We start from the raw sequence: 82455 nt of genomic DNA, 5'->3' as shown, positions 1-82455 counted from the left end.
TTATAAAGTTGTCTGGCAGTAACAGCGGAGAGGTCACACCTGTTCCCATCCCGAACACAGAAGTTAAGCTCTCCAGCGCCGATGGTAGTTGGGGCTTTGCCCCTGCAAGAGTAGGACGCCGCCAGGCTGCTTTTTTTATACCGTTTTTTTGTATAAAATAATATGATATAATACATAGTAAGATTATAAATTATTCCACAGTAGCTCAGTGGTAGAGCTATCGGCTGTTAACCGATCGGTCGTAGGTTCGAATCCTACCTGTGGAGCCAAATATATGCTTCCATAGCTCAGCAGGTAGAGCACTTCCATGGTAAGGAAGGGGTCGTCCGTTCAAATCGGATTGGAAGCTCTTTGATAAGCGCTGTCTCATAAGAGATTGGCGTTTTTTTGTGTTTGTATTTTTGATTACATTCGCTGAATCATCCGAAGCTATAATTTATTACACCCCAGTTCAAGACTGGGGCAACTCCACTTGTATCACTAAATAGTCTCAGACAATCGGCTAATGCCCTGAGTAATCGTCTCCTCATCCACTTTGGAGTACCCCAATACCCACCCCTTTCTCCTGCTATTCAGACAATACGTACTGAGAGGGTAGACTCGTACTCCATTTTTTAATGCCTTATTTGTCATTTCTTTTTCATTAAAATCTCCATCTGCTTCAAGCAGCATATGCAGACCTGTTTCCACACCTTTTACTGAAAACACTTCCCCTAATTTGGATGAAGCAATTGCCTTTATCATCGCCTCATGCCTGCGCCGGTAAATATTTCTGATTCGTCTCATATGCCGCATGAAGTGGCCATGCTCAATAAAATGAGAAAGAGTCAGCTGCTCCATGATGGGAAGATGCCGGGCAGTGAGTGTACGTACACGAGCTAGTTGGGCTATTGCTTCAACCGGTCCAATAATGGCCGAAATACGGATCCCAGGAGCAATCAATTTGGAAAAGCTCATCAGGTAAAGTGTACACTCGGGCTCCTGGCTGAATAAGGTTGGAAGCGGCTCACCACTATAGCGAAATTCGCTGTCATAGTCGTCTTCTATAATCCAGGATTGGTTGCGAATGGCCAGTTCAAATAATTGCCTTCTCCGCTTAATAGACATAATCGCACCGGTTGCGGCTTGATGGGAAGGTGTAACAAAGATCAGTTTAGATTGCTTCGGAACATTGTAGGCAATGATACCCTCTTGATCGACTGGCACAGGCATGACGTTCATGTTTCGGTACATCATTGTCAGCCAGGCAGGCGGAAAACCCGGATCTTCGACAGCTACTGTGTCGCCCTCCAGAAGAAGCGATTGTGAAATTAAGTCGATGCTCTGCTGTGTACCAGATGTAAGCAGGATCTGGTCAATATCAACATGGATCCCCCTATTAACGGATAAATAATTTTGGATTTGGTTCCTTAAAGGTTTATAGCCAAGCGAGTCTCCATGCGTCCAGCTCGACAAATCTGCATTATCCGAAGCGTGGAGGAATGATTGCCTCCACTTTTTTAAAAATAAATGGTCCACATAAGGTTCATGAGGGGAAAAATCGATAGCTGCAGCGTTTTTCTTGTGTCCCCCGGACCATTCATACAATCGGTTTGTAGCTTCTTCTAAAACGGGTATGGGTGGCGGAGTCAAGCGGTGGGCCGATCTTTCCTCCTTTGAGACGATGGGCTGGTTCCAGTCGCTTACTCGTGTTCCTCCACGACGAGAAGTAACGGTATAACCCCTGCTGAACAGCTCTTCATAGACTGCTTGTACCGTTGAGCGGGCGACTTCTAATTGCTGTGCGAGTTCACGAGTTGGGGGCAGCTGATAACCGGCTCTCCATTTTCCGCTCGTAATATTATCAAGCATTTGGTCAAGCAGCTGTTTCCAGATTGGTATATTATCGTGCCGATCTATTTTCATCATTGTTTATTGCACCTCTTTTTTATGGACTGATAAAAATCCCTTGTTTTGGATATATCATACCATTCCAAACGCTGATATACTACAAACAAGTTAGAAAAATAGTTTATATTCAAAATAATTATCTTGTAAATCATGGGAGGAAATGGGAATGAGTCAAACAGAAAGAGTTGTGACGGAAATACAAAAAGGTGGCGTCATCATGGACGTCATAAATGCTGAACAAGCGAAAATTGCAGAACAAGCAGGTGCTGTTGCGGTAATGGCCCTTGAGCGTGTACCATCAGATATTCGTGCTGCCGGGGGAGTTGCGCGTATGGCTGAACCGACAATCGTTGATGAAGTAATGGGAGCTGTATCTGTTCCTGTAATGGCAAAAGCACGAATCGGACATATTGTTGAAGCACGTTTGCTGGAAGCAATGGGCGTTGATTATATCGATGAAAGTGAAGTGTTAACACCTGCTGATGAGGTTTTTCATTTATATAAACGTGATTTCAACGTACCGTTTGTTTGCGGAGCACGTGACCTTGGTGAGGCATCCCGCCGTATTAGTGAAGGGGCTTCAATGATTCGTACAAAAGGTGAGCCTGGTACAGGAAACATTGTTGAAGCCGTTCGTCATATGCGTATGATGCAGGGACAAATTAAAAAAGTTGCTTCCATGTCAACAGCTGAACTAATGACAGAAGCGAAGAATATTGGTGCATCATTTGAGCTTCTTCTTGAGATTAAAGAGACAGGCAAACTTCCTGTAGTTAACTTTGCAGCTGGTGGTGTTGCAACCCCAGCAGATGCAGCATTAATGATGCAGCTTGGAGCAGATGGGGTCTTCGTCGGTTCTGGCATTTTTAAATCAGAGAACCCTGAAAAATTTGCAAAGGCAATCGTAGAAGCAACAACAAATTATGAAGACTATGCATTAATCGCTGAACTTTCAAAAGGACTAGGATCAGCAATGAAGGGAATTGAAATTTCTACCCTTAATCCATCAGAGCGCATGCAAGAACGCGGCTGGTAAGGTGTGTTTTGATAATATAATAGTATAAATATGTCGTTAAATAAGCCTCGGGATGAGGCTTATTTAATTTGGCATGTAAATACATCCTTTTATCCACCATCTATTACTCTCTGAACTTTACTCGCCTTTTAGCTCTTTTAGGCGTTATATATCTACTTCGTACACAGTGATACTATCTCAGCTTTGGTATAGGAAAACTAGTATAAAGACAGATGGCTAGAAATACTGCGTAAAAGCTTGCAACATAAAAAATACCCGGAAAAAATGCTTGTCCCGGGTTTGGTTGAAAATTATATATTAGCGATCTTATAAAGTCGCTTCGTCCATACAGCTTTTATTTGTTTGTTTTTCCATTTATATTTCTATAGCTTAAACCTAAAGAAACTTCATCTTTCATAAAGAATAACTTCACGCAGAATGTCTCGGCTGATTCACATATTTTTTCGGTTTTCTTAACATCCGCCAGAAACCTTTCATTTCACCAACAGCAATCGCTAGAAGAATAAGCAAAACTCCAAACCATCTGGATGCCCCTATATATTCGGACAATCCGATATAAGCTACCACAACTGATACGGGCAGCTCAATTGCACCGAGGAGGGTAGCTAGACTAGCTGGAATATGTGGGGTTGACTTGGCAAACAAAAGCGGTGTTAAGATCATTCCACACAGTGCAAGTCCTCCGGCATAGAGCCATAAACTTCCACCTGCGAGTGCCTCGCTGCTTAGTGTTGTGTTTGGCGGGAAAATGATAAAGATTAAGACAGCAGCGCCTGTAATCATTATTGGTGTCCGGATTGTTGCCGGTACATCAACCGCAACACGCCCACTTACAAAGACAAATGCGGCATAAGAGAATGCCGATCCAATCCCAAGAATGAAGCCCAGAAGCGTTATATTGGATAGTCCACCATTAAATGCATCTGCTGCAAATAATACACCAACCATGGTTAGGATGACGGACAGCATCGTTTGCCAGTTAGGCTTTTTCCGGTCAAAAATCCATTCATACAATACACCGACCCATACGAATTGGAAAAGTAACACTACAGCTAATGAAGCTTGTACATATTGCATTGATCCATAATAAAGCACACTGGTAAGACCCGTGAAGCTGCCTGTAATCATGAGTGTAAATACTGTTTTAGGCTTTAGTTTTTTGACTGCAAGAGGGTGACGTCTAATGGAAAAAATACCGATCATCCAAAGCACTGCAAGGGCAATAATAACTTGTATCACATTAATTTCACCAAGAGTCCAGCCCTCAGCATAACCTAAATTTATAAACAATGGGTTCAGCCCGAAAAAGGAAGCTCCCATAAGGAAAATGATAATAGCATTATGACGTTTCATTCCAATTCCTCCAATCTGTCTGACTTGGATGGTACATTTATCTGTTCTCAGAAGAAAAGAATGCCATCCTTTCTATGATAGCATAAAATCGGGATTTTAGCCTGTGTGGAATGTATTTAGATAGTGGTTTAAGGATGGTTTTTAGCAGGCAACCTCTTAATATAATTAGAGATTCGAATTAAAGAGAAATTGTTTTTTAGTTTTAAAGAAAGTATAAATTTGCAGCAATTAATTCTTGGATATAAATAGCCACGTCCAGCTCCAGCGGCAGATCCTCGCTTTCTAATTAAATCAATCCAGTAAATTAGATTTTAAAAAAAAGACCCCTGCCCACAGGCAAAGGTCCTCATCTTCACACCATCACTCTACAAATATCATTCGTAAACTCTACCGGATCATTAATCGGCAATCCTTCAATGAGAAGTGCTTGATTGTAAAGCAGGTTCGTATATAACTTCAGTTTATCTTTGTCTTGTTCATTCGCATTCTTCAATGCCTGAAACATTTCATGATTGACATTGATCTCAAGTACTTTATCTGCCTTAATCTGCTGATCATCAGGCATCGCGTTGATAATTTTCTCCATTTCGATGGAAATTTCCCCATCTGCTGTTAATACGACGGGATGAGACTTTAATCGTTTGGATGCTCGCACCTCTTTTACTTTATCCGCTAAAATCTCTTTCATCGCATTGAAAAGGTCTTTATTTTCATTTTGCTCTTCTTCTGCAGTATCCTTCTCATCATCCTCAATGCCTAAATCGCCACTGGATACAGACCTGAATTCTTTTTCTTGGTAATTCATCAGCATGCGGATGGCAAATTCATCGATTTCATCTGTGAAGTATAAAATTTCATAGCCTTTATCCATTACCATTTCGGTTTGCGGCAGTTTTTCAATGCGCTCATTGGATTCACCAGTTGCATAGTAAATATATTTTTGATCTTCGGGCATTCTTGACACATACTCTTCCAATGTCACCAGCTTCTTCTCTTTAGAAGAATAGAACAATAACAGGTCTTTTAGTAAGTCCTTATGCTGTCCAAAGTCACTGTATACACCATATTTGAGCTGCTGGCCGAACGATTCAAAGAACTTTTCATAGCTTTTACGATCATCTTTTAAAATACTTAGTAACTGTGATTTGATTTTCTTATTAATGTTTTTAGCGATTAATTTCAGCTGGCGATCATGCTGGAGCATCTCCCTTGAAATGTTGAGGGACAGATCCTCTGAATCTACCATCCCTTTCACAAAACTAAAATAGTCGGGAAGCAGGTCAGCGGATTTCTCCATAATCAAAACGCCATTGGAATAGAGCTCGAGCCCTTTCTCATATTCCCTTGAATAGTAATTGTATGGTGCATTTTCTGGAATATAAAGAATTGCATTATATCTGATCGTACCATCAACATTAATGTGGATATGTTTTAGTGGCTTGTCATAGCCATAATGCTTTTCATTGTAAAAATTCTCATAGTCCTCGTTGGATAGTTCGCTTTTATTCTTTTTCCAGATTGGAACCATGGTATTGATTGTCTGTTCCTCAATTACATCTTCATATTCGTCTTCGGTACCTTCTTTCAGCATGCTTTCTGTAATATCCATCTTGATTGGATAACGGATAAAGTCGGAGTATTTCTTGATAATTTGTTTCAGATGATTTTCTTCCAGAAATTCATCATAGTTCTCGTCTTCTTCATTCTCTTTTATTTCTAGGATAATTTCTGTACCAACCTCTGCCTTTTCTGCAGGTTCAATGTTGTAGCCATCAGAGCCTGTGGATTCCCATTTGAATGCCTCATCACTTTCTAATGATTTACTAGTCACGGTAACCTTATCTGCTACCATGAAAGCTGCATAGAAACCGACACCAAATTGACCGATAATATCGTGGCCATCTTTAATTTCGTTCTCAGCTTTAAATGTATGAGAACCACTTTTGGCAATGACACCAAGGTTATTTTCCAATTCTTCCTTCGTCATTCCAATACCAGTATCGGTGATTTTTAATATGCGCTTATCTTTATTGGCGTCTATTTTAATATAGTAACTATCTGGGTTGAACGTTAAATTATCATCGGTTAATGCTTTGTAATAAATTTTATCAATCGCATCACTTGCATTGGAAATCAGCTCTCTTAGAAAAACCTCGCGCTGTGAATAAATAGAGTTGATAACCATATCCAATAATTTCTTTGACTCTGCTCTGAATTCGATTTTGCTCATTTTTTATTCTCCCCTTTTATCTTTAAAATAGCGTTAGTATTTTTTTAGCACTCGAAGGTATCGAGTGCTAATCCCTAATATTTTAATATCATATCCTTTTTTGGATGTCAACTGACAGAAGCATCGAAAAAAAAGGGAAAAGCAGGAAGTTTCTCGAAGGAAGTGGCGAGGTGACTTATAGATTAACCATCAGTTTCTACTTTTATAGAATTTCCATTCGGTTAATGCAAAAGTAAAAATTAGCAGCTGAATAAAGCAGGAGATCGGTTGGCCCCCTCGTAGAAAAGGGGGTAGTATGAAGAAAGAAAGATAAAAAATGGGAAAAAGGCAACGAAGCAACAAGTATATGACTATCTGAGATCATTGGTAATTGGAAAACACTCAAAAGCTTTGATATATTCCCGTAACATCGTTAACAATAATTTTAGCGATTATTGCTTTGCTGTCATTATTTGAAAAAAGAAGTTACTTCCATTTTCTGATCAAATGGAAGTAACTTCTCATGTTTAACTATAAAGTCACTCACTCTTCTGGCGGAATGCAGCTGCACTGGCCGGGAGTTATTATATGGGATTTATAATATAAATTTATCCATTAGTATGGTCTTTCAAGGTAAACGGTGCATTATTTACTCCTGCTAAAAACCTTCGTAACCCCAAACTGCCCCAGGAAAACCAAAATCCCTAGCAAACAAAGATTCACATAATACCAAATCCCATCCCCAAGCAAATCAAGTGGAGTACTAGCTGTTGGTGTCGCAGATAAGTATAAATAATTCGAACCCAATGCTGGATTAACAAAAAACCCGATAATTGCTGCATAAATAAGAAGTAGTCCATATGCTTGCATCGTAGACTTAAATGTAATTTTCACAGAACTTGTAAGTATAAGAAAAATACTCACCCATGAAATTGCCGCATGATGGACGAAAAACTTCCAAAATCGAAAATGAGGGAAGTCATAAGGCAGTTCTGGTGTAACCAATGCTGCAAAAGCAGGGATGAAACCAATGAGAAAGGTAAGATTAATCAATGTCTTATTATGTGTAACAAGTGCAATTGCCCCAGTAATACTCGCAATGCCGCAGAGGTGGAGCGGAATGTGTTCCTGCAGGCTCCAGATCCCATTTGTTATGGTATAAGTCTGATAGGATATTTCCGATAAAACAAGGATAGAAAACAGAAGCCAGCGTAAAATATTGTACGAAACCGTATTGCTTTTGATTTTTTTAAAGGTAAGCAGCAAAAGGATTAGGCCAACAAAATATACCATCAGCGCAATTATATGGCTGGTTTCAAAAGCAATAAATGGCTCACCGCTTTGCTCATTAAACCAATCTCCCATAAAGAACCCCCTCTGAATAAAAACAGATACTTACTACTATTATAAATGTAATAAGTATCTGCTGCATTTATGATTTATGTTAAAAGGCTAGCCGCCAATAATGTGATAACCTGAATCAACATGCAAAACTTCTCCGGTTATTCCTCTTGAAAGCTCACTGACTAAGAATAAGGTAGCATCGCCTACTTGATCCTGGTCGACATTTCGGCGTAGAGGTGCTTTTTCTTCGATTACGCCTGCCTTTTCATTAAATCCGGATACCCCTTTAGCGGATAGCGTGCGGATAGGGCCGGCAGAAACCGCATTTACACGAATACCATATTTTCCTACATCTTCTGCCAAATATCGAACACTGGCTTCTAAGGATGCTTTCGCAACACCCATGACATTGTAGTTTTTGATTACGCGTTCTGCTCCAAGGTAGGTTTGTGTAACAATGCCGCCACCTTCCGTCATAACTTCTTTCGCAGCCTTTGTTACTGCTACTAATGAATAGGCACTGATTTCCTGAGCCAGGAGGAAGCCTTCACGTGAAGTATCCGCATATTCACCTTTTAGCTCATCTCTGTTTGCAAATGCCACTGAGTGTACCAGTCCATGAATAACTCCGACCTTTTCTTTGATTTCTCCAAAGGCTTCTGAGATACTTTCATCGCTTGCTACATCACAGGAAACAATTAATTTTGGCTCAATCTCATTTTTCTCCAAAAGCTTTACTAGTTTTTGATAGGATCTCTCCTGCCTATTTGTAAAAATTAAATTAGCACCTGCATTATGTAGTGATTTTGTAATGCCCCATGCAATGCTTCGCTCATTTGCAACACCCATTACTACTATATTTTTGCCTTGTAATAATTCCGGCATGTTTGCACCTCCAAATTATATTTCATTGTTTCATTATAACCTATTTAAGATGGTAAAAAAACAAAAATAGTACAAGGTATTAAGACTAGATACTTTTTATGTGAAAATGAGATTTCTAATCATAACTGGAAATTTTACTAAAAAAATTCATTTCCCTCTTTACAAAGTTTGTATAACTGGTTATAATAAAATTCGTTGGTTTGCGACAGACTTAAAAATAATGTAGAAAATTATTGTTTTCGCAGGCTCATTTATTATGTGGCCCGTTGGTCAAGCGGTTAAGACACCGCCCTTTCACGGCGGTAACACGGGTTCGAATCCCGTACGGGTCACCAACATGGAGGATTAGCTCAGCTGGGAGAGCACCTGCCTTACAAGCAGGGGGTCGCAGGTTCGAGCCCTGCATCCTCCACCATCTTTTTTGCCGGCCTAGCTCAATTGGTAGAGCAAGCCGTTAGCATCGTCGAGTAAGCTGCCATGTGCAGGCTTGCGAGGAGTGCAGCTTCAATGAGTAACTTGCAACACGACGAGCATTCCCGATGAACGCGCAAATTAAGAATGGATATTAATATTCATAAGCCGGCCTAGCTCAATTGGTAGAGCAACTGACTTGTAATCAGTAGGTTGGGGGTTCAAGTCCTCTGGCCGGCACCATTTTTTATTTCTTAGTATATTTTCATATAAATAGTGCACAATACATGCGGAGGGGTAGCGAAGTGGCTAAACGCGGCGGACTGTAAATCCGCTCCCTCAGGGTTCGGCAGTTCGAATCTGCCCCCCTCCACCATTTAAAGTGTTGGGCCATAGCCAAGCGGTAAGGCATCGGGTTTTGATCCCGTGTATCCTAGGTTCGAATCCTAGTGGCCCAGCCATTTTTTTATTCTTGGGAACTTTTTGGTTTACATACTTGAAAATAAGGAAATATAGTAAGGCATGAGCTTTTAATGGCAACACGACTTTGCACTTTAAAACTTAAGAACACTCATAAAACATGAGCCATTAGCTCAGACGGCAGAGCAAGCCGTCAGCTTCATCGAATATGCTGCTAGGTGCAGGCTTGCGAGGAGTGCAGCTTCACCGAAATTACTTGCAACACGACGAGCATCCAAGATATACGCTCTCTAAAACTGAAGAACACTCATAAAACATGAGCCATTAGCTCAGCCGGCAGAGCATCTGACTTTTAATCAGAGGGTCGGAGGTTCGAATCCTCCATGGCTCACCATTTTCCAAAACGAAAATAGTAAGGTTATACATCATACATAAAATCATCGCAAATAAACAAGGTCGTTATGAATGTAGCAGCCTTGTTTATTTGCATTTTATGCTGTTTTTTTACATAATAGATACAGTAATTTTTTTATGCAAAAAGAAAGATGCCTGTATAAAAACAGACTATTTCCCGGCATAGCTTCTTTTAAAGGTGCTGGGTGAAATTTTCTTTATGTATCCAAGTATTTCTATGCTAAACATTCACATAAACGTGTTATAATTATACATTAGATAAGTGGAATATATAAAAAAAGCACAACTTTTAGCCTATACATTTATGATATAACAAAAGGATGATACAGTATGAAAACTTCTAGAATTCCTGGTTTTTATAAAATGACTGTTGAAGCACGACGAGAATTATTGGAAGAAATGCATAGTTTCTCCAATGACGATAAAGAAATACTTTCAAAAGAAGCACTGTCCACAGAGACTGCAGATAAAATGATTGAGAATGTTATTGGGACTTTTTCGCTGCCATTAGGGTTAGGATTGAATTTCTTAATAAATGGGAAAGAATATGTAGTACCAATGGCAGTTGAAGAACCTTCCATCGTTGCTTCAGCAAGTTATATTGCGAAAATCGTGAGGGAATCTGGAGGATTTACTGCTGAAGCCACGGAACGCGTGATGATCGGGCAAATCCAGGTAGTGGGATGCCCTGACATACATGCTGCAAAAGCAGCCATACTAAAAGAAAAAGAAGCATTAATAGAGGATGCCAATGCGGCGTACCCCAGCATGGTTGCCAGGGGTGGCGGTGCAGTGGATCTGGAAGTTAGAATACTGAATGAAGAATCAGGCTCAACTTACAGCCAAATGCTCGTTATCCATGTGTATATCGATACACGGGATGCGATGGGAGCGAATATCATTAATACAATGGTAGAATCCCTTGCTCCAACTGTGGAAGAGCTAACAAATGGTAAAGTATATTTACGAATATTATCGAATTATGCGGATAAATGTCTTGCTCGCGCACGTTGTGTGATTCCACCTGAATTACTCAAATCAGATGGTTTTTCTGGAGAAGAAGTCAGAGAAGGTGTCATTCATGCATATGAATTCGCTGCATCTGATCCGTATCGTGCCGTAACTCATAATAAAGGGATTATGAATGGGATTGATCCAATCGTGATTGCGACTGGAAATGACTGGCGGGCTGTTGAGGCTGGAGCTCATGCATATGCTGCAAAGGATGGGCAATATGGATCCATGACAACATGGTTTGCCGATGAGGATGGCAATCTGGTTGGTGAATTGGAACTGCCAATGTCTGTTGGAACGGTCGGAGGCGCTATCCGGGTGCATCCGATGGCCAAGCTTTCCCACAGTTTGCTGGATGTTGAATCCGCACAGGAATTGGCACAGGTAATTGTGTCAGTTGGATTGGCCCAAAACCTTGGGGCATTGAAGGCATTAGTCACAGATGGTATTCAAAAAGGCCATATGGCATTACATTCTCGCTCTGTTGCGATTGCAGCAGGGGCTTCAGGGGAGCTGATTGATATCATTGCAAAACAATTAGTCGAGGAAAAACAAATCCGTGTCGGAAAAGCTAAAGAATTGGTGGATAGTTATATAAAATGAGTGCAGAAAAAGTAACAACAACAGAACAAACAGCTATCGGTATAGCTCATAGTAAACTAATACTGATTGGAGAGCATGCAGTTGTACACGGACAACCAGCCATCGCTATTCCTTTTCCATTAGTTGGTGTGGAGACAGTTATTGAACACGTCCCCGGGTCAATTAAAATTGACAGTACATTTTATCATGGACCGCTTAATTTGGCACCGGAAGCATTAAGCGGTATTGTGAACTGTATAAAAAGTTCGTTGAACTATTTGGAACTGCCGCAAAAGGATTTGCTGATTCGAATTACATCTTCCATCCCGCCAGGCAAAGGACTTGGATCGAGTGCTTCGGTGGCGATTTCTGTGGTCCGATCTTTATTTACCTATGCTGATGAAAAATGTACGAATGATGATCTTCTGCAACTGGCTAACATTGCGGAAACGTATGCACATGGGGCACCGAGCGGAATCGATACACTTACGATTACAACGGAATGTCCAGTCTGGTATGAGAAAGAGCATCCGATTGATTTCATCAAGCTTAGTGATGACTTTCACTTTGTAGTTGCAGACTCTGGAAGAATCGGTGACACACGTCTGGCAGTTGAATCTGTAGCAGGTCTGCTTAAATCGGCTCCAAGAAGAATCCAGCGAAAGCTTGACCGTATTGGGGAGTTAACACACCATGCGAAACATGCCCTGGAACGAAAGGGCAAACATATTTTAGGACAAATGCTGAATGAAGCCCAAAAAGAACTTGAAGCATTGGGTGTCAGCGATACCGGTCTGAACCGTTTAATTGATTTTGCCCGAAAAGAAGGTGCACTGGGTGCTAAGCTTACTGGTGGCGGTAATGGCGGATGTATTATTGCCCTGGCTCAGAATGAGGTTCATTCGAGACAGCTTGCTGATAAATTACGAAAATTCGGGGCGCATGCTGTGTGGCCTTTCGTCCTGAAAAAAGATAAATAAAGGGGAAGAAACATGAAGGCTACTGCAAAAGCACATACAAATATTGCCTTAATAAAATATTGGGGTAAACGTGATGAGTCTATTATACTGCCGACGAACAGCAGTCTTTCCCTAACATTGGACGGATTTTATACGACGACCACAGTTGATTTTCAGGAGGAGCTTTCGAAGGATATTTTCACATTAAATGACGAGCCTGTAACAGGTACTGCATTTAATCGTGTTTCAGCATTCCTCGATCTTATCCGAAGATCTGCTGGAAAAGATAAATTATTTGCAAATGTGCAATCGATTAATGAGGTGCCTACAGCTGCAGGATTTGCCTCATCTGCTTCCGGCTTTGCAGCTCTTGCTGCTGCTGGGGCGAAAGCGATTGGACTTGAGCTTAGTGATCAGGAGCTTTCCCGCTTAACCCGGCAAGGCTCCGGTTCTGCATGCCGTTCAATCTATGGCGGATTTGCGGAATGGGAAATGGGAGAGAAGCCAGATGGCTCGGACTCCTATGCTGTTCCGATTGCACCAGCAGACCATTGGGATGTAAGAGTTGCTGCGGTTATCTTAAATGCAACAATGAAAAAAGTGTCGAGCCGTGAAGGAATGAAGCGAACGGTTGATACGTCGGCATTTTATTCCGGATGGTTAGACAGTATTCCTCAGGATTTGCAGCAGATAAAAGAGGGAATTAGCGGCTGTGATTTTGAAAAAGTCGGGCAAATAGCAGAAGCAAACTGTCTGAGAATGCATGCCACGACATTAGGTGCTTACCCACCATTTACATACTGGCTGGATACAACAATGACGGTTATGCAGGCAGTGCAGGCGATGAGAGCTGAAGGAATTCCAGCATACTTTACAATTGATGCCGGACCGAACGTAAAAGTTTTGTATTTGCCGGAGAATGAAAAAACTGTCGAAAAGACACTCCGTAATATACCTGGTGTAACAGATGTACGGTTGAGTAAATCAGGTCAGGGAGTAACCTATCTATAGGGGATGAATGTTTTGCCTATACCGTTGAAGATTAAAGTTCCGGGAAAACTTATGATTGCCGGGGAATTCGCCGTGCTTGAACCACATCATAACTTAGCTGTAATGGCTGTTGACCGGTTTGTTTATGCAACATTGGAGCAGGGTTCCACCAACAGACTTACGTTACAGGATTTTAAGCTAATTGATCTTAACTGGAATTACGAAAATAAAGCTGTTCGTGTTTTTTCTGAAGATGGCAGGGTTCGCTTTGTTGAGGCTGCAATGACGATTGCTTTGAACTATTTGCATGAACAAGGTATTACCCCTGAGCCTTTTTCCCTAACGATAAAAAGTGAACTGGACGATGCTTCAGGGATTAAATATGGTTTGGGATCAAGTGCCGCGGTAGTAACCTCAGTAATTACTGCTGTTTTAAAGAAATATCTACATAAAAATCCGGAGGCTGAGCTGATTTTTAAACTTGCTTCCATTGCACATGTGAAAACGCAAGGAAATGGCTCAGGTGCTGATGTGGCAGCATCCTCTTACGGTGGAATTCTCGAGTATTCTTCTTTTCAGGCAGAATGGCTACGGGAAGCATATCAAAATACGGCTACATTAACCGAGCTTTTAGAAAAAGAATGGATTTATTTTTCGGTTCAACCAATTACATTGCCGGAAAATATCTATGTATGCATCGGCTGGACAGGTAAGCCGGCATCCACTGCGAAACTTGTCGATGAAATTTTGAAAATGAAAGTGGATAATCCTGAAGCTTTTCGGGAATTTCTTGATGCCAGTGAGATTGCAGTTGAGAAGTTTACGAAAGGAATGAAAAGTGCAAACATTCCACTACTGTTGGAAGGCGTCAGGGAAAACCGGCATGCACTTGCTTCGGCAGGGGATAATGCTAATGTAGCAATCGAAACACCATTATTGACGAAGCTCTGTGATTTAGCTGAACAGTATGGCGGTGCCGGCAAACCATCCGGTGCTGGCGGCGGAGATTGTGGAATTGCTTTTATGCCATCGAAAGAAGAAGCGGATCAGCTTATGCATGCATGGTCTGAAGCAGGGATTAAACCACTTCCGATTCATGTGAATAAAGCAGGTGCAATAGTTATAGAATAAAGTCAGGTACTGTCGAATGAAGCTGCCTGACTTTTTTTGCGGCTTCGTTTCGCAGTTAAGAGTCTTAAAGACCTTTAAAAATGAAAACTTTCGTGAAATACCTCATTAAAGCGCTCTACTAGCCAAATCATCAAGGGAGCAGTCGGGAAAGGTAACATAGAAGCACTCTATTAGTCGGAACCGAAGAAGGCAACAGTGAAAAAGGTAACACAGGAGCTTACCTTATCTAAGCCTGCCAGCAAATGCATAAATATACAAATAAATGTTAGGTTGAGTCACTATCCCCGCTTCCGTTAAACTATAATAGAAGGAGGCACTTTCAATGAATAATAAAATGTCGATTATTGGAGTTCCGATGGATTTAGGCCAGAGCCGCCGTGGTGTGGACATGGGGCCGAGCGCTATGCGGTACGCAGGTGCAATCGAAAAATTACAGGAACTGAACATAGACACACATGATCTGGGGGATATCCCGATAAACCGTCCGGATCAGAAGAATATAGATAATGACAGTAATTTAAAAAATCTTGAACAGGTAATAGAAGCGAATGAGAAACTTGCCGAAATGGTAGATCAGGAAATTGAAAAAGGGCAATTTCCATTAGTACTGGGAGGAGATCACAGTATTGCGATCGGAAGCCTGGCGGGAGTTTCCAAGCATTATGATAACCTTGGAGTCATTTGGTATGATGCCCATGGTGATTTGAATTCAAGTGAAACTTCACCCTCCGGGAATATCCATGGGATGCCATTAGCTGCAAGTCTTGGGATTGGTCATGAAAAATTAACTAATTTATATGGCAATGCACCGAAAATAAAGCCCGAAAATATTGTGATTGTAGGTGCAAGATCCCTTGACCCAGGTGAGAGGGAGTTAATACGAGAAAGAGGTATTAAAGTGTATACAATGCACGAAATTGATCGAATGGGAATGTCGAAAGTAATCGAAGAAACGATCGACTACCTGAAAGACCGTACAGATGGAATTCATCTGAGTCTTGACCTTGATGGACTTGATCCTTCCGAGGCTCCAGGTGTCGGCACTCCTGTTATCGGAGGAATTACTTATCGCGAAAGTCATCTGGCTATGGAAATGCTAGCAGAAGCAGAGGTCATTACATCTGCCGAATTTGTTGAGGTAAACCCAATTTTGGATGATAAAAATAAAACAGCTACGGTTGCAGTAGCCCTAATGGGTTCTTTGTTTGGTGAAAAGCTAAAATAGGCAATATAAAAAGGCATCAAATTCATTAGGAAATTTGGTGCCTTTTGTTGCCAAAATGATTCGTATGTAGTTTCATAGGAGTTATAAGATCATGCATCTATTTGTCATTCATTGAACGTAATTTTGATATTCGTTGATCAGCTTGTCCAGTTTCATACTAGACAAGACAACAGCTTCAGAAGTTAGTGCATGTGTACTGCTTAATGTAATCATTTCTTCGCGGCATTCTTCGATTTTTTCCAATAACATAGATTTACTCACAAAATTGTCCTCCTATCTAGTATACTATAATAAGAAAGTACCCAAATTATTGCAATAATAAACTCAAAAAAAATATGATTTTTTTTGAAACCTTTTTATCGTCAATTTCGTAACATAAATACCGCATAGTTAGCGGAGGTACCCGTATGGATCAAATTATTAGAGAGAAAATAAAACTAGTAAAAAAAGGAGACCAGTCAGCCTACGAGGATGTCGTTTCTTTTTTTCAAAACAAAATTTATCAGCACTGCTTCAGGATGTTGGGGAATGCACATGAAGCAGAGGACATTGCGCAGGAAGCATTTATCCGCGCATATGTTAATATTCATTCGTTTGATGACAAGCGAAAGTTTTCGACGTGGCTATACCGAATCGCCACCAATTTAACGATTGATCGAATCCGAAAAAGAAAACCGGATTATTACCTGGATGCAGAGGTAAAGGGGACAGACGGATTGGATATGTATTCCCAGCTGGCAAGCAAGGATCGATTGCCTGGCGAAGAAGTGGAAAGCATTGAATTACAACGTTATATTCACCAGGAAATTTCGGGGCTCCCACCAAAATATCGAAGTATCATTATGCTTAGATATTTAGAAGAATTTTCTCTTCAGGAGATCAGTGACATCTTAGATATCCCGTTAGGAACGGTGAAAACCCGTATACATCGAGGTCGGGAAGCATTGAGAAAAAGGCTTCGCCATGTGTAAAGGAGTGTGATCCACATGAACTGTAATAAAGAAGCAGTAGAGCTTATGCATAAATATTTAGATGGTGATTTGTCAAAGCCGGAGGAAACCGAACTTCGGGTACATTTAGAAGACTGTGAAGCATGCCAAACGCATTTTCATGAGCTGAAACGGACAATCACACTTATCCATAGTGCGGAGCAGATTTCAGCACCGAAGAATTTTACGGAAAATGTGATGCAGCAATTGCCTGCTGAGAAGAAGCGGATGAGATATTCACGCTGGTTTAAGGCACATCCTATTTTGACGGCTGCAGCCATATTTTTTGTATTTATGATAAGTGGTGTATTTTCTGCATGGAACCAGGACAGTGAGCTGGTAGTCTCTAAACAGGAAGACTTAATTATCCAGGGGGATACCGTCATTGTGCCTGAAGGAGTAACCGTCGAAGGAGATCTCCTTGTCAAAAATGGCAATTTAATTGTTAATGGGACAGTCGATGGCAATGTAACATTAATTAATGGAAAGCTTTTAGAGGAATCAATTGAAAGCGAGGGATTGATGGCCTCCGTCGGTGAAGTTAATGGGGAATTAAAAATGGTCGATCAGGTTTTTGAATGGATCTGGTATAAAACAAAAGACCTGTTCAAAGGAATTTTTGCCTTCTAGTCAGTTTTAGTGAAGAACACCCGGATAATTGCGGTTCTGGGTGTTTTCTTTTGAAAAAGGTTCAAATTCTCTTCCTCCATATTTACATGTTTTTCCTCATATTATGTTATAATAAAGGACGTTACTATCTGTCATTGGATAGGGCTAAATTTGGCTGTCAAAGGATGTGTAAACATGCTTGATGGGGGATTCGATCTTCTCAATCTGCTTAGAATAGGCGTAGATATAGCTCTCGTCTGGTATGTATTATATAAATTAATTATGCTGATCAGAGGGACAAAGGCAATTCAGCTTTTAAAAGGGATTGCTGTTGTACTTGTTGTTTGGCTGTTAAGTATTTTATTTAATTTGCAAACGATTCAATGGATTACCAATCAGGCTATTGAGTGGGGTCTGATTGTTATTATTATCCTATTTCAGCCGGAACTTAGAAGAGCACTGGAACAGCTTGGGAGGGGCAATATTTTCTCAAGGAGTGCCAGGTCGGAAGAGGAAATTATCGAACAAAATATTGATGCAATTATTCAATCATGTAATTATATGGCAAAAAGAAGAATTGGTGCTTTGATCTCCATTGAACGGGAAACTGGAATTGGTGATTATGCAGAAACTGGAATTCCAATCAATGGAAAACTGACACATCAGCTCCTGACAAATATATTCACACCAAATACGCCATTGCATGATGGTGCCGTCATTATAAAAAAGGAAAGTATCCTCGCTGCGGCTTGTTACCTTCCGTTATCGGAAAGTCCTTTTATTTCAAAGGAACTTGGCACAAGACACAGAGCTGCAATGGGAATCAGTGAAGTAACAGATGCACTTACTATTGTTGTATCTGAAGAAACTGGGAATATATCCTGTACAAAAAATGGTGAGTTACATAGAGAATTAAATCAGGATAGCCTTCGTCAAATACTTAGTGAAAATTTATCATTGAATATTAAAACCCCTGATAAAAAGCCTGAGAAACAAGGGGGGAATACGAATGGATAATTGGTTTGCAAGTAAATGGTTTGTCCGTGTTGTTTCGTTAGCATTCGCTGTTTCTTTATTTGCCTTTGTATATATATCGGAAAATGACTCGCAAAATGACTCCAGAGTTGACAATAATACAGACGGATTGCAGACACTGGATAATGTGCCTGTAGATATTCGAATTGATGATGAAAATTATGTAGTAAGTGGCGTGCCTGAGGTGGTTTCTGTTTCACTGGAAGGCTCTGCAGGTGTGCTGACCCCGCTTATCAGATTGAGAAATTTTGATGTATTTGTTGATTTGAGAGGGAAGGAAGAAGGAGACCACATTGTAGAAATTCAACATAATATTTCATCTGAAGTGAAAGCATATATCGAACCAAAAACGGTTGAAGTTACGATAGAGGAAAAAGCATCCGAAGAGTTTCAGATAAATGCTGATTTTATTAATGAAAGTCAGCTCCCTGAAGGATATGAGCTTGGGGAATATGGAATTGAGCCAAATACGGTTACAATCACCAGCTCAAGGAGTATTATTGATCAAATTGGCATTGTGAAAGTCTATATTGATTTGGCAGGATTGAATGAATCCATCAACAATCGTGAAGTACCTGTGAATGTATATGACAATCAGGGAAATGAATTAAGTGTAAGAGTTGAGCCCGAAACGGTTGTTGTTTCTGCAGATATAGATAATCCAAGTAAGACTGTCCCTGTTACTGTCGCAACCACAGGCGAGATGCCGGAGGGGTATTCTTTAACATCGATTTCTGCTAATGTAGAGGAAGTTGAGGTTTTTGCCACCAGCAATGTGTTACAGGAAATTGAAGGTATTTCAACTGAAGAAGTTGATCTGGCTGAAATTACAGAATCCGGAACAATCGATGTAGAGCTGGCACTGCCTGACGGGGCAAATGCAGGAGACACAGAGACGGTGGAAGTTACGGTAGAGGTTGAGGAAACAAGGACCATAGAAGCTGTCCCAATTGAGATAGAAGACCTGGAAGAAGGACAAGACCTCACCTTTATTGAACCAGAAACACCTGAAATGGATATTACGGCTGTTGGCAATCAATCAGCTATCAGTGAATTCTCTGCAGAAGACTTTCGTGTATTTATTAATGTGGAGGGGCTGGTTCCCGGGGAGCATGAGGTGCCTGTTACCATTGAGGGACCGGAAGCAGAGGATATTACCATTACCGGAGAATTTGAACAAGCCTTAATTGAAATAAATCAAATAGAATCATAAGGGGATTTTCAAAACTATATAGGAAAAGATGCTCTCACAAGTAATAGCTTGGATATGGATATAAAGGAGAGATTTGACATGGGAAAATATTTTGGAACAGACGGTGTAAGGGGTATAGCAAATAAAGGTCTCACACCGGAATTAGCTTTTAAACTAGGACGATTTGGCGGGTATGTTTTAACAAAAGAAACAAGCAGACCGAAAGTAATTATTGGCCGGGATACTCGCATTTCCGGGCATATGCTGGAAGGAGCACTTCTCGCAGGACTTTTATCAATTGGAGCTGAGGTAATGCGTCTTGGTGTTATTTCAACTCCAGGTGTAGCCTATTTGACAAAAGCTACGAGTTCACAAGCCGGTGTAATGATTTCAGCTTCCCACAATCCGGTGGAGGATAATGGAATTAAGTTCTTTGGCCCAGATGGATTTAAATTAACAGATGAGCAGGAGAATGAAATTGAACGTCTGATTGAAACAGAAGAGGATAATTTGCCACGTCCAGTTGGTGCAGACATTGGCAGTGTTAATGACTATTTCGAAGGCGGCCAAAAATATCTCTCCTTCCTCAAGGATACGGTGGATAACGATTTCGAAGGGATACAGATTGCTTTGGATTGTGCACATGGATCCACATCAAGCCTGGCAACCCATTTATTTGCAGACCTTGAAGCAGATATCTTTTCCATCGGTTCGTCACCTGACGGATTAAATATCAACGATGGCGTTGGCTCCACACACCCTGAAACTTTACAGGCATTTGTTGTGGAAAAAGGTGCTGATATTGGACTGGCTTTTGATGGGGATGGAGACCGCCTAATTGCTGTTGATGAAAAAGGCAATATCGTTGATGGTGATCAAATTATGTATATCTGTGCCAAATTCATGAATGAAAAAGGGCAGCTTAACAAAAACACAGTAGTATCTACTGTTATGAGTAATATCGGCTTCTATAAAGCGGTGGAAGAGAATGGAATGCGCAGCGATAAGACAGCCGTTGGCGACCGTTACGTAATGGAAGAGATGCGCAAAGGCGGCTACAATCTTGGTGGCGAGCAGTCCGGCCATATTATTTTCCTTGATCATATTACAACTGGTGATGGGATGCTATCAGCAATTCAGCTGATCAATGTGATGAAGGAAACTGGCAAGCCCTTATCAGAGCTTGCCAGTGAAATGGTAATTTTCCCGCAGGTACTAAAAAATGTCCGAGTAACGGATAAAAATGAAGCACTGACCAATCCGCAGATCCACAGTGAAATTGAAGCAGTGGAACAGGAACTGGGAGACGAGGGACGTGTACTCGTCCGCCCATCCGGAACCGAGCCGCTCGTTCGGGTAATGGTTGAAGCCCCAACGAAGGAAGAATGTGAAAAATACGCTGATCGGGTGGTAAGTGTGATTGATGGTTTATTGGGAATGAAGGAATAGTTATTATATGAGGAACTGCTCTCTTTTGAAAGAGGGCAGTTTTTTTGTTGCCAGGGTGGGCTGGCGCGCCTCGGCGGAGTTGAGAGAAAATGCTGTGAAGTTGAGAGACAATAAGTGAAAGTTGAGACACGACTATGCAAAGTTGAGAGAAAAACAGTGATTATACTTTTATGTCTCAACTATCTTAGTCTATCTCTCAACTGGACTGAGCTGTCTCTCAACTTTTCGCCGTTGTCTCTCAACTTTAGAAATCAAAACTTCCTTAAATACCATTTCAATCCATTAGATGATACGATGAAAGAAAAAAGTCAGGAGGCATGAACATGATCACAATTCTAATCGTTGATGATGATCCGCATATCCGGGAACTTTTACGCTTTTATCTGCAAAAGGAAGGCTATCAGACAATGGAAGCGGCTGATGGCCAGGAAGCAATTGCTCATTTGGAAGCAAATAGAATCCAGCTGGCAATTGTAGATATTATGATGCCGCATGTTGATGGCTATCAGCTATGTGAGGAAATTCGAAAGTTTTATGATATCCCGGTGATGATGCTCACCGCAAAAGGCGAAATTGCTGATAAAGAAAAAGCATATCTTGCCGGAACGGATGATTATATTGTAAAACCATTTGAGCCAAAAGAGGTTTTATTTCGTATCAAGGCTTTGCTGAGAAGGTTTCAGATGACGAATGAAGAGATTATTACGATTGGCAACACAATAATTAACCGCAAAAGCTACGAGGTGCAGGCAAATGGAAAAACAATCATTCTGCCTCTGAAAGAGTTTGAACTTTTGGCTCAGCTGGCAAATTACCCGAATCGTATTTTTACCCGGGAGCAACTCATCGACCTGGTCTGGGGAAATGATTATGAGGGGAACGACCGGACAGTGGATGTACATATTAAAAGGCTTCGTGAGCGGTTTCCATTGAATCAGCATGATTTTTCGATAAAAACGGTAAGAGGTCTTGGTTATAAGCTGGAGGGGGAAATCTAAGCTGATCCATCCGTTCATCTTCAGTTCATACAATCATGCTAGTCTCAGGTAAATTGGAGGATCCTGCTATGCGAACTCTTTATGTGCGTATCATAATTACAACAATGGCGATTATGATTGCCAGTGCGGTGATTGCTTTTGCTGCTGCGAATATATATTATCAGCAATTTCTAAAACCGGAAAATGATAAAAAAACTGTTCATATTGCGGAAAATATTATCGCAATTTACGAGAATAATAACCGTGAGCCAATTTCCGACTATTTAACAGCAATGACTGACTTAGGCTATAAATTTTACCTGGTCAAACCGGACGGGGAAGGGCAGGTCTATGGAGACTCCTTTACGTCGGAGCAAATCGATTCTGAACACGTCGATTCTGTCCTTAGTGGTGATACCTATCATGGGATTGCAAATTTCCCATGGAAGCCGTTTGTCACAGGTTTTTTTGACAATGAACTAAAAAATACAATCGGGGTCCCAATTGAAATTGCAGGTGAAACACATGCATTATTTGTTCGTCCCAATACGATGCAGCAATTTGGTGAAATGCGGATTTTCCTTGCCGTATTACTAGTACTGGCACTTCTGTTCAGTTTCCTATTAGTTCTTACAAGCACCCGCTTTATCGTTAATCCAATCAAAAAGCTGACAGAGGCAACGAAAAAGATAGCCGCTGGAAACTATCATGTGAAACTGAATGTTAATCGTAAGGATGAAATTGGCCGATTAGCAAATGACTTTTCCAAAATGAGTGACAGCTTGGAGCATACAGAAGAAAAAAGACAGGAATTTATTTCAAATGTCTCGCATGAAATCCAGTCACCACTTACATCCATTCAGGGATTTTCGCGAGTCTTAAGAGAAGAGGAGCTTCCCCGTGAAATACGGGAGCGTTATTTATCTATTATTGAAAATGAGAGCAAGCGGCTGTCAGCGTTAAGCAAACAGCTGCTGACACTTTCCAATTTGGACCAGGACCTGGATAAACGTGACTTTATCCCGTTTGATGTGGCGGATCAGCTAAAGGAAGTTGTTTCAACGATGGAGTGGCAATTGCGGGAGAGGGAGCTTGCTGTTGAAATGAGTGTCCATCCCGCTACAGTTATTGGTGACCCGAAATTATTGCAGCAGGTTTGGGTAAACTTACTGACCAATGCGATTCGATATTCGGAAGCGGGAGGCAAGGTAACCATTCAGACGGCTTCGGATAAATCTGCAGTTCATGTGTCTGTGAAGGACACTGGAATCGGTATTGCCGAAAATGATATTTCACAGCTTTTTGATCGATTTTACAAGGTCGATAAGGCACGTACCAGGACAGAGAACAGTACGGGGCTGGGTTTATCGATCGTGAAAAAAATCGTGGAGCTTCATGATGGAACAGTTCTTGTGGAAAGTGAACCAGGAATAGGGTCAACGTTCACGGTAACATTGCCGGCAAAGTAATCAGCTGTTCATCTTCCATTCATATTCATGATTTATGCTAGATGTATTGAATGGATAGGAGGTAACAGAATGTTTCTGGCAATACGTGAATTAATACATGCAAAATTCCGTTATGTTTTAATTGGGTTCATTATGGTGCTGGTAGCCAGTCTAATTTTTATTATTTCGGGTCTGGCAAAAGGCTTATCTGCTGACAACGCGTCTGCAATTCAAAATTTGGAGACAGATTATATTGTAGTGGATGCCGAGGCGGAAAGTGATATTACCAAGTCGTTTATAGATAGAGAAAAACTTGATGAAATCGAACAAATAAGTGGGGTGGAAAAAGCAAACACTTTGTCAATCCGAATGATGAATGCTTCCGTTAATGGCACGGAACAAAATGAGGACGTAGCTTTATTTGTGACGGAAGCTGATGGAATGCTGATCCCTTCAATTACTGAGGGGAATTCGATCACACAGGATAATGAAGTAATCGCGGACAGCATGTTGAAGCGAGAGGGTCTTAAGCTTGGCGATACGCTGAAGTTTGGAGATGAATCCGAATATACGATTGCAGGTTTTGCGGATAAACAGCGCTACAGCCATACTTCAGTTTTATATATGGAGGCTTCCGGGAGAGATAGGATCAATGCGGTTACCATTCAAGCCAATCCTGGAAAAATTGATGAAATAAAAAACGGCATTGGGAATGATTTTGATATCCTGACAGCTGAAGAGGCACTTCAGGGTATCCCAAGCTACTCCTCAGAACAAGCTTCACTGAATATGATGATTGTTTTCCTCTTTGTCATTGCAGCGTTTGTTCTGGCGGCATTCTTCTACGTCATTACATTACAGAAGCGGGATCAATTTGGAGTACTGAAAGCATTGGGAGCAAAAACAATTTATCTCGTAAAAAGTCTGCTTGGTCAGGTCGTCCTTATTTCCGTGATATGCATTGCAATTGCTGTTGGGCTGACAATGGGAATAAAAGCACTTCTGCCTGCGGATATGCCATTTTTACTGGAGGTTTCTGGCTTAATTCAGACATCCTTGCTGGTTTTGACGGTTTCGGTCATTGGTGCATTAATTTCATTGGTGCAAGTGGTTAATATTGATCCGGTTGAGGCGATTGAGGGGGCTGGAAAATGACATTGGTAATGGAAAATGTTTCAAAAGTATATAGTGACGGTCCTAAGGAATTTAAAGCATTGGATGATGTTTCGCTAGAACTGCAAAAAGGGGAGTTTGTTGCGATTATTGGCCCTTCTGGTTCTGGGAAAAGTACCATGTTATCAATAGCAGGGGCACTTTTGTCACCAACCAGTGGTACTGTTTTTCTGGATGGTGAAAATACAGCTCACTTGTCTAAAAGAAAAATTACGGAAAAAAGACTGGAAAAAATCGGCTTTGTTTTTCAGGCAGCAAATCTGATTCCGTATTTAAAAGTAAGGGATCAGCTGAGGGTTATCAATGTGATTGCAAAAAATAAAGCGAACAGCAAAGGAAGAGAATTGCTGGAACACTTTGGCCTCACGCACCGTACAAATAATTATCCGAATGAACTTTCAGGCGGAGAAAGACAGCGAGTGGCAATTGCGCGGGCACTGATAAATGATCCGAAAATCATTCTTGCAGACGAACCTACAGCAAGTCTTGACTCCCAGCGCGGCCGTGAAGTTGTTGAATTGCTTGCAGATGAAATCAAGTCACGCGGGAAATCAGGATTAATGGTAACACATGATGAGCGGGTGCTTGATTTATGTGATCGGGTAGTTACGATTCGGGATGGCAGACTGGAGGAATAATCGCAGAAACAGTTGAGTAAAAAAAGTTCAGTTCAATATTCGAACTGAACTTTTTTCATGCTTTTAGATTAACTCATTTCAAATACTTTGGTTTCGTTAAGTAAAGCACCTTGGATTCTCGTTAGTTCATCTAATGCATTATCACTCGTCCTGTATAATACTAATATAACTTTTTTGTCACCCCAAAATCCATTTGGAACAGAACCAAGAATAGAATGCTTCTTTTCGCCGCCGAAATTTCTGGATATGGAAAATGACCCACAAAAAACCAGTTCTTTTTTGTTTTGAACTCGTATCCACATTGGTTTCTCTCCCCCATAATATAATTCTTAACTGCTGGTTTTTCTAAACTCCAATTTATTTTAACATAAATTTATAGAAGTTCTTATAAGTCTGATTGCGAATATATATCCCTTAAATTGACTAGTTAGACTTTTGAGATTGGGTTGAGAGACAGCCGAGCGAAGTTGAGAAACAAAGCGGAAAAGTTGAGACACAATTAAGTGAAGTTGAGAGAGAAACTGCAACCATACAATTATCTCTCAACTATCTTAAGCTATTTCTCAACTTCAGGCCGCCGTCTTTCAACTTTTACACAAGTTATAATAAATTAACAGATATTTCTTTATATCTATCAGCTCAAGCATAAATAGTTTATAATAAAAATATTGAGTCTTAATATTCCAACATCTAAGAACATACATATAGAAAGATTAAATTTCAGGAGGTAGATTATGATACAATTTCCCAAACCAACAGTGGAACAATTTTTCCGTACGTATGTAATTACTGATTTCTCAGTTAACAAAAATGAAGACCGTCTGATTTTCAGTTCAAACCTCAATGGTAAAATGAATCTTTGGGCAATGGATCTGCCGGATACATTCCCATATTTGTTTGCACAGCATGATGAGTCATGCAGCTTTATCAAGTTTGACCCAAAAAATCGTTATGTACTGGCTGGATTTGACAAAGATGGTGATGAGAATCATCAAATCTACGCCCTTCCAAATGAAGGTGGACTGCCGCGTCCTTTGATTACTGGTGACCCACAGGAGAAATATTTCTTCTCTCATTTAAGTGATGATGGAAAACGTGTGTATTATATAACGTCTGAAGATAATCCATCCTTCCTGAATGCGCGGGTCAGAAACCTGGAAGATAATTCGGATCAGCTGATCAATACTGGTGAGGTCTCACCAACTGAATTGGCAGCTGTATCTGATAATGAAGAAGCTTTCGTTTATTTGCGTACTTTTGCAAATACATATGTAACCGGATTTGTTAAAGTGGGAGAAGAAATGCATAGCCTTACACCAGATCCGAAAAAAGTCCATGTCGCATTTGACCCAATTTTTACAGATGATAAAACCATCTATTTTATAACAGATTACGAAAGTGAATATAGTTATATTGCTAAGTTTGACTTAGAGACGAAGGAATTTTCCACATGTTTAGAGATTGAAAATGAAAGTATTCAAACAATTAAATGGGATAAGGAGCGAAATGAGTTTTATTTGGTTACAGAAAAAGGGGTCACAGATGTCCTTTACAGCTATAGCATCGATTCAAAGAAACTTAAGCAGCTGGCAACTCCTGTTGATGTAATTGAAAAAATCCAGGTAGCCAAATCCGGTAATCTTTATATGCTGGGACGCAGTGCAACAGTTCCGCATAATATTTTTCAATTACAGGATGGAGCTAAGTGGCAGCAGCTGACAAATAACCGTGTGCTTGGTTTGAGCAGTGATGACATGGTTGAGCCTGAAGTCATTTCCTATAAATCATTCGATGGCATGGAAATTGAAGCATTATTATTCAAGGCAGATCCAGAAAATGATAATGGACATACTATTTTCTGGCCACATGGCGGACCACAAGCATCGGAGCGAAAAATGTTCCGTTCCATGTTCCAATGTTTCCTTAATCGTGGGTACACGATTTTCGCACCTAACTTCAGGGGCAGCACCGGCTATGGCTCATCCTTCGTAAAAATGGTGGAACAGGACTGGGGAGAGGGTCCGCGGAAAGATTGTATTTCCGGTATTGAATGGCTGTTCGCAAATAATATTACAACCCAGGATAAATTATTCCTTGTTGGGGGAAGTTATGGTGGTTACATGGCATTATTATTGCATGGCCGTCATCCGGATTACTTCAAAGCTGTTATTGATATTTTCGGGCCATCAGACTTATTTACGTTCGTTAACTCCGTACCGCCCCACTGGAAACCGATTATGGATCGCTGGCTGGGGGATCCGGAGCGAGATAAGGAACGTTTTATCAAGGATTCACCAGTAACCTATTTAGAAGGCATGAAAAAACCAATGCTTGTTATCCAAGGTGCAAAGGATCCTCGTGTTGTAAAAGAGGAATCCGATCAAATTGTGGCTAAACTTAAAGAGAAAGGCCGCGATGTGGAATACCTTGTACTGGAAGATGAAGGACATGGCTTCTCTAAAAAGGAAAATGAAATTAAAGTGTATACCCTGATGCTGGATTTTATGGAGAAACATCAGGATTAATGATGGAAGAATCAGCCCCTCTGTATTCGGATGAATACAGAGGTTTTTTTAGGTACCCCAGGTGCAGCTCTGATTATTGCATAAAAGTCGAATAGGGCGCTTCTATGTGCCCACTCGCATCAAAAGTAGCCACGAAACGTCCAATTAACATTATACTTTCACAGACTAAAGTGCTTTGTAGTGCTAACTTATAATAATCTCCTATATAATCAATACTAGATAGAATGATATTAAAGAGCTGAAAGGTTGAACCATATGGAAAATTACCGCATCGATCAAACGAAAGGAATGGAGTTTGGTCTTTATACATTAGGGGATCATTTGCCAAATCCGATAACAGAAACAAGAATTTCGGCAGAGGACCGAATTCATGAAATAATTGAATTAGCTAAGCTTGCTGAGCAGGCGGGGATAGACTTTTTCAGTGTTGGCGAAAGTCACCAGGAGTTTTTTGCCACACAGGCACATACAGTCGTTCTCTCAGCGATCGCTCAAGCAACAGAGAAGATAAAAATTGCCAGCTCATCGACGATTATCAGTACATCAGATCCAGTACGCGTTTATGAGGATTTTTCAACAATTGATTTGATTTCGCGAGGCCGTGCGGAGATAATCGCTGGCCGCGCATCAAGGGTAGGGTTGTATGAATTGCTGGGCTATGACCTTCGTGATTATGAAGAGCTGTTTGAAGAAAAGTTTGAGTTGCTCTTAAAAATAAATGAAGAAGAAACAGTGAATTGGAGTGGTCAATTTCGTGCACCGCTTCGAAATGCAAAAGTGATTCCACGTCCCAAAAACGGCTCGCTGCCGATTTGGCGTGCGGTTGGCGGAACTCCAGCTAGTGCAATTAAGGCCGGGATGGCGGGTGTACCGATGTTTCTCGCACATCTTGGTGGGCCAGCGTCGATTTTCAAACGATCCATCGATTCTTACCGGGAGGCTCTGAGCCGAAGTGGCTTTGACCCATCGGAGTTTCCGGTATCAACAGCAGGTTTTTTCTATGCTGCTGAAACAACACAGCAAGCACTGAGTGAATACTACCCGCATATAAACGAAGGAATGAAGCATACAAATGGCAGAGGCTTCCCGAAGCAGCAGTTTGCACAGGGAGCAGATCCCCGTGATGTCATGAATGTCGGAAGCCCTCAGGAAATTATTGAAAAAATTCTCTACCAGCATGAGCTATTTGGCCACCAGCGTTTTATCGCGCAAATGGACTTCGGCGGAGTGCCATTTGATAAATTGATGAAAAATATTGATTTGATCGGTACAGAAATTTTACCAGCAATCAAAAAATATACAGCGAAGAGTCAGGAGGAATAGAGATGAAGATTGTCGCATTATCCGGTTCTAATGTGGGTACAAAAACAAGAACTGCCATGGACAGTACGATAAAGGTTTTACATGAAAAATATCCAGAAGCTGAGGTTACATTATTGGATCTGGCTGAATACGATATCCAATTTAGTGATGGAAGAAATTATCTGGAATATGCAGGGGATACAGGGTATGTTGCACAAACATTAATGGATGCCGATGCCATCATTTTCGGTACACCTATTTTTCAGGCTTCCATTCCGGCAACATTGAAAAATGTCTTTGATTTGCTTCCCCAAAATGCATTGGAGGGCAAGGTTTCCAGCATACTTGTAACAGCTGGGTCTGCAAAGCATTATTTAATTCCGGAACAGCAATTAAAACCTATCTTAGCTTATATGAAATCGCAAATTGTACAGACATATGTTTTTATCGAGGAGAAAGATTTTTATCGAAAAGAAATAATCAATGATGATGTGATGTTCAGGCTTGAACGTTTAGTTGAGGATACTGTTGTGTTAACGGAAACGTATATGAAGATTCGCGAAGCTAAAGAAGAAGCTTACGGGTTTTAAAAGGTTTAAGGCAGCAGCTTAAAAAGCCGTGGCATGTGCATAATACAAAACCTTCAGGGCAAAAATAGAACGATACTATTGCTAATGGAGGTACTACAATGGCAGAACAGAATTTGCATCAGATATTGCAGCAGGCAAGCCAGCAAATAAATGCAGCAGGTGAGGCGGTCATGCAGGCACAAGGTTCAGATCCAGGTTTACTGGAACAAGCGGAACAGCAGCTGCAGCAGGCAGAAGCAGAATTGCAAAATGCCCAAAGTCAAGCGGGAACGGAAGCAACGGAAAACGCACAATTTCAGCAGGCTTACGAGCAGCTGCATGATTTGCGGCAGCAAGTACAGGAAGCACAGCAAAATAATAATGATGTGCTATAACTTCAAGGGATACAATTGCGTATCCCTTTTATTTATCACCCAGAAGATGGAGTAGTCGTATCCACTGAAAATGATATTTCTGATAATACGCCTTCTGTTGATACAAATGAAGAACAGCCACTTGGAAATCATGTGATTATCGAACATGAAAATAGCGAATACAGTATTATTGCTCATTTTAAAAAGGAAGCTTAGAAGTGAGCGAAGGAGATGAAGTCAGTGCCGGTGATGTATTAGGTCTGGCTGGAAACTCCGGAAACTCAAGTGAACCGCATATTCATTTCCATGTAGCAGATGGGCCTGATTGGAAAGAAGCTTCTTCAATCAGGATAAAGCTGGAGCATGGAGCAGAACCTGTTCGAGGGGATGCGGTTACTGGTTTTTAACAATATTACCCAAGAGCAAGTCCAAGAGTGTGAAGGATTATTTATTTATAAACAGAGGGACAAGTTTCCTGCCCCCTTGTCCCACCCCCTTGTCCCATTTGTTCATTTTGAAGAAAATAATTCTCCTGTAACATTCACCAATCCAACACTCACGCATAAACTAAACAACAGTTACCAAAAAAAGTATTGACCTGAGAATTAGTTGTCGGTTAAAATGTACTGTACCCTTTTTAGAAAGAAAGGGGCTAGCTTTATTCAAAAATAGAAAGGAGCTTAGAAGAGAAAGCGAGCAATAAAAAGCGCCAGAACTATTTTCTGATCGGAAAAGAAAATAGTAGACGAGGTGGAGGTTTATCGAGTAATTCGGCGGGTGCCTCCCGATTGTACATCTCAATCGATATGCTTTATTCCGAAAACAATGAGGTGACTTGTTGAACAATGGAATAAAGAGAGATGCCATAAAACAATCACGAGAAAGGGGCAGTAAGCGCCCCTGTATTAAACATGGTTCGTTTGTCTGCCCCTTATATTAAGGAGGAACAACGATATGTGCGGAATTGTTGGCTATATCGGACAAAACGATACAAAAGAAGTTTTATTAAATGGACTGGAAAAATTAGAATATAGAGGCTACGACTCAGCTGGAATAGCGATGTTAAATGATAATGGATTAAACCTTTTCAAAGTTAAAGGACGCATTGCTGCACTGAGAGGATATGTGAATAATACCATTTATGCAACGATGGGAATCGGCCATACTCGCTGGGCTACACATGGGGTGCCAAGTGAAGAAAATGCACACCCGCACCAAAGCGCGTCTGGAAGATTTACACTTGTTCATAATGGAGTTATTGAAAATTATCAGGATTTGAAAAAAGAACATTTAAGTGATACAGCATTTGTCAGCGAAACAGATACTGAAGTAATTGTTCATCTGATTGATAAGCTTTATGGCAAATACGAGAATACTGCTGAGGCATTTCGTCAGGTAATAAGTCTTTTAAAAGGTTCTTATGCAATTGCCATGATTGACTCAGAAGATCAGGATAATCTATATGTAGCTAAGAATAAAAGTCCGTTATTGGTAGGCTTAGGTGAAGGATTCAATGTTGTTGCAAGTGATGCGATGGCAACATTAAAAGTAACTGATCAATACCTAGAAATTTACGATCAGGAAATTGTTATTGTAAACCGCAGCTTTGTTGAAGTACAGAGGCTTGATGGAACAGTAGTTGATCGTAAACCATACACTGCAAAAATTGATGCAAGTGATATTGAAAAAGGAACGTACCCACACTTCATGCTTAAGGAAATTGATGAGCAGCCATTTGTTACGCGTAAAATCATCAAGGAATATCAGAATGAAAATAATGAACTTAAGCTTGATAATGATATTCGTGAAGCAATGAAAGCAGCTGACCGTATTTATATCATCGCATGTGGAACTAGTTATCATGCAGGATTGGTTGGAAAAGAGTTCATTGAAAAACTTGCTAACATAGCAGCTGAAGTCCATGTTGCAAGTGAATTTTCATATAATATGCCATTGTTATCAGAAAAACCGCTATTTGTGTTCATTTCACAAAGTGGTGAAACCGCTGATAGCCGTTCGGTTTTAGTGAAAATAAAAGAAATGGGATATCCGGCACTGACAATTACAAATGTGCCAGGATCCACCCTTTCTCGTGAAGCAGATTACACATTAAATCTATATGCAGGACCAGAAATTGCTGTAGCATCAACCAAAGCATACACGGCACAAATTGCAGTGTTAGTAATTTTAGCAGTCGACACTGCCCAGGCAAAAGGTCTAAAGTTAGACTTTGATCCAATGCAGGAGCTGGCGATTGTCGCAAATGCTATGGAAATTCTAACAGATCAAAAAGAAGCAATGGAAGAGCTGGTTACAAATTATTTGCAGGCAGCACGTAATGCATTCTTTATTGGCCGGAGTGCAGACTATCATGTATGTATGGAAGGTGCACTGAAATTAAAAGAGATTTCCTATATCCAGGCAGAAGGGTTTGCCGGAGGGGAATTGAAGCATGGAACTATTGCGTTAATTGAAGAAGGAACACCAGTTATTGCGTTGGCAACACAAGCTGATGTTAACTATGCAATCAGAGGTAATGTCCAGGAAGTTATAGCACGCGGGGCAAATGCAATGATCATCAGCATGAAAGGTATGGAACAGGATACAGATGCATTTGTTCTACCACATGTTCATGAATTGCTGACACCACTTGTAAGTGTTGTTCCACTTCAATTATTGGCATATTATGCGGCGCTTCATCGTGGATGTGATATTGATAAGCCTAGGAATCTGGCAAAAAGTGTGACGGTTGAATGATTTTTGACAGGTAACCTTTGTTGTGTATGTGTCAATAGCCATATACAGACAGGGACTATTAAACTACAGCATTGTTTGTGATGTGATAGCAAAATAAATTGTGTTATGTAAAATTGAAAGTTAAAAACAAATAATTGACTTTCGGGATGGTGTCGTTATTGTGGCTTTGATATAAAGTCGAACCATTTATAAAAAGTGCCACTGCTTTTACCCCTTTGGATTCCTTATTGTCCAAAGGGGCTTTTCATGGAAAAATAAAATAAAGTTTTATTCCATTATTTGTTGGGTAGAGCAATGAGTCTAACCCCCACACAGGCATGAAATTATTAAAGCTGATAGTAATTTCGGATTTTAGGAAAGTGAATCGTAAGCTTTGTATATTCGTTCACTTCCGATTCAATTGTAATTTTGTGTCCTAATTTATTCGCCAATTGTTTAGCGAGATATAGCCCCATCCCAGTCGATTTAGCGTGGTTTCTTCCAGTAGCGCCGGTAAAGCCTTTTTCAAATACGCGATTTATATCTTCAGATGCGATACCAATACCATTATCTTGAATTAGAAGTCGCTTTTCCGCGCGATCTTCTTCAAATAAAACAGTGACTGTACCACCCGTATCTGTGTATTTTAAAGCATTTGCAAAAAGTTGATCAATAACGAACCCAAACCACTTTTTATCACTTTGGACAAGCTGTTCTGTGTCACCCATTTCAAAATGAATCCCTTTGTTAATAAACAGTTTGGCGTATTTTTTTACACTGTTTTTGATAAGTTGGTTAGTGTTAATCTCAGATATGAAATAGTCTTTCGAGAATGAATCAATACGAGAGTAGTAAAGTGCCTGTTCGACGTAATCATCAATCTTATGGAGCTCATCTTCAAATTTATCAATTAGAAAATCTTTTGTTTTATCTTCGCTGTTTTCCATTAGTAGACGGCTTGCCGCTATTGGAATTTTTACTTCGTGGATCCATGACATAATAAACTCCTGTTGATCGCGTTTTTGATCGTATAAAGTTTCTAACTGTTTGGCGTGCTCCTTATGTGTTTTTTTCAAAAGGTTAAAGATTAGCTTCTGCTCGTTATTTTGGGCATCAGGCATCATAGCCATTGTTTCTTCCTGACTACTTTCAATGAGATCCTTCATTTCCTGGTAAAACTTCCTCCGATAGAAATAGCCAATGGTAATGTACATGCTTGCAATGACGAAGCTGATAATATTGGTGTACACGATTTTGTTAAATGGGTTTACTTGATTAAAACCGACGAACATAATCAGCGATACGAAAGACATGATAATTAGGTAAAATAGGATGAAATAACGTTTATCTTTTACGTATTCTAAAAAACTCATTGAATGACATACCCTTCGCCTTTTTTAGTGGTAATGAAGTTTTCTTTGCCAAGTACAGTTAGTTTTTTACGTAATCGATTAACATTTACCGTTAATGTATTATCATCAACAAAGTTTTCATCTTTCCAAAGCGTTCGCATGATCTTATTTCGACTGACGATCTTACCTTTATTTTGGATCAGGAGTTTTAAAATGATGAATTCCGTTTTTGTTAGTTCTGCTTTTTTATCAGCGCAACGTACATCCCAGTCCTTTAAATCCAAAACAATTCCATCATGCTCGAGCACATTTGACTGTGTATCCGTATACGAATAGGACCTGCGCAGGAGAGCGTTGACTTTGGCCATTAATACATCTGTATCAAACGGCTTTTGAATAAAATCATCCCCGCCCATATTCATTGCCATAATCATATCCATAGGTGTGTTACGGGATGAAATAAATATAATAGGTGCTTTTGAGACCTCTCTAATTTTGTTGCACCAGTAAAATCCGTCAAATGAAGGAAGGTTAATATCTAATAATAGAAGTTCGGGCTTTTCATTTAAAAATTCCTGCAGAACCATATCAAATGCTTCTAATTTAACTACTTCCAATCCCCATTTTTCAATTGTTTCTCCAAGCATATCTCTAATCGTTGGTTCATCTTCTACGATCATAATTTTCATTTGTTTCACTCCCGACCGTTCATTTCATTAGCATGTGAATCATCCTTTATCTAATACTAATCGAAATAAACAAATTTTGCATCGTGGTGACAAAAATGTAAGTTTAGAACTAGTAACCGTAAGATTAGATAATGATTACTTATTGTAGAATGAAATTAAGAAAGAAATTAAGCTCTCAAATGGAGGAATAAAATAAATGAAAACGATAGTAGATGCAAAACGAGTTAAGAAAGTATATGGAGCAAAAGGAAATGTGTTTGCCGCACTGGATGAGATCGACTTAACCGTAAAACAAGGTGAATTTGTTGGGATTATGGGTCCTTCAGGTGCTGGAAAATCCACACTTTTAAATATATTGGCAACGATAGATGAAGCGACATCTGGTGATATTTCGATTGATGGTACAAGTATCATCAACATGAATGAGGAACAATTGTCAGCATTCAGGAGAGATAAACTGGGGTTCATTTTTCAGGATTATAACCTACTAGATACCCTAACGGTAAAAGAAAATATAATCCTGCCACTCGCTTTATCAAAAATGAATACAAAAGAATTGGAAAGAAGAGTAAACGCTGTGGCTAATAAATTTGGGATTGATTCCATTTTAGAAAAAAATCCTTACCAGATATCTGGTGGACAAAAACAACGAACAGCGGCTGCTCGTGCAATCGTTTCGAAACCTAGTCTTATACTAGCGGATGAGCCTACAGGTGCGTTAGATTCCAAGTCAGCAACAGACTTGTTGGAAAGCTTGAAGGGGCTAAGCGAAGAAGATCAGGCGACCATTTTATTGGTAACACATGATGCATATGCAGCGAGCTATTGCCAGCGTATCTTATTTATAAAAGACGGCAAACTTTTCACGGAACTGGTAAAAGGAAAGGAATCCCGCAAAGAATACTTCAATAAAGTATTAGATGTACTGTCTGCGCTCGGGGGTGGGGCAAATGACATTATTTAGTTTAGCGAGTAAAAACATTAAAGGGAATTTCAGTAATTACTTGGTTTATTTTGTTTCACTGGTTTTCAGCATCGTTATTTATTATACGTTCGTTTCGTTGCAGTATAGTGAAAAAATTCAAGAAAGCATGGAACTGTCTGATACAATGAGCTTCATGTTTATGGTGTCAGCTGTGATATTAATTCTATTTGTAGCTGTCTTTATACTATATTCAAATTCATTCTTTACAAGACAAAGGAAGAAAGAAGTCGGATTGTATTCCATGCTTGGTTTACCAAAGAAGACAATTGGAAAAATGCTGTTTTATGAAAACTTAATTATGGGATTGATTGCATTAGTAATCGGGGTCCTGCTTGGAACATTACTATCCAAACTGTTTTCTATGATATTGGTCAATCTAATGGGTTCGACTGCTGAAATAGATTTCGGCATATCTATCCAAGCAATTATCCAAACGGTCATTGTATTTATGGTAATCATTTTATTTACATCCATTCAAGGCTATCGATTGATTTACCGTTTTAAATTAATTGAACTATTTCATGCGGCGAAACAAGGAGAACAGGAACCAAAAGCCTCACTTGTTTCAACTGTACTGGCGGTTGTTCTACTTGCAGGTAGTTACTGGCTCATATTAAGGCCGTTTCCTGCTGAATTTAATTTTGATTATTTAATAAAAAATTACGGAGTTGCCTTAATTGGTCTAATAATTGGAACGCATTTATTTTTCCGTTCTGTAACTGTTTATTTATTAAAGCTATTTAAACGAAATAAGTCACGTTACTACAAAGGAACCCGGTTAATTGAGACATCCCAGTTGCTCCATCGGATCAGAGGAAATGCGCGTACATTCACCGTGATTGCATTATTGAGTGCTGCAACAATCAGCTTCTTCGGTGCAACATATAGCGGATATTATGGCAATGAAAAGAATGCTAAAGAAGTTATTCCATTTAGTTATGCTCATTTGTCAAAAGGGCAGGTTTTTGATACCAAAGTAAAAAGTATTATAGAAGATGATAAAAATCATCCGATAAAAGCACAGCTTGAAATTCCTGTTATTGAAGCCAAGGGAGAGCTTTTGTTTCAATTAGATTATGAATTGAATCCAACTAAAGTAATCTCTGCAGCTACATTTAATCAGGTGTCAAAAGCTTTAGATAGGGAACAAACGGTGACACTATCTGAAAATCAAGCTGTAGTAATCCAACCAAGGTTTACGGAATATACAGAGTCAAAATTTAAAGGAAAAGAAATGACGTTGAATATGCCTCAGGACAACCGAAACTTAACGTTTGTCAATATGGTTGAAGGTAATGTTTTACCTTTCGATTTTCCGGATTTCTATGTCGTGGTTAGCGATGACACGTTTGTAGAACTTGATAAGCAAAAGGAAGCCATAACCTATAAGGCTTATGAAGTGGAAGGCGAGAAAACGACAGAAGCGACATCTAAAAAGTTAGCAAAACTTATAGGAGGAGATTTTCAAACATCATCATCGTTCTATATCGAATACAAGGAAGGAAAAGAAGGGAACGCATTGATGCTGTTCATTCTTGGATTCCTGGGGCTTGTTTTCTTAGCAGCAACTGGAAGTATTATTTATTTTAAACAGCTTACAGAAGCTAATGAAGCCAAAGGTAATTATGAGATTTTGCGTAAGATTGGTGTCAGTAAAAAGGATATTCGTAATTCAATTAATAAGCAGACATTTTTTGTGTTTGGGTTGCCTTTAACAGTAGGTATCTTACACGGTAGTATAATCTTAAACTTTACGACTAATTTTATATCAGATCTAATAGGTGCCAATATTATTGTTCCAATCTTAACAGCCATGGCAGCCTTTGTTATTATCTATTTAGGCTATTATGTGTTGACAGTTAAAACGTACAATAAAATTGTGAATCAGTAAAAAAAGAAAACGTCTCTCAGATGATCGGGAGACGTTTTCTAGATTCTTTTTAGGGGAGTTAGTATACTTAAAAAGAGCGTAAAATATGGCTTGCTATTTTTGTAGTACTAACAATTTGGCAATGGTTATTCGATTCGGAAATTCGTTAGATAGATAATATAGGCATTAGTTTTTTCGTTTCGCTATTCCGCCTTTTGTTTGAATGGACAGAAAAGCCATATGAATATAATAAGAACCAATGATAATTCTATTTTTAAATTCTTCGGAAATACCGGATATTAGCATAGAATGACTATTCAAGAATTGCGATTGTGGAAGAAATATCAATTTAAACAACTTTATTGTTACATTTATGAAGTGTTATTCAGCAATTGCATTAAAAATTAAACATCTTTATTTTTACACCGCCCTCATTTAAGACGGTGTAATGTGTATTTTCGGCTTCAGAATTAAATAACTTTATTGTCATTACACACTTGCTACATTTCCTCTTTTTCTTCAATTTTTTTCTCCCCAATTCTGGGGAGGGACTTAGTTACAATAGCGGAATATTCTGTACAAGCCAGATGAGCTCTTTCAGGTCAACTATTACGTAGGAGATTGAGATCATGGATATAGTGAGATTAAAAAAATGAAATGGAATGGATTAATAGACTACTTTTTGTAGTTGATTTTATAGATTGTTTTTTATAATCTTGCAATAATGTACTATATCCCATTAAGTTTATAGATGTATATTTATATGAGAACGTTGAAAGGAGTTTTCATCATGGATATTACATCTTTTATCATATACAGCTTTATTGTGACTTTTACTCCGGGATCAACGAATATCGTCATTTTATCGACCGTTATGTAGTGAACTATTCATATCCCTAATAGATAGTCTTATTCAAACAAATCTTTCAACTGATTTAAAGAAAGATAATACTCTTATTAGAAAAGCAAAAGATATGCTTCGTTCTGACTTAGGGAATGTTCTTAAACTCGACGAGATTAGTAGAGAGCTTCATCTATCAAAATTTCAGTTTATTAGATTGTTCAAGTCTCATACTGGTATTACTCCATACCAATACTTTTTTCACAGAAATGATGTCGGCTGGTTAAATATCTATCGAGAGGGTGTTTCATCAATCCAGCGATCTTTAGAAAGTTTAGATAGAGTGTCCACACTCCGAATTAGTCAAGCATATTCAGGACATGGACCTCAGATAGACGATCCACTTCGTTCCATTGATACAGCTAGGAGACTTCTAGAAAAATGGTTAAGAAATCCAGAGAAGGTTTCATGGCATGCCTGCAAAAGAATTTTTTCATTTACACTAATCATGAAAAACGGATTACCAAAAGAAGAGATTGATAGTTACTTATTAAGTTGTGGATGGTTCCAAGATTATTCACGCTACGCTTTTCAGCTTCAGCCAGAAGAATTTATCCAAATCCTGCTTGACGAGATGATTCGTTCAGGAGCAGCAAACTGGCATAATAATTATTTAATCGCCACAGCTCCTTATACAGCACCACAAAAAGAATGGATGGATAAGAACATCAAGCCAAAAAATTGGCATGACATGATATTTACACAGCATGAAAAAACTAGGGAATGAGTAAAAACTGCTGCAACTAGCTTCTAAGCCTAATTATTAGATTTTTCTACCAAACTATTCAGGGGGATATAAATTGAATTTGAATGTTGGAGATATCATTCGATTTGAACGGACATTTACTAAAAGCGATGTTGAAATATTTACAAAAGTATCCAAGGATGAAGGGAACCACCATTCTAATCCTGATAAGTTGGAGAGACTTGTGGTTCAAGGGTTGTTAACTGCCACATTACCAACAAAGGTTGGCGGCGATTACAATGTACTGGCACGTACAATGAATTTTGAGTTTTTGAGACCTGTCTTTACCGGTGATACAATAAGATGTGAAGTGACGATTGAAAAACTTGAACGGAAAGACAATAATCGAATACCTATTTTGGCAACTTTCCTATGCACAAATCAAAATGTGAAACAAGTATTAAGCGGAAACTTTGCGGGAGTAATATTAATAGAGAATTAGTCCGGCGGTGAACAAAATTAAAATAGAATAAATAGATTGTTATTTCGTAAAAATAAAGACATCGCATATTAAGTTTATCTAATAAGCGATGTCTTTTAAACGCACAGTATAAGACTCATTGAACCAGTCTTTTCATACACTATACAATCTTAAACGATTCTCCTTCTGTATAAGAGATTCTTTCAAACCTTCAAACATCTTCTTTCCTGCAAAATGAACAATCATCTGTCTTTTTCATATGCTCTTAAATTACAAGTCCCATAATAGTTCCAGAGATTATAGAGGCAAGTGTTGCGCCTAATAATAGTTTTAAAGCGAATTTCGAGACATAATTTCCTTGCTTTTCACTAATTGATCGAATGGAGCCTGCAACAATGCCCACTGTTCCAAAGTTAGCAAAGCTGACTAAATAGACCGAGATAATGGCATTGGTTTTTGCAGATAAATCAGCTGAAATTTCACCAAGGCTTAACATGGCAACGAATTCATTTGTAACAAGTTTTGTTCCCATAATACTGCCAGCTTGTACAGCTTCTGCCCATGGAATCCCCATGATAAAAGCTATTGGTGCAAAAATGTAGCCGATAAGTGTTTCGAATGAGATTTGAAATGTGCCAAGGAAAATTACATTAATTAGCTCTATTAACGCAATAAATCCTAAAAGCATTGCAGCAACAGTAACAACAAGCTTTAAACCATCCATTACACTTTGCGATACCATCTGGAAGAATGGAACCCTTTCCTCTTCATCGGATCCTATTAAATCGTCTTTTTCTTCCAGATCATATGGATTAATAATATTTGCGACGATGAGCGCACTAAAAATATTTAGTACGACTGCGGTTACAACATATTTTGGTTCTATCATTGTCATATAAGCACCAACCATCGCCATACTCACAGCACTCATTGCAGAAGTACAAATCGTGTAGAGTCTTCTCTGCGATAGTAATGGAATCTGTTTAATAATTGTTAAGAATACTTCTGGCTGACCGAGCACAGCAGTAGATACTGCAAAATAACTTTCTAATTTACCCATTCCTGTTATTTTACTTAAAATCCAGCCTATGTACTTGATGATAAGCGGCAATAGTTTTATATAATTCAGTATTCCTATTAAAACGGAGATGAATACTAAAGGTAATAACGCTGAAAATATAAAGGGTGCTTCTCCTTCATTCACGATACCGCCAAATACAAAATAGATACCTGCGTTAGCAATTTCGATCAGGCCTTCAAAAAATTCACCTACATTCGTAACGATAACAAGACCTACTGTTGTATTCATCATGAAGTAGACTAAAATAATTTGTACAGCCAACATGATTAAAATACGTTTATATTTTACATTTTTCCTATTGAAGCTAAATAGATATGCAATTAGAAAAACAAATAAAATACCGGTTATAAAAAATAAAAAACCCATGTTAGTTCACCTCTTGGTTGTTAGCGTTCTCATTTAGTGTTAAAAAAGCAACTTCTATAAACTAAATCTGAATTTGTTAAAGTTTATAGAAGTTGCGTTGTCTTTATTGTTTACTTCGCTTTGTTGTTAAAGCTGACTGCAATGCGGCTGCCTATTTTAGCATTGTGTTTTACTAATTCAATATTTACATCAAGGCTCTTGCCATCTGTTAGTTCTTTAACTTTACCAAGTAAAAATGGTGTTGAGTCTTTACCAATAATATTATTTTCTTCAGCCTCTTTGATTGCCTGACTGATGATTCCATTGATATAATCCTCATCCATTGCATGTTCTTCAGGAATTGGGTTCGCAATCACAAGTCCGCCATCCAGGTTTAAATCCCATTTTGCCTTCATTGTATCAGCTATAACATCTACAGATTCTGTAGAGAAGTTTAGTTTGAATTCACTATTTCTTGTATAGAATGCCGGAAGAACTTCTGTTTCATATCCAACTACAGGAACACCTTTTGTTTCAAGGTATTCTAATGTAAGTCCCAGATCCAAGATTGATTTAGCACCTGCACAAATAACAGCTACATTTGTTTGTGATAATTCTTCTAAGTCTGCTGAGATATCCATTGTTGTTTCTGCACCACGATGAACGCCGCCTATACCACCTGTTACAAATGTTTCGATTCCAGCCATTTCAGCACAAATCATTGTTGTAGCAACTGTTGTCGCACCTAATTGTTTTGTTGCGATAACCTGTGGCAAGTCACGTCTTGATACTTTAGCAATTCCTGAGCTATTGCCAAATACTTCTAACTCTTCATCTGTTAAACCGATTTTAATTTTTCCATCGATAATTGCAATCGTAGCTGGTACCGCTCCATTATCCCGAACGATTTGTTCTACTTCACGAGCCATTTTTACATTTTGAGGATAAGGCATTCCGTGTGAGATAATCGTTGATTCTAATGCAACAATTGCTTTCCCTGCGTCTTTTGCTTCTTGCACTTCTTTTGATAATTCAAGATAATTTTTCATTTAAAATTTCCTCCATGTCGATTTTAATTTGTTGTTCTGATAATTCCTGTCTAACGGTATATTGTGAAGTTATGGTTTTATGTGAATTCACTAATCCGGAATGGATAATATAATTCATGTCTTTCTTCTGCAGCCAGGAATGGATTACAGCGGAACAAAACGAATCTCCAGCTCCAGTCACATCAACTACTTCTGGTGTATGAATTGCTGGGTAATAGCGGATGTCTCCATTTTCATTTCCAAGAACGACACCCTCTGCTCCATTTGTGACGATGACATTTTTAACGCCTAATTCCAGCCATCTCTTAACAGCGTATTTCCAATCATCAATATTGCTTATTTTCATATTTAAAAATGTCTCAGTTTCATCTTTATTTACAATAAGCCAGCTTATTGCGTCTAATGACTCCGGTAGTCTTTTCATTTTCGGAGATGAAACTGGAATCACAATCAATGGAATATGATGTTCAATTGTGAATTGGCTAAGAAAATCAACAGTTTCCCTAGGGCAATTCAAATCGATGATAATACATTTTGCCTGTTTAAGAATATCTATTTTGCCCCTTAATAATTCAGGAGTAATTTCATCAAAAACGTCCATATCTGCTAATGCAATTGCTAAGTCACCATGTTGATCCAAAACTGCCGTATAAGAGCCAGTTGCTGCATGATCAAATTGTGTTACATGTTCTAAATTCATAAATGGTGATGATACAAGGTCAATCTCTTTCCAATCTAAATCATTGCCGGCTACTGAAATTAAAACAACTTCTTCGCCAAGTTTCCCCAAGTTTTCAGCTATATTTCTCGCAACACCCCCAATAGTTTTTGAAGAATTTACTGGATTGGATGTACCAGAAGTTATTGCTTGCTTTACATAGAATTTTCTATCGATATTAGCTCCCCCTACACAAATGATCGGTTGCTTTTTATTTGTATTTTCAGAGGGGTTCTTTCTTACAGATGTTTTGTTATAACTATCGTGAGTAATTTTTCTCACCTTCTTTCAAACTTTATAAACAAATGTTTACTCGTTAAACCTATGTCCTAGTATACGCTTTCATCTCAAAATGTCAACTATAATTATTTAGTTTAAGAAGTCTATTGCCTACTATGTAACAAAAAAAGACATTCTTAGGTAGGAAGAATGTCTTTCGTTTAGAGCAGAAATTATAAGGTTTAGTCAGCAGTTATCGGACCGAGCTGTTTTTGCTTAAATATATTTTTTATAGGCTTTTTTGATTAATAATTTGTCATTCCATTTTATCGAAGGCAATCCAATTCCAATAATAATAACAGCAATACCTGCTATTTGCAGGAAGGTTACCGATTCCCCGAGCAGCAGAACGGAGACTGTAACGGCAACAGGTAACTCAAAAGCACTGAGAATGGAGGATTTACCCGATCCAACTCTTGGGATGGCTAGCGAAAATAAGAAGACTGGAATAATCATCCCAAATAATCCTAACGCCAATCCATAGATCCATAACCCCTCATCGAATAAAGTTCCATTCCAGATAATCTCTGGTGACTGGAGGATTGCAGTTGTAATAAAAGCAAAAAGCGAAACGATCAGCAACCGATTCGATGTTCCCATACCTTTAATTTCTTTCCCATTAATATAAATAAAAAGGGAGAAACAGACTGCAGCAGCGAGTCCCCACAACCAGCCTTGAATGGGAATTTGGCTTAAATCAACATCGATCAAGCCTGCAGCTGGGATAGTTCCTGCAAATAACACGATTAATGAAATAAATTCAATCCTGCTTGGCAGTTTCCGTTTAGCGATACAGGAAATCAGCATTCCAATCCAGGTGAATTGAAATAAAAGAACGACTGCAAGTGAAGCTGGTACATAAATAAGGGAGCGGCTATATAAAATATTTGTCACGGCTGTTAAAACTCCAGCCAAAACAAGTATTTTCATACCGTTAAAATTTAGTTTTCCCCGGTTTATCAGTACAAAAATACAAAAGGCAAGGAAAAAGCCGATTAAAAACATACCTGTAATTGCCTCCGATGCTGTGAATCCCTTCTGCATAGCCAGTTTAATTATTGTTGATACGACACCATAACTACTGGCCGCTATGATAACCAAAAGTGGATAAATCCAAGTTTTCATTGCTTTATTCCTCCAAATATATTAATTTTATATTGATTTTAAGGAGCAAACTTATCTGTGAGACAGGAAAGTTAGATCCATTTTCTATCACTATAAGTAGAACAAAGCTAGCCGTATAAAGGCTCAGCCAGGTTTTTATTTTTAAACGTTTAGTTTCCTGCAAAAAAATCAATAGCTTTTACTATAAACCTAGATTGGACTTTTTGACAATAACTAATTACCATATAATTAAAATAGCCAGTTGAATTTTGCCTAAGATTAATGGAAAGTAATCCCTAGTTAGCCAGCATTAACTTGAAAAACTGGAGGGACTTACTAAATCAAATTTTTAATTTATCTTTTAAAAAGTTTTTCTAATCAGAAATGAGGCAGTTTACATGAATAAGGAAAATCAGATTTTACACCATATAAAAATAAATCCCTATATTTCACAACAGGAGCTAGCAGCAAAGGTTGGATTATCACGATCAGCTGTTGCAAACTATATAGCTAATCTGACAAGGCTTGGGGAAATTAAAGGGCGTGCCTATGTTCTAAAAGAAGATTCATCGATTGTCTGTATTGGCGGTGCGAATACGGATCGGAAAGCCAAGTCTGATCAAAAGGTGCATCTTCATTCTTCCAATCCAGTCAAAATAACGGAAGTTTGTGGTGGAGTTGCGCGGAACTTTGCTGAAAATTTAAGCAGGCTTGGTCATAACGCCTCGCTAATGACCTGTGTAGGAAATGATAGAGAAGGAGAATGGATAATAGGAGAAACGAAAAAGCAAGGGGTTGACGTAAGCCAAGTTTGGATTTTGGCGACAAAGCGGACAGGAACATATACTGCTTTGCTGGATGTCAATGGGGAGATGGTTGTTTCCATGGCGGATATGAATATATACGATAACATTACCATTGAAATGATCGAAGAAAAATGGTCTTTCATTGCTGCGTCACAAGCTATCTTTTTAGATACGAATATTCCTGAGGATTGCATTCGTTTTTTAATCGAGCGGTGTAAAGATGAAAACATCCCTCTGTACATTAACCCTGTATCTTCAGCAAAAGCGCAAAGGCTACCTTATGATCTTGAGGGGGTGGAATTGTTGATTCTTAATCAAGAAGAAGCGGAAATGCTGATTGGATCAGCTATAAATTCAGCGGAGGAATTTCATGCTGCCAATGAAAAAATCCAGGAACGCGGAGTGAAAAAGGTGATTATTATGCTGCCTGATGATGGTATCTACTATGCTTCACAGGAGGAATCCGGACATTTGCCACCATACAAGACTGATATTGTTGATGAAACAGGAGCAGATGATGCATTTGCATCATGTGCAATTTATGGAATCATGAACGGTGACTCTTTGTCACGTGCATGTCAATTGGGGCTAGCCGGTTACTCCCTTACACAACAAACAGAGCGCTCTGTATCCGCTGAACTAAGACCAGAAAAAATATATGCTCTAGCAGAAGAAGGGTTATAGAGGAGGTTTATTACCTAATACTAACCACCTACTGGGATCTTGATTTGACAATTCCTTCCGTTGTCTCTAAGACATACAATAAGTTTGCTTTTTCTCAAATGTTTTTATTTGGATTAATAGGAGATAAACCAACGGGGAAGCAATAGGTTATTTCAAATTTGGATAAAAGGTAGAGCAGCTAGAGAAAAAATATGCAATAACTCCAACTCCTTTGGTTAATCAAAATTAATATAAATTCAGGCTAAATCTCATAGTGGGTTTAGTCTTTTTTATTCGATAAGCCTTCATTGTCCTTCCGATGATTCTCACTTTCCTATTTAACAGAAAGTTGATTTGACAAAATAGTCCATAGTTTTTATAATGAAAATATATTCATTCATTATAAAAACAGAGGTGAATTATAAATGCAATCAAGAGGTGATATGTTTACGATTGTAAAAGCAGATAAAGTAACTATGGATGTAAGGACGCAAATGTCTGAAATTTTTGCAGAAGGGTTTTCACAGTGGCTAGACTATTTTTCCAAGGATAAAAACAAAATTGCAAAGGCTTTTGCTCACATGTTTGCTTTAGATCAATTTTATTTAGCTGTAGTTAATGACAAAGTTGCTGGAATGGCCGCATGCACAAATGGCAAAACTTTATCGATAAAACTTAATAAAAAAGAACTGCGGAATCACTTAGGTCTTATAAGAGGCGGAATTGCAGGGATAGTCTTAAAAAAGGAATGGGAAGCTCCTTTTGAAAATTTCCCTCCAAATACAGGCTCGATTGAATTTGTTGGAACAGCTGCTCAATTCAGGGGACAAGGTGTAGCATCAGAGATTATACGTCATATTCTTAAGAATGCTACGTACAATGATTACGTAATTGAAGAAGTAGCTGATACGAATATTCCTGCAATGAAATTATACAAAAAATTAGGTTTTGAAGAATATAAAAGAAAGACTTTTCCTGAAAAGAGAGCTCAGAAAAGTGGAATCAATAATCTCTTATCCTTAAAGTATGTTAAATAATAAATATAAGTTTCTGTTGGAAAAGGGAGGGATAATTTTGCCTAGAACGCAAGAACAATATGAGGCAATGAGAACAGCAACAAGAAATAAAATTCATTCGGCAGCAATAAAGCTATTTGCAAAAAAGGGGTTTGCAGCTGCAAGTGTAAAGGATATTGCAGAAAATGCAGGAATCAGTATAGGGCTGATGTACCGTCACTATAAAACCAAAGGGGATTTATTTAATGAGCTGATTTCCTACGCTGCTGAAGGATTAGAAGCAATAGTTACTAGGTTCCAAAGTGATGAGTCACCAATAGAATTAATTCGCCAGTTTACGCTGGAAATTTTGGATGATCTTAATAATGATGATGAAATAGCAGAATTTTACATGCTTATGAATCAATCCTTGAGCATGGAAGAGCCCTCTTTTCAAATTCAGGATCTTAACAAACAGAGTGATGCAATGTTAAACCAAACAATAAGATTAATCGAAAAGGGTCAGAAATATAATCAGTTTAAACAGGGAAATGCTTCGGAAATGGCTTTTTATTTTTTGGCATCCATACAAGGGTTGATGATGATTAAACTTACTATGGGAGAAAGGTTCGAAACACCTAGTCTTAAAATAGTTACAGGTTTTTTAATAAGGGACGGTCATGATTGAACTAATGTATTAGTACCGCTGCATTTGGAAGCAGATATAAATTGGCTGGCTATGATAGCGAAGGATTGAAGTTATGAATTCAAGAATGCTCAAACCAGTTAGGCTTGAGCATTCATGATTTTTAATCCTATTTCCTATTTTGCTGCATCATTTTTACATTATCTCTATGAAAGGGGGAGTCAACAGGTTCGTCCACAACGCTGAATGCATTCATATCCAAGTCAAAGAAGTCAAAATGCTTCATGCCATTAAAATCCTCAATCTCAGTAGTTTTAACCCCGCTGCTATTGAGTTCGTGATAGATAGTGTCAATATCTTTAACTAGAAAGTTAAAATAAGAATTTTTCCTGTCGCCTTTAACAACAAATTCAGAAGGCTGAGTTTCTTCCACCTCTATCAATCCCAACTGGGTGTCACTGTCTGGAAAATAAAAACCTGCACCCTCTCCCCAGCCCTCAATTTTCTTAACGCCCAGATGTTTTTCATACCACTCCGTCGCTTGCTCGATATTTGTAACCGGGATGAATATACTTCCTACTTTAATCATAGAGCCTCTCCTTTGAAAAAATTTTTTTATTTACTTAATTTCTGGATGATGTGAGGGGGTTCCTGTTAATCCAGCAAAAAACAATAAAAAGTAGCCTTAACCTACGGAAAATAAGTTTAAGGCCACTTTGTTTAGAAGGGGAGGAAGACTACTTTATTATTATTTATTTTTGCTTAGGATTCGTATTTGTTTCACGTTGTGGTTCGATATCCTGATTTGGATCGTTTGCTTTCTTCTTTTGCTCCAAAGAGTCATCACTCTGCTTCTGTCCTTTTTCTGAATTTGACATCGTATCACCTCTCTCAGGCAGTATTGAATGTTTTCTGCTTATAAGTACGATTACCGTTATCAATATTAATAAAACATAGATATGCTATGATTGAAAAAGGAGGGAACTCGAATGATATACATAGGTTTAACAGGCTGGGGAGACCATTATTCCTTATATCCTGCTGATATAAAACCAGCAAGTAAACTATCCGAATACAGCAGTCATTTTCCCGTTGTAGAAGTGGATGCGTCCTTTTATGCAGTGCAGCCTCTGCGCAATGCTTCTAAATGGGTAAGAGAGACCCCGAAGAATTTTCGGTTTGTTGTGAAGGCATATCAAGGGATGACCGGTCATCAGCGAAAAGATATTCCTTTTGAATCAAAAGCAGAAATGTTCAATGCATTCAAAGAATCTTTAAAACCTTATCAGGAAGCAAATAAGCTTGCAATGGTCCTGTTTCAATTTCCGCCATGGTTTGACTGCAGATCAAAGAATGTGACTTATCTGAGGTACTGTAAAAAAATGATGGGAGATATCCCGGTAGCTCTGGAATTCAGGAATCAGTCATGGTTCAATGACAGCTATCGTAAAAGTACACTTTCCTTTATGCAGGAGGAAGGATGGATTCATTCAATCGCTGACGAACCACAAGCGGGGGATGGCTCTATTCCTATCGTTCCGGAAGTGACTAATTCAACTATAACATTGGTTCGTATGCATGGCAGAAACCTGCACGGATGGACGAAGCCAAAAGATAAAGATACAAATTGGAGAGAAGTCCGTTATTTATATAAATATAATAAGGAAGAGCTATTGGAGTGGGAAGGCAGATTAAGCCAATTGACAAGGGAGTCAAAAGATATTATCGTCCTGTTCAATAATAATTCCGGTGGAGATGCAGCAGGTAATGCTAAAGAATTCCAATCGATGCTTGGTATTGAGTATGAAGGACTTTCACCACGACAATTGGATTTATTTTAGATATTTATAAAACACCATTCTAAACCCGCAGCATATTAACAATGCTGCGGGTTAAAAACATTCTAACATTCATTTGAATTTGTTGACACTATAAGCAAAGAAGCATAACATAAAAATAATCAAACAATTATTTGAATGAGGTGTTCCTATGAGTAAATCATTAACTGAAAAATCGCCTAATGATACATGTGAAATATTCTGTTTTGACGAAGAAAAAGTAAATAGAATTCAGCCACAAATCGAACAGGTTAATGGAGTGGAACAGATTTTCAAAGCACTGTCCGACGCTACCCGCCTGAAAATTGCCTATGCACTTACATTGGAAGAGGAACTTTGTGTGTGTGATGTGGGAAATATTATTGAAGCATCTACTGCTACAGCCTCCCATCATTTACGATTGCTGAGAAAAATGGGCCTGGCAAAATATCGCAAGGAAGGGAAACTAGTTTTCTATTCACTGAAGGATCAACACATCCATCAGCTGGTTTCCATTGCAATGGTACATGCGAAAGAGGGTGTTTGAAGTGGCAGCAGATAAGAATATCTATCGTTTGCAGGGCTTATCATGTACAAATTGTGCAGCAAAGTTTGAGAAAAATATTCGGGATATTGACACGGTTGAGCATGTCCAGCTTAATTTTGGAGCTGCAAAAATAACGGTTCAAGGTGAAGCAACAATTGAACAGCTTGAGCAAGCAGGAGCCTTTGACAAAATTAAAGTATTCCCGGAGCGTCAACGTGTAATAGAGAAAAAGGAAGTATTTTGGAAGAAAACTGAAAATATTACGGCACTGATTTCTCTTTTCCTGATCATTATAGGCTATGTATCCTATTTTCAATTAGGAGAAACACATTCCATAACAATTGGTACCTTTCTGGCAGCTATATTAGTTGGTGGATTCAGCTTATTCAAGGTTGGATTAATGAACTTAACAAAACTGCAATTTGATATGAAAACATTAATGACCATTGCTGTGATTGGTGCTGCAATTATCGGGGAATGGGCGGAAGGTGCTGTAGTTGTCTTTTTATTTGCAGTGAGTGAAGCGCTGGAAAGCTATTCTATAGATAAAGCACGCCAGTCAATTAAATTATTAATGGATATCGCTCCAAACAGAGCACTGATAAAAAGAGGAAACGAGACGGTGGAAATAGATGTGGAAGATGTTGTAATTGGTGATTTGATGCTGATTAAACCAGGGCAAAAAATTGCAATGGATGGAGAAGTGATAAAAGGCCGATCCTCTATTAATCAAGCGGCAATCACAGGAGAATCCATTCCGGTTCAAAAAACTCCAGGTGAAGAGGTATTTGCAGGAACATTGAATGAGGAAGGATTCCTGGAAGTCCGTGTAACCAAGTACGCAGAAGATACCACCATTGCAAAAATCATTCATTTAGTAGAAGAAGCGCAAGCTGAAAGAGCACCTTCTCAGCAATTTGTTGATAAGTTTGCAATGTATTATACCCCAGCTATTATGCTGATTGCACTGTTAGTGGCAGTTATCCCGCCATTATTCTTTGGTGGAGTATGGTCTGAATGGGTTTATAGTGGATTGGCTGTACTAGTTGTTGGATGTCCCTGTGCCCTGGTAATCTCGACACCTGTAGCAATTGTTACAGCAATCGGGAATGCTGCACGAAATGGGGTGCTGATTAAAGGTGGCATCCATCTTGAAGAAACTGGTCGATTGAGTGTAATTGCATTTGATAAAACAGGCACACTTACAGAAGGGAAACCGGAAGTTACTGATATAATTCAATTAGCCGAGATTGGTGATGGGGAAATTCTGGGTCTTTCCCGAGCCATCGAAGAGTTCTCGCAGCATCCACTTGCTTCAGCAATAATTAGAAAGGCAAAAAAGGAAGATACTGAAGCTTACACTGCAGAAAATTTCCAATCCATCACTGGAAAAGGTGCAAGAGCTGTTATAAACTCTGCCGAATATTACATTGGCAACCCAAGTTTGTTTGAAGAGATGTTTGAAATTCCAGTTGATGCAATGGATAAAATTAAAGTATTACAAACGCAGGGGAAAACTGTTATGTTAGTTGGTACGAATCAGGAAGTGAAGGGCTTAATTGCAGTAGCAGATCAGATAAGAAAAGGCAGTCTGCCGATTATCCAAAAGCTTTACAAGCTTGGAATCAAAAAAACAGTGATGCTGACAGGTGATAATCAGACTGCAGGGAATGCAATCGGAAAGGAATTAGGTTTAAGTGAAACAAAGGCAGAGCTTCTGCCACAGGACAAATTAAATTCCATTAAAGCGCTGAAAGAACAGCATGGAAATGTAGCGATGGTTGGAGATGGTGTTAATGATGCTCCGGCATTAGCGGCTGCAACAACTGGTATTGCTATGGGTGGTGCCGGGACAGATGCTGCTATCGAAACAGCAGATATTGCACTGATGGCTGATGACCTGGAAAAGCTGCCATATACGATTGCTTTAAGCAGAAAAACGCTGGCAATCATTAAACAAAATATTTCTTTTGCGCTTGCATTAAAAGCAGCGGCACTTCTTCTGGTTATTCCGGGCTGGCTGACACTTTGGCTTGCAATATTTGCAGATATGGGTGCAACAATTATAGTTGTACTTAACTCATTAAGACTTATTAGAACAAAATACAGTAATTAATAGAGACTGTTTTCTAATTTGGCTTGCGGGTCTGCTTTAAAAAATCCCCTTTTGTATAATTTACAAAAGGGGATTTTGATTTTTATGTATATACTAATCCAATTACTATTGCCGATGATGATTAAAAATGGTATGCTATTAAAGTATTTGATTTTTAGACCACTGAAATACAAATATCCAATTATATTGTATCAATTACCATTTGAGAAGTCAAGAGATAATTAAAAATAGATTGGGGCTGATTTAATGAGTGATGAAAATAATAGCCGTGAGATGGAGCAAGACCGTGTCGATCATGTCATCCATGAGATCAACAAAAAAGAAAAAAAGCTATATGCCAAATCATCTGATTTAAAGGAAAGTGTTGTTGAACTTCGGAAAAACTTCTGGGAAGATGTTACCGTAAACCTGGATGAGCCGGATGATGTCATTGAAACACAGGCCAGCCTAAAGCAACAGGCGGAATTACTATCGGAGAGGGAAAGATTCCATGGAAAAGTCGGAGAAGAACTGAAAATTTTAAAGAGGCTGAAGGACTCTCCATATTTTGGAAGAATCGATTTCCTGGAGGATTCAGAAAATCAGGAGGACCAGATTTATATTGGAATATCTTCCCTGATGGACAGTGATGATGAGGACTTTCTGATTTATGACTGGCGTGCACCGATTTCCGGTCTTTACTATGACCATTCACCGGGTGAGGCTGCCTTTGAAACAATCGAAGGAACAATAGCAGGAGAGATAACCCTTAAAAGACAGTTTATTATAAGACAGGGCATGATTAAAGGCATGTTTGATACAGGGGTTACGATAGGTGATAGCCTTCTGCAGCAGGCACTTGGAAATAATGCCAGCACCACAATGAAAAGTATTGTAGCTACCATTCAGCAAGAACAAAATAAAATTATTCGAAATGAAAAAAGTGACCTTTTAATCGTGCAGGGAGTAGCGGGCAGCGGGAAGACATCTGCGGCCTTGCAGCGTATCGCCTACTTAATGTACCGCTACAGAGAAGAGCTGAACGCCGATAATGTTGTTCTCTTCTCACCGAATCCATTATTTTCAAGCTATATTTCGAATGTGCTTCCAGAGTTGGGCGAAGCAAACGTAAGGCAAACTACTTTTTTAGACTATCTAGTGGATGGGATTGGAAATAAATTTACGATTGAATCCCCATTTGAACAAATGGAATATGTCCTGGCAGAAACGAATCAAAAAGATTATTCCATTCGAATGAAAAGCATGGATTTTAAATCCAGTCTTGCATTTAAATCTATTATCGAAGAATTTGTTTCCTATTTAAAAGCTCATGATATTCAGTTTAAAAATATCAGCTTTCGCAACCAGGTCCTTATTTCCAAGGAGCAAATTTATGATTATTTTTATTCTCTGGATGATGAAATAGCGATACCAAATAAAATGGAGCTTGTTTCTAAATGGCTTCTAAAGGAATTACAGTATCATCAACGGCAGGAGAAGGACAAAGATTGGGTGATGGAGCAGGTAGAGCTGCTGGACAAAGAGTCCTATTTAAAAGCATATTATGAATCACAGGCTGGAGATGAAGATGAAGAGGGCAATGCGGCAATGGAGGAGGAAATTTTGCGCAGAGCTGTTGTGAAAAAGGTATTTTCAAAAATGAAACGTCTTATAAAACTGTATGAGTTTGTACATGTATCAGCAACTTATAAAAAGCTTTTTACAGAATGGGAGCCGGGAAACAGCCCTGAACACTGGAGGGACATTTGCCAGTTAACAGCACTCGATTTATCCCGAAAATCTTTAACTTGGGAGGATGCTGCACCTTATCTGTATTTTAAAGGAAAACTGCTGGGTGATAATACAGACCGTTCTGTCCGTCATTTATTTATAGATGAGGCACAGGATTATTCAGCCTTTCAGTTTGCTTTAATCAAAAGTCTGTTTCCGTATACCAGGATGACTTTACTGGGAGATATCAATCAGGCAATCTATACAAATACAACAAAGGAAAACCCGCTTATCCCGAAAAATCAACCCTGGGAGCATGAGAGAATTACGCTGACGAAAAGCTACCGTTCAACAAAACAAATCACAGAGTTTACAAGAAGTTTTGCACCAGGCCATGAGGAAATCGAGGCTTTTGAGAGAAATGGCAGCAAGCCGAAACTTAAAGGGATGAAAAATCAAGAGGGGCTTGAGGAAGCTCTGATAAATGAGGTGGAAAGTCTTAAAGACACGGGCTATCAGACAATCGCCCTTATTTGCAAAACATTAGAGGAAAGTGAAGAGATATTTAATTTATTAATGAATAAGTTAAATTTGAAACAAGTAAACGAAGAAACGTATTCCTTTGAAAAAGGGATATTGGTTCTTCCAGTGTATCTGGCGAAGGGAATTGAGTTTGATGCTGTAATTCTCCCTGATGCATCGAAATATACTGTTGAATCAGATAGAACGCTTTTTTATACAGCCTGCACCAGAGCGATGCATGAATTGATTATGGTAAGTGCAGACGAAACCTGCATGTTTATTGCAGAGGCTCCACTTGAAACGTATGCAATAGATTAATCTTCTGTTAACGATCAACAACTTCTGACTTTGTTTAGAAGAGTTGATCGTTTTTTTAAATTAAAGTATGTATAAAATATGACAGTAGCTAATTCCATAAACAGTCATGTACAGCTCCATTTGTTTTCATGATGAAAACTTTCCTATCCATTAATTTTATAGCACCTATTAACATGTTTTACAATACAAATTGACAAAATATTTTACAAATTTTTTAAAATATAATGTTTTTTCATGTAATATATTGCATTTTGCTAAAAAAGATAGTATTATAGTCACACTGATATATTGCATACGGCTCAAACAACGCGTTAATTGTCTGAAGATTTGAGCTAATGTCAAAATAATATACACATCCTGGAGGGGACAAGAGAATGAAGAACAAGCTGTCATTATCATCATACACTGCTATCGGATTCATGTTATTTGCATTATTTTTTGGGGCTGGAAATTTAATTTTCCCTGCGCAGCTGGGTCAATATGCTGGATCTAGCCTATGGCCGGCTGCAATTGGGTTTTTAATAACTGGAGTAGGGTTGCCACTGCTTGGAATCTTAGCAATGGCATTCTCGGGAAGCCGAAACTTACAGGAATTGGCAAGCAGGGTTCATCCTGCTTATGGAATCTTTTTTACTGCATTGCTTTATTTGTCCATTGGGCCATTCTTTGCTGCACCAAGAACAGGTACCGTAGCGTTTGAGGTAGGGATTGCCCCATTTGTGGGAGAGGGATCACAGCAAATTGGTTTACTTATTTTTTCTATCATCTTTTTTGCTATAGCACTTTTATTTTCATTGTATCCGGCAAAGATCGTGGATAATATCGGAAAAATATTAGCACCTGGCTTAGTTGTTCTGCTTCTTGTTCTTTTGGTAATGGCTTTTGTCAACCCGATGGGCTCAATGGGGACACCTCAGGAGGGCTATACAAGCGGGGCATTTATGACAGGTTTCCTGGAAGGCTATAATACGATGGATGCATTAGCCTCTCTTGTGTTTGCGATTATCGTAATTAATGTTATTCGTTCCATGGGTGTCACATCAAAAGGGGAAATACTTTCAGCAACTGCTAAATCTGGTAGTATTGCGATTGCATTGCTTGGCATTATCTATTTGGGAATTGCTTACATGGGTTCCACAAGCACTGGAGCATTGGGGCTTTTTGAAACAGGCGGACCAGTTCTGAGCGGTGCTGCATCTTATTACTTTGGCACAGTCGGTTCTGTATTGCTGGCAGTCGTGATTATTCTCGCTTGTTTAACGACTGCGATTGGACTAATTACAGCAAATGCGGAATACTTCCATACATTGCTTCCGAAACTCAGCTATAAAACATTGGTTGTATTCTTTTCTGTAATAACATTCGTCATAGCGAATTTTGGATTAGCGAATATTATTGCCTTTTCTATTCCTGTACTGATGTTCCTTTATCCACTTGCAATTGTTCTGATGTTATTGGCCTTTTTATCACCATTGTTCAATGATGCAAGAATGGTGTATGTGTCAACAATTGGAGTTACATTACTGATTAGTACGTTTGATGGTCTAAAAGCATTAAGTGGATCACTTGGTGTTGAGTTCGGATGGATGACTCCAATTATATCCTTCTATGAAAATGCATTGCCATTATATAATCAAGGACTTGGCTGGCTGATTCCGGCATTAGTGGTTATTGCAATTACGGGTGTTATTGCACATTTGCAGCATAAAGTAGAGACAGTAAATGCCTAAATAGGCTGTATATAGGTTACATGACAATTGAAAAGAGGCTATCACTAAAATTATGGTGATAGCCTCTTTATTTTACGGGTTAAAGACAGTGAGAGTTACCTTACTTAATCCTTCTATTATTTTTATAGAACAGTATTCAATTGATACCGATCTATGGTTATTTATTTTCTTCCCGGAAATCTTCTATCGTGCGGAGCCAGTTTTCCTTCATGACAGCAGAAACCTTTTCTCCTTCCTGTTCTTTCATTAATTTTATAATTGTTTCATGCTCTGCTATAGACTTTTCGGTCAATGTAATGGAGTTGTGAAAAAATAACCTTCTCACATGTCCCTGAAGTGATGTGATCAGCTTATGTATATATGGGTTGTTTGCGGTATCAACAATAATTTGATGAAAGTCCTCATCAATTTTTAAAGCAGCATAAAAATTCTTGGAACGAATGGCTTCTGCAAATCGCTTATTGGTGCTTTCCAGTAATGTAATAATATCATCAGTTAAATTGGAAATAGCTAATTCAGCAGATAATGCCTGTAAAGCAGCTAATGGCGGCAAGAGATCTTTGATTGATTCTCTTTCCACTTCTGTAACCTGTGTAGCTTTACCGGGATACATTTTTACAAAACCCTGGACCTCAAGAAGCTGCAGAGATTCCCGGACCGGAGTTCTGCTTACACCTAAAGCCTGGGCCAGTTCAGTATCATTTAATTTCTCACCGGGAAGCAAAGTCCCGTCTATTATCCATTGCTGCAGCTGATTGAATGCGCTTTCTTTTGCAGTTTGCCGGGACGGTTTTGTATGATCTGTCGGTACGGGCATAAGAATCACCTTCCAAATAAAATTAAAGAAATCTTGTAAACTCTATTATACAATAAAAATGGGCTTATTAATATACAATATATCAGATTTTTATTATGCTATTGAACAATTATTTGTTATTCTCTTCTAAAGGAGATGAAGACGTTGGCTAAAAGCTTTTTTACGGTTAATCTTTCTACAAATGAAAAGCAGTCGTTCACAAATCTGGATAGAGATTTAGGGGACATTTTAAAAGAAAGCGGGATTCGTGACGGGATAATGATAGTATATTGTCCACATACTACTGGAGCGATAACGATTAATGAAAATGCTGATCCGGATGTGAAAACAGATTTGAAACAGGGACTTAATGAAACGTTCCCTAATAAGGAAGAGTACATCCATATGGAAGGAAACTCGGACGGTCATATGAAATCCTCTGTTGTTGGAGCAAGTGAAACATTGATTATTTCGGATGGTCGTATGGTACTCGGAACCTGGCAAAGTGTTTATTTTTGTGAATTTGATGGTCCAAGATCAAGAAAAGTCCATGTGAAGGTGATGGAAGGTTAGCGGAAAGCCTTTATAAGAAGGATATTAGATGGAACATTAGTGAGAGCAGTATGGAATAAAATTTCTAAAAAAATGCCGCGAAGTCAGGATTAACCCTAACTTCGCGGCTTTTAGTTCCGAATTAATTTTCATTTCCAAATTTGTTATACGCCCCATGCATTACAGGGCCTACATATTCATTCAGCTTCCAGCCATGTTTAATTGCCGCAGTAACAAAATCTTTTGCGGCAATTACGGATTCTTTGACAGATTTATCATTAGCCAGATTTGCTGTAATTGCAGCTGCAAATGTACAGCCTGCGCCGTGATTATACGTTGTATCAAGTTTATCCTTTTCAAGCAGAGTGAATTCTTCTCCATCATAGAAAAGATCCAGTGCTTTGTCATGATCAAGAGCTTTGCCACCTTTAATAATGACATTTTTGGCACCCAGTTCATGAATTTTCACTGCTGCATTTTTCATATCATCAATCGTTTTAAGTGGACCAGTTTGTGCAAGCTGACCGGCCTCAAATAAGTTCGGAGTAGCAATGGTTGCGCGTGGAAGAAGAAGTTCACGCATAGCATCGGTATTTTCCGGCTGCAGTACCTCATTCTCTCCTTTACATACCATAACAGGATCAAGTACAAATTTTTCAAGCTTGTACTCATCAATTTTTCTTGCTCCAAGCTCAATAATATCCACTGAACCAAGCATTCCTGTTTTCATTGCATCAATGCCTGCAGACAAAATGGTATTCAATTGTTTTTCAACAATATCAACGTCTATTGGATATACACCATGACTCCAACCATTATCTGGATCCATGGTAACAATAGAAGTAAGTGCGTTCATTCCATAAACGCCATGCTCCTGAAACGTTTTCAGATCTGCCTGTATTCCTGCGCCGCCGCTTGAGTCTGAGCCAGCAAGTGTTAAAGTCTTCTTCATTGTCATCTGATTCACTCCAAACTGTAATTCGTAGTTTTCTGTGTCTGTTACTAGGATATACTATTTTTTCTATCAAGAAAAGTATAAATTTATGGAATTCTGCCCATCAAATAAGGTTAATCAAACGTTTGATTGAGAGTGTTCAAATCCGCAGCCGTATTATCTTTCTGATCAAAATATTTTTGCTTAACTTATTGGTCATTTCACCTTTTATGTTTTCTTTCATCAGAAACGACCTTCACTGAAAGCCGCATAATATCACTTGATGGAAAAGAAAGGTTATTTCGGACTTATTCAGGGAACTCTACAGATATGAAAAATCCTTCCCTAGATATGTCACGGAAAGTTCCTTGGAATGTCATTCAATTGTCAATACCACGGCATTTATTACATATCAAAATAGTTTATACTATGTGCATAGTGAAAATAAAATCTAAAAACAATTACCTTAATTATTGATCAATATTGAACATAGTAACAACAGGAGTAACATAAGGAGGTTATACCGTGATGGAAATGGATCCGGTTTTAATGAGTCGCTTGCTGACAGCACTGACTCTTGGGTTTCATATTATTTTTGCAACACTTGGTGTCGGGGTTCCCTTAATGATTTCGATTGCTGAGTTTATCGGGATTAAAAAGAAGGATCCGCACTACTTGATGTTAGCCAGACGCTGGGCTCGGGGATTTGTTATAACGGTTGCTATTGGGGTCGTAACGGGTACAGCAATTGGACTTCAGTTATCCTTATTATGGCCAAATTTTATGCAAATCGCTGGAAATGTTATTAGCCTGCCATTATTCATGGAAGTCTTTGCATTTTTCTTTGAAGCTATTTTCCTTGGGATTTATTTATATACATGGGATCGATTTAAAAAGCCATATACACACTGGCTGCTGTCACTTCCTGTAATCATTGGCGGTGGACTCTCAGCTGTATTTATAACAACCGTAAATGCATTTATGAATACACCTGAAGGTTTTACAACAGGTGCGAGCGGATTTGCGCAAATCAATCCAATTGATGCAATGCTGAATCCTGCTACCCCAACAAAGGTGTTCCATGTTTTAAGTTCGGCTTATGTAACGGTTGCAGCTATTTTAGCAACCATTGCAGCTTTTTCGTTATTAAAAAAGAAAACATCTGAATATCATAAAAAAGCGTTGAAACTGACCGTAACACTTACATTTATATTTGCACTTCTAACTGCATTGGCGGGAGATTTCTCCGCAAAATTTCTTGCAGAACATCAGCCTGAAAAACTGGCTGCTGCTGAATGGCACTTTGAAACGGAAGAGGGTGCCGACTTAATATTATTTGGCTGGCTTAATGATGACGATGTTCCAGCCGGGGCAATTCGCCTGCCAGGTTTACTGAGCTTTTTGGCACACGGGGATTTTACCAGTGAAGTAACCGGTTTAGCAGAATTTCCTGAAGAAGAGCGCCCGCCTTTATGGATCCATTATATGTTTGATCTAATGGTAGTCATTGGTATGTATCTGGCGGCAATTTCACTAGTTTATTTATTTATAAGTAAAGTGAAGAAATGGAATGAGCACAATAAATGGATGCTGAGACTTCTTGTGTTAACAGGTCCATTAGCTATGCTGGCAATTGAATTTGGCTGGATTTTTGCTGAAGAAGGACGGCAGCCTTGGATTTTGCGTGGCTATATGACAGTTGAGGAAGCGGCGACTTCTTCCCCTCATGTTGGCCTGATGTTTATTCTGTTCCTGGGGCTGTATACGCTGCTTGGTGTATTGTGTATAGTTATTCTAAGAAGAATGTTTCGCAACAGTCCGGCCGAGGAAGAGCTCGAGAAAAAATACCCTGTGATAGAAAAGGGGGATAACGAATGAGCTATGAAATAATTGGAATCACGGTTTTATGGATTTTTCTTTATGGTTATGTGATTGTCGCGTCCGTTGACTTTGGTGCAGGATTCTTTGCGTACTATGCGAAAATCACTAAGAAAGACCACATTATCAATCAATTAATATCCAGATATTTATCACCGGTCTGGGAAGTTACGAATGTGTTCTTTGTCTTTTTCTTCGTTGGTATTGTTGGATTTTTCCCGGACTCTGCCTATTATTATGGGACGGCATTACTGGTTCCAGCAAGTATTGCCATCATCCTCCTTGCAATAAGGGGCTCGTTTTATGCTTTTGAAAACTATGGGTCAAAGCAGAGTAATGTCTATATGTTTCTGTATGGAGCTACCGGTCTGCTGATTCCTGCTTCATTATCAACTGCTTTGACGATGTCTGAAGGTGGCTTCATTGTGGAGAGAGACGGCGTCGTTTCACTGGAATATCTGGAGCTGTTTACCAGCCCCTATTCCTGGAGTGTTGTATTCCTGGCAATCGTGTCCGTGCTTTTCATCAGCGCGACTTTCCTGACTTTCTATGCAGCAAGAGCAAATGATACAGAGGCATTAAAATTGGTTCGGAAATATGCGCTGTTCTGGGCAACACCGACTATTGTCGCTTCACTGACAACTTTTATCGCATTAGGTGAACATAACCACAGACATTACAGTAACATGATGGATCTTTGGTGGGTGTTTGGCTTATCTGTAGGGTTTTTTATGATCGCATTGGGTTTAATTTATGCGGAGAAATATTATGGTCTGGCATTTATTAGTGTAATGCTGCAATTTTTCTTTGCCTTCTTCGGATATGGAGCAAGCCATCTGCCGTATATACTGGATCCTTATATTACGATTTATGAAAATGCTACACATGAATCGACTGGTATTGCCCTGATCGTTGTATTTATCGCAGGATTATGTTTGCTGATTCCCTCACTGATATTATTGATGAAACTATTTTTATTCGATGCAGATTATGTGAAAGGGAAAAAATAACGCTTAGCTTCACCTAAGGAGACATGGACATGAATAATCTAAGAGCTGCTGTTTCTGCAGAGAAAAAAATCTTCATAAGTCTCTTTATCTTGTCAATAATCACAGGTTTAATGATTATTGGACAGGCATATCTGCTTGTTGCAATCATTGACGGTGTTTTCCTGAAAGAACAGACCTTTCCTGAAATCCTCCCATTATTGGGAGGATTATTGTTCGTTCTTTTTGCCAGGGTATTATTCAGTTATTTAAACGGACGCAAAGGCATCCAGATGGGTGCCAAAGTAAAAAGTGATTTTCGTAAAGCACTTTTAAATAAATATACCCGAAACCCTATTCAGTCATCACTGCAAGGGCAGTCAGGCAAAAAGGTAAGTGTGATGATGGATGCTGTTGACGAAGTGGACAGCTATTTCAGTCAATACCTTCCGCAGGTCATTCAATCATCTGTTATCCCGCTGCTGATACTTATCATTATTTTTACACAACATGCAAATACCGGCTTTATCATGCTGATTACCACACCATTTATTCCAATATTTATGATTATTATAGGAATGCAGACAAAAAAGAAATCAGAAGAGCAGCTGGAAAAGCTTGGAGAGTTTTCAGGTAGATTTCTCGATATATTGCAGGGACTTGTCACACTTAAATTATTTGGAAGGGCAAAGCAGCAAAAGGATGTAATTAAGGAAAGCAGTCTTAGCTTTAGAGAAGCGACAATGGAAATATTAAAAGTTGCCTTCACCAATTCATTCATGCTTGAACTGATTTCGATGCTGAGTATCGGAATCATTGCATTGGAGGTGGCACTCCAGCTTATTTTGTTTGATGGAATTACTTTCTTTACAGCTTTTTTCGTATTAATCCTTGCTCCTGAATTTTATACATCGCTGAAAGAACTGGGTAATGCCTTTCACAATGGCCGCAGCAGCATGGGGGCAGTGGAAAAGATAACAGCAGAATTGCAGGAACCGGAGCAAGCTGTGGCCTGGGGAGGTTTAACGCTGGAAAAAGAGGAGACACCACCGAAGATTTCCTTAGATGGTTTAAACTTTAGTTATGGTGAGAACCAGTTTGCATTGGAAAATATTTATTCTGAGATTCCACCATTCAGCCAAACAGCAATTGTTGGTCCGAGTGGATCGGGAAAAACGACGTTTCTGCATATCATCGCAGGGCTTATTGCTCCATCCTCTGGAAAAATGATTGTTAATGGCAATTCCCTGACAAGTTACAGGGAGGAGCAATGGTTTAATGAGCTAAGCTATATTTCGCAGCATCCATATATTTTTTCTGGTACGATTGCAGAAAATATTGCGATTGGTGCGAATTCTGAGGTTTCTCAAGAGGATATAGAACAGGCTGCTGAGGAAGCAGGGATTATGGATTTAATTGAGTCATTTGAAAGTGGATATGAAACACCAGTGGGAGAAGCGGGGAGAGGACTGTCAGGAGGAGAGAAGCAGCGGCTCGCAATTGCAAGAGCTTTTCTGAAAAAACCATCTGTAATTCTTTTTGATGAACCAACTACTGGGCTTGACCTCCATACGGAGCGCATTTTACAGGCATCCATTAAAAAGCTGTCACAGCACGCTACTGTAATAACAGTTGCACACCGGCTTCATACGATTAAAAATGCAGATCAGATTCTTTTCCTGGAAAATGGAAAGGTGCTTGGATCTGGTACGCATGAACAACTTATCAGCGAAGTTGCAAAATATCGCGAAATGGTTACCATTCAGCAGGGAGGGATTGCCCGATGAAGGATCTTGCAATTGTCACTAAATTAATGCTGGCAGAGAAAAGAGATATCTTCTATTCGATTATCGCTGGCTTTATTGCGGGAATAGCTGCTGTAGGACTGTTTGCTGCGAGCGGTTATCTTATCTCCAAAGCAGCGCTGGCTCCCCCTTTATATGCATTAATCATACTGACCTCAACAGTGAAGCTGCTTGGTTTTACACGAGCATTAGCCCGTTATGCGGAGAGGTATTTTTCGCATCGTGCTACGTTTACTATTTTAAGTAATTTAAGGGTATCCTTTTTTGAAAAGCTGGAACCTCTTACACCTGGTATATTTCAAAAGTACCGGAGTGGCGACCTGCTATCCCGTATTGTTGGGGATGTTGAAAGCCTGCAGAACTTCTTTTTAAGGGTATTTTATCCACCGATTGTTTTAATTATGGTCTGTTTAAGCACTATTTTATTCACACTATACTTTTCAATTTATACAGCCATCCTCTTGCTTATTGGGCTTGTATTGACAACGTTTATTGTACCTGCACTGTTTACGGTAAAACAACGGAAAATCAACAGTCGGGTAAGGGAGGAAAGAGGGAAGCTGTCAACAGAGGCTGCAGAGCTTTTGTATGGTTTTCGTGATTTGAAAATATATCAGAAGCTTGCGGATAAAGAGCAGGAATTAATTGTGTCCTCTAAAAGCTATATTAATGAGCAGGAGACGGAGGAAATCAATACTGCCTTCAGTAAATCCGTAAATACGTTTCTCTCACTTTTTATTACATGGGCCGTTTTGGGTCTAGGAGCCTACTATGTAGCAACTGGCCGATTGGATGGGATTTTTCTTGCCATGCTTGTAATGATTGCCATTACTGTTTTTGAGGATGCATCTTCAATGGCAGTTTTTCCAATCTATCTAAATGATACTAAACGTGCAGCGAATCGGCTGTTTTCTGTTGTGCATGAGGACGAAACGACTGAAGCAGAACCGGGGAACTGGAAGGAGCTCCCGAAGAATAAGGCTTTATCCATTGAAATGGAAAGTGTCAGTTTTACATTTCCAAATGAATGGAGAAAAGCTTTGGAGGATATTACAATACAATTGCCAGCAGGTTCAAAAACGGCTATTGTCGGTCCGAGTGGTTCTGGCAAATCAACATTACTTCAGCTTCTTCTGAAAATGCATCCCGCTGACGAGGGGGATATTTGGGTGGGAAATTTATCGAGTGCTGAAATCTGTCAGGAGAATCTTTGGAATGTGTCCAATGTTGTCTTGCAGGAAAACCATTTTTTCTATGGTACGATCCGGGATAATCTACGGTTAGCCGGGGATGAATTAACGGCTGATGAAATGGAAGCAGCACTGCTGAACGTACAGCTCGATCATTTTTCCCTGGAAGATCCGGTTTTCGAAAAAGGCGAAAACCTGTCCGGTGGTGAAAAACAGCGATTGGCGATAGCACGGGCAATGCTGAAGGGAGGGAGCTGCTGGTTCCTTGATGAGCCTACATCCTCCATTGATGCATTGACAGAACAATCGATATACAAACATCTTTTCGAGCAAGCAAAGGACGACACCTTAGTGCTTGTCAGTCACAGGTTGACTGGGATTGAAAAGATGGATCAGATTATTGTAATGGATCAAGGAAGGGTTATTGAGTCTGGTACATTTACAGAACTGATGCAGCAAAAAGGATATTTTTATGAAATGAAAGAAATTGAGAAGGATTTGTTTTAATATTAGAAATAGCATTAAGAAGGTCATTCCAATTGGATGGCCTTCTTAATTATTCAACGTGCTTTCATTAATACAATTAACTCATATGGCTCAAGTACAGTAAATTCACCATTCACTTCTTGTTGCTGCTGTTTTCTTTTACTATCATTCGTTACAGCAACCTGCCAGCTGCCTGTGGATGATAATTGGAGCTGATGCTGTTTTTTTGTCGGGTTTACATAGATGGAAAAATCTTCGCTATCTCCTAATAAGGTGAATCCAAAAGTGGGGTTAGGTGTGTCTAAAACATGAAACCTTCTTTTGATTTCCTGCTTTGAGGCGAGCCTGAAGACATTATGTTTTTTTCTCAATGTAATGAGCCTTTTAATAAATTCTATATTTTCATCTTCTGTTTCTCTTTTATTCCAGTCCAATTGATTGATTCGGTCCCCAGAGTTATAACTGTTCTCATCACCTTGCTTGCACCTGAACCACTCCTGTCCCGCATGAATGAAGGGAACGCCCTGGCTTAACAACGTTATGCCTGTTGCAAGCTGGTGAATCTTTTTTCGGTCTGATTCGTTATCCTTACTATTTGTGAGAAGCAGTCGGTCCCACAATGTATGGTTATCATGACATTCAACATAGTTAACGGTCTGGTTTACTTCAGAGACGAAGGGATCTCCAAATGCATCAAGTGTTGAACCGGAAATGAGATTAGGCATTCTTTCGATAAACCTTCCATACCCATTTACAAATCCAGTATCATTCACATCAAACAGGTTGCCTTTCAGTGAATCACGAAAATAATCATTGAAAAATCGGATTCCCGGCAATCGTTGCGAGTTGAAAGAGGCAGCTTTCTGATCGGGAGCGAGTGCTGTTGGCAGATTCCATCCTTCCCCTAATAACAAGACAGGGACTTCTTCTTGCTGACATCGTTCATGAATGCAGTTCATCGTGTCAATATCCATAGAACCCATTAAATCAAAACGAAATCCATCTACATTATATTCCTTTAACCAAAAATCAATGGTATCCAAAATAAACTTTCGTGCCATGATTTTCTCTGTTGCAATATCATTTCCAACCCCTGTTCCATTACTAAGGCTTCCATCATTGTTATAGCGGAAATAGTATCCTGGAACGGCTTTTTCAAAAGGTGATTCCTCCATAATAAAAACATGATTAAAAACAACGTCAAGAATGACAGAAATCCCTTCTCGATGGAATGTATGAATCATGTTTTTGCATTCATTGATTCGTGCAAGCGGATTTCCAGGTGAATTTGAATAACTGCCTTCTGGAACCTGAAAATATAATGGATCATATCCCCAATTATAATCTTCTTCAGGATGAAGCTCATTTACACGGGCAAAGTCATTAATTGGCAAGATCTGTACATGCGTGCAGCCTAATTCTTTTATATAGGAAAGGGCTGTGGAATAGCCATTTTCAGTAACAGTATTCATTTCCGCTAAGCCTGAATATTTCCCCTTGTGAATCACTCCACTTTCTCCGTGTATCGTTGCATCTCTCACATGCATTTCATAAATTATTGCATCCTGCAAATTTCCCAGCTGCGGTCTTGTGATTTCCGATTGCTCTGTCCGGGCAAAGTCAATTACTACTCCTTTTTCACTGTTTGCGAGCATACCTTTTGCATACGGGTCATTTACAATGGTTGTGTTGCCGTTCACTTCTATCTGATAGTTATATGAAGTACCGTGCCATTCACCATTTACCCTAATCTCCCATACCCCTTTTTCCTGCCGGTTTAATGAAAGCAATAGATTGTTTAAAGATAATTTAACAGAAGTGGCTGTTGGAGCCCATATGGAAAAAGTAGTTCCAGATTGATCACAGTCAGCTCCTAAAACAGATTCTTTGGCAGAGTAGTGTCTATCAAACCAATCTGTTCTTACAATTGCTCTGGGAAAGACAGGGATCTTCTTTCCTCCCCATAAAAGCATAAGGGATTCTCCCATCGGAAGCTCTTCGTACAGAGCTAACTTTGCAGTAACAGCATCTATCTTCTCATCCAGTTTTACCTGGAAAGTAGTTCCTTTAGTTTCCCAATGTATAGCGGGTTTCTTATCATCTTGCAGTAATAATTCAATATTATTCCCAGAAACGGTCACTACATGGACATCATCAATCCAGGCCACATGATTTTCCATAAAAGCAGCTCCTTTTTCCTACTCTATATTTCAGTATATGTATGAACCCTCATTCAAGGAAACTTATTTGATTCCAGAATAATTTCTAACAAATTTTTGAACAAATTGTAAACCGAATATAGTCTTTTTTACTATAACTTAAGGTAATTAGATACACTTCGACAGGAAGCATCCTTTTCCCTTTATTTTTGGAAAAACCTGTCGAACGAATCTTCTGAAAACATCTTGAAATACCAAAAATTAGGACCTATAATTATCCATATTCATAAGGTGAGGAATTCATATATATCCTTCTTCTGCCGTTCACGAAAGGGGTCAGCATATTGCATTACAACATTTCAGAACAGGACATATTCTTATTTCACCAGGGTACAAATTTCCACAGTCATAATTTATTGGGCTGCCATTTCATTGAATGGAAAGGTACCGAGGGTTACAGATTTGCAGTATGGGCACCAAATGCCAAAAATATAAGCCTAGCCGGTGAGTTTAATGAATGGAAAGGAGATAGCCATCCATTAGAAAGAATTACAAAAGAGGGGTTATGGGCTGGTTTTTTTACAGACATTTTCGAAAGCATCCCTTACAAGTATAAAATTGTATCCTCAACTGGCCAGATACTGATGAAATCAGATCCATACGCAGTACAGTCGGAGCTTCGACCTGCAACTGCGTCAATCGTTCCCGGTATTTCTGTATATGAATGGAATGATAAGGATTGGCAATTAGAAAAGGAAGCATTTAATCCGTACATTTCACCTATTTCAATCTATGAGGTTCATTTAGGATCCTGGAAAATAAAGGAGACAGGTGATTTTTATACGTATCTGGAACTTGCTGAGGAATTGATACCATACGTCAAATCAATGGGCTATACACATATTGAACTGCTGCCTCTGGCTGAGCATCCATTGGACCTATCCTGGGGTTATCAAATAACCGGCTATTACTCAGTAACATCACGTTATGGCGGGCGTGATGATTTTAAATACTTTGTGGACCAATGCCATCAGCATAATATTGGTGTCATCATGGACTGGGTGCCAGGTCACTTTTGTAAGGATGATTTTGCACTTCGTACATTTGATGGTGGAGCTGTATATGAATATTCCGACTCCAATAAGGCTGAAAAGGTATCATGGGGAACATTAACCTTTGACTTCGGACGTCCTGAAGTGCAAAGTTTTTTAATTTCAAACGCACTCTTCTGGCTTGAAGAATACCATATCGATGGTCTAAGAGTTGATGCAGTAGCAAGTATGCTCTATCTTAATTTCGATAAATCAGATAGGCAAGAGAAAATCTATAATTCCTATGGCGGAGAAGAGAACCTGGAGGCATTTGCCTTTATCCAAAAATTAAATGAAGCTGTTTTTTTATATGAACCAAATACACTTATGATGGCTGAGGACAGTTCAGATTTGCCATTAGTCACTGCCCCGACTTATGCGGGCGGTCTCGGATTCAACTTTAAATGGAATATGGGCTGGATGAACGACATGCTTGACTATATGGGCAGGGATTCTGTTCATCGCAAATGGCACCATAATCTGCTTACCTTTTCATTTATGTATACACATTCTGAAAACTTCCTTCTTCCACTCTCGCATGACGAAGTAGTCCATGGCAAGAAATCATTGCTTGATAAAATGCCTGGTGACAGGTGGCAGCAGTTTGCAAATTTACGGCTTCTATATGGCTATATGATGGCACACCCTGGCAAAAAACTGTTATTTATGGGCGGAGAGCTGGGGCAATACGCAGAATGGAAGGATAAAGAGGAAGTAGACTGGCATTTATTAAATTATCCATTGCATCATGCAATGCATCATTATGTGAAAGCATTAAACCATTTTTATCTGGATTACCCTGAGCTTTATGAAATGGATCATGATCCGAAGGGATTTGAATGGATTGACCCACATAATATTGATCAGAGTATCATCGCCTTTCGCAGAAAAAACAAAGAGCAGAATGAGGAGCTGATCGTTGTCTGTAATTTTACACCCAATGTTTATTATGACTATAAGGTAGGAGTTCCAGTCTCGGGAACGTATGAAGAAATTCTTAATTCGGATAAAGAGGAATTTGGCGGTTCTGGTCAAGAAAATAAAGCCGGGCATTTTAGTTTTCCTCAAAAATGGCATGGACTGCCACAGCATATAAAAATTAAAGTACCGCCATTAGCAATAGCAATTTTTAAAAATACCAAGGAGGATGTCCAGTGAAAGAGTGTATAGGTATGTTGTTAGCCGGCGGAGAAGGAAAACGATTAGGTGCTTTAACGAATAATATAGCAAAACCAGCAGTGCCCTTTGGCGGGAAATATCGGATTATAGATTTCACATTAAGTAATTGTGCCAATTCAGGAATTGATACATTAGGTGTCTTAACTCAATACTCACCGCTGGAGCTCAATAAACACATAGGCAATGGCAAGCCCTGGGATATGGATCGGCAAAATGGCGGTGTGACGATTCTGCCTCCTTATACAGCGAAACATGGTGGCGACTGGTATTCCGGAACAGCGGATGCCATTCATAAAAATATTCACTTTATTGATCAATATGATCCGGAATATGTACTCGTTATATCAGGTGATCATATTTATCAGATGGATTATCAAAAGTTATTGGATCACCATAAACAATCGAAAGCCGATGCTACCATTTCCGTAGTTCCAGTACCATGGGAAGAGGCATCGCGTTTCGGCATTCTTAATACAACAGATCAATCAAGAATTTATGAATTTGATGAAAAACCGGAGCATCCACAAAGCAACCTGGCATCCATGGGGATTTATATGTTTACATGGAAAAAATTGAGAAGTTACTTAATGGAGGATGCGAAACAAGGCTCATCAAGCCATGACTTTGGCAAAGATATCATTCCTGCAATGCTTTCTGATAACTGCAGGATGTATGCATATCGTTTTGAAGGCTATTGGAAGGATGTCGGCACTGTTCAGAGCTACTGGGAGGCAAATATGGATTTGCTTGATGAAGATTGGAGCCTGTCACTGAATAATAAAAAGTGGAGGGTGTCTACGAATGATTCAAACTTTCCGCCACAATATTTTGGAACGAATGCGGTGGTGAAGCATTCACTTGTCAAGTCTGGATGCTGGGTTAATGGTACCGTTATTAGCTCCGTGCTGTTTAAAGATGTAGAAGTAGATTCTAACAGCCTTATTCAGAAATCTATCCTTCATCCAGGAGTTAAAGTCAGCAAAAACTGTATATTGGAGCGGGTCATTGTAATGGAAAACATCGTTATACCAGAAGGAACAAATATTCGAATTGGAAAAGAAGAGGAACCACTGGTAGTTGATCAACAGTTAATTACAGAGATGTTCCCATTGGTGGGAGGGGAAGTTGTATGAACACAATGATGGGTCTTATAAATCTTGAGCATGAACATCATTATTTCCATGAATTAACTTATTTCCGTAATGGTGCCTCTATCCCTTTTGCAGGACGCTATCGGATGATCGACTTTCCACTGTCCAATATGACTAATTCCAATATAAAAGAAGTAGCCATTTTCACCCGCAATAAATACCGTTCCCTAATGGATCACCTTGGTACAGGCGAGCACTGGGAATTGGATCGGCGAAATGGCGGTTTGTTTATCCTTCCGCCTGACTGGAATGATCCATCTGATATTTCAAAAGGAGACCTGCAGTTTTTCCATAATAATCGGGATTATTTCGAACGCGGCAAGTCCTCTTATGTACTGATCAGCGGCAGTCAATTTATAACAAATTCGAATTATAAAGCTGCCTTTAAACTGCATCTGGAGCGCAACGCTGATATTACGCTTGTTTCAACACAGGTCGAATCATTAAAAAAGGAGCATGAACCTTACTGCCGCATTGATGCAGACGAAGATGGATGGGTTCGGGATATTACAAATGATAAGAAGAACCCGCAAGTGTTTACGGGGGTTTATATTATAAATAAAGATTTGTTAATGGATTTAGTAGATGAATGTATTGCCCATCATCAGGGGGATTTCTTTACTGCTGCAATTCAGGAAAATCAGTCAAAATTAAAAATCCAAACATACCAAAATGAAGGCTATAGTGCATTTATTAATTCAATAGAAAGTTTCTATCGTCATAATATGAATCTGCTGAAGGAAGAAAATTACCTGGATTTATTTTACAAGCAGCCATTTATCCGGACGAAGGTATCCAATCATCCACCAGTAACATACCGTGAAAAAGCAATGGTGAAACGTTCGATTATTGCAGATGGCTGTGTGGTTGATGGCGAGGTGAACAGCAGTGTGGTATTCCGGGGAGTGACGGTAGAGAGTGGCGCTGTGATTAAAGATTCGATTATTATGCAGAACTGCGTTATTGAAGAAGGAGTATATCTGGAGAATGTGATACTGGATAAAGATGTCCATGTGACAGCAGGTCAAAAGCTGATTGGATCAAAAAATAAACCATATGCAGTTGCTAAAAGACAAGTTGTAACAACTTAATCGAATAGAGATGTGATCAAAAGATTTCAATCTATCATTTGGTGAACATACATCCTCTGGGAAGGAGATATCTTAAATGAATAAAATATTATTTGTTGCATCGGAATGCACACCTTTTATTAAAACAGGAGGATTAGCAGATGTAGTCGGTTCGCTTCCTCAAGCCTTAAAACAGAATGAACATGTTGAGGCCCGTGTGATTCTTCCATTATATGATGAAATAGATGAAAAATGGCGGGATCAAATGGAATACTATACCGCTTGTACTGTTGAGCTTGGCTGGAGAAATCAGGAAGCAAGTATATACACACTAAATTATAACAATATAATCTATTATTTTATCTCCAATGATTATTACTTTACCCGTAAAGGAGTGTACGGATATTACGATGATGGGGAACGGTTTGTGTTTTTCAGCCAGGCCGTTATTGAAGCACTGGCTCATATTGAATTTAAACCGGATATTCTTCATGCACATGATTGGCAGGCAGGAATGGCTGTAGCTCTTGCTAAAATTATGCAGCCTGTCGAAGATATGAAAACAGTATTTACCATTCACAACATTAAGTATCAGGGCATTATGCCACTAGCTATATTCGATGATTTTTTTCAATTATCCAGGGAGCATATAGCGGGCATGGAATGGAACGGTATGTTGAACTGTCTGAAGGGCGCTCTGTTTCATGCAGATAAAATTACAACTGTCAGTCCCGGTTATGCAGAAGAAATAAAAGACCCATACTATAGTGAAGGACTTCATCCGATTCTTTTGGAAAGAACGGATGATTTAGCCGGGGTGCTGAATGGTATTGATTTAAAAGAATACAATCCATTAACGGATCCATTTATTTCAGTGAATTACCGTTCTTCAAGAATTAAAAAGAAGGAAAATAAAATTGTGCTCCAGGAGAAGCTTGGACTGCCAAAGGACAGCGAAAAGCCATTATTTATTATCATTACAAGGCTGGTAGAACAAAAGGGGTTGCATCTCGTTCAGCATATTTTAGATGAATTCATACAGGAAGATGTGCAATTTGCCATTTTAGGTACTGGTGATGAGGAATTTGAATCTTATTTCAGAGAGGTTTCAAATCGCTATCCGGAAAAAGCAGCGACAATTTTAACCTTTGATGAAGGTTTAGCCAGACAAATGTATGCAAGTGCAGATTTCCTGATCATGCCATCTAAATTTGAGCCATGTGGTTTGGCCCAGCTTATCGCATTGCAATATAAAACAGTTCCGATAGTAAGGGAGACAGGAGGGCTGAAAGATACTGTATCCCCTTATAACGAATTATCTGGAGAAGGTAATGGATTTAGCTTTGTAAATTATAATGCGCATGATCTTTTGTCAGTCTTACAGTATGCTCTAACCATTTATAATAGTCCGCTTGAGTGGCAGCAGCTGCTCAAGAATGTTAATAAAAGCCGGTTCAGCTGGATAGATTCAGCACATAAATATGCAGGAATTTACGATCAGTTAAAACCGGAGCCAATATTAATTTAAGAATAGGGGGATTGCCCTTGTCTCACGTAACTGCAACATTGCTGAAGGAGAAAATCACAACTAAATTAAAGACTGAAAAAGGGTTGGATGTGAATGATGCATCAAATAAGGACATTTATTATGTTCTTGCTTCGATTGTCAATGATGAAATTATGCCACAGTGGCTTGAAACCGAAAGAAGATATAAAGAAAAGAATTCTAAACAAGTTTATTATCTGTCAATGGAGTTTTTAATTGGCAGCCTGATTGAAAGTAACCTTTTAAAATGTGGGATGCTGGATGCTTCCAAACAGGCGCTGGAACAGCTCGGATTTGAACCGGAACAAATTTTCGCCCAAGAGCATGACGCAGGATTAGGAAATGGCGGCTTAGGACGGCTGGCAGCATGCTTTTTAGATTCCCTGGCTTCTCTTCAATATCCTGGTCATGGTTTTGGAATCAGATACCGTTATGGTTTATTTGAACAGCGAATCATTCATGGAAATCAGGTGGAACTTCCCGACTATTGGCTGAAAGATGATTATCCATGGGAAAACCGAAAAGATGATGAAGCGATTTGTATTCATTTTCATGGGGATGTACATATGTTCAAGAAGAATGATGGATCACTTGAATTTAAATATGAAAACACCGACAAAGTCATGGCAATTCCTTATGATATTCCCGTAGTTGGTTATCAAAATGGTGTTGTCAATACGCTTCGGCTTTGGAGTGCAGAAGCATTCTGCCGAGATCATGATGATTTAAATGGAGGGGATTCAGACTTTTATCATAATTTGGATCACCAGCATTCCATTGAACAAATTACCGGGTTTTTATATCCGGATGATTCCAGTCATGAAGGAAAGGAATTACGTTTAAAACAGCAATATTTTCTAGTATCATCAAGCATACAAAATATAATCAGTGATTTTAAGAAAAACCATCAGCTTTCATTGAGGAGACTGACGGAGAAGGTTGTCATTCAAATAAATGATACACACCCCAGTCTCGCAATCCCTGAAATGATGCGTATTTTGATGGATGAAGAGCATTTTGGCTGGGATGCTGCCTGGCAAGTTACAACAAAGGTGTTCGCATATACAAATCATACAACATTGAGTGAGGCCCTGGAAACATGGCCAGTGGATATGCTGAGAACACTGCTTCCTCGTATTTATATGATCATTGATGAAATAAATGAAAGGTTTTGCAAAGGGATATGGTATGATCACAAAGAAATTAGGGAGAAAATCCCCAACATGGCAATTGTAGCTGACGAACGGGTGCATATGGCGCGTTTGGCAATTGTCGGAAGCTTTAGTGTAAATGGTGTGGCGCGTATTCATACGGAAATATTAAAGAAACAGGAAATGAAAGATTTCTTTTGGATTTTCCCGGAGCGGTTTAATAATAAGACAAATGGAATCACACACCGCCGCTGGCTTCTGCAAGTAAATCCCAATTTATCAGGACTGATAACAGATGTGATTGGTCCGCAGTGGATCAAGCGGCCAAAGCAACTGATTAGTTTATTAAAATATTCAAAGGACCCATCACTCTTGGAAAAGTTTGATAAGGTCAAGCATGAAAACAAAAAAGCACTTGCCAAATTTATTCGTGAACGCACAGGAATATTAGTCGATGATCAGTCCATTTTCGATGTGCAGATTAAAAGACTGCATGAATACAAGCGGCAGCTGCTCAATATTTTCCATGTTATTTATTTATATAATGAATTAAAAGAGAATCCGAATCAGGATATGACTCCTCGTACATTTATCTTTGGGGCAAAGGCTGCACCGAGCTATCATTTAGCAAAAGAAACAATAAAGCTTATTAATACAGTAGCTTCCATCGTTAACTATGATCCAGATATTCAGGATAAGCTGAAAGTGATTTTTTTAGAAAACTATAATGTCAGCCTTGCTGAAAAGATCATACCGGCAGCAGATATCAGTGAGCAGATTTCAACGGCAAGTAAAGAAGCATCAGGTACTGGCAATATGAAATTGATGATGAACGGTGCCCTGACACTTGGCACGCTTGATGGAGCTAACATTGAAATTAATGATTTAGTTGGAAATGAAAATATGTTCATTTTCGGTTTAACGGCAGATGAAGTAATGCATTATTATCAGCATGGAGGCTATCATGCAATGGATATATATAACACAGATGATCGCGTTAAGCGGATACTGGACCAATTAAATCAGGGCGAATTTGGCTCGAATGAAATTGAATTTAAAGATATCTACTATAATATTCTGTACCATAACGACCCTTATTTTGTATTAAAGGATTTTGAACCATATATTGAAACCCATGAGCTTGCTGAGCGAGCTTACCGTGACAGGAAAACATGGCTTACCATGAGTGTGACTAATATTGCATATTCAGGGAAATTCTCCAGTGATCAGACGATTCAGGAATATGTTTCTGATATCTGGAAGCTGAAGCAGGTGTGAGGGAGGCACGTGGGGACAGGTCCATCGTCCCAGTCAAGGTGGGGACGATGGACGAAACTCGCGCGGTGGACACTAAAGATCGCGCAACTCAGACTTAAAGTCGTGCGAACCAAGCCAAAAGTCGTGCGATATACCAATAAAGTAGTGATACCGCACGATTTTCCTTAGCTGTTGCGCAACTTTACGAGAGTATTGCGCGACTTTTCTGGGGCTTTACACAACTTTATAATGTTAATCCCAATGGGACAAAGAACCTGTCCCCGCGTCCCCTATTTGCTAATTAATTCCTTAAATTCCGCCCACTCCACAACCCGATCCATTTCCAAGTCCTGATTATAGGATTGATCCTTAATGATCAGCTTTACCGAGTCGTCGGTAAGTGTGTTCAGCACGGCAGGTTTATCATCAACATAGTAATCAAGCTTTAATTTCCGAATGATATGTATTTTCTCATTATCCTGCATGCCATAGAAAAAGTGATCATCCCTCACAGGAAACCCTTGCACTTTCATCCACTTTTTCGTTCTTTCACCATGTTCCTTTGGCCTGGCAGTTATATAGTAGATTTCATGCCCATTCCTATTCAATTCCATTAATGTTTCAATCGCCCCAGGAAAAGCAGGGCAGTTTGTATAATAAATTTCTTCCAAGGAGCTTTCCCACATGTCTTTGCCCTCTGTATCTGTTAATCCAAAGGGTTCGTGTATTTCTACCCGGTTCAATGCGTGAAAAACGTCGAGCGGCGGATCTTGGTTTAACTTTTTCTTATAAATTTGGAAAGCATGCTCCCTCAGGTTGATTAATGTATCATCAATATCAAAACCGAACTTCATATTACACCCCTCAATCTGTCATGACTTGTCATAATTTGGGTACCCAATAAATTTGAAATCTTTCCCAACCCTGACAAAGTCCGTGTCTATTAGCTCAATGGCATCTTTCATCATTTCAAATCCTGTTCCCTCAAGGAAAGTGGGGGCATCTTGACCGCCAATTAATTTTGGTGCGAAATAAAGGACCACTTTATCGATCAATTTGTTTTCCAAAAAAGAAGCATTCACGTTTCCTCCACCTTCAATCAATACAGAAGATACTCCTTTATCACCTAATATCTGCACAACTTCATTTGGATCAACCGATTTCTTACTGCTTGTTGCAAAAACCTTGACTCCAACGTCTTCCAATGCCTTTTTCTTAACCTTGTCGCAATTTTTACTTGTAAATATCCAGGTTTCTGCCTGCTTATCTGTTACCAGCTGATAATCCAATGGTATTTTTAATGTGGAATCCAAAACAACACGGATTGGATTACGGCCATTGGGAATTCGTGTAGTTAATGCTGGATCATCCTTTATGGCTGTGTTGATACCAACTAGAATTGCCATGTTTTCATTTCTGAGATGGTGCACGTCTCGCCTTGCTTCTTCAGATGTAATCCATTTGCTGTTAAATTTGTGTGTGGCAACTTTGCCATCCAATGTTATTCCTGATTTTAATGTGACGAATGGCTTCTTTTGAACGATGAATTTATTAAATACTTCATTCATCTGTTTGGATTCTTCTTCACGAACTCCGGTAATGACTTCGATGCCCGCATCCTGCAGTATTTTAACTCCATTTCCTGATACAACCGGATTTGGATCCAGTGCTGCAATTACCACTTTTTTAATTCCGGCCTGAACAATTGCTTCCGCACAGGGTCCTGTTCTGCCATGGTGGGAGCAGGGCTCAAGTGTTACGTAAATCGTGCCGCCTTTAGCCATTTCACCAGCCATCCGAATCGCATGGATCTCTGCATGGGGTTCGCCAGCCTTTAAATGTGTCCCGATCCCGACAATTCGGCTCTCATTAACAATAACAGATCCTACGAGTGGATTAGGATCTGTTTGGCCTTTCATTGCTTTGGCATTGTTTAAAGCAAGGTCCATATAAAATTCAGGCTTAGTCATTTGGGCATGTTCCTTCCGCTTCTATGTGGCCGGATTTCGTAATTTTTGTCTCCAAATATTTTTTGTTGTACTCGGAAACATCGCCCCATAATGGTGTTCTGCCTGCCACTAGCATTCCGGAATTTCTTAATGCCTCTAATTTTGTGGGGTTATTGGTAATTAAAGTTACCGGTTTGGTGCGCAGATTTTTCAGAACGGCAATGGCATCATCATAATTTCTGGTATCATTGTCAAAGCCCAGACTTTCATTTGCTTCAACCGTGTCATACCCATTTTCCTGAAGAACATAGGCCATTGCCTTACTGAATAAGCCGATGCCTCGTCCCTCATGGTTAGCCAAATAAAATAATGCACCTGTCCCATGATCTTTTATTTTCTTCATCGATTCCTTCAGCTGGAAGCCGCAATCACATCGCTTGCTTCCAAAAATATCACCGGTATGACAGATGGAATGCATTCTGATCAATGCATCATCGTCATTTTCAAAATCTCCGTATACAAGGACACTGGATTGCTGATATTCAGCAAGATTTGATGAAGCTAAATTGTCAATAATTCTTTCATAATCCTCTGTTACCTCGTCATAATTTAACCAGCAGTACCATTTAAAAACAACAGTTTCTCCATATAGATTAACGGGAAGCTGGATGGGTCCAACTAAATAGATTGCGCCCTCTTTAGAATGTATTAATTGTATTTTATCTTTTAAAACCGAAAAAACTTTCGATTCAAGTTTCATTTGTCCCATACTGCAATCTCCTTTCACTTACACCTTAGTATAATTAATAATTCCCATATCATCAATTTATCTTTCTCGGGATTATAAACTCCGCCAAAATGGTGGTTTTGTTATTGTATGTTTCTTGTTGTTAACCCGTTTGGGAGTAAAAGGAGTGGCTGAAATTAGTCATTTTTTTCTCTTCCAACGATTCCATAAAAGAATATCTTTGTAAGGTCTTCAGTTATTGGAAGCATATATTGGGCTACATCTTCGCGCTGCATATATTCTTTGAACATCTGCATATAGAATAAAATTGCTTCATTCGAAATATCTGGATCTATAAATCCTTGTTCTCTTCCTTCATTGAAGAGGTTAACCATGAGTGGCAGTGCCTTAGTTGTATATAATTCCTCTACATAGCCTTTCCCTGTAGTATAATCCTTCATAAAGTCTTGAAAAAAATTATCGCTCATTTGATCAGTGAGATGGCTTTTCTCAAAAGTGATTTGCTTTATTTTTTCATCGAACGGAAGATCACTGATGAGTATTGCTTCCTGTTCCGCCCATACCTGATCTACATAATATTTTAAAACTTTATCGGATAATTTATCTTTGCTTTCAAAATAATTATATATCGTAACCTGAGAAACAGAGGCCTTCTCAGCAATTTCAGCCACAGAAACCTTTTGTACACCAAATTCCATAAATAAAGCCAATGCTGCTTCCAGTATGCTTTTCTTCTTTTGTTCCTTCCGGCGTTCAAACCCGTTCATAGCTTTCACCTCAGTTATAGTTTAATAAAAGTTTTGAAATAAAACAATATAAATAGTTCATAAACTATTGCAAAGAAGACTGCTTTTATATATTATGAACTATATAGGATAAAATATTTCATAATTTTAGAGGGAAGCCTCATATAGGGAGGAAAATGAAATATGTCTGTATTAGAAGTAAGGAATCTGACGAAAAGATTTGGAAAGTTTACTGCATTAAATGGTGTGAATATCGAAGTAAATGAAGGAGAAGTTTATGGCTTCATCGGTCCAAACGGTGCAGGAAAGTCAACAACGATTCGTGTGCTCCTCGGAATTTTAAAGGCCACAGAGGGTGGCGCAAAAATCTTCGGTAAGGATGCATGGAGTGATGCTGTTGAAATTCATAAACGAATTGCATACGTTCCGGGAGATGTCAATCTATGGCCAAACTTAACAGGTGGAGAAGTTATTGATTTATTTGTAAAACTCCGTGGTGGAAATAATAAAAGCAGACGGGAAGAATTAATTAATAAATTCAATTTGGATCCAACCAAAAAATGCCGAACCTACTCAAAAGGGAACAGGCAAAAGGTTGCGTTGGTTGCGGCATTTTCTTCCGATGCAGATCTGTATATTTTAGATGAACCAACTTCCGGACTTGATCCATTGATGGAACAGGTTTTTCAAGAATGTGTAATGGATGCAAAAAGTGAAGGGAAAAGTGTACTGCTTTCGAGTCATATTTTATCAGAAGTAGAAAAGCTATGTGACAGGGTAGGTATTATTCGCCAGGGTGAAATTATAGAGACAGGCACATTGAATGAACTGCGTCATTTGACACGAACAAATCTGCTTGTTGAGACAAAACAACCGATTACTTCACTGAATGAATTAAAAGGTGTGCATGACATTGAGGAAAAAGACCAGGGGCTTTCATTCCAGGTGGATACAGAGGAACTGGATGCTGTTATCAAACATGTAAGCAAATTTGGCATTGTGAAATTGGAAAGCGCACCGCCGACACTGGAAGATTTATTTATGAGGCATTATGAAAGTAAGGATGAAGTTTCAGGAGGCGTATCCTGATGACACCCACCCATTTATTCAAAGGAACAGGTGAAATTACAAAGTTGCTTCTCAGGCAGCAGCGCTTCAAAATTCTGATTTGGCTGCTTGGATTGATTATTATAACTCTAGCTGTTGCATCAGCCTATCCGGATATGTATACAGATGAGAAATCTAAACAAGCATTTGCTCTGACAATGGATAATCCCGCTATGATTGCGATGCTTGGTCCCGGGTATGAAGAGCAGGATTATCTAGGTTCAATCGGAACATTATTTACTCACGAAATGCTATTATTTTCTGCCATTGCAGTTGCAATTATGAGTATTTTGCTTGTAGGAAGAAGTACACGGGCAGATGAGGAGGATGGCCGTACTGAAATGGTTCGCGCACTTCCTGCTGGCCGCTTGTCTTATGTAAGTGCAGCAATGATCATATTAACAGCAGTGAATGCAGTTTTAGCCCTCTTTATAGGATTGGGGTTATCTGTGCTGGGGATAGAAGGAATTAATCTTGAAAGCGCTATTTTATATGGTGCAGTCTTAGGTGCGACAGGCTTAGTTTTTGGTGGATTTACGGCAGTCTTTGCACAGCTTGCTGAAACTTCAAGAGGAGCCACGATGCTTTCATTTGCTGTTTTAATTGTGGCATATCTTGTTCGTGCAGTCGGCGATGTGAGTAATGAGGCACTTTCGCTTATTTCACCTTTAGGATGGACAGTCAGGACAGATGTATTTGCCGGAAACGATTGGTGGCCAGTCATTCTGTCTTTTGCTTTAAGCATTGTAATAAATATCATAGGTTTTTATTTAAACTCTATCCGTGATTTGGGTTCCGGCTTTATACCAGCTCGAGGAGGAAGAAGGCAAGCTTCATCCCTTTTGCAAACTCCAATTGGTCTTACATTGCGATTGCAGCGCACCAATATAATTTCATGGGGAATCGGTCTGTTTGCATTAGGTGCCTCGTTTGGTTCGATTTTGGGTGACCTGGAAACCTATTTTGCAGATATTGAATTTATGCAGGCCTTTTTAACAGAAGAAGAAGGCTATACGATGACGGAACAGTTTATCGTCTTGCTGATGGCGATAATGGCTTTGATTGGTACAGTGCCTGCAGTTATGACGATATTAAAACTAAAAGGGGAAGAAAATAAAAATCGTACAGAGTATTTATACAGTCGCTCCTTGTCGCGCAACCGCATGCTGGGCGGATATTTTCTATTGGCGATTGCGGTTAGCATTATTATGCAGTTACTTACAGCGGTTGGGTTGTGGTCCGCGGCGGCTGCTGTGATGGATGATGCGTTATCACTCGGTTCAACATTCAAATCAGCTCTTGTGTACCTGCCTGCAATGTGGATTGTGATCGGACTCGCTGTGTTTACTTTGGGGATTATTCCGAAAGCAGCTGGGATAGTCTGGTTTTATTTAATTTATGGCTTTGTCGTTATCTATCTCAGCGGTTTACTGGAATTCCCGGAATGGGTGAATAATCTTTCCGTATATGAACACATCCCGCAAGTTCCTGTTGAGGATATGGATTTCATGAAAATCATTGTACTTACTATTATTGCAGTGGTACTGGCTGCTGCTGGTTTTCTTGGCTATAACAGAAGAGATATCAAGGGATGATGGTGCAGTTTTAAGTGAATAATACAAGCAATCAAATTTCAAAGGAGTGTATCTTGGAAATGATTCGCTTAATTATTATTCTGTTAACTGCATTCATCTGCTCAACTGTACATGCTGCTGAGAAGCCAAAGGATCCTGCTGGAATTGCAGAGGAGTTTCTGCCGGCAAATTCTGAATTAGTGAAAGCGGAGGAACCGGCTGATACAAAGGCAATTCTGCGATACGATTTTGATAAGGATGGTCAGGATGAATTGGTTGTTACTTTTAATGAGAAAAACGGGACTGACCAATTAAAGGCAATGGTCTTGAAAATGGAAAGTGGTCAATGGAAAAAGGTTTGGGAAGCAGCTGGAGAAGGATTTGATATACATTATTCGGGTCTGACAGACATCGATGGTGATGGAGTGAAGGAATATCTGCTAGGCTGGATGATTGGAGCTTCTGCTGGCAATGAGTTAGAAATTTTCCAGTGGCAGAACAGTACGTTGCATAAATTAAATGATTCTATCCCTTATCACAAATTAGAAACGATCACACAGAGGAAGCAAACTTATTTATCAGTTTGGCAGCAATTTTGCTGTGATGCCTACACAGTCGAGGTATTGGAATGGGATGGAAATAAATTTGCTCAGGATGATAAAATATATTCGATGTATTATCCAAAAATAAAAGCATTTTATGAAGAAAAAATAGCTAAAATGAATGCATGGTATTATTGGTATGCACTTGCGGATGCACAGGTTAAGGCTAATCTGCTGCAGGAAGCGGGTTTATCGATAGAAAAGGGCCTG

Annotated in this window: 69 protein-coding genes, 8 tRNA genes, 1 rRNA gene and 2 pseudogenes (1 of these 80 only partly in view); 58 read left to right on the top strand and 22 right to left on the bottom strand. The window is 39.1% G+C overall.

The genetic code is table 11. The annotated features are described in order from the left end of the window. Window positions 1–11: 11 nt before the first annotated feature. From rrf to CIL03_RS17015, 3 genes are all read left to right on the top strand, one after another. Window positions 12–127: ribosomal RNA gene (gene rrf, locus CIL03_RS17025) — 5S ribosomal RNA — on the top strand. Window positions 128–194: 67 nt separating this feature from the next. Continuing rightward, window positions 195–269, top strand: a tRNA-Asn gene (locus tag CIL03_RS17020). Between the two features lie 7 nt (window positions 270–276). Then, window positions 277–349 (top strand) — tRNA-Thr (locus CIL03_RS17015). Window positions 350–480: 131 nt separating this feature from the next. On the opposite strand, the gene pdxR is transcribed toward CIL03_RS17015, so the two are convergent. After that, the gene (gene pdxR / locus CIL03_RS17010; RefSeq protein ID WP_094887081.1) at window positions 481–1908 is read right to left on the bottom strand and encodes a MocR-like pyridoxine biosynthesis transcription factor PdxR; all 1428 of its coding nucleotides are present in this window, start codon (window positions 1906–1908) and stop codon (window positions 481–483) included. A 142-nt stretch (window positions 1909–2050) separates the two neighbouring features. Between pdxR and pdxS the strand changes: the two genes are divergently transcribed. Continuing rightward, complete coding sequence (pdxS, locus tag CIL03_RS17005) at window positions 2051–2926, top strand: pyridoxal 5'-phosphate synthase lyase subunit PdxS (protein ID WP_094887080.1); 876 nt, start codon at window positions 2051–2053, stop codon at window positions 2924–2926. 408 nt (window positions 2927–3334) lie between these two features. On the opposite strand, the gene CIL03_RS17000 is transcribed toward pdxS, so the two are convergent. The 4 genes from CIL03_RS17000 to fabI all read right to left on the bottom strand — a co-directional run bounded on the left by CIL03_RS17000 (window position 3335) and on the right by fabI (window position 8717). Beyond that, window positions 3335–4279, bottom strand: a complete 945-nt coding sequence (locus CIL03_RS17000; protein WP_094887079.1) for an EamA family transporter — start codon at window positions 4277–4279, stop codon at window positions 3335–3337. 352 nt (window positions 4280–4631) lie between these two features. Beyond that, window positions 4632–6509 (bottom strand): molecular chaperone HtpG, encoded by a 1878-nt coding sequence (gene htpG / locus CIL03_RS16995; protein ID WP_094887078.1) that lies wholly within the window; start codon window positions 6507–6509, stop codon window positions 4632–4634. A 624-nt stretch (window positions 6510–7133) separates the two neighbouring features. Beyond that, on the bottom strand, window positions 7134–7853 hold the full coding sequence (locus tag CIL03_RS16990) for a YwaF family protein (RefSeq protein ID WP_094887077.1): 720 nt from the start codon (window positions 7851–7853) through the stop codon (window positions 7134–7136). A gap of 87 nt (window positions 7854–7940) precedes the next feature. Next, entirely contained in the window at window positions 7941–8717 is a 777-nt protein-coding gene (fabI, locus tag CIL03_RS16985; protein WP_094887076.1) for an enoyl-ACP reductase FabI, read from the bottom strand. A 260-nt stretch (window positions 8718–8977) separates the two neighbouring features. On the opposite strand from fabI, the gene CIL03_RS16980 reads away from it, so the two are divergent. The 11 genes from CIL03_RS16980 (at window position 8978) to rocF (ending at window position 15863) form a co-directional block, all read left to right on the top strand. After that, window positions 8978–9052 (top strand) — tRNA-Glu (locus tag CIL03_RS16980). Window positions 9053–9056: 4 nt separating this feature from the next. Next, window positions 9057–9132 (top strand) — tRNA-Val (locus CIL03_RS16975). Window positions 9133–9295: 163 nt separating this feature from the next. Further along, window positions 9296–9371: transfer RNA gene (locus tag CIL03_RS16970), tRNA-Thr, on the top strand. Window positions 9372–9419: 48 nt separating this feature from the next. After that, window positions 9420–9504 (top strand) — tRNA-Tyr (locus CIL03_RS16965). Window positions 9505–9514: 10 nt separating this feature from the next. Continuing rightward, window positions 9515–9589, top strand: a tRNA-Gln gene (locus tag CIL03_RS16960). 277 nt (window positions 9590–9866) lie between these two features. Next, window positions 9867–9942, top strand: a tRNA-Lys gene (locus CIL03_RS16955). A gap of 350 nt (window positions 9943–10292) precedes the next feature. After that, the gene (locus CIL03_RS16950; protein WP_094887075.1) at window positions 10293–11579 is read left to right on the top strand and encodes a hydroxymethylglutaryl-CoA reductase, degradative; all 1287 of its coding nucleotides are present in this window, start codon (window positions 10293–10295) and stop codon (window positions 11577–11579) included. Next, on the top strand, window positions 11576–12538 hold the full coding sequence (mvk, locus tag CIL03_RS16945) for a mevalonate kinase (RefSeq protein WP_094887074.1): 963 nt from the start codon (window positions 11576–11578) through the stop codon (window positions 12536–12538). Before CIL03_RS16950 ends, mvk begins: the two co-directional genes overlap by 4 nt. 12 nt (window positions 12539–12550) lie before the next feature. Then, entirely contained in the window at window positions 12551–13528 is a 978-nt protein-coding gene (mvaD, locus tag CIL03_RS16940; protein ID WP_094887073.1) for a diphosphomevalonate decarboxylase, read from the top strand. A gap of 12 nt (window positions 13529–13540) precedes the next feature. Then, entirely contained in the window at window positions 13541–14638 is a 1098-nt protein-coding gene (locus CIL03_RS16935; RefSeq protein WP_420855424.1) for a phosphomevalonate kinase, read from the top strand. A gap of 322 nt (window positions 14639–14960) precedes the next feature. Further along, on the top strand, window positions 14961–15863 hold the full coding sequence (rocF, locus tag CIL03_RS16930) for an arginase (protein ID WP_094887071.1): 903 nt from the start codon (window positions 14961–14963) through the stop codon (window positions 15861–15863). Window positions 15864–15971: 108 nt separating this feature from the next. Here the strand turns inward: rocF and CIL03_RS16925 are convergent, their stop codons facing one another. Next, window positions 15972–16124, bottom strand: a complete 153-nt coding sequence (locus CIL03_RS16925; protein ID WP_240508128.1) for an aspartyl-phosphate phosphatase Spo0E family protein — start codon at window positions 16122–16124, stop codon at window positions 15972–15974. Between the two features lie 146 nt (window positions 16125–16270). Here CIL03_RS16925 and sigW point away from each other — a divergent pair, with 146 nt between their 5' ends. From sigW to CIL03_RS16880, 9 genes are all read left to right on the top strand, one after another. Further along, complete coding sequence (gene sigW, locus CIL03_RS16920; protein WP_094887070.1) at window positions 16271–16834, top strand: RNA polymerase sigma factor SigW; 564 nt, start codon at window positions 16271–16273, stop codon at window positions 16832–16834. Between the two features lie 15 nt (window positions 16835–16849). Continuing rightward, window positions 16850–17482: an anti-sigma-W factor RsiW gene (rsiW, locus tag CIL03_RS16915; protein WP_094887069.1), complete on the top strand. Its 633-nt coding sequence runs from the start codon at window positions 16850–16852 to the stop codon at window positions 17480–17482. 174 nt (window positions 17483–17656) lie between these two features. After that, entirely contained in the window at window positions 17657–18478 is an 822-nt protein-coding gene (cdaA, locus tag CIL03_RS16910; RefSeq protein ID WP_094887068.1) for a diadenylate cyclase CdaA, read from the top strand. Continuing rightward, on the top strand, window positions 18471–19709 hold the full coding sequence (locus CIL03_RS16905; protein WP_094887067.1) for a CdaR family protein: 1239 nt from the start codon (window positions 18471–18473) through the stop codon (window positions 19707–19709). Before cdaA ends, CIL03_RS16905 begins: the two co-directional genes overlap by 8 nt. Window positions 19710–19787: 78 nt before the next feature. Beyond that, complete coding sequence (glmM, locus tag CIL03_RS16900) at window positions 19788–21137, top strand: phosphoglucosamine mutase (RefSeq protein WP_094887066.1); 1350 nt, start codon at window positions 19788–19790, stop codon at window positions 21135–21137. A gap of 317 nt (window positions 21138–21454) precedes the next feature. Further along, window positions 21455–22135 (top strand): response regulator transcription factor, encoded by a 681-nt coding sequence (locus CIL03_RS16895; RefSeq protein WP_206207716.1) that lies wholly within the window; start codon window positions 21455–21457, stop codon window positions 22133–22135. 68 nt (window positions 22136–22203) lie between these two features. Beyond that, window positions 22204–23583 (top strand): HAMP domain-containing sensor histidine kinase, encoded by a 1380-nt coding sequence (locus tag CIL03_RS16890; RefSeq protein WP_094887064.1) that lies wholly within the window; start codon window positions 22204–22206, stop codon window positions 23581–23583. A gap of 69 nt (window positions 23584–23652) precedes the next feature. After that, window positions 23653–24717 carry an ABC transporter permease gene (locus CIL03_RS16885; protein WP_094887063.1) on the top strand — a complete coding sequence of 355 codons (1065 nt, stop codon included), beginning with the start codon at window positions 23653–23655 and terminating at the stop codon, window positions 24715–24717. Then, window positions 24714–25373, top strand: coding sequence for an ABC transporter ATP-binding protein (locus CIL03_RS16880; protein ID WP_094887062.1), 660 nt, complete (start codon window positions 24714–24716; stop codon window positions 25371–25373). The genes CIL03_RS16885 and CIL03_RS16880 overlap by 4 nt, the downstream gene beginning before the upstream one ends. 68 nt (window positions 25374–25441) lie before the next feature. Here the strand turns inward: CIL03_RS16880 and CIL03_RS16875 are convergent, their stop codons facing one another. Continuing rightward, on the bottom strand, window positions 25442–25675 hold the full coding sequence (locus CIL03_RS16875; protein ID WP_094887061.1) for a hypothetical protein: 234 nt from the start codon (window positions 25673–25675) through the stop codon (window positions 25442–25444). A 432-nt stretch (window positions 25676–26107) separates the two neighbouring features. Between CIL03_RS16875 and CIL03_RS16870 the strand changes: the two genes are divergently transcribed. The 7 genes from CIL03_RS16870 to glmS all read left to right on the top strand — a co-directional run bounded on the left by CIL03_RS16870 (window position 26108) and on the right by glmS (window position 32900). Next, a complete protein-coding gene (locus CIL03_RS16870) occupies window positions 26108–27898 on the top strand; it encodes a S9 family peptidase (protein WP_094887060.1) in 1791 nt (596 codons plus the stop codon). 255 nt (window positions 27899–28153) lie between these two features. Continuing rightward, complete coding sequence (locus tag CIL03_RS16865; protein ID WP_094887059.1) at window positions 28154–29221, top strand: LLM class flavin-dependent oxidoreductase; 1068 nt, start codon at window positions 28154–28156, stop codon at window positions 29219–29221. 2 nt (window positions 29222–29223) lie between these two features. Next, complete coding sequence (locus CIL03_RS16860) at window positions 29224–29790, top strand: NADPH-dependent FMN reductase (protein WP_094887058.1); 567 nt, start codon at window positions 29224–29226, stop codon at window positions 29788–29790. A 98-nt stretch (window positions 29791–29888) separates the two neighbouring features. Beyond that, a complete protein-coding gene (locus CIL03_RS16855; RefSeq protein ID WP_094887057.1) occupies window positions 29889–30164 on the top strand; it encodes a hypothetical protein in 276 nt (91 codons plus the stop codon). A gap of 15 nt (window positions 30165–30179) precedes the next feature. Continuing rightward, on the top strand, window positions 30180–30359 hold the full coding sequence (locus CIL03_RS20195) for a M23 family metallopeptidase (protein ID WP_240508126.1): 180 nt from the start codon (window positions 30180–30182) through the stop codon (window positions 30357–30359). Between the two features lie 2 nt (window positions 30360–30361). Further along, window positions 30362–30550, top strand: coding sequence for a peptidoglycan DD-metalloendopeptidase family protein (locus CIL03_RS20190; RefSeq protein ID WP_240508125.1), 189 nt, complete (start codon window positions 30362–30364; stop codon window positions 30548–30550). 547 nt (window positions 30551–31097) lie between these two features. Next, complete coding sequence (gene glmS, locus CIL03_RS16845) at window positions 31098–32900, top strand: glutamine--fructose-6-phosphate transaminase (isomerizing) (RefSeq protein WP_094887056.1); 1803 nt, start codon at window positions 31098–31100, stop codon at window positions 32898–32900. A gap of 326 nt (window positions 32901–33226) precedes the next feature. Here the strand turns inward: glmS and CIL03_RS16840 are convergent, their stop codons facing one another. Both CIL03_RS16840 and CIL03_RS16835 read right to left on the bottom strand, forming a co-directional pair. Further along, entirely contained in the window at window positions 33227–34252 is a 1026-nt protein-coding gene (locus CIL03_RS16840) for a sensor histidine kinase (RefSeq protein ID WP_094887055.1), read from the bottom strand. Beyond that, window positions 34249–34920 carry a response regulator transcription factor gene (locus CIL03_RS16835; protein WP_094887054.1) on the bottom strand — a complete coding sequence of 224 codons (672 nt, stop codon included), beginning with the start codon at window positions 34918–34920 and terminating at the stop codon, window positions 34249–34251. Before CIL03_RS16835 ends, CIL03_RS16840 begins: the two co-directional genes overlap by 4 nt. A 196-nt stretch (window positions 34921–35116) precedes the next feature. Between CIL03_RS16835 and CIL03_RS16830 the strand changes: the two genes are divergently transcribed. The 5 genes and pseudogenes from CIL03_RS16830 to CIL03_RS16815 all read left to right on the top strand — a co-directional run bounded on the left by CIL03_RS16830 (window position 35117) and on the right by CIL03_RS16815 (window position 39863). Beyond that, entirely contained in the window at window positions 35117–35884 is a 768-nt protein-coding gene (locus tag CIL03_RS16830) for an ABC transporter ATP-binding protein (protein WP_094887053.1), read from the top strand. Next, window positions 35871–37796, top strand: coding sequence for an ABC transporter permease (locus CIL03_RS16825; RefSeq protein WP_094887052.1), 1926 nt, complete (start codon window positions 35871–35873; stop codon window positions 37794–37796). Before CIL03_RS16830 ends, CIL03_RS16825 begins: the two co-directional genes overlap by 14 nt. A 769-nt stretch (window positions 37797–38565) precedes the next feature. Further along, window positions 38566–38649: pseudogene (locus CIL03_RS20435) on the top strand (LysE family translocator); the annotation flags it as partial. Then, window positions 38648–38881, top strand: a pseudogene (locus CIL03_RS20185) (AraC family transcriptional regulator); the annotation flags it as partial. The pseudogenes CIL03_RS20435 and CIL03_RS20185, both read left to right, overlap by 2 nt. 595 nt (window positions 38882–39476) lie before the next feature. Further along, window positions 39477–39863 carry a hotdog domain-containing protein gene (locus tag CIL03_RS16815; protein WP_094887050.1) on the top strand — a complete coding sequence of 129 codons (387 nt, stop codon included), beginning with the start codon at window positions 39477–39479 and terminating at the stop codon, window positions 39861–39863. 244 nt (window positions 39864–40107) lie between these two features. Here CIL03_RS16815 and CIL03_RS16810 read toward each other — a convergent pair whose 3' ends face one another. From CIL03_RS16810 to CIL03_RS16795, 4 genes are all read right to left on the bottom strand, one after another. Then, the gene (locus CIL03_RS16810) at window positions 40108–41289 is read right to left on the bottom strand and encodes a NupC/NupG family nucleoside CNT transporter (protein ID WP_094887049.1); all 1182 of its coding nucleotides are present in this window, start codon (window positions 41287–41289) and stop codon (window positions 40108–40110) included. Window positions 41290–41399: 110 nt separating this feature from the next. Further along, the gene (locus CIL03_RS16805) at window positions 41400–42317 is read right to left on the bottom strand and encodes a pseudouridine-5'-phosphate glycosidase (protein ID WP_094887048.1); all 918 of its coding nucleotides are present in this window, start codon (window positions 42315–42317) and stop codon (window positions 41400–41402) included. Beyond that, on the bottom strand, window positions 42301–43317 hold the full coding sequence (locus CIL03_RS16800; RefSeq protein ID WP_094887047.1) for a carbohydrate kinase family protein: 1017 nt from the start codon (window positions 43315–43317) through the stop codon (window positions 42301–42303). Before CIL03_RS16800 ends, CIL03_RS16805 begins: the two co-directional genes overlap by 17 nt. 213 nt (window positions 43318–43530) lie before the next feature. Beyond that, window positions 43531–44439 carry an EamA family transporter gene (locus CIL03_RS16795; RefSeq protein WP_094887046.1) on the bottom strand — a complete coding sequence of 303 codons (909 nt, stop codon included), beginning with the start codon at window positions 44437–44439 and terminating at the stop codon, window positions 43531–43533. A 377-nt stretch (window positions 44440–44816) separates the two neighbouring features. Between CIL03_RS16795 and CIL03_RS16790 the strand changes: the two genes are divergently transcribed. From CIL03_RS16790 to CIL03_RS16780, 3 genes are all read left to right on the top strand, one after another. Further along, window positions 44817–45908, top strand: a complete 1092-nt coding sequence (locus tag CIL03_RS16790) for a PfkB family carbohydrate kinase (RefSeq protein ID WP_094887045.1) — start codon at window positions 44817–44819, stop codon at window positions 45906–45908. 422 nt (window positions 45909–46330) lie between these two features. Then, on the top strand, window positions 46331–46924 hold the full coding sequence (locus CIL03_RS16785; protein ID WP_094887086.1) for a GNAT family N-acetyltransferase: 594 nt from the start codon (window positions 46331–46333) through the stop codon (window positions 46922–46924). A 37-nt stretch (window positions 46925–46961) separates the two neighbouring features. After that, on the top strand, window positions 46962–47570 hold the full coding sequence (locus CIL03_RS16780) for a TetR/AcrR family transcriptional regulator (RefSeq protein WP_094887044.1): 609 nt from the start codon (window positions 46962–46964) through the stop codon (window positions 47568–47570). A gap of 127 nt (window positions 47571–47697) precedes the next feature. Here the strand turns inward: CIL03_RS16780 and CIL03_RS16775 are convergent, their stop codons facing one another. After that, a complete protein-coding gene (locus CIL03_RS16775; RefSeq protein WP_094887043.1) occupies window positions 47698–48117 on the bottom strand; it encodes a VOC family protein in 420 nt (139 codons plus the stop codon). Window positions 48118–48280: 163 nt separating this feature from the next. Then, entirely contained in the window at window positions 48281–48406 is a 126-nt protein-coding gene (locus tag CIL03_RS20295; protein WP_276282965.1) for a hypothetical protein, read from the bottom strand. Window positions 48407–48517: 111 nt separating this feature from the next. Between CIL03_RS20295 and CIL03_RS16770 the strand changes: the two genes are divergently transcribed. The 6 genes from CIL03_RS16770 (at window position 48518) to brnQ (ending at window position 56288) form a co-directional block, all read left to right on the top strand. Continuing rightward, on the top strand, window positions 48518–49369 hold the full coding sequence (locus CIL03_RS16770) for a DUF72 domain-containing protein (protein ID WP_094887042.1): 852 nt from the start codon (window positions 48518–48520) through the stop codon (window positions 49367–49369). Window positions 49370–49517: 148 nt separating this feature from the next. Next, window positions 49518–49892, top strand: coding sequence for an ArsR/SmtB family transcription factor (locus CIL03_RS16765; RefSeq protein ID WP_094887041.1), 375 nt, complete (start codon window positions 49518–49520; stop codon window positions 49890–49892). After that, on the top strand, window positions 49873–52008 hold the full coding sequence (locus tag CIL03_RS16760; RefSeq protein WP_133087840.1) for a heavy metal translocating P-type ATPase: 2136 nt from the start codon (window positions 49873–49875) through the stop codon (window positions 52006–52008). The genes CIL03_RS16765 and CIL03_RS16760 overlap by 20 nt, the downstream gene beginning before the upstream one ends. An 84-nt stretch (window positions 52009–52092) precedes the next feature. Further along, the gene (locus CIL03_RS19925) at window positions 52093–52233 is read left to right on the top strand and encodes a hypothetical protein (RefSeq protein WP_165767992.1); all 141 of its coding nucleotides are present in this window, start codon (window positions 52093–52095) and stop codon (window positions 52231–52233) included. Window positions 52234–52254: 21 nt separating this feature from the next. Continuing rightward, window positions 52255–54558 carry an RNA polymerase recycling motor HelD gene (gene helD, locus CIL03_RS16755; protein WP_094887039.1) on the top strand — a complete coding sequence of 768 codons (2304 nt, stop codon included), beginning with the start codon at window positions 52255–52257 and terminating at the stop codon, window positions 54556–54558. Window positions 54559–54932: 374 nt separating this feature from the next. Further along, entirely contained in the window at window positions 54933–56288 is a 1356-nt protein-coding gene (brnQ, locus tag CIL03_RS16750) for a branched-chain amino acid transport system II carrier protein (protein WP_094887038.1), read from the top strand. A 157-nt stretch (window positions 56289–56445) separates the two neighbouring features. On the opposite strand, the gene CIL03_RS16745 is transcribed toward brnQ, so the two are convergent. Then, window positions 56446–57105 (bottom strand): GntR family transcriptional regulator, encoded by a 660-nt coding sequence (locus CIL03_RS16745; protein ID WP_094887037.1) that lies wholly within the window; start codon window positions 57103–57105, stop codon window positions 56446–56448. Between the two features lie 144 nt (window positions 57106–57249). Here CIL03_RS16745 and CIL03_RS16740 point away from each other — a divergent pair, with 144 nt between their 5' ends. Beyond that, a complete protein-coding gene (locus tag CIL03_RS16740; protein ID WP_240508120.1) occupies window positions 57250–57657 on the top strand; it encodes a secondary thiamine-phosphate synthase enzyme YjbQ in 408 nt (135 codons plus the stop codon). Window positions 57658–57778: 121 nt separating this feature from the next. Here CIL03_RS16740 and pdxK read toward each other — a convergent pair whose 3' ends face one another. Further along, window positions 57779–58594 (bottom strand): pyridoxine/pyridoxal/pyridoxamine kinase, encoded by an 816-nt coding sequence (pdxK, locus tag CIL03_RS16735; RefSeq protein WP_094887035.1) that lies wholly within the window; start codon window positions 58592–58594, stop codon window positions 57779–57781. Between the two features lie 504 nt (window positions 58595–59098). On the opposite strand from pdxK, the gene CIL03_RS16730 reads away from it, so the two are divergent. From CIL03_RS16730 to cydC, 4 genes are read left to right on the top strand one after another with little or no spacing between them, the layout of a single operon-like run. Continuing rightward, the gene (locus CIL03_RS16730) at window positions 59099–60448 is read left to right on the top strand and encodes a cytochrome ubiquinol oxidase subunit I (RefSeq protein WP_165767994.1); all 1350 of its coding nucleotides are present in this window, start codon (window positions 59099–59101) and stop codon (window positions 60446–60448) included. After that, complete coding sequence (locus tag CIL03_RS16725; protein ID WP_094887033.1) at window positions 60445–61458, top strand: cytochrome d ubiquinol oxidase subunit II; 1014 nt, start codon at window positions 60445–60447, stop codon at window positions 61456–61458. The genes CIL03_RS16730 and CIL03_RS16725 overlap by 4 nt, the downstream gene beginning before the upstream one ends. A 29-nt stretch (window positions 61459–61487) precedes the next feature. Further along, a complete protein-coding gene (cydD, locus tag CIL03_RS16720; protein ID WP_094887032.1) occupies window positions 61488–63221 on the top strand; it encodes a thiol reductant ABC exporter subunit CydD in 1734 nt (577 codons plus the stop codon). Then, window positions 63218–64936, top strand: a complete 1719-nt coding sequence (gene cydC, locus CIL03_RS16715) for a thiol reductant ABC exporter subunit CydC (protein WP_094887031.1) — start codon at window positions 63218–63220, stop codon at window positions 64934–64936. Before cydD ends, cydC begins: the two co-directional genes overlap by 4 nt. Before the next feature lie 53 nt (window positions 64937–64989). On the opposite strand, the gene pulA is transcribed toward cydC, so the two are convergent. Next, window positions 64990–67095 carry a type I pullulanase gene (gene pulA, locus CIL03_RS16710; protein WP_094887030.1) on the bottom strand — a complete coding sequence of 702 codons (2106 nt, stop codon included), beginning with the start codon at window positions 67093–67095 and terminating at the stop codon, window positions 64990–64992. A 323-nt stretch (window positions 67096–67418) separates the two neighbouring features. Between pulA and glgB the strand changes: the two genes are divergently transcribed. From glgB to CIL03_RS16685, 5 genes are all read left to right on the top strand, one after another. Beyond that, on the top strand, window positions 67419–69323 hold the full coding sequence (gene glgB, locus CIL03_RS16705; protein ID WP_094887029.1) for a 1,4-alpha-glucan branching protein GlgB: 1905 nt from the start codon (window positions 67419–67421) through the stop codon (window positions 69321–69323). Next, window positions 69320–70477, top strand: a complete 1158-nt coding sequence (locus CIL03_RS16700; protein ID WP_276282964.1) for a glucose-1-phosphate adenylyltransferase — start codon at window positions 69320–69322, stop codon at window positions 70475–70477. Before glgB ends, CIL03_RS16700 begins: the two co-directional genes overlap by 4 nt. Next, a complete protein-coding gene (glgD, locus tag CIL03_RS16695; protein ID WP_094887028.1) occupies window positions 70474–71586 on the top strand; it encodes a glucose-1-phosphate adenylyltransferase subunit GlgD in 1113 nt (370 codons plus the stop codon). The genes CIL03_RS16700 and glgD overlap by 4 nt, the downstream gene beginning before the upstream one ends. 76 nt (window positions 71587–71662) lie before the next feature. Next, entirely contained in the window at window positions 71663–73093 is a 1431-nt protein-coding gene (locus tag CIL03_RS16690; protein WP_094887027.1) for a glycogen synthase, read from the top strand. A gap of 17 nt (window positions 73094–73110) precedes the next feature. Beyond that, window positions 73111–75540: a glycogen/starch/alpha-glucan phosphorylase gene (locus CIL03_RS16685; protein WP_094887026.1), complete on the top strand. Its 2430-nt coding sequence runs from the start codon at window positions 73111–73113 to the stop codon at window positions 75538–75540. A gap of 269 nt (window positions 75541–75809) precedes the next feature. Here the strand turns inward: CIL03_RS16685 and CIL03_RS16680 are convergent, their stop codons facing one another. The 4 genes from CIL03_RS16680 to CIL03_RS16665 all read right to left on the bottom strand — a co-directional run bounded on the left by CIL03_RS16680 (window position 75810) and on the right by CIL03_RS16665 (window position 78983). Further along, the gene (locus CIL03_RS16680) at window positions 75810–76373 is read right to left on the bottom strand and encodes a 5' nucleotidase, NT5C type (RefSeq protein ID WP_094887025.1); all 564 of its coding nucleotides are present in this window, start codon (window positions 76371–76373) and stop codon (window positions 75810–75812) included. Between the two features lie 18 nt (window positions 76374–76391). Continuing rightward, the gene (gene ribD / locus CIL03_RS16675; protein ID WP_094887024.1) at window positions 76392–77489 is read right to left on the bottom strand and encodes a bifunctional diaminohydroxyphosphoribosylaminopyrimidine deaminase/5-amino-6-(5-phosphoribosylamino)uracil reductase RibD; all 1098 of its coding nucleotides are present in this window, start codon (window positions 77487–77489) and stop codon (window positions 76392–76394) included. Continuing rightward, complete coding sequence (locus tag CIL03_RS16670) at window positions 77482–78237, bottom strand: GTP cyclohydrolase II (RefSeq protein WP_094887023.1); 756 nt, start codon at window positions 78235–78237, stop codon at window positions 77482–77484. The genes ribD and CIL03_RS16670 overlap by 8 nt, the downstream gene beginning before the upstream one ends. Before the next feature lie 155 nt (window positions 78238–78392). After that, window positions 78393–78983, bottom strand: a complete 591-nt coding sequence (locus CIL03_RS16665; RefSeq protein WP_094887022.1) for a TetR/AcrR family transcriptional regulator — start codon at window positions 78981–78983, stop codon at window positions 78393–78395. A gap of 162 nt (window positions 78984–79145) precedes the next feature. Here CIL03_RS16665 and CIL03_RS16660 point away from each other — a divergent pair, with 162 nt between their 5' ends. The 3 genes in view from CIL03_RS16660 to CIL03_RS16650 are tightly spaced (at most 59 nt apart) and all read left to right on the top strand, a layout consistent with a single transcriptional unit that may run on beyond the window. Beyond that, entirely contained in the window at window positions 79146–80051 is a 906-nt protein-coding gene (locus CIL03_RS16660) for an ABC transporter ATP-binding protein (RefSeq protein ID WP_094887021.1), read from the top strand. Then, window positions 80051–81664, top strand: a complete 1614-nt coding sequence (locus tag CIL03_RS16655) for an ABC transporter permease (RefSeq protein ID WP_094887020.1) — start codon at window positions 80051–80053, stop codon at window positions 81662–81664. Before CIL03_RS16660 ends, CIL03_RS16655 begins: the two co-directional genes overlap by 1 nt. 59 nt (window positions 81665–81723) lie before the next feature. After that, on the top strand, window positions 81724–82455 hold the 5' portion of the coding sequence (locus CIL03_RS16650; RefSeq protein WP_133087839.1) for an FG-GAP repeat domain-containing protein. 57 nt of this gene lie beyond the right edge of the window; the window shows 732 of its 789 coding nt (coding positions 1–732); it begins with the start codon at window positions 81724–81726; its stop codon lies beyond the right edge, outside the window.

The sequence above is a fragment of the Virgibacillus indicus genome (assembly GCF_002266285.1).
In the GTDB taxonomy this organism is placed as follows: Bacteria; Bacillota; Bacilli; order Bacillales; family Amphibacillaceae; genus Virgibacillus_K; species Virgibacillus_K indicus.
Note: the sequence above shows the minus strand (reverse complement) of the source record. Positions and strands in the feature narration are given on the sequence as shown.

Coding starts and splice junctions, on each gene's coding strand:
- CIL03_RS16785 (WP_094887086.1), top strand. CDS start 46,331: ATGTTTACGATTGTAAAAGCAGATAAAGTAACTATGGATGTAAGGACG.
- CIL03_RS20295 (WP_276282965.1), bottom strand. CDS start 48,406: ATGTCAAATTCAGAAAAAGGACAGAAGCAGAGTGATGACTCTTTGGAG.
- cydC (WP_094887031.1), top strand. CDS start 63,218: ATGAAGGATCTTGCAATTGTCACTAAATTAATGCTGGCAGAGAAAAGA.
- fabI (WP_094887076.1), bottom strand. CDS start 8,717: ATGCCGGAATTATTACAAGGCAAAAATATAGTAGTAATGGGTGTTGCA.
- CIL03_RS16805 (WP_094887048.1), bottom strand. CDS start 42,317: ATGAAAAATTATCTTGAATTATCAAAAGAAGTGCAAGAAGCAAAAGAC.
- CIL03_RS16790 (WP_094887045.1), top strand. CDS start 44,817: ATGAATAAGGAAAATCAGATTTTACACCATATAAAAATAAATCCCTAT.
- CIL03_RS16875 (WP_094887061.1), bottom strand. CDS start 25,675: ATGTGGATACGAGTTCAAAACAAAAAAGAACTGGTTTTTTGTGGGTCA.
- CIL03_RS16905 (WP_094887067.1), top strand. CDS start 18,471: ATGGATAATTGGTTTGCAAGTAAATGGTTTGTCCGTGTTGTTTCGTTA.
- pdxS (WP_094887080.1), top strand. CDS start 2,051: ATGGGAATGAGTCAAACAGAAAGAGTTGTGACGGAAATACAAAAAGGT.
- CIL03_RS16825 (WP_094887052.1), top strand. CDS start 35,871: ATGACATTATTTAGTTTAGCGAGTAAAAACATTAAAGGGAATTTCAGT.
- CIL03_RS16765 (WP_094887041.1), top strand. CDS start 49,518: ATGAGTAAATCATTAACTGAAAAATCGCCTAATGATACATGTGAAATA.
- CIL03_RS16775 (WP_094887043.1), bottom strand. CDS start 48,117: ATGATTAAAGTAGGAAGTATATTCATCCCGGTTACAAATATCGAGCAA.
- pdxK (WP_094887035.1), bottom strand. CDS start 58,594: ATGACAATGAAGAAGACTTTAACACTTGCTGGCTCAGACTCAAGCGGC.
- helD (WP_094887039.1), top strand. CDS start 52,255: ATGAGTGATGAAAATAATAGCCGTGAGATGGAGCAAGACCGTGTCGAT.
- glgD (WP_094887028.1), top strand. CDS start 70,474: ATGAACACAATGATGGGTCTTATAAATCTTGAGCATGAACATCATTAT.
- rsiW (WP_094887069.1), top strand. CDS start 16,850: ATGAACTGTAATAAAGAAGCAGTAGAGCTTATGCATAAATATTTAGAT.
- CIL03_RS16795 (WP_094887046.1), bottom strand. CDS start 44,439: ATGAAAACTTGGATTTATCCACTTTTGGTTATCATAGCGGCCAGTAGT.
- CIL03_RS16680 (WP_094887025.1), bottom strand. CDS start 76,373: ATGAAGTTCGGTTTTGATATTGATGATACATTAATCAACCTGAGGGAG.
- CIL03_RS16885 (WP_094887063.1), top strand. CDS start 23,653: ATGTTTCTGGCAATACGTGAATTAATACATGCAAAATTCCGTTATGTT.
- CIL03_RS16870 (WP_094887060.1), top strand. CDS start 26,108: ATGATACAATTTCCCAAACCAACAGTGGAACAATTTTTCCGTACGTAT.
- mvk (WP_094887074.1), top strand. CDS start 11,576: ATGAGTGCAGAAAAAGTAACAACAACAGAACAAACAGCTATCGGTATA.
- CIL03_RS16810 (WP_094887049.1), bottom strand. CDS start 41,289: ATGGGTTTTTTATTTTTTATAACCGGTATTTTATTTGTTTTTCTAATT.
- pulA (WP_094887030.1), bottom strand. CDS start 67,095: ATGGAAAATCATGTGGCCTGGATTGATGATGTCCATGTAGTGACCGTT.
- CIL03_RS16745 (WP_094887037.1), bottom strand. CDS start 57,105: ATGCCCGTACCGACAGATCATACAAAACCGTCCCGGCAAACTGCAAAA.
- CIL03_RS16855 (WP_094887057.1), top strand. CDS start 29,889: ATGGCAGAACAGAATTTGCATCAGATATTGCAGCAGGCAAGCCAGCAA.
- brnQ (WP_094887038.1), top strand. CDS start 54,933: ATGAAGAACAAGCTGTCATTATCATCATACACTGCTATCGGATTCATG.
- CIL03_RS16865 (WP_094887059.1), top strand. CDS start 28,154: ATGGAAAATTACCGCATCGATCAAACGAAAGGAATGGAGTTTGGTCTT.
- mvaD (WP_094887073.1), top strand. CDS start 12,551: ATGAAGGCTACTGCAAAAGCACATACAAATATTGCCTTAATAAAATAT.
- ribD (WP_094887024.1), bottom strand. CDS start 77,489: ATGACTAAGCCTGAATTTTATATGGACCTTGCTTTAAACAATGCCAAA.
- CIL03_RS17000 (WP_094887079.1), bottom strand. CDS start 4,279: ATGAAACGTCATAATGCTATTATCATTTTCCTTATGGGAGCTTCCTTT.
- CIL03_RS16840 (WP_094887055.1), bottom strand. CDS start 34,252: ATGAGTTTTTTAGAATACGTAAAAGATAAACGTTATTTCATCCTATTT.
- CIL03_RS16770 (WP_094887042.1), top strand. CDS start 48,518: ATGATATACATAGGTTTAACAGGCTGGGGAGACCATTATTCCTTATAT.
- sigW (WP_094887070.1), top strand. CDS start 16,271: ATGGATCAAATTATTAGAGAGAAAATAAAACTAGTAAAAAAAGGAGAC.
- glmM (WP_094887066.1), top strand. CDS start 19,788: ATGGGAAAATATTTTGGAACAGACGGTGTAAGGGGTATAGCAAATAAA.
- CIL03_RS16830 (WP_094887053.1), top strand. CDS start 35,117: ATGAAAACGATAGTAGATGCAAAACGAGTTAAGAAAGTATATGGAGCA.
- CIL03_RS16990 (WP_094887077.1), bottom strand. CDS start 7,853: ATGGGAGATTGGTTTAATGAGCAAAGCGGTGAGCCATTTATTGCTTTT.
- CIL03_RS16950 (WP_094887075.1), top strand. CDS start 10,293: ATGAAAACTTCTAGAATTCCTGGTTTTTATAAAATGACTGTTGAAGCA.
- CIL03_RS16660 (WP_094887021.1), top strand. CDS start 79,146: ATGTCTGTATTAGAAGTAAGGAATCTGACGAAAAGATTTGGAAAGTTT.
- CIL03_RS16670 (WP_094887023.1), bottom strand. CDS start 78,237: ATGGGACAAATGAAACTTGAATCGAAAGTTTTTTCGGTTTTAAAAGAT.
- CIL03_RS16880 (WP_094887062.1), top strand. CDS start 24,714: ATGACATTGGTAATGGAAAATGTTTCAAAAGTATATAGTGACGGTCCT.
- CIL03_RS16655 (WP_094887020.1), top strand. CDS start 80,051: ATGACACCCACCCATTTATTCAAAGGAACAGGTGAAATTACAAAGTTG.
- CIL03_RS16730 (WP_165767994.1), top strand. CDS start 59,099: ATGGAAATGGATCCGGTTTTAATGAGTCGCTTGCTGACAGCACTGACT.
- glmS (WP_094887056.1), top strand. CDS start 31,098: ATGTGCGGAATTGTTGGCTATATCGGACAAAACGATACAAAAGAAGTT.
- cdaA (WP_094887068.1), top strand. CDS start 17,657: ATGCTTGATGGGGGATTCGATCTTCTCAATCTGCTTAGAATAGGCGTA.
- CIL03_RS16835 (WP_094887054.1), bottom strand. CDS start 34,920: ATGAAAATTATGATCGTAGAAGATGAACCAACGATTAGAGATATGCTT.
- htpG (WP_094887078.1), bottom strand. CDS start 6,509: ATGAGCAAAATCGAATTCAGAGCAGAGTCAAAGAAATTATTGGATATG.
- CIL03_RS16890 (WP_094887064.1), top strand. CDS start 22,204: ATGCGAACTCTTTATGTGCGTATCATAATTACAACAATGGCGATTATG.
- cydD (WP_094887032.1), top strand. CDS start 61,488: ATGAATAATCTAAGAGCTGCTGTTTCTGCAGAGAAAAAAATCTTCATA.
- CIL03_RS16665 (WP_094887022.1), bottom strand. CDS start 78,983: ATGAACGGGTTTGAACGCCGGAAGGAACAAAAGAAGAAAAGCATACTG.
- pdxR (WP_094887081.1), bottom strand. CDS start 1,908: ATGATGAAAATAGATCGGCACGATAATATACCAATCTGGAAACAGCTG.
- CIL03_RS19925 (WP_165767992.1), top strand. CDS start 52,093: ATGTATATACTAATCCAATTACTATTGCCGATGATGATTAAAAATGGT.
- CIL03_RS16860 (WP_094887058.1), top strand. CDS start 29,224: ATGAAGATTGTCGCATTATCCGGTTCTAATGTGGGTACAAAAACAAGA.
- CIL03_RS16895 (WP_206207716.1), top strand. CDS start 21,455: ATGAACATGATCACAATTCTAATCGTTGATGATGATCCGCATATCCGG.
- rocF (WP_094887071.1), top strand. CDS start 14,961: ATGAATAATAAAATGTCGATTATTGGAGTTCCGATGGATTTAGGCCAG.
- CIL03_RS16725 (WP_094887033.1), top strand. CDS start 60,445: ATGAGCTATGAAATAATTGGAATCACGGTTTTATGGATTTTTCTTTAT.
- CIL03_RS16690 (WP_094887027.1), top strand. CDS start 71,663: ATGAATAAAATATTATTTGTTGCATCGGAATGCACACCTTTTATTAAA.
- CIL03_RS16760 (WP_133087840.1), top strand. CDS start 49,873: ATGCGAAAGAGGGTGTTTGAAGTGGCAGCAGATAAGAATATCTATCGT.